Raw genomic sequence first — 115343 nt, 5'->3', positions numbered from 1 at the left:
TGCCAATCCTTCGGGAGTGTAGATCCAAAAACCCCCTGGGGGCAGCATTACCTATAACAGAAAAGGGTACAAGTGAGCATTCTATGAATTACTCCTTATACCCTTTCCATAATGTATTATAATAACAAGTCTCTCAACTTATTCTTCACAGGATTAATAAAGTTTTAAAGGTATTGGGGCTACAAGGACACAAAAAACTCATTGCGCTCCGGAATTATTGCATCAACATCCTTATAATTTCTTATAAAAGAGCATTTTACGCCCTTTCGTTGCAAATATAGGAGATTTTATTATCCAATTTTTTTAATTGTAATTGGAAAAACAGGATTTTTAAGACCAAAAAAAGGAATCCATATTTGCTTACCTTGGCAATCGTAAACTTTCAGATTTTGAGACAAAGATTTTATTCTTTAGATGTCTTTCGGGGAGCGACTGTAGCTTTAATGATCCTGGTGAATAATCCCGGCAACTGGAGCTATATCTATGCACCCCTGGAGCATGCGCCCTGGCATGGATGTACACCAACAGATCTTGTATTTCCTTTTTTCCTGTTTGCCGTAGGTAATGCCATGGCCTTTGTATTACCCAGGTTGGAGGCGGCCGGTGATGCCGCTTTTCTGAAGAAGGTCATTACCAGGACTTTGTTAATTTTTTTCATAGGGTTGTTTCTGAATTGGTTCCCCTTTATTAAATGGTCGGGAGGCCACTTAGTCTTTAAAGCCTGGACCGACCCGGCAGATCCGTCCCATCCCTTGGCCGATCCGACAGGCATCCGGATCTTAGGAGTGCTTCAACGGATTGCCCTGGCCTACTGTCTGGCCAACCTAATTCTTTATTATACCAAAATCAGGGGAGCTTTTGTGAGCGGTGCTGTGATTCTGCTGGGTTATTGGGTGAGCTGTTCCCTTTTGGGAAACCCGGCGGACCCCTTTAGTCTTCATGGATATTTTGGAACAAACCTGGACAAAGCAGTATTAGGAGTAGCTCATATGTATAAAGGAGAAGGGGTTGCATTCGATCCAGAAGGGTTGGCCAGTACACTGCCGGCTGTTGTCCAGGTTATATTCGGGTATCTCGTCGGACATACTATCCTGCAAAAAGGCAAAACCTATGAAATGATCTCCGGATTATTCGTCACCGGCTGTGTGCTGGTATTTGCCGGTTTTTGTTGGGATACGGTCTTTCCTGTTAATAAAAAGATATGGAGCAGTTCTTTTGTGGTCTATACGACCGGGCTGGCCATCCTGGTTCTTTCTGTGTTACTTTATCTTATAGAAATGAAGGGAAGAAAGGGCTTCTTAACCAGGTTTTTCGATGTTTTCGGGAAAAATGCCTTGTTTATATTTATGGTCAGCGGAATACTTCCCCGGATATATGGTCTTTTTAGGATTGCAGATGGAACCGATGCCCAAGGAGCTAATGTGTATAAAGGACTCAAAGAATGGATGTACGACCACCTTTTTTCTCCTGCATTCGGCCTCATGAACGGATCACTGGCCTATGCCATCTTTAATATCCTGCTATTCTGGGTTTTATGTTATGTCCTGGATAAAAAGAAGATTTATATTAAGGTATAGTGAAATCATTTTTTTTCTCCGGCCAGGCTTGCTATCAGCCAGTACAAGGTACAGGCAACTATAAACAGTATACAAACGATAACTATGGAAAATTTTACTCTGGCCAGGTTATAAGCAATAGAAACACTCCATTTGGAAACTTCTCCATGCAAAGTTTTGGACATGGCTATATTTTCGATTACGTCGCAAATAGTAGCAATTAAGATCAACCACGAAAACCCTCGCCCTCCCTTGTTCAGGATATCGTTCCCGGTGCAGGCAGAAATAAACCGGCAACCGAGGGCAATGGCAATGGTGTAAAGGGCAATAAAAAAATAAGCTAGATAAATACTTTTCACACCCTGCTCGTATTTCCCCGTATTTTTCCAATCTTGTACGATGGCATTGGCTTTATCCACCGTTTTGGCGATCTCGAATTGTACGATCTCCCCGGAACTAAGCGGAACCAGGGAATTTCTCATCCAGACCATATAGGCAATTGTCAGCAGAAAAAATAACCAAAAAAGTTGTCGCAGACGGCTGAAACGTGCGGGCCACGAAGAGGGTTCCATAATGAATTGAGATTTTTACTTTATGCTGTTAAGTTATAAAAAAATAAGACCCGTTTTACTACTATTTTTTGCCTGATTGTCCGTTAAGATATTTTTATCAATAATACAGGTAAATAACAGGTTTCACCTGTTGCTGAATCCAAATCCTAGCCTTTGCGTTCTTCTTCAAGACAGCTGCTTAAACCCGCCAACCCTTCTTCCAGTTGTTCTCCGGTCGGCCAGCCAAACCCAATCCGCATATATTGCCGGGGCATTTCAAACCAATGTCCTGGACCGGCGTAGGTGCCATATTTTTTCAGCAGGATCTTATAAAAGTCATCCAGATCCACTTTTGAAGGATCCTTAATTCGGGGAAAACACACACAGCCGCCCTGTGGCTCCACCCACTCAAACTCAGCCTGCCCCTTCATCCATGTTTTTACAATTCCGAATTTTTCCCCTAAATCGTTTCGGATCGTTTTGAAGAACAGATCCTTATGCTGCATATACCTGAAAGCCACTTCTTCATCCAGCACAGAGCCGCAGATAAAGATCTGCTCCTTGGCAGCCAGGAAGGTCTGCATCAATTCCTTATTCCGGCAAATGATCCAGCCAACCCGGATACCCGGGAGGCCATAGGTTTTGGAAAGAGAAGAGACACTTATCACCCGCTCGGACTGGGTTGCCGCAAGCGGTAGTTTTTCTCCGAATACCATGTCACGATAGGTTTCATCCACCAGGAGCCAGGTGTTACCAGCCTCGGCGATCGATACCAGTTCCTTCATCTCTGCACTACTCAGACAGACTCCTGTAGGATTATGGGGATGGGTAACGGAAATATATTTAGTCCGGGGTGTAACGGCCTTGCGCAGGGCATCCAAATCCAGCCGGAAACCATCTTCAAAACGAAGATCGACGGTGCGGACCACTGCACCGATTGCCCGGGGTGTTTCCAGGTTGGTGGCATAGTTGGGTCTGACCACCACCATTTCATCTCCGGGTTCCAGCAGGGAGGTAGCTATAATGTACAAACCTGCAGCCGCACCAATCGTCAGCAACACATCCTCTTTTGTAAGCCCCCCGCCACTATCCGTATCTTTTATCAGTAACTCCCTCAAACCAGGGTGGCCTTCATGCGAGCCATAACAAAGTACCAGGTCTTTGAGGTCAGGAGCGAATGCTCCTGTATTTCGGAAGAAACTATCCGTATAAGAACTTTCAGAAAGATTGTTTTTTATGGTATCGTATCCCAATTGTTCAGGGGATTCTACTTCAATGGGCATTCTTCGGTAACGCATACGGGAGACTTTGGATACAAGTTACCCTCGATCCGGGGAAATGACAAATCAAAACAATCTGCCTGCCGCTCAAAACAATCTGCCTTGCTCGCCTGGTCTCCGGAATTGTGTGGTATCGAGCTCCCAGCGCTCTTCATTAAGCCCATACTTTTGGGTATAGCGGGCATATTGCTGAGCGACCAGTTGGGCGATATTTCCTTCCCCCCGCATACGAACTCCAAAACGGCTGTCATTCACCTTACCATCATGACCCGACTCGATCAGGTGCCAGACCTTATCCGCTCTGTCCGGAAAGTTCTTATACAACCAATCATGAAATATGAGTTTGACCGCCCCATTGAGACGGATAAAGGTATAGGCAGAGAAGGTGGCGCCGTTTTCAGAAGCGGCCTTCATGATCCTTTGCATTTCATGTTCATTGAGACCGGGGATCATTGGACCCAACATAACGCCCATGCGCACTCCGGCCTCGCTTAATTCTTTAATTGTACGGAGTCGTTGCCGTGATGTCGTTGTCCGGGGTTCCATTGCCCTGCGCAATTCCTCGTCGACGGAAGTGATCGATATCAGGACAGATACCAGTTTTTTTGCAGCCATTTTTGCAAGAAGGTCTTTATCCCGCAGGATACCCGCATTTTTAGTAATTATCCCCACCGGCTGATTGAACTCCAGGCAAACTTCCAGTAATTGCCGGGTGATCCTGAACTTTTTTTCGGCTGGTTGATAACAATCTGTATTGCCGCTAAGGGAAAGAGGCAAACATTGCCACTTGGGATTCATGAGAAATTTCCGGAGCAATACTGGTGCATTTTTTTTCACGACGATCTTTCTTTCGAAATCGAGGCCGGCGCTATAACCCCAGTATTCATGTGCATTCCGCGCATAACAATAGGTGCAGCCATGTTCGCAGCCCTGGTAAGGGTTCATACTATAATACATACCCACATCCGGGCTGTCCACCTTATTGACAATTCCTTTTGCATTTTCTTCCAGGAATTGGGTCTCGGCATTGGGTATGATCCAATCATCGATACCCTCGATATGCTCTTTGACCGTTTCATTCTTAAGAAAACGGTTCTTTGGATTGAATTGAGCGCCCCTGCCCTTGAGATATTGGCCCCCCGCCCCCCTAAAGGGGGCACCTTCATCATTTAGAGTCGTCCCTTTTTGAGGCAGATCAGGTAACTCACTGGTATACTCGTAGATTTCACTCATATCATTTCTATTAAACACTCAAAAGTCTTCTTAATTCTTATCCCCCCTTTAGGGGTTAGGGGGCAAATAATTCTCCCTGCCTTGTCGATACCGGGAGGTTCTGAAACACCATCCTTTCCGCGATCTGCCAGGCCTTTTTTCCTTCATCCCGGCGAAGCAGCAACATACTGTCGGCGATAAAACGACCGGTAAAAGAACGATGACTATATTCCAGCCACCCTTTCTCATATTGCCAGGGCAATAGTTTCCGGGCGATAATAAAGTTGGGCTCATCTATAAAATGAGGCTTATGCTCTTTATCCGGTTTCATCAACCGCTGTATTTCCTTTACCTCCTTTACCAATCCGCGAATGGGCAGTTTACTGACAACATTGATAAAAATAGAATGGGAGGGAAAGCTTCCAAAATCCTTTAATTCTACCTTGAAGGGACAAAAACCCATGGCAATGGTACGGAGCCTCTGGATAATACGTTCCTCCATCAACGTTACCTGGGTAAACTTTACCAGGGCAAGATGAGGCCTGCCCCCTATCGCCGAAGGGGCCTGGTAGGCATCATAAAATTCTTTTTTTACCCGGAGTACCTTGTTACGTAATTCTTCATGAGGGCTCAATACCAGCAGGTATTCCGTGACCGGTAATTGTTTTTTATAATTCTCATGAAAAATCCGGGTGACAGGTTGAATGGTTTGTTGCATAATTTTCTTTTTTTTATTAGGTAAACAGCAGGCCGGCAATCGATAAAGATCTTTCAGCAAAAGAATAAGGCAGAATAAGGCCGGTCAGGAAACAGCATGTTCAGTATCCGGCAATAAACGGAATATATTCACAGTCTTGCAGGGAGCGAAAGGATGTTCCCGTTTTAACAGGATCAGTTCATCCACCCGGAACGATTCGTGAAAGGTCCTTCGGGAATAATCAGGCATCGCTTTGTTATATACCTGTTCTGTCAGACTGCCGGCAATACTCAGATAAGGGTTGTTGATCAGGTTAACCGGCGGGCAGCCGGAAGAACGGATAAAATCATCGATGGCTCTCAACTGCTGCATCAATTTGCGAAAGGGCTGCGGGTCCTGCACCCTTAGATAGATAGTATGCGGGGGAAACCCGCTGAAATTGTTGAGTGACATATCAAAACTCCTGTACCGGTTGCAAATCCGGTGGATCCAGCGGATCAGCGTTTCTTCCATCACTTCGCCAGCCTGGAAGGCAGCCATCGTGATATGGGGTTTGTTCCGGTTATTAACCTGTTGGTTTACCTGGAGCCCATAATCCCTGGAAAACTGTTCCTGCTCCTCCAACAGTTTATTATGCAGTTCTCCTTGAGGATATATAACAAGCAGATATTCAGCTCTTTGAGATTTTTCTGTCCCGGCTCCGAAATCTGTTGCCGAAGTAGAGAAAAAAGATTGTCGGTTTTCTAAAGCAGTATTCATAAAAATTTGAGTTGATCAATTATTTAGCATAAATTTACTAAATAAATTAGTTAATCAATAATTTATTTTTCCCACCTCCTGATGAAGTACTCTTAAGGAAAAAAACATTTTTATGGAAATCGAAGAATTTTATGGCTTGGGATACAAAGGAAGTAAAGGCTTCTCCCAATGGGATATCCCTACAGCCAATGCAACCGGCTTTGGCGCTGCTGCCGATGATTATATGGAAAGAGGTATCGACCTCAATGAACAACTGATCCGTAATAAGCCCGCCACATTTTTTATGCGGGTCAGCGGCGATGCCATGACAGGCGCAGGTATTTTCAACGGCGATGTGGTCATTGTAGACCGGTCGCTTAAAGCAGCCAATGGTAAAGTGATCATCGCCATCCTTAACGGAGAAATGCTGATCCGTCGTTTTGAAAAAACCTTTTCCAGGATCCGTCTCCTGCCGGAGACCGATAAATTATCCCCGATCGATATCGATCTCTCCGGTGCTGAATTTTCAGTATGGGGGGTGGTGACTTATGTAATACACACCCCCTAACCCCCTAAAGGGGGAATTATAATTTAAAGAAATTTAGGTTATGAAGAAAACTATGTTTTATGGAGCGAGCACTTTAACCTTTCAAAGAGCCAAAGATCTGCGTAATCGGTTGACTGTGGCTGAAAATGTGCTTTGGGACTATTTGCGGACCAAACCATTCGGCTGCAAGTTTAGAAGGCAGCATCCTTTTAGGGAGTATATTGCCTATTTTTATTGTCATCAATTGAAATTGGTTATTGAAGTTGATGGACCGATCCATGATAATATCAAAAAAGCAGATGAAGAAAGACAAAATATCATAGAATCGGAAGGAATTAAAGTAATCCGATTTTCAAATGATGAAATAATTAAAAATAAAAAATGCGTAATTGAAATATTAAATTCCCTAATAAATGTCTGTTGAAAATAACCCCCCCCTCAGGCAACTGAGCGAAGCGAAAGTTGGGAACGAGTTACTGAACAGTGTTCAGGAACGAAGTTCGGGGGGGATGAAAGCCATAGTAGATTGTAATAGCTTTTATTGTTCCTGTGAACGGTTGTTCCGTCCCGATCTCTGGAACAAACCTGTAGTAGTACTCAGCAATAACGATGGTTGTATCATTTCCCGCAGCGATGAAGCAAAAATGCTGGGGGTAGGAATGGCTGGCCCTTATTTTCTGGCCAAGCCCATTATTGAAAAACACAAAGTAGCCGTATTCTCTTCCAATTATCATTTATACGGTGATATGAGCCGCCGGGTCATGGATACCTTGCGAACCCTTTCCGATGAAGTGGAAGTTTATTCGGTTGACGAGGCATTCCTCGATCTTGGTAAAGTCCCTGCAGATCAGCTCAACGAATATGCACACCATATTAAAAACACGGTGGAGCAATGGACGGGCATCTCTGTTTCCGTTGGTGTAGCCCCCACCAAAACCCTGGCCAAACTGGCCAACCACCTGGCGAAAAAGGATAAAAAAGGAACCGGTTGCGTAAGCCTTTTGGTGACGGAAGAGGACCAACGTCTGGCTTTGCAGCAAACCCGGGTGGACGTTCTTTGGGGCATCGGCAGATCGTACGGCTCCAAACTGATCAACTGGGGCATCACCAGCGCCTGGGAATTACGCAATATGCCCGAAGAATGGGCCCATAGGAATATGGGAGGCGTAGTGGGAGTAAGACTGATCCGTGAATTACGCGGTCTTCCGGTCATCGTAATGGAAGAAGAGCTGGACAATAAAAAAATGATAGCGACCACCAGAATGTTCGGAAGACCTGTTACGGCCTTGAAGGAATTGCAGGAAGCTATCGCCACCTATGTGTCAAGGGCTGCGGAAAAGCTTCGCCGCCAAAATAGCGCCGCCAGGGTGATCAGTGTATTCATTGTAACCCGGGAACAGGATCACACTGTTGATTTTAAACGGGGATCCTCTATTAGCAGTTATACAACCCTGGATTCGGCCACCTCCCTTACCCATGAATTGATCAAACCGGCCATTGAACTGGTGGAAAACCTTTTTGAAGAGGGAAAAGTATATAAAAAAGCAGGGGTCATGTTAAGCGGTCTGGTACCGGACAGCTCCGTGCAAGGCAATCTTTTCGTAGCTCCTTCCCGCAATCAGCATCGTTTACTAATGAATACGATCGATAATATCAATTTCAGCATGCGTGACGAAACCGTAAAGTTTGGGTCCTCCGGGATGAATAAAAGCTGGAAAATGCGGCAGGAACTGCGGTCAGGCCGGTATAGTACCCGCTGGGGGGATTTAAAGACGCTAAAATAATATTTTCGGGGTAGTCCCAGTCCGGAATGTAGGTCTGCCCCGAAAAACCGTTAAATCAAACTTTTTTCAGGATCTTTAAAATATCCTTACCCTTCATACGTCTACCCTGATAGAATATGGAGGAATTAGCAACGATACCACCGCTTATGGGTCAATCATCCGGGAAAAACATTACATCGGTCATTAGCCATTTTGGCAAAAGACTGTTGAGTTTTATCCGCCAGCGAGTCAACAGCGAGGCGGATGCTGAAGATGTTTTGCAGGATGTTTGGTATCAGCTCACTACCACGGTGGATACGGAGCCTATTGAAAAAGTGAGTAGCTGGCTGTTTACCGTAGCCCGTAACAAGATCACAGACCGGTATCGCAAAAAGAAACCGGAATCCCTGGAAGCATTGCTTGCCCCTGATGAAGAAGAGGACGGGGGAGACGGCAGTGATTTTTCATCTATCCTGATGGACAACAGCAATAATCCCGAAACGGCTTATTTGCGGGAACTTTTTTGGAAAACCCTGAATGAGGCGCTGCAGGAATTACCGGAGGAGCAGAGGACTGTTTTTGTCTGGAACGAATTGGAAGATATGCCTTTTAAAGAAATTGCCGAAAGGACGGGAGAGAATGTAAATACGTTGATCTCACGGAAAAGATACGCCGTCCTGTTCCTGCGAAACAGACTGACGACACTTTATAACGAAATTATAAATCATTAAATATACAGATCATGAAACGTTTTTGGGTTCGCAAAATAGCTGGTTTTATTGTTTTAGCCATTGCTGGAGTGTTCGTTTTCGGAAGCATTGTCATGCTTTTATGGAATGCCTTACTGCCTGTGTTATTTCACTTCCCTGTCATTAATTTCTGGCAGGCGCTGGGCCTTTTATTATTAACCAAGATATTGTTCGGAGGCTTCCGCGGAGGCGGCCCAAGGGGTCCGTGGAAAGACAAAATGAAACAGCGCTGGATGAATATGACGCCGGAAGAAAAAGAAAAATTCAAACAGGAGTGGGGCAACCGGTGCAGAGGTGGGGGTGGCAGATTCCAGGGCAACCGGCCGGGCAGTTTCCAACAGGAAGCTCCTGAAAAGGAAGGCTGATTTATTTACTGACAAATTCTTTCGCAGCTAACCTATACACTATATAACATGAACACCCAACAATTCGATACCCTCTGCCATCCTGGGGATAAGGAAGAAAAACTGGCCGGTTGGCTGATGCCCCTTAAGAGCAGACAGCAGAACGAATGGGCCATTGAACGATTGAACATCCAACCTTATCAGCATCTTTTGGAAGTTGGTTATGGTACAGGTATTACCTTACAGGAGGTGGCCCGGAAATTAAAGGTGGGCTTTCTGGCCGGCATCGATGATTCCATTGCCATGTATCGTCAGGCATATGGCAGAAACAAACAATTCATACAAAGACAGCTTTTGCAATTGCATATCGGCAATCTGAACGAACTGTCTTATCCTCCTTATTACTTTCATACCATATACGGAACGAATATTCATTTTGCCTGGAAAGAACCGGAATTGGAATATATGCGGTTGAACAATCTGCTTAAAAACCGGGGTAAATTGGTTATGATTTTGCAATCACGTACCACCAGGAAAGAGGAAGCCTTTAGGCAGGCCGCAGAAAAAATGCGTCAGGATTTTATAGGTTCAGGCCTTTCCGAAGTAAGTATCGAATACGGTGACAGGTACCCGGGAATCGTTGCTGCTGTTACAGGAATTAAACCTTAACAAAAAACCGGTTCCCGGTCTTTTCAGTCCCATTATCTTCTTAGGCGGAGGAACGGTTGTCTCCTCCCTTTATGGAAACTTTAACAATCCCCCGTTAAATTTCCTTCTCCTTTTTCACTCCAATATACAAGGTTGAAAAGTCGGCAAAAAGAAAGCCTGAACAAAACAACCTGTCACTCTAAAACTTACAATTATGAACACGCGCAGAAATTTACTCATCGCTTCCATGATCCTTTCCGGAACGCTTTTAGCCAGCGCCAGTCATGCTCAGGTCTATGTCAGCGCCCATATTGGTTTCGGATTTCCGGCACCAAGGGTTTATTACGCTCCGCCGCCTCCTCCTGTAGTATATGAGCAGAGATATGCTCCTGCACCAGTAGTGTATCAGGAATCTTATCCCATGGCTGAATACTATACTTATCCGGCCTGGCAGGGCCACTATCGTGACCGGTGTTATTATGAACACTACCGTCCTAATTTCGAAAGGGATCGCCGGTACCACGGCAACAGATGGGAAAGAGAAAGGCATGAAGATAACAGAGACCGGAATCAAAATGAACATCACGACAGGGGCAGGGGACATGGCCGGGAATGGTAATACTGAAAATCAGTGAATACACTTTAAAAGAATAATTTAAAAGAGTAAAAGAGAGAGCCTCCTGTGTTTGAAAAGAAACAGGGGGCTTTCTTTAATCATCATCTCCGGATCTTGCCTTCACAAAGGCAGCCCTTCTCGGTGCAGGTAGTTTAGCATCCAATCCCCTGATCCCTTTCCAAAGTATCTCGTTAAATAAAAGATCTGGAATACGATCTTCCCGGGTAAAATCCAGCCCGGCGGATTTTTTTGCCATCTCGTTCCACGCAATATTTTTTTCGGTCAGATCTACGCGGGCCGGTACCGCGTGAAAAGGGGAGTGATCGGGCTCCGTCGTAAAACATCGCCACATCGCCTCAGCGGCGGCATCATATTGACTCATGGGTGGAATACCCAGGATCAACTCTATCGTCCGTAAAACAGAGGTAGTAGAATACATCGTATGATCCACAAAATGGCGCTTCACCAACCCACCCGCCAAATACACGGGGCTTCGATGAGCATCAACATGATCCGGCCCGTTCTGGGCATCATCTTCCAGTATAAAGATCACGCTCTCTTTCCATATCGGGCTTAGGCTAAGGTATTCAACAAATTCTCCTACAGCCAGGTCATTGTCCGCCACATGGGCAAAAGGAGTGGGTCTGCCCTTTCTGAGACCTTCCGTATGGTCATTGCCCAAACGAAGGGTATTGAATCGGGGCAAGGCATTTGCAGCCAACAGCGAATCGAAATCCCTTTTCCATTGCCCTACCCTTACGGTATCCTTAACCCCCATATCCCATCCCGTATAATTGAGGCAATAATGTCCCTGCAACACCTTGATATTGGGTTTATAATTATCCGCAAACTCTCCATAGGTTCTGAAGCTGACTCCCCCACGCTGACAGAAGTCCCAGATAAACCCTCCTTTATTATTGGCAATTTCCCGCTTGCCTTCCCCATCATAAGCACCTCCACGTCCTCCGTAACTGGTAGGCCAGGTCTTTTCAAGATAGTCAGTTGCATACCCTCCCATACTCCAGTTATGACCATCCGCACTGACCTCTGCATCCACGTAAAAATTATCGAGTAATACAAATTCCCGGGCCAGCGCATGTTGATTGGGTGTGATCCTTTCTCCGAATAATACCAGGCTGCTGTCACCGTTGCCTTCTTTTACATCCCCTAAGACCTGATCATAAGTTCTGTTTTCTTTTATGATATAAAACACGTATTTGAGAGGTGAAGGATCTCCGACCCTCATAGGAACGGGGTTTCCCTGTTCTCCTTTTGCCAATAATTCTCCCGGTTTCGTATAAGGAGTATTTTGGTAGACCTGGGCTGAATATTCCTCCAGGGTCTTTTCATCAGGTTCATTTATAATGCTCATTCCTCCTTTGAACAAGCCTCCTATATATTGAACAGGATGAACTTCCTTTTCTTTTTTTACCACTCCTTTCTGGTACCTTACTTCCTCTTTTCGGTTGACCGGGCTCGGACCGAACGGATTAGCCATGGAAGAAAACCCCTTTCCATTGGCTACCCATATTTTCTTTCCCACAATCTTAAGGCTTGTAGGGTACCAGCCGACCGGGATAAAACCTTTGGATCTGCTTGCACCGGGTTTGCTCACATCAAATACGGTCAAACAATTGTTATCTGCATTAGCTACATACAATGTCTTTTGGTCACCGGATAACGCAAGCGCATTGGTGGTAGAACCCGGCGGGGCATCGGCATATAAAGCTGCATTCAGTGTCTCCACCACCAATCTTTTCCGTATATCGATTACGGAAACAGCGTTGTCATTTGCATTGGCTACGAATAACCAATTCCCGTTTCTCGTTAGACAAAGATCATTGGGATTATCCCCTACTTTGATCTCCCCGGAAATAGTGCGGCTTTCCGTATCGAAGATCAAGAGCTTATCACAGCCCCAACAGCTTATATACAATTCTTTTTTATTTTCAGAAAGGAGGCATGAATACCCTTCACCTCCAAGCTCCGTTTTATGTAAAACCGTTTTCCTGACCAGGTCTATTATATACAATGAATTATTCTCCTTGGTCACTACATATAATAATTTCTTCCGGTCGTCTATATCCAGGCCTGCCGGGCTGATTTTCTCAGGCCTTTTATTCCCCAGCAGAATACTATCCACGAGGATCAATCCCCTTCGATGAGGACCAGGCCCAGGCTCCGGATAGTTCACAGCATATTTCAGGATACGGTTGTCATTTCCTCCGGAGGCATAAAGGAATTTGCCATCTGCGCTGAATTTCAACCCAAACCATGATTTAGGGATCATTATACTGTCCACTATCCTTTCCGTCCGGACATCTATGAGCTGAAGGGTCTGGACACTCTGTCCATTATTGGTTACTGCCAGATAATTTTTTGACGAAAGGGCCATATTCAACGGAAGATCTCCTAAAGTCAAACTATGCCCCGCAGGGGAAAGCGACCATCCATTTGGCAGGGTAATCCTGTTTGTTATCCTATGGTCTGAAAGGGTATCAGCCACGGGTGCCGGCTCCTGGGAGAAGGCCCGAAAACACAGGCTTCCTGAAAAAAGGGCTATACAAACAATTTTCCAATGAGCCAGAGCTTGTTGCATAGAATAGCGCTTTTAATTATAGGTGTTTATTATAATAAGACAAAGCTACTTTTTCTCATCAAGCATTTTCCGGTCCGGTAACCGAATTAATGACAAAATAATTCAGGGGAACAACTCTTCGGCTTTCGCAACAGATTCGGGTTTGCCCACATCGATCAGCTTCGAATGGCTATGATCGAAGCCTCTGATCTTATGGCTACCTGCAAGATCAAGGTAAACATCGACTATAGAGAACTTTCCCTCCTGCTTCATCAGAGAAAAAAGGACCGGTTCAATGACATGTATTCCGCTGAAGGCCTTCTGAAAAAGGGGGCTTCGGCTGTTGACTATTTTTTCCTGGCCTGTTTGAATATTTCTCCAGCCACATAACTCCAGTTGCTCATCGAATAAAAAATAACGGGAGGTTGTCCTGTCAGTTACGCCTAATGTTGCCAGAGGGCGATGCTGGAAATGGGTCCTTATAAGGTCATTAAGGTTAAGATCCGTCAGGATGTCTACATTCAGCAAAATAAAGGGTGATGTATCCAGGTAGGCTGCTGCATTTTTTAATCCGCCGCCTGTTTCGAGGACTTGGGCCGATTCGTCGCTTATCGTAATATGGCTTCCCCATCCCTGGTTTTCACGTATTGCCGCTGTGATCTGCTCGCCGAAATGGTGGATATTAACCACCAGATCCCTTATTCCGTATCCCTGAAGGTATTCGATATTCCGCTGCAGCAAACTCTTACCATTCACCAACGCCAGGCCTTTTGGATGCCGGTCTGTCCAGGGCTTAAACCGGGTACCCAAACCTGCGGCCAGGATCATTGCCTTTGAAATTAAGGGGGCTTCGGAATTGTTCATCCTGGAAGATTTGTGAAAAATAAATTAGGGGGGTTACAACACAATATTCTGCACAAGAGGGCTTTTTTCCGGGTAATCCGTATTAAAGTGAAGACCGCGGCTTTCTTTGCGGAACTGCGCTTCTTTTACGATCAGGTAACCGACCGTGATCAGGTTTCTTACTTCGCATAATTGGGGGGATACGGCCGTTGCCTCGTAAAGGGCTTCAATTTCTTCATGCAGGAGATCGAGCCGCTTCATTGCCCTTTGCAAACGGGTATATGTCCGGACGATACCCACATAATCGCTCATCAGAAGCTGTAATTCTTTCAGGCTTTGCGTAATCAGGATCATTTCAAGGGGCTCCATCGTCCCTTGGGCATTCCAGTCCGGAATGGATTCTTTAAAGGGAATACCGTCTGCTTTCTGAACGCTGTCCAGGTAACACCGGTGAGAGAATACCAACGCTTCCAGTAAGGAATTACTGGCCAGGCGGTTTGCTCCATGTAAACCCGTAGAGGCACATTCACCGCAGGCATATAAATTTCGTATTGAAGTACGACCCCATTCATCTACTTTGACACCGCCGCAGCTATAATGGGCTGCAGGTGCCACCGGGATCAGGTTCTGCGTGACATCGATGCCGATGGATATACATTTCTCATATATATTCGGGAAATGTTCGATGAATTTTTCCTTGCCCATATGACGGCAATCAAGGAAAACATGTTCCGTTCCCGCTTTTTTCATTTCACTGTCGATAGCCCTCGCTACGATGTCCCGGGGTGCCAGGTCTTCCCGTAAATCATAATTTTTCATGAAAGCCTCATCCTCGTTATTCCTGAGGATCCCTCCGTCACCACGAACAGCTTCCGTAATAAGGAAAGAAGGACTGATCCCCGGTTCATAAAGAGCAGTAGGATGAAACTGAATAAACTCCATATTCTCGATCCGGCCCTTGGCCCGGTAAACCATGGCCACCCCATCGCCGGTTGCGATCTTCGGATTGGTAGTGGTGCGGTATGCCTGGCCGTTGCCTCCTGTTGCGAGCAGGGTGATACGGGAAAGGATCTTTACGATCTTTTTGGTATGCTGATCCAGGGCATATACCCCATAACATTCGATATCCGGGGTGGATTTGGTGACCAGGAACCCAAGGTGATGCTGGGTTATCAGGTCCAATACAAACCAATGTTTGATGACGGTTATGTTCGGCTGGTTGGCGACGGTATCCAATAAAGCCCTTTCGATCTCTTTTCCGGTAACATCCTTATGATGAAGGATACGGAATTCGGAATGACCGCCTTCTTTTCCCAGTTTAAAATCTCCTTCGGCGTCCTTATCGAACCGGGTGCCCCAATCGATGATGTCCTGGATACGTTCCGGCCCTTCTTTCACCACCATTTCAACCACATGGGGATTGCAAAGCCCGTCTCCCGCTATCAGCGTATCTTGTATATGTTTGTCATAACTATCCTTTTCCAGATCCGTAACGCCGGCTATTCCACCTTGCGCATATTTGGTGTTTGTCTCATCGGCACGGGTCTTGGTTATCACCAGTACCTTTTTTTCAGGGTGATGCTGGGCTATTTTCAATGCATAACTCAAACCTGCTATTCCGGAGCCGATCACTAAGAAATCTGTTTGCATAAGTTGTCTGATTGGCTGCAAATTTAGCATATGAAGGCCATTTGAACTTCAAATAGCAGCAGATCAATATTCTATTTTATAACCAAACTGCTCCGGCTTTTCGAATATGTCGATCAAATTGTACTTGATGGTAACCGATTTTTTATCTTCGGAGAGTTTTGCCAGCGGGTTGTCGACTTTCTTTATGGCCCGGGGAAGTTTAACCGTTGTGGTATAATTTATTTCAACACCCATCTGCCCGGCTTGTTTGACCTGTTCAAGCTGGGGATTATTCTTCAGGGCATTCCATTTTTCCAGGTTCAGTTTTTTGCTCATCAACCCATCCGTACAGGTAAAATCATAAATCCCGTTAAACTGATTGATATCCGGGTTCCCGCCACCCTGCGCACCGCCGCCGGGTGTCATTCCCTTGAATAATTGAGTGGTTCCCAGAGAGCCATCGCTCATAGCCGCATATAATTTTTGCAGATTATCCAGGCTGGTGAATGGAAAGAGCATATGTGTCTTGAAAACTTTCTCTTCCAGGTTGAGCTTAATATGAATGCTTCCGGTACGAAGAAGCGCTTTTTTTTCAGGGCTCAGGGTGGTAGAAGTATCGACAATGTCTTTCATATAGATCGTCGTATCCATTCTTTCCATTCCCTTTTTGGCTAATTCTTCTTTCCCCATATAGGTCTGCAACATCTCCACCATCTGGCTCATATCCATATCGATGGCCAATTCCCCGGTGCCATCCTTTTTTACTTCGATTATCTCATTGATATCCAGGCATCCGGTAAAACAAAACGCCAGCAGGATAGGTAGAATAAACTTCATGATCTTCATCTGTTCAAAATTTAGAAGGCAAATTACTTTTTTACTGGACGCTAACCTTGTACCTGACCGTAAATATTTGTGAATGTCCTTCCGGCAGCAGAATAAGGCCCATTTTGTTATTAAAACAGTCCGGAGCGCCGCTTAGGTTCTCAATAGCAATGCTTTGACGATGCGGGGGGGTATAAATCTGTAAATAGGGATAAGCAGCATCCGGAAAAAAGGATACCGATAATCCAATTCCCGGGTTGGAAAGCTCGCAGGCGGCATTCTGCAGACCCGGTTTCAGGACAAAACAATTATCCAGGAAGGTACCCCCGATCACGCTGCTCTTTTGGAAATCGTTGTATCTGAGCAGGTTCCCGGAAGGGATCAGTTTGTCGTTAAATTCAACCAGGGCATCTGCATAAAATTGAAGCTGCCAGTCATCGACCCTTCCGCCCAATTGAAAATACGGGTGCCAGCCATCGGCGATAGGGAGAGTTTCTTTACCAAGATTCGTAACCTTTGTCTCCGCTTCCAGTTGATTATCCTCCCTCAGTACAAATCTCACCTGGCAGCTATAGACAAACGGATAGGCTGGATCTTCCTGTCTGTACAGATAGGCTAAAGAAAGAGCGGCTTGTTCATCGTCCGCTTTTTCCTCTATAATGGTAAAGGGTTTATTATATAATAATCCATGAATGGCGTTGCCCCGGCCATCACCGGAAGCATTGGAAAAAACATATTCTTTACCCTCAAATTGATATTTTCCATCAGCAATACGACAGGGGAAAGGGGATAATTTAGGGCTTTTAAAAGATTTACCCATTTCTCTTTTCATTTCCTCCAGGTCATGATAATGGTCGATCACATTCAGAACCACCCCGTCCTTTCCTTTTACCCGGAAAGCATGCAGAGAGGCACCGTAACCAGGCAATAAGGCAATTTCGGTACCGGTTTTCTCATCTCTCAGGTTTACCAGGGGCAGGTCGTTCACCGTTGAATGTCGGATAGAAAAAGGCATATTCCAGAAAATTATATTTTCTGCAAGGTATCGAAATACTTCGGGGTTAATTCAAAAAGTAACCCCGAAGTATTTCCCGCTAATTATTGTCCTTCGGACAGCAGAACCGTGTTCTGCTTTGATAAGCACGCAGGGGTTCTTTCAAAAGGTAACCCCTGCGTGTTTTCCCGCTAATTATTGTCCTTCGGACAGCAGAACCGTGTTCTGCTTGGTTATAACAAACCGATCTGAACTTCGGTGATATTATTATCAGGTTGTAAAAAGTCCACATGGATATAGGCCTCCGAAAAGATGCCGTTCATGGCCAGGCCTTTCTCTCCAATTGTTTCCATCATTTTCCCATAAACGCCCGATAACTGATCCCACGGACCTTCGTGACGTACAGACAGACATTTGAAAGGAGGAAGCTCCTTGAAAAAAGGAGGGGGATTGGCAGGGATCCTGCCCTGTACCGGAAGGGCGATTTCCAGGGTGAATACCGTATTAGGTTTTCCGTCGACCCCATAATAAAACCAATACTGGGGTCCGCAAATAAGCAGGTCCAGGTTTACCACGTGTTTATATAATTTTTTGACGGTTACCCCTGCAAAATTTTTCAGTTCGCCAAAAGTGGTCTGATGCGTACTGTAAAGAACGGTCATCGGAGGATGTGTTTTAATCTGCATAAGTGGAGCTATTCTTGTTTCAACAAAGAAACACCTGGTCTGTGACAGCATTATGTCAGCAGCCTGAATTCCGGGGAAAATAAAAAGAAGCGCTAAATATAATGGGCATTTAAGGTTTCGCCCAACTCTTTCATTATAAGGCGGAGGGCTTCCGGAGAAGCTATTTTGACTTTATTGGTATACATCAGCAGCCAACGCCCGAAGTAGGGAAGGGATGAGGTAAGGAATTTCATGCTGATCACCGTTCCCAGGTCTTCTTCGGAAACAAATCCGTTAAGATATTTCTGCTCCTGCATATATCTAACGACATTTTTGTCAAAATGAAGGGTGACCTCCTGTAAATCTTTTTCTTCTTTAACCTGTTGAATATATTCCTGGACGGAAGGATGAGCCGATCCGTCGAAAACGGTTTCCGATACGATCACTTTCAGCATGCGGCTTAACCGGAAATCCCGGTACCCATTACGCATGCGGCACCAGGCGATTAGGTGCCAGGCGGAGGAATAATACAAAAGACCGAATGGTTCCACATCCCTTAACGTGGTTTCTTCTTTAAGAGGGGAATGATAATTCAGTTGTACTACCCGGCGATGGACGACCGCTTGCTGAAGCTGCGACAGGGGTTGCTGGTTTAACTCAAGATCGGAAGACCTCCGGCTTATTACAGCCACATGATCGGTCAGGCTTTCGACATATTCTTTGTCTGTCGCCCTTAATACCGCCTTAATCTTAAAAAGGGCCGCATTAAAATGTCTCTTTACCGAACCATCTGTAAACTGCTCGGCAAGCTTCGAACCCAGCATGAGTGCGCTGGCCTCTTCCTGGGTGAACATAACAGGGGGAAGCCGGTATCCTTCCATAATAGTGTATCCCGTGCCAGCCTCGCCGATAACAGGCACACCAGATTCATCCAGGGCTTTTACATCCCGGTAGACCGTACGCAGGCTGATCCGGAAACGGTCCGCCATTTCCTGCGCCGTTACCCGCTTCTTACTCTGAAGATGAGTGAGGATAGCATGGAGTCTGTCAATCCGGTTCAAGAATTAATGATTTTTTGTTTTGAAAAATCGGCAGGATCGATCCAGGCTTCACTTTGTTTTAATAAATTAATTAACTCCTCTACGGCAATGGCGCTGTCAACTCCCTTTTTTATCACCTCCTTTCCTTTGTATAAGGTTATTTTACCAGGGCCGCTGCCCACGTATCCAAAATCTGCATCGGCCATTTCGCCGGGGCCATTTACGATACATCCCATAATGGCGATCTTTAACCCTTTGAGATGATTTGTTACAGACCGGATCTTCGCCGTCGTCTCCTGTAAATCGAACAGGGTGCGTCCGCAAGAGGGACAGGAAATATATTCTGTTTTGGAGATCCGGGTACGGGTGGCCTGTAAAATTGAAAAAGAAGTATTATTCAGGAACTGATGGTTATTCTTTGTTTCCAGGTAAGTACGACCACTAACCCTTCCGTTCACTATTTTTTCAGGTTCATTCATCAGCCAGATACCATCGCCCATTCCATCCAGGAATAAGGCGCCGGCTTCCGTGGAAAAATGGATCAATTGTTCATCGATGGTTGGATCGTGGCTTTCTACGGCCAGGATCAACGGACATTGAATTCCACGGTTCATCAATTCCATAATGAAACGTCTGACAGAAAGCATAGGAGTGGCATGGGAAGACCAGAGACATAAGACGACCGTTTTATCCCCGCTGATTTTGTCAAGGAGCGCTGCCGAATTACCGGCCTCCGTATCATTCACATCAAAGGAAGTACCATCCATGGAACGTGAAGCATCCAGGGATAAAAAGTTCATACTATCGGAACGGTCTTTTGACCCCATATATTCATCAGCCCGGAGAAGCGGGAAATACTTTTTTTTATCATCGGCTCCCAACCAGATTGGATGATCGCATATGAGCTTAAGCGTACCAGGCAGTTCGAAGTCAACCGTTTTTTTCCCGGTATATAAGTAGTCTGCCGCCGCATCACCGATATTCCATTTATCCGTTAGGGAATCGTAGGAATATCCTATCGTCTGCAGATCTTCCGGACGGATGCTGACGGTCTTCATAAAATCAGCCACGACTACCGGGACCTGGTGTCCGCCAATATTCGAGATTAGATTTGATTTTCTTCTTTTATATTCAAAAGGGGAATATCCACCCCCTGAAGCGGCAGTTACGCCAGCCGTCTGAGAAGAAATAATATCGCCGGAATTGCCGGAAAGGCCGGAGACCCTCGATCCGGACGATTCTCTTCCCTGGTATCTTTTCACCAGATCCTGGCAAACGGGAATTTCAAATTCGGGATCCTCGGTCAGCGATACACGGATAGTATCTCCGATCCCGTCTTCCAGCAAAGTACCGATTCCGATAGCCGATTTTATCCTTCCATCCTCTCCATCCCCGGCTTCGGTTACGCCCAGGTGCAGCGGATAAGAAACGCCAAATTCTTCTTCCATTTTTTGTATCAGCAGGCGGTATGCCTGCACCATTACCAGCGGATTACTGGATTTCATGCTCAGGATGATCTGGTGGTAACTTTCACCTCTGGCCACCCGAAGGAACTCCATAGCGCTCTCCACCATCCCCATTGGGCTATCTCCGTAACGGCTCATGATCCGGTCGCTTAATGAGCCATGATTGGTACCGATCCGCATAGCCGTCCCATACTCTTTACAAATCTTTACCAGGGGGGTAAAACGTTCGCGGATACGATCGATCTCTTCATTATATTCGGCATCCGTATAATCGATAAAAGCAAACTTTTTCTTATCGATATAATTACCAGGGTTCACTCTTACCTTTTCAACGATCCGAGCAGCGATCTCCGCTGCATTAGGCGTGAAGTGAATATCCGCCACCAAAGGGGTATGATATCCTCTTTTACGTAATTCCTGTTTTATGTTGAGTAAATTTTCAGCCTCATTTTTGCTGGGAGCGGTGATCCGTACCAATTCGGCTCCTGCTTCTATACAACGTATAGACTGTTCCACGGTGGCCAGCGTATCCATCGTATCGGTCGTGGTCATGGTTTGCACCCGGATAGGATGAAAATTCCCAAGGAGCAGGTCTCCGACCTTCACTTCAAGTGTCTTCAGCCGGCTATATCGGGTAAGTGAATTACAATACAATTGCATGGGCCAAAATTACGATAGAATTGCGATAGGATCCCATTAAGGATTTACCAGTCTTTCTCAGGCTGGGAAGAAGATTTCACCTTATTCTGATTCATTTTTTCCTGGGCCTCGTTTTCCTTTTGCTGCAAAGCCTTTAATAGTTGTTCGACCTGCTGTTTATTAAGCCTGCTCGGCTGAGGTTTGGGCTGTTGTTGTTTTTTCTGATCCTGGTCTTTTTTCTCGTCTTTCTGATCTTTCTGGTCCTTTTTATCCTTCTTATCCTTTTGATCTTTCTGATTTTTTTGCTGCTGGGACTGCTGTTTCTTTAGCTCTATCAGGGCTTTTTGCAGATTTTCCCGGGCTTCTTCGTCAGAGGGATCCAACTTAAGAGCATTTTTCCAGGAATCGATGCTTTCCGCCAATTTTTGTTGTTTTATATGGGCCACTCCTTTATTGTAAAACCCTTTTTCACGAACGACATTATCAGCACTATGCTGTACGCTGGCATCGTATGATTTAGCCGCTTCTTCAAAATTATTTTTCCGGAAAAAAGCATTTCCCAGGTTATAGTTAGCTGCGGCGTTATCGGGTGCCTCTCGCACGGCCTCCTGGTATTCCTTTTGGGACTGGTCAATCTGTTTTTTCTTATATAACCTGTTGCCGCTGCGGATCAGGGCATTCTCTTTCTGTGCAGAGGCGCAGAGGGAAAGACCTGCAAAAAGACCGGTAAACAACACAATGGCCGGAAACAAAGAAAGCGGAGATACCGAAGGTTTTTTCAGCTGCTGACGATCCATTCCGCGTTCACTCCGGCGTTCAGGTATAAAATATTCTGCCAGCAACAGGACCAGGGCTAATCCCAGGAACCATTGAAAATAATTTTTATAGTCCACGAATTCCGCATCATTCAGCGTCTTTTTTTCGATACTTTCGAGTTGCCCGGTGAGGGTGATCAATGCATCGTCGACATTGTCCAACCGCAGATATTTGCCGTTGGACGCATCAGCAAGTTGCTGTAGTTCCGGTTCATTAAGCTTGGAAATGACCGTTTGACCCTGTTCGTCTTTTTTTAATTCATTAGTCACCGGATCCACAATTGGTGATCCTTCCGGGGAACCTATCCCGACAGTATTGATCATAACCCCGCTTTCGGCCAGGGCTTTGGCAGCCTTAAGGGCTTCAGGATCATGATCTTCCCCGTCCGAAAGCAATACGATCGCCTTATATTTATGTTCCTTGCTGTTAAAAGAGGTATTCGCCATTTTCAGGGCTTCGGCAATCACCGTGCCCTGGGTGGGCACTACATCCGGTCCTGCATCCCGGATATACATCCTGGCTGCTCCGTGATCGGTTGTCAGAGGCATTTGGAGATAAGCCCTTCCAGCAAAAAGCACAAGCCCCAGCCGGTCATTATCCAGTTTGTCGGCCAACCGGATAAGTAACTGTTTGGCCCGGTCAAGACGACTGGGCTTTATATCCCGGGCAAGCATACTTTTGCTGACATCCAACACCAGCATTACATCCACCCCTTCACGCCGGATATTCTCCTTCAAACCCGGTTTCTGGAGGTTAGCCGCACCCAGGATCAGGAAAGTCAAGGCAGATAAGGCCAAAATGGCTTTTATCAGAAAGCGGCCCCTGGAAAAATTTTTTACCAGTTGCCTGACCAATAAGGGGTCTCCTATTTTTGCCGTGGTCTTTTTCTTCCATTTCAACAACCAGAAAAATATAACGCCCAGCAGTGGAATAACGATCAGACCCAGTAAATATTCTATATGTTCTAGTCGGACCATGATTGCAAGATAATCAACTAAGAATTGCAAAAAGAAAGCCAATCAAAGAAAGCCAATCCAATTTTATGATTTTAACTTTCCCGCTGATTTTTTACCTTTTTCCTTCGAGGAATCCCAATTTTTTCAAAATCCCCTTTAAGATCCCTATCTGGACATCATTTGCTGGGGGTGCGGGGGTAGCCGTTTCGATATTAAGGACAAAAAAGTAGACATGTGTATTCTCTTCCACCCAACCAATCAGCCAGTTTATCGAATGCTCATCCTTTTTAACCCCTGTTCCGGTTTTATAGCTTAGTTTGTAATTGGCATTACTTTCCATCAGCATCATTTGGCGAACGATTCCTTGTGTGCGCCGGAAAAAACGCAATTGGTCGAAATATAACTTTTTTACCAGGCCAAGCTGCTCATCAGAACTTAGGGTTAAATGGCCATTCATCCAGAAGGAATCCACCGGTCCGTCAATATTCTTATTCCCGTAACTCAACGAATCGATCCATTTTTTTAACGTGTCCTTACCGATACGCCCGGCCAATTGACGAAACCCGCTTTCGCAGGAATGCTGGAAAGCCTGTTTCAGGGTCAGGTTCCTGTCGCATCCCGGTTTTGTAATGTCTGTAGAATCCAAAGTGATAAGAGCGCTGTCATCCTTGACCACTCCTGTCTGTATACCGATCAGGGACAAAGGAATATCGAAAGTGGCTGCCGGCAGATAGGCGCTGTCCCGGAAGCGCGGCAGGTTGTAAATAATGAAATTCCCCTGACCATTATCGAACAACCCAAAGGATCCGGTCACACCGGCAGAATCGAAATAGCTCTTTAAACTATTATCCTCCTTTACATTATTCTGTGAACAGGCGGAAATTAGTACCGGGATCAGCAGGAAGACAAAAACACGCTTCAACATGGTCAAAGTTTGCGCGAAGATAGGATGGAAACAGGTTTATTCCTTCGGCAGATTATATTGCCGGATCAAACGCAATAACACGCCGTTTGTCCATCCGAAACCATCCTGGCCTCCATATTCCCCGCCTCCCGCATCCTTGTTCAAATCGACCACATTGTATTTCTCCATTAACTTACCCGTTTCTTTAAACACTTTTTGGTTCAATCTTACCCAACGGCCGGCAATATCTGCTGCCAGGTCTTTCTGTCCGCACCTGTCGAGACCCCAGATAGTCATCCATTCCAGGGGTGCCCAGCCATTAGGGGCATCCCATTGCTCACCGGTGGTAAACGCGGTGGTGGCGACCCCGCCCGGCTTCAGCAATTTCTCCCGTATTACGGCTGCGACCTTTTTACCCAAAAAGCTCATATAATCAGGATGTTCGTTGAGAAAACAAAAGGGATACATGCCTGCCGGACTGATATGATTGCTTTTTTTTCCGTTCCGGAAATCAAAATCCGTATAAAAATTGAGCGTTTTGTTCCAGCAATATTTATCGATCAACTGTCCTCTTTTTATAGCCTTGTCGCGATATTCAGCCGATGCGGAGTCATCCTTATTCATCAGTTTCGCCTTGGAAATGGCCATTTCCAGGTGATAGAGCAGCGCATTCAGATCGACAGGGATCATATCCGTCGTCCTTATCGTCCGAAGTGTTTTTCCGTCGCCGAACCAGCGGCTGCTGAAATCGATACCGCTCTCCGCGCCTGCCCGCAAATGCTGGTACATCTCCTGCTTGTTCCTGCCCGATTTTTCCGCCGTCAGAAAGTCTTCCCGGTAGCTTTCCTGTCTTGGCGCCTGAACATCATCCCAATAACGGTTAAGAATGGCTCCGTCCAACAACCTTACCCCGCGCCGGCTTGCCTGTCCGGGTTTCAGTTTGTCCGATCCTTCCATCCAAAACTGGTATTCTTTTTCCATGGCCGGCAGGAAAACTTGAAAAATGCTATCTCCCTTAACATCCGCCAGTAATTCGACCATGACTGAGAAAAAGGGAGGTTGGGAACGCCCCAGGTAATAGGTCCGGTTACCATTGGGTATATGACCATATGTTTCGATCAGATAGGCGAAATTTTTTACCATATTGTCGATCATTTCTATTTCACCGCTTTCTTTCAATCCCAGCATCGTGAAATAGGAATCCCAATAGTACACTTCCCGGAAGCGCCCCCCGGGAACGATATAAGGATAGGGAAGGGCAAGAAGAGAGCTGCCCTCCGTGACTTTATCCGGTGTTCTTTTCAGAACCGCCCATAAATTTTTTATATGGATCACTACATTGTCGCCGGTATTTGTCTTGTAATTTTCGGCAGGATTGGCAGGTAGTTCAAAATTATCTTCCACAAATTTTTTGAGCTCAAAGCCGGGGCTTCCTTTAGCCGTTTCATAATCCGCGACTATTTCTGCCGGTTTCCGTTTGGGCAGACAGTCCACAAAGGTTTTGCCGTCTGCAAAAACCCGGTTCATCTGGATATCCACGAACAATTTTCCATAAATCTTGTCCGGGGGAGCGGTTTGCAAGGCTTGTCCGAAAGAAAGGCAGGTTGATAAGATAAGGAGGAGTGCGCCGGTAAATCTTTTTTCCATATTCACACAGTTAGTTTAATATAGTAAATGTAATGAATATGCCGAAATGAACAGACGGCCATCTTTAACTCCTTCACAACTTCAAGATATGGCTAATAAAACAGGAGCTTTCACCAAAGTTTGCATGAAGAAATATATCTAAAGATTAAATAGGATAAGTAAGGATAAAAATAGCTGTTTAGGTTGCCAGCTTCCCCATTCGGGAATAATTTCCAACTGCCGCAGAGGCCTTCTTTTTCGATACCAACCATAACGCGAACAGAGCGCCATAACTTCCAGCGCGTTCCACCCATTCGAATAGTTCATAATGCGGGTAAAAAAGTTCGCTTGCCATTTTCCACAAAAAGAGACCGAACAGAATTGGGCGCACCGGGCGGATTAACACGGCAAAAGCGGCCATTACTTCAAACAAACCGACTAGCAGGGCTGTCTTTGCCGGATTGGGCAAACCAAGCGCTGTATATTGGCCAATCAATCCTTTTTTTTCAATCAGATTGAGCCATCCATGGCCGAGCAAAAGAAAGAAAACGACGATCCGCAAACACCAGGCGACTTTCCGCATGGTGTCGGGATCCACAGTTTGATCGGGATTGACCCTGGTGAACCATTCTCTGAATCCTTTTCCGGCGCCTTGCATCGTACCGGGGTCAGTTAATATCAGGAATGCGAGCGGAGCACCGAAATTACCGGCCCGCTCGATGAATTCGGCAAAAGCCTCGCCGGATAAAGGCCGGAGCAGTGCTGTAACGATCCCCCAAAGGACCAGCCATGCGGCAATAGCACGTACAGGGAAGATCAGCATGACGATCCCCAGCAGAATATCCACACTGCCCAGCAAGGGCATCAGGCGATAAGCCAGATCATGTCCGATGCCGAATACGGCAAAATAATTGCACCAGACGGGTTTCGTAATAATGCCAAAAGCACCATGGCCGATAAAACACATAGCCACTGCAATACGCAGCGTATAATGGAGTTTTTGTTCGGTTGATGAAAACAGAGTCATAAAAATCAATTTTATGTTGAATCGGGAACTGTCAACCCGAAGTCTGTTTGACTTGGCAGGCCGCACATTTCCTTCTTTTGTTTTAAAAAAAACCCCGCGAAGAATCGCGGCGTTTTAACGTCTACTTTTTGCTTATGATCCAATAAAAACTTTAACTGGGTTCTACCCAGTTCGTGAGCTCAGCCCCAGGGGGGTGAAACGAACCCTGCGAACCAAGGGTCGAACAGTGTTCGACGCCGAAGTTCTGCTGAAGCTCACCAATATCAATCAGCGCCGTCTGTTCCGGCTCGTAAAATCGCGTAATCACCCACTTTTTTTCCTACCTGCAACCCCATTGAACAATCACTCCGGTAATGGATGCCACCAAACATCCTGGAGTTAGAGGCTTCCTGCGCCATGGCGGCGTATGCAGAGGCTCTCTCCGGAATGATATGCCCCAGGATCACGGCCGCCGCCCCACTGAAGGTGGAATGGCCGGAAATATAAGCGGGGAAATTCGGAATCCCTGTCAGGGTCTTGATGTTTTCATTCATTTGTGTAGGCCGTGGGTTGAAATAATAATATTTGGTTGCCCAGCAAACGATACCGGCATCCATTAAGGACATATTCAGCAATGCCATATTACGGGCCCATCTCACTTCGCTGAAATTTTTTGTGATAAAATCATCTGCTGCAATGGCATCCCAATGACCGGCGGGAGTATAGGTCCCAACACCATCCGCCCAGAACTGGACGATCCGCAAATTTTCCCGGCTGGCATTCTTTACAAAACCATGGACTTCTTCCGTCTCTGCCTTCATCTGATCGCTGCCTGTCAAAGGCGGTGGCGGCGGCCGTAAAGCTGTTACAGCAGCAGTATCGAAAAGGAAAGGTTTTACCGCCCCGAACAAAGGCAGCATTGGCGGACGTTTAGGAGTTTCCAGGCTGAACCAGGGAACCTGGTTGTTAGCCTGTGTTACCGTAACAAAATTGGCCCAGACAGCAGGCGTGCCTACGGCCTTTCCTGCATTATCCCCTCTTCCACGAGCAATGAACAGTTCAGCAACTTGTCTTCCAAGCGCTTCCCCGGCCTTAATATCGCTGCGGGTTGCGGCCCCGGATGCGATCAAAGCCAATTCTTGTTCCTGCAATTTCTGCTGGATATTCGCTATTTCACCCGGGAAAAACAAGATCATCATTTCCGCAGTTACGCCAGCCAGTACAGCACCTTCGGAAGGATAAGAAGAAAGCGTGGTTTTGGGAAGATATGTTTTTATGGAGGAATCTACTTTGGATGGAGCGGGCCTGTTATAAAGATTCTTATAATACCAGCAGGCAACCATAGCATCATACTGGGCCGCGCTGACATAGGCATAAGCCCGTCCGGCGTAGGGAGGGTTGGAAAAGGGAAATAAAGGATACGCAAATGGATTGGCTGCGTTGGGAATAGGATAGGTCCCATCGGCATTCTGGTAAGGGGGTAAATTATATTTCGCAACCAGCCCGCGCATGATTTCATTCCACCTTAATACTCCCCCGGCGCCCCAGTATTTTATCTTGCCCTGCAGATCGCCGTTCATACTTTGCTGATATGCCTTGATCTCATTCAGATCTGCCACATAAAGCGGCGAAGTAGTCGCTACCGGCGCGGCAACGGCGAAAGAGTCCGGGCGGCTTAGCAAAATGGTTTTCCAGCTACCCGCATTCAAATCCTGATCCGCAGGATTCAACGCAGGCAGATCGGCAGTCCGGTCCGAAACACTCTTATTGCAGGAAGTAATAGTAAGTCCGGCAACTATGCTTAATAAGAAAATTAATGTGTTGAACAATGAAAAACGTATTGAAGGAAAATCCTTTATTCGAAAAACCGGTGAAGAATTTGTTGTCGGTCGCATATCAATTAGTTTTTGGAGTAGATGATGGAGTAGAGGTCTTCTTCTTATGGGAAAAATCAAAAATATAAAAGGCTCCGATATCAAAAGCGGTTGCCTGTCCCACATTCCTCCCTGCAACTGTATAATTTCCGCCGCCTGTCAGAGACAATCCCGTCACCACCTTAAAGTTATATTTGAAATGAGCTCCTACCATAGTGGCATTCATTTTATTGCTGGGAAAAGGCATATCATTTTTCCGGATATCGAATCCACCCAGGGTTTTCATATTGTTCAAAACGGCCTCGATGATCCAGCGTTCGCTCCGATAACCTGTCCTGAAATTAAAGGAAAGCAGGTTTGGCATATCCACCTTGTTGGTCAGGTGTTCTTCCGTGGTATAATAGGAGGTCCGGTCAATAGTGATATTACTGCGCCACATGTAAGTACTGTTACCCGTTACAAAAAAATTGCCAACCTGATAGTCAACCATTAACCTACCGGAAAGGGTTTTACTTTGAAGGCCGATGGACAAGGGCAGGAAATCGGCGATATAATTAGTCAGGGGAATGGAGCCTCCTCCTAAAGCATACACGGAAAGAGTTCCTTTACCCAGATTTTGTTCAATCCCCAGCCATTTGATCCAGAGAGAAAGATCCTGGATACCATGCATGCCATGCAGGGTGCCTGAGGTAGCATGGGTCATCACATAAGGAGCATTCACCAAAATATTTAATTTTCGGCTTACCCCATAGGTCCCCATCAGACCGAACATCTGTGTAGAGACTGTACCCAGGTTCTGGTTGTTTCGTTTGAAGGTTCCCTCCCAGTAATTTTTCCAGCTGCTGTTCATGTAAGTTCCTCCTACGCAAAAATTGTTTTTGGTCATCATGATCGCATCTTCATCCGTCTGTGCCCTGAGCGCCTGAGACTGTACTAACAACAGCGCTGTAACAACGGGAAGTGTGCGTTTAGCAAAAAGTAGAATGTTCATTCACGTTAGTATTTGGTTATTAATCGTTCTTTTGGTCAGGCCTTCACATACCCTCTGGATGCGATATCCTTTCCCATTTCAATATATGCTTCATTGTTTTCAGGAGCCCATGTTCCCAGCCCGTCCACATAACGGTTATACATACAAAACGCAGCGGCTATCAGTACGGCATCATGGATCTCCTTATCGGTTGCCCCCTCCTTACGGGCAGCGGCAACATCTTCGGCCGTTACTTTTTTACCTCCCTGCTGCACGTGCCGGGCAATTCCCAGCAAAGCCCGGAGTTTGGCGGATACCGGAGTCTCAGGCAACCCCCTCTTTATATCGTCGAACAGCGTAACATTACCGTCAAAATGCGCTACGGCAGCTGCCGCATGGGACGTATGGCAAAAATGACAGTCATTCCAATAAGAGACAGAGGCTGCAATCAACTCCCTCTCCCCTTTGGTCAGCGTAGAATCCGCCACCAGCAAGACATCCGCCAGTTCCCGCAAAACGCGTCCGGTGGCCGGGTTATAATCCAGCAATCCCACGATCCCGGGCAGTTGCTCATTAGTTAGTTTTATATACGCCATAGTTCTAATAAGATTACCCCTATTTATTAAAAATCATTTTATTCTTCTTTTTCTTTTCGATCCTGTATGAATATCCCAAACTGATGGAATAATCCGCAAAGGCGGCATCGCCCTGCACATGCACTTTTTTTGTAGGATCGGAGATCACCGAGTTTTGCAAATTCTGGTCAGCTTTATCGGCAGCGCTTTGAATCCGGTTCTTGATAAAATTATACGGAACGAACAGATTCATAGAATGCTTTCCTGTACGGTAAGAAATACCTGATTCTATCGCCACCACATAGCCCGGACGACGATAGTCCACATTTCCTCCGATCAGGTCAAAAGCCGGAATGCCTTCCACCCGTCCTGCAAGAGAGAAAGTCAGGTTTTGAGATTTCCCTACAGCTGCCATAACACCTGCGCGGGCAAAATACTGGTCAGGGCAACCGTAGACATTATATCCTTCCAATCCCGGACTGGCCGCCGACTTAAACGTACCATTCGATTCCCTCGGACTAAAGAGGTAATACCCGTTCGCAAAACCATACAAACTTTTATAGATCTGCCGGAAGGCCTGGACTTCCAGGGAAAAGCCTATTCCTCCATCGCCGGGCTGAATGGCCTGATCCATGATTACCTTTTTGGTTGTCCCATTTGTTTGTGGGGCATTGTCCATCGCCTTACAACTTCCCGTATTTAATTTGATACCGACTCCTATCATCAAATTCCCTTTATGTGCTTTTGCAGGATCGAAAATCCAATAATTAGCTCCAAACCTTACATCTGCAAGGCCCTGGGCAAAAACGCTGTACCGGAAAGTGTCTTTTGCCGTAGTTTTAAGAACCTGGGAACGTTCATTATGGACGTAGGGAATGGTCAGATTTAACTGGATCCTGCTTGTCAGACCATAGGACAGATTCAGATCCACGGCATGAGAATAAATATTTACGGCATTCCCGCGATCCTTACCATCCGGTCCGTGCCCTCCTCCGGTGATTTGTCGCTGGGGCTGCTCGGCAGTTCCAACAAAATGCCGCCAGGAATGAAAATAACGATAGTTGACGCCTACCTGGAAATCCCCTTTCCCAAGGTTATAAGAACTGGAAGAGAACATAGCGTTCGTTCCCCCCATTTGCCGAACGGCCACGCAGCCTTGTGAATGGGCACTGTGGCTCAGTACCAGGATAAGCAGTATGGATAAAGATAAAATTCTCATAATCAGTTTTGATTTTAATTTGATTAAACTATTTTGGTTGATACGCAGTATAAATTCATAGCATGAAAGCTTTAAACTTTTTTCATTTTTAGTTTTTCAACCACCAGCTCTCCCACCTTTCTACCGTATTCGGTACTAATGAGACAGGAATGATGGAAGTGTATGCCTCCATAGAAACGGGCCCAATTATTTTCCTGGGCCGCTTCCCTAAAAGATTTGAAAGACCGGTTTTTGATGCCGAATTCCAGTTCCGTTGTATCCGTGTAAGCAAAGTTGTCACCGAACACGCTCGTCAAGGCTTCAGCCGCTGCAGCAGAACCGGTTGAATGACCACAGGTATACTCCGGAAAAGGAGGAGTTTGCAAATGCGGCCTCCAGTTGGGGTCGAAATATTTATTGATCACTGTTTCCGGTCTTACGGTGTTATGCCTGTATTTTGCATCCCAACATTGAATAAAGGCATCGAACAGGGCTATAGTGGTTTTTGCATAAGCACATACCGTAGTCGGGAAATCAGCATTGGCTTTTTTTGCGGCAATGCCAACAATACTCATCCAGTGTCCCGGAGGAGAGAATTTTTTGGTGCCGAACATCAGGTGACCGGAAACATTCAGTTTAAAGGGATTATCATCCCAGAAATCAGCTATATGTGCCTGCTCTTCCGTGAGGCTGTCCACGGCGTTCTTTATATTGATCACTTCTTTATAATAATCGCTGTTCTTATCCTTTATATTAAATACAAAAGGAGGAGGAGGCGTAAACTGGCCTGAGCTGTCCATGACTACGCTTCGTATCGTATTCCAATGGGGCTCCATAGCCGAAGTATAGGCAGGAGGCGTGGGCACCCAGCGACCGGGTGAATCAAGCACGGTATATTCCGGAGCTCCGCGCGTTTGCAGATAATTATCCTTTTTGCTCCAGGCCATGATGGAGGAAGAAACCGTATCGGCATAGGCGACAGAATTTTTAAACAAAGTGGAAGGCATTCCATGATCTTCTGCCAGTTTCTTCAGGCTGTCGACATAATCCTTCATACTGCCGGCCGGGAAGGTGACAGCTTCCCCAAGTTTACAAAAGGCAAGAAGGCAGGCGAATTCGACATCGACCGGTTCACCGGCAACAGGCTTGGGGACGGCTTTTAACCCTCTCAATTGTCCGGCAAGCGAATAATACCGATCCGGATAACCTCCTGCAATTACTTCGTATGCGGCAACATTGGCATAAAGATAATTGCGGGATCCCACGATCGGGCTGAAGTTATTGCCCATCACCACGGTATTCAACTGATGGACCGTAGCAGAATATAAAATAGGGTCCTTAAAAATAAGTTCGTAATCCTTCTTTGTATTACAGGCGCTTAAACCCGCTATCAGGCAGGCGATAACCCAAACTTTAAACATACGTTGATTTTAGAAAAGCTACTCATCATCCTGTAATCCCTCTCCTATTGACGAAAGGGAGATCCTTTGCCGGCATATGCAGGGGATGTTATTAAAAATACGTCTCCTGACTTTACCGTTTAAATCGGCCGGTCGGTTGGCTGAACCGTGTTGGGTTAAATCAGATCAGGAGGCTGTTCTGCCGTAATAGTGGAGGAAGAAGCGAGTGTGGAAGAATAAGGAAAATATTTCGGTAAGGTGGTGACGCTCAAAGAATTTATCACAAAGAAGTCGTTCACCACATTATAATCCACTGAAGAAAGATTTTTGCCGGGTCCGGAATCGGATTTTTTCCCTTGCCCGTTATGCTGTTGAAGATCGTTCACTAATTGGAAGAACGTGTTCCTGGCAGTCAGCAATTGCATGGACGAATGGTTCGGGATACAAAGCAATTCCAGGGAATCGTTATAAAGCCGGCGCTTTACATATTTATATTGAACGCCGCTGACCTCGATCTGCCCGTCAACCCGTTCGAACCGGGCTGAATTGTTATAATAAGAAAGATGGGTGGAAGGTATTTTAATAAGAAATAACTGGGACTCGTCATAGGTGTTTCCATCGAGGCGGGCTTCCAGCTGACGGTCTGACCGGTTTTGCAGGTAATCGGTTAATATCCTGTAACCGTACCAGTTAAAGAATAAAATCCCAATGAGCAGTATGGCTGCAATTTTCTTCAAGGGCCTCAAATTAGCAATTTTTATCAATTCTGCCTTATTTTTTTCTTAAAACCCTATGCCGGCTGCCGGGCTATATGTCTCCCGTAAATGGATGAGGACCGGGTGATTAAAAATTGAGCACTTAATGGGTAAAAAACTAATGACTGTTAGTTTTTTAGGCTAAATTTACCTGTTTTTACCAAACAGTTACACTATGAGTTATAGCCCTGTACATAAAGTGCGGCTTGTTACGGCCGCAGCACTATTCGATGGTCATGATGCTGCGATCAATATCATGCGTCGGATTTTACAGGCAAAGGGGGCAGAAATCATTCACCTGGGCCATAACCGTTCCGTTCTTGAAATTGTCGAGTGCGCCATTGAGGAAGATGTGCAGGGAATCGCCATTACTTCCTATCAGGGTGGGCACCTGGAATTTTTCAAATACATGAAAGACCTGCTGGATGAAAATGGCTGTGGTCATATCAAACTTTTCGGAGGCGGAGGCGGCACTATCCTGCCGCAGGAGATCAATGAATTGCATAAATACGGCATAACCCGCATTTACTCCCCTGACGACGGCAGGAGAATGGGGCTCGAAGGGATGATCGAAGATGTCCTGAAAAATTGTGATTTTCCCCTAAACGGAAATCCGGACAACTTTAAGGGTGACATGAAATTGGGGGAGTGGAAAGATATCCGAAAAATAGCCAGGTCGATTTCCAATGCAGAAAACTCGACTGTACCGGCAACAAAACGGGATGCGGGTTCAATGCCGATGTCCTTATCCACCCCTGTGCTGGGCATTACTGGTACCGGCGGTGCGGGTAAATCGTCCGTTACCGACGAGATCGTCAGGCGGTATTTAAACAATTTTCTGGATAAGACGATTGCTGTGATCTCGGTAGATCCTTCCAAGAAAAAAACAGGAGGGGCCTTGCTGGGAGACCGGATCCGGATGAACGCCATCTCCAATCCGAGAGCCTATATGCGTAGTCTGGCTACCCGGGAAAGCGACCGGGCTCTTAGCGCCCATGTCCAGGATGCCATTGATATTTGTAAAGAGGCAGGTTACGATCTCATTATCCTTGAATCCGCAGGAGTGGGCCAAAGCGACGCGTCCATCCTCGATCATGCCGCGGTAAGTCTATATGTGATGACGCCTGAGTATGGCGCTGCTTCTCAATTGGAAAAGATCAATATGCTGGATTATGCCGATCTGATCGTACTCAATAAATTTGATAAGGCCGGGGCCCTGGATGCCCTGCACGATGTAAGGAAACAATACAAACGAAATCACGGTCTTTGGAATGCACAGGACGGGGAACTCCCTATTGTCGGTACGATCGCCGCGCAATTCAATGATGCCGGCATCAATGAATTATTTGAAAAGCTGGTGGTTGTTATTGCCCAAAAGACAGGGATCAGCTTTGGAGCATTGGAACTGCATTCCCATACGAAGGATACGGCGACCCAATCCCAGATCATTCCTTCATCCCGGATCAGATACCTGTCCGAGATCAGCGGAGTCATTAAAGAATATAACCGCCAGACCGATGAACAGGCCGGTATAGCTTCAAAACTATTTCAATTCGACGGTGTCCTGAAGGATCTGCCTGCCGGGTTTCCCGGCCTCCTACAACTGGAAGAACAAAAGGAAAAACTGGAAAAACAACTGTTACCTGTTTGTAAGAAACTGATCGGCGAATGGGAGGATACGAAAGCAGGTTACAAAAAGGAATTTTTTGAATACGATGTGCGGGGCAAAGTAATTCAGCAGCCTTTATTTACCGAATCCCTGTCCCATCTCCGGATCCCGCGGATTTCCGTTCCCCGTTTCAAAGACTGGGGAGATATCCTCCGGTGGAGGCTGCAGGAAAATTTCCCCGGTAAATATCCCTTTACCGCAGGTTCATTTCCGCTCAAAAGATCCGAAGAAGATCCTACCCGCATGTTTGCAGGGGAAGGCGGCCCGGAAAGGACCAACAAACGTTTTCATTATGTTTCTTTGGATCAGCCGGCCAAAAGGCTGAGCACAGCTTTTGATTCCGTGACGCTGTACGGAGAAGACCCTGATCACCGGCCTGATATTTATGGAAAAGTCGGTAACTCGGGAGTCAGCATTGCCACGGTAGACGATGCCAAAAAGCTCTACAGCGGTTTTGATCTTTGCGATCCCAAGACCTCTGTCAGCATGACGATCAATGGCCCCGCACCGATCCTGCTGGCCTTTTTTATGAATGCCGCCATCGATCAGCAATGCGAAAAATACATTACGGCCAATGACCTTTGGCCCGTCGTGAATAAAACGACCGAAGAAAAATTCAGAAAGGCCGGCCGGCCGGTCTATTATAATCCAGCTTCCCCGGAAAGGTTACCAGAGGGGAATAATGGGCTGGGATTACAGTTACTTGGTCTTAGCGGAGACGAAGTATTATCGGAAGAAGTTTATGGCAAACTAAAAGCCGAGGCCTTGTCGCAGGTGAGGGGGACCGTACAGGCGGATATTTTAAAAGAAGATCAGGCCCAGAATACCTGTATTTTCAGTACCGAATTTGCCCTCCGGCTGATGGGTGACGTTCAGGCCTATTTTATCGGCCGGCAGGTGCGCAATTTTTACAGCGTATCCATCAGCGGTTACCATATTGCTGAAGCAGGAGCCAATCCAATCACGCAGCTGGCCTTCACACTGGCTAACGGATTCACCTATGTGGAGTATTACCTGAGCCGGGGAATGGCCATAGATGATTTCGCCCCCAATCTTTCTTTTTTCTTCAGTAACGGCATGGATCCGGAGTATAGTGTTATCGGGCGGGTGGCCAGACGTATCTGGGCCAAAGCCATGAAACATCAATACAAAGGCAATAGCCGGTCCCAAAAATTAAAATACCATATTCAAACCAGCGGTCGCAGTCTGCATGCTCAGGAGATCGACTTTAACGATATCCGTACGACCTTGCAGGCGCTGTATGCCATATATGATAATTGCAATTCCCTGCACACGAATGCCTACGATGAAGCCATTACGACACCGACAGAAGAAAGTGTGCGCAGGGCGATGGCCATACAATTGATCATCAACCGGGAATTAGGCAGTGCAAGAACCGAAAATTTTATGCAGGGAAGTTTTGCGATTGAAGAGATGACGGACCTTGTGGAAGAGGCCGTTATGTCTGAATTTGACAGGATAAATGACAGGGGCGGCGTATTAGGGGCTATGGAGCGTATGTACCAACGAAATAAGATACAGGAAGAGAGTCTTTATTATGAAAGTCTTAAACATAATGGCGAATTGCCGATCGTGGGAGTAAATACCTTTCTGAATAAAAAAGGATCTCCAACAATGCTGCCGGGTGAAGTGATCCGCAGTACCACAGAAGAAAAGGATCAGCAGATCCACAACCTTCGGGCCTTCGTGAAAAGGAATGAAACAAAAACTGCGGCCATGCTGCAAAAATTGAAAAAGGTGGCAGTTACCAATGGTAATTTATTCGAAGAATTGATGGATACGGTAAAATACTGCAGTCTGGGGGAAATAACGCATGCCTTATATGAAGTTGGCGGTCAATATCGTCGCAACATGTAACTTTGAAGAAAGGCTTTTCAAAAAATGATTTTCAAAGAAGGCATTTCAAAATTAACAGGATGGCTAAACAACCGATCGTACCCATTGCATTCAGCAGCAACAGACAAAACAAAACCCAAAACGGCGGACGGGAAAACCCTGCCGTAACTATATTAGCAGGTGATGTTGGCGGCACCAAGACCAATATGGCCCTATACCGCTGCGATGAAGAGGGTCTGAAGACCTTGAAAGAAAAGAGATATGTTTCCCGGGATTATCCTTCACTAACGGACATTATCCATGATTTTACAGGGCAGGAGCCGCAAGACAGGCCGGACCGGATCTGTGCAGCAGTAGCCGGGCCGGTGATCCAGGGAAAAAGCCGGCTAACCAATCTGTCCTGGCAATTGGATTCCGGAGCCATGAGCCGGGATCTGAAAGTACCCGTATGTTTTATAAATGACCTTGAGGCTACGGCATATGGACTGGCCGGCCTGGAAGAAAAGGAACGGATCGTTCTTTCACCGGGCGAAGCGGGAGCCACGGGCAATATCGGCATTATAGCCCCCGGCACAGGTTTGGGAGAGGCGGGTTTGTTCTGGGACGGGGAATTCTATCATCCTTTTGCGACCGAAGGCGGACACAGCGATTTTGCGCCCAGAACGGAGACGGATGTAGACATTTATCGTTATCTGCAACAACAATTTGGTCATGTAAGCTGGGAGCGGGTCGTATCCGGAATGGGCATCAAGACCATATATCACTTTCTCACAGAAGTCAGAAAAGAATCCGTTCCTGACTGGCTGATCAACCGCATGAATACGGAAGACCCTGCAGCGGTGATCAGCGAAGCCGCCTTGAAACGCGAAGACCCGGTCTGTTCCGAGGTGATGGATCTCTTCGTACGTTACCTGGCCACCGAAGCATCGAGCCTCGTCCTCAAACTCATGGCAACCGGCGGACTTTATCTGGCCGGGGGCATTCCGCCAAAAATCCTTTCCTTGCTGCAACAGGACACCTGGGCAATAAATTTTGACAATAATGGAAGAATGCATCAGCTTTCGGAGAAAGTTCCGGTCTATGTCGTCATGAATGATAAAATGGCCTTAATGGGAGCCGCGCATTTTGGAGCTTACAACATGTAATACCTGCAACAGGTAAAATAGATATGGCTAAATCCTTAAAAGATCTGCTTTTGCTCGGTGATCCCCGCCTGTATGAACCTTGTGAGCCGGTCTCCCTGGAGGAATTACCTTTGGTTCAGGGGTGGGCGGCCGATCTTCATGCCGTCATGGAAGAGATCCGTGCGACTTATCATTTCGGAAGAGCTATTGCAGCGCCTCAGCTTGGCATTATGAAAAGGCTGATCTATATGAATATTGACCGGCCGATCCTTTTTATTAACCCAACACTTACGGCCTTAAGCGAAGATCTGTTTGAACTATGGGACGATTGTATGAGTTTTCCAAACCTGCTTGTAAAATTAAAACGTCACCGTTCTGTAACCGTAAACTACCTGGATGAACATTGGCAGGCGCACCAATGGACCATGCAAGACGACCTGTCAGAATTGATTCAGCATGAATACGATCATTTGAACGGCATTCTATGCACCATGCGGGCCATCGATGAACGGTCATTCCGTTGGAGACCGACACCCGGGTAGCCCGACCCGATACAACTGAATTTTGGCGGTGGAATTTTCTGTAGGTATATATACGCAGGGTAAGAAAAATTCCGCAAAAAAAATACGGGTTTCCCTAAACAAAAAATAAATTACTATTTATTTATATATTGTTTTCAAATTTTTACTTACCTTTTCTCCGCCTTTAAGATTTCCCATTTAGGATAGCTGTTTAGGTTATTCAAATCCCGCATTGATTTTTAGCAAACGACCCATTTTTCTGCCCGGCTGAACAGCCTTAGCTCCCATGATCTGGCCTGTGCAATTTTTGCATCCGATACCGCCTTGCGTTCCCTTACCGGATATCAAAGGAATACAAATAATCATTCAGACTTAAGCAATTAGGTCCTGGTTGTTTATTGCCCCTGCTAATTAATCCTTAACAATAAAATTCAAAAACAATGCAACCATTCTTATCCATGATCATGTTATGGCCCTGCAATTTCGCACCCAGCGGATGGGCTTTTTGTGCCGGACAAATTTTAAGCATTTCGCAGAATTCCGCTTTATTCGCCCTGCTGGGAACTACTTTCGGCGGTAATGGTACGACAACCTTTGCCCTGCCTGATTTTCGGGGGAGAATACCGGTAGGCGCAGGAAACGGCACCGGATTAACACCTTATGTTTTAGGAGAAGTCGCAGGATCAGAGAGTGTCAACCTCCAGATCAATCAATTGCCTGCGCATAATCATACCGTGGCACTTACCGTCATTGTGTCGGTATCCAATACTCAGGCCGCGAACAATACACCTGCTTCAGGTAACAGCCTTGCGTCAATTTATGACATCGGCAATGCCAATCCTGTTGCCGGGTATAGCACCGCTGCTCCCAATACGCCCTTGAATATCGGCGGAGGTACTGTAGCCGGAGTAACCGGGTTGACGGGAAACAATCTGCCGGTCCCTATTATACAGCCTTTTCTCGCTGTTAATTATGTGATCGCCCTCCAGGGAATTTTCCCTTCCAGGAATTAAATAACCGGCCCTCTTATGCATGGTTCAAAAAAACTGAAACTTGGGTGGTTATTCCCTTTTTCAGGCATTTTCAAAAATCTGAAGACAGACCTGCAGCGGGGGCTGGAGATTGCATTGCAAAAGGAAGGAATTACTATTCCTTTGGAGATCTATCCAGAATTTATACAAACTGGCGGGCTGAAGGATACTGAAGACGCTATTAAAAAACTGGTTCTTTTTGAACAGGTCGATCTTGTTATGGGGGTGGCCAGTTCGAAAGTGGCGCTGGGAATCCTTCCGTTTGTGGAAACACAGCGGATTCCAGTGATCTTAATGAACCTCGGAGCCGATATCCCTACCCGCCAGTTAAGTTCCGATTATCTGTTCTATAACAGCCTTCATCTTTGGAAAAGCGAGTGGGTGATGGGGAAATGGGCGCAAAAAAAATTTGGAGGCGAGCCTTCCATCAATATGTCAGTATACGAAGGAGGTTATGGTCTTTACGAATCCTTTAAGACCGGCACCTCCGTCTCGGGGGCTCAGACATTAAAACTGAATATCGTAAAAAATATTACGGGCACCCCCGATACGGCACCCCTGATAGAATTTATCCGTCAGCAGCATTCGGGTTATGCCCATGCCTTGCTTTCCGGAAAGGAAGGTGAACAATTCCTCCGGTTATTTCGTGACCAGGAAATGGAAAACAAACCTGTTCTGACCGTAAATCCTTTTATGGTGGAAGATGATCTTACCCGGAATATTCCTTACGGCCTTGATCTGTATAATGCCATCACCTGGTCTTACGCGATGGATACTCCCGGCAATAAATCGTTCACCGATCTTTATACCGTTACTTATCAGGAACGGCCCAATGCGTTCAGCATGCTGGCTTACGAGTCCGGACTTGCCCTGGCAACGGCCCTTCAGGGCATTTCTGCCGGAATCCGCACTCCCGGAAACGCCAAAGAGGATTTAGCCCGGGCTTTAGGCCAGTCCCGGCCTTCGGGGCCTCGAGGGAAGATCAGTCTGTCCACCCGCCCCTTACAAACCAACCTGCCCGTATTTATCCGCAAACCTCTCTCTGACCATTCTTCGGGAAAAACGGAAAACCGAATCCTGGAGCAACAAAATGGAATTGAATGGGATGACCCTTCTTTAGCCGTAGAGCAATCTTATTTAACCGGATGGCAAAATCCTTATTTATGCGTCTAACCTATACCACTATTCGAGGTGATTTATTCTTGTTGCTGATTTTATCACTATGCTGCTTCTATTCCAGCTCCTCCGCCAACCGAATACCAGATAATAGAAATAGAAGTGGTCACCCCGGTATGGCCGATCATGTCTTCGCGGGGCCCGCCTCCGGCGTCAATTTTACCTGGAACACCTGCACTGCTGGTACTTTATTAAATTCCAGTGCTGCAGGCACAGCCACCTATACATTCGGGCCAGGAGATTGTGACGGGAATGCGTTCACAGCTATTTGCGAATGTACCGGCGCCAGTGCAAACTCACAGGCCAGGGTGCTGATCAGTATTACCAGCGGGAATAATATATTAAGGTTTGACCGCAACGTTATAATCCCTCCGGCTGCCACCTTTACCAAAGCGCGTTTCAAGAGCACGGCCGGAGACGCCTTTAAACTGACGAACCTGACCGTATTTCCGGTAAATAGCGCCTCTCAGACGATGACCGTAACCGCATACAGGAACGGGGTGGCAGTCACCGGTTCGGCCATCACTATCAATTATGTCACTTCCATACCCATCCACGGAACGACACTGACATCCACCGATTTTGGAAGTAATTATGATAATATGGATGAGATTCAGGTAACCACCAGTACAGGAATTGGAGTCTCCTTAGATAATATTCAAACATCGAACGCCGTAATATTACCATTAAGTCTGCTTGATTTTTCCGGACGGCAGGAAGGGAAATCCGTATTATTAAATTGGTCCACTGCTTCGGAGGAAAACACCCTTTATTTCGAAATACAACGCAGCCTAAATGACTCCGCCTTTTCTCCCCTTGCAAAGGTTCCTGCGGCAGGTAATAGCTCCGGTGCCCTGCATTACAACTATACGGACAACCTGCCTTTCTCTACCGCCATATCGGGTAAGGCATATCTGTATCGTTTGAAAATGGCAGATCTTGACGGTAAGTTCACTTTTAGCCCTGTGGTTGCCATCAATACCCTTCCCTCCGTCTCCGGACTGACAGTGGGCCCTAATCCGTTTATTCAACAGGTAACCATTCTTTTCGGCTCCTTTGAACCGGATAATGCGGTCTTTACGATTACAGACAGGAGCGGCAGAAGGCTATCTGCAAGAACCTTCCCCATCCAAAAGGGTAATAATAAAATTACCTTAAGCGGCCTGGGTCAGCTTGGAAGAGGCATCTATTTACTCACTATGACGACAAAAGGCCAAACGCAAACGGTAGAACTGATAAAAGGTCAATAGCACCATCAATAAAGTCATTTTGCCGGGCTGTCCGGAGAATATAGGATCTGGCAATTTTCACAGAAAAAAGCCCTTCTTTTTGTTTTACCCAAATGGGGCAGCTTGACAAAAGGAATATGGCAGCGCGGACAAATCTTTTTTGTATGAGCCAGCCAGTGTTTTTTTAATTCAAACGCTTTTTTCCATCTGAGAAAATCAAAGCTATAGTTCCGGGCTTCTTTTATGAGTTCCGTTAATTTACGGGGAGGAAGGTTGCGTATCTTCGTTTCCGGATGAACACGGATACGGAATAAGACCTCATTTTTGATAATATTACCAACGCCTGCAAAAACGGATTGGTCCAGTAACGCGTCCGCCACGATGGTTTCCGGCATCATTTTTAGCTTTTTGCGGGCTTTTTTCGGATCCCAACAGTCATTCATAATATCTCCGCTCCAATCATACACTTCATCGGGAGTACCTTCCAGGATTCGTATCGAACAGGAATAAAAGTAAAGGGACCCTTTGCTGAATTGTAAATGCAGACGAGGTTTTGGCTTTGTCAGCTCATCGATACTATAGGATCCGAAGAGCAAAAAATGAATGCGAAGGGTAAGTTTGGGCAGACAGACCAAAAAATGTTTGCCCCAGCTTTTAAAATCAATGATTTTCTGATCCCGCAGAAGATCCATATCGATTTTTGCATTTCCTGATGCCTGCTTAATTTTTTTTCCCTTATAGGGCTGTACTAACTCTTTCAGAATGATAATAGAAGGTCCTTCGGGCATATAAATAATTAATTATTTATATGCCAAAGCAAAAGGCAAACCATGGAAATGAAGGAATGCGTCATCTTTCTGATTAAAAGCTAAATAAAAACCATTAGGCGGGCGAATCTTTAAAGCAGTTAGTGGCAGAATCACGCAGAAAGCATTAACTTTAAAGCGGTTAAGCTCATCTGATTATGAAAGAATCCTCCCAAGAAAAGGCCGAAAAAGAAAAGGTATTAAAAAAGCTATTGTCTAAATGGCTTACCGTTCAGGAAACCGAACGCAAAGCGACCCTCCTGATGGCTAAGAACGAAAAACCCAAAAAACCGGGTACTGCCCGAAAACGAAAAACTCCCTAAAAAATACAGAAAACACGAGGTCCCTTTTGCCTAAAATAACCTCAGTTGCCGGGCTTTCGGAAGACCGGAAGGTGGAGACGCTTTTCCAAAGACTGTCCGACCTCCATACTTCCAGGATTCCGCCCTTTCCTTTTCGATCAGCTCCTGAAGATCACCAGAAAAATTGTCTGAATGGCTCCGGGAATTACCAGATGTATTTCCGGCTGCCTTCCCGGAAGGGATAAAATCTTTCTCAGCATTTTGGGCCAGTTGACTCAGTTTCTTAATGGCCTCCTGTTTATCCTGCTGCCCCAGTTTGCTTTTTTGTACTGCTGTTTGCAGGATTTGAATAGTCTCGTCATATACCGTAATAGGCACCGGAAAAGGATGCCCGTCCTTACCCCCATGCGCAAAGGCAAAACGTGCGGGGTCCCGGAACCGGGAAGGAGTGCCATGGATCACTTCGCTTACCAGGGCAAGGGATTGGATGGTCCGGGGGCCGACTCCCTCCAGCAGGAGCAATTCTTCAAAATCTGCAGGCGTTTTTTCATGGGCAAGCCATAACATGGCCCCTAATCTTTTCAGATTGACATCTTCTGTACGTATATCATGGTGAGCGGGTAATACCAATTGCTGGATGTCCTGCATCATCCTTTCAGGTTTCTCACGGGTAATTTCCAATACACCGTTGCGGGCAGGAGAAGCGGCCGCATCTGCCAGGTTAAGGATAATGCCCTGGTTTATTCCGCAAATGGCCGTATGCGGTTCGTCGACGAAAGAAGTAAGATCTTCCGAATGCCAATGATATCGCCTGGCCGTGGAGTTTCCGGTATTCAGTCCTTGCTGTACCACCGTCCATTGGCCTTCGTCGCTTACAATAAAATTGTGCATGTATAATTGAAATCCATCCTGTACAGCCGTATTGTCAACCTTGGCGCTGAGTTTACTGCTACGTACGAGATGCAGACCATCAAGTCCGGTACATTCTGCGACCTTCATTAATTCATCCGGTGCCTGCCTGGACGATTTGCCTTTACCGCCGCAGATATAAATGCCCAATTGTCGGGAATGAGGGTTTATCGCCCGTTTTAGCGCACCCATAACGGAAGTGGTGATACCTGACGAGTGCCAATCCATTCCCATAACCGCACCCAGGCATTGAAACCAATATGGATCACTCAACCGGCGTAATACTTCTGTCTTGCCATAATCGCTAAGCAGGGTTTCGGTTATGGCAAGACCCAGCTTTGCCATACGTTCCGCCAACCATTGGGGTACGTAACCATAATGCAAAGGAAGATCTGCCGAACCGGAACGTTTCATGAGCTTGTTATTACTAACAAAATTAGCAGATAAAGCTGACATAAAAAGCCTCGGGAAAGTTAAAAATAATTTAATCGGATTACCGCCCCTGGTGATGATGGGTAGTGGTGTAAGCTGCGGGTGAATTTTCTCCTTCTGCTATCTCTTCGATCATTTTTTTGGTAAAGGCAACCAGGTCTTTTGGAGTCCGGCTGGTGGTCAGCCCATTATCCGTAACGACTTCCTGGTCCACCCAAATCGCGCCGGCATTTTTAAGATCAGTTTTTAAAGATGGATAGGAAGTCATCGTGCGGCCTTCGATCAGACCGGTTTCGATCAGCAGCTGCGGGCCATGGCAGATAGCCGCCACCGGTTTCCCGGATTCGAGAAACTGTTGCGCAAATTCCACACTTTTTTTATTTAGCCGCAATTGGTCCGGATTGAGTACCCCACCTGGTAATAGCAGGGCATCAAAATCCTCTGCATTTGCCTGGTCCACCTGTATGTCTACCGTCAATTCAATCGACCAGTGGTCATGGGCCCATGCTTTTACTTTATCTTGCTGAGGAGAAATGATCTTTACGTCTGCACCGGCATCTTCCAGGGCTTTTTTGGGGCCGGTCAGCTCAATTTCCTCAAACCCATTTTCGGTTAAAATGGCTATTCTTTTTCCGGTTAACGTTGCCATACCCTATACTTTAATAGTGAATGATAGTATCTCTTTTACCTGTTATCTGCTTCAAAAAGAATACCATCCCTGTGAATAGTAAACGCCACCGGAAAATTTGCCCTTCGTCGAAAATCTTTATATTGATGAGCCTTCGGCCGACAGACCCGTGGTCCGTCTTCAGAAAAAATACTAATTTTGCCATATGAACAGAAAAGAAGAGATCCTTCAGGATGTCGTTATAAAGTTCGCCGGAGATTCCGGAGATGGAATGCAGTTAACCGGCAGTCAGTTCACCAATAATACCGCCATGTTAGGTATCGATCTGGCCACCTTCCCCGATTTCCCGGCAGAGATCCGGGCTCCCCAGGGAACCCTGCCAGGAGTGAGCGGTTACCAGCTTCGGTTTTCAAGCGATAAGATCTTTACTCCCGGGGACGAATGCGACGTGCTGGTGGCTATGAATGCCGCGGCACTGAAGGCAAATCTGAAGGGCCTAAAGAAAGGAGGCAAGATTATAGCCAATGTCGAAGGTTTCGACAGCAAGAATCTCCGGCTGGCCAATTATCCGGATGGTATTAATCCTTTGGAAGACAACAGCCTGGACAGCTATGAGGTCATCCGGATCGATGTCACCAAAATGACAAGGGAAGCCCTGAAGGAGATTACCATGGGAACCAAAGAAAAAGACAGGGCCAAAAACATGTTCGTTTTAGGTTTTCTGTATTGGATGTATAACCGGGATATGGAAAACACGATTCAATTCCTGAAAGATAAATTCGGTAAAAAACCCGAGATCTTCGAAAGCAATGTAAAAGCGTTGAAGGCAGGTTATAATTTCGGGGATACCACCGAAACCTTTACTACCACCTACAGGGTTGAAAAGGCAAAAATGGCACCCGGTGTTTACCGCTCCATTATGGGAAATCAGGCTGTGACCTACGGACTGATCGCAGCTTCTCAAAAAAGTGGTCTTCCCTTATTCCTGGGATCTTACCCTATCACTCCTGCTTCAGACATCCTTCACGATCTCAGCCGGTATAAAGCGTTTGGCGTCCGCACCTTTCAGGCCGAGGATGAAATTGCCGGTATTACCTCCGCTATCGGTGCCGCCTACGGAGGCTCTCTGGGAGTCACGACCACCTCCGGACCTGGAATGGCCCTGAAAGCGGAAGCCATGGGATTGGCAGTAATGCTGGAGATTCCCCTGATCATTTGTGATATACAACGTGGCGGACCTTCTACAGGTCTTCCCACCAAAACAGAACAGAGCGATTTGCTGCAGGCTTATTATGGACGAAACGGGGAGTGCCCGATGCCCGTGATTTCCGCATCTACACCCAGTGATTGTTTTGATGCCATATATGAAGCTGTACGAATTTCGGTTCAGCATATGACGCCGGTTATCTTTTTGAGCGATGGTTATATCGCTAATGGCGCCGAGCCCTGGAGATTCCCGAAAAGTGAAGATCTGCCTCCCATTGACGTAAAATTCAAAACCGAACTGGGACATGGGGAGACCAGTTTTCAACCCTATCTCCGGGATGAAAAATTAGTCCGCCCCTGGGCCATTCCCGGTACACCCGGACTGGAACACCGCATTGGCGGCCTGGAAAAACAGAATATTACCGGAAATGTTAGTTATGATCCGGAGAATCACCAGCTTATGGTAAAGATCAGAGAAGAAAAAGTAGCCAGGATCGCTGATTATATTCCCCTCCAGAAATTGGATAGCGGTCCTGAGAAAGGCGACTTACTGGTATTAGGCTGGGGAAGTACCTACGGATCCATTAAAAGCGCCGTATCGGAATTGCAGCATGAAGGATATGCAGTTGCGCATGCCCATCTTCGCCACCTGCGCCCCTTCCCGAAAAACCTGGGAGAGATCCTGAAAAATTACAAACAGGTCCTGGTACCTGAGATCAATAATGGACAACTCATCAAAATCATACGCGATCAGTATTTTGTAGACGCCAAACCTTACAACAAGATCATGGGTATACCCATCACCAAAACAGAACTGGTGATGAAGTTGCGCGAAATGCTGGGTTCGAATAATTAATCGCGGCTTCGTTCTTTTAAATGTACTCGCCGCGATTAATTCTCTAATGTCGGGGCCTTCGGCCAGTGTAACCGAGCGTAGGCGAAGGTTACGAGCGAGTCCTTAACAGTGTTAAGGACGATGCTCAGTGTCACACTTTAGTAAGAGCTCCGGCGTTTTCACAGTCTAAGTTGGAATAACTCCCTGCAGCTCGCGGCTCAACTTTTCGATATCCGAAGAAACATTGGCGATAAAATTAAACTGGTCGACAATCGGTTTGAATGCAGAAAGCTGCCGGCGTGTATCCGTATCGATAAGTCCCTGATCCAGTTCGGTTTTACGCTGGCCCATCAACACATTCAGTTTTTCATTCAGCTTGCGGAGATCTTCCCTGCTGCCTTCTTCGCTGGCCATTGCGCCCTGTCTTTTTTCCAATATCCGGATAGCATTTTCCAGTTTGCCGGAGATTATCAATATGATCGGTTGATAATCTATATCTCCGGATTTGTTTCCCATAGGCAATACATAATAAGAAAGCGTGGCAATATGTGTGGTCAGCATATGGTTGGAAACGACAAACTGGTGCATGCGTCCGGCATTTTTTTGCTTGCTCTTCGGCTCGGAGATCATGCGGCTAAAAGCATCGGACAGGTTGGCCAATGCGACAAAAGCATTTTTTCGGGATAATTTATATTGGGTGACCGGAACCGGTTTCCCTGTAAATGCGCCGGCAATATCCCTGAAATACGCAATATTGGTTTCGATGATCCGGACCATGGTATCGTTGATCCGTTCATGCTCCCAGGAAGGCATAAGAAAAATGTTTGCCATAAAGGCGATGGCCGAACCAATGGCCGTATCAATCACCCTGTCGGATAAAATAGTATGGAAATCACTGGGATATAATAAATGGAAAAGAAGCAGAATATACGGTGTCATCAGGGCCACGGCCACCAGGTATTGGGTTCGCAGAAAAGCATAGGTACCAATCATGAACAGGATCATGAGCACGAATAATGCTGTACGGTCCTTTATAAAAAAAAGGATCAGGAGGCCTGCCATAGCCCCGGTCACCGTTCCTGCCAGCCGTTCAAAATTCCGTTTTTTAGTCAGACTGTAGGCCGGTTTCATAATAACGATCACCGTAAGCAATATCCAATAACTATGACCGAAGGGTAGGAATACAGAGATCAGATAACCGGCGATGGTAGCGATGCTTACACGCAGGGAATGCCGGAAAATATCGGAATGCAGGGTGAGGTTATCGAAGAACAATTTCCGGTCTATTTCCTGGTGGGTGATGAACTGTTCAAAATCCACAGGTGACTGGGTCTGAAATGTTTTACTGAGCTTATCGTCATATCCCGTGTAGCCATGCAGGGTATGCATGCGGTCTGCGATATCCTGAATACTGTCCAGGATATGCCGAAGTCCGATAAAACCGTCAATATTCTCCCTGTTCCGGTGTTCGTCCCTGTAGCGGATAAGGGATTCGCGTAATTCTTTTAACCGACCGGCCAGATAGGATGTTTCCCGGGAGGTTTTGCCGCTCTTGATCGAGATCCCTATTTCATCAAGTTCTACCGCCATGTCGAGAATCACTTTCCGGTATTGTTCCAAAAGATCACTGTCGTCAAAAAGGTGGTGTAATAATTGGTAGTCCTGGTGGGAAGTCATTACTCTTTCAAAAAGATCTACGATATCCAGGAAGATCATCACCAATACCCGGCCCGTATGGGTCGAATCCTTTACGATGTCCCGGCTTTTGAATAATAATTCCCGGATCAGGTCTTGTTTTTCATGAACACTGATCTGTTGCTCTACCAATTGCCGGTAACTTTTGTCATAATCCAATCCCCGGGCGTAAAAAGATGCTTTGATCCGAAGATAACCTGAAGTCGCCTGGACACATTCCCCGATAGCCTGCTGAGTGAGTTTGTAAGGCCGGAAACTATACAGGAGCAGGCTTAAAATGGTGTACCAGACTCCTCCTGCCAGCACATAGGCCGGGGTGATCAAGATATCCCAGCCATGAAAAGGCCTGTCCAGGTTCAACACCATCAGGAGCAATGCATTTACCCCGATCGCACTGGCCCGGTTCCCGTAAACTCCCATCATAGAGAAAAGGAAACAGAAAATAAAAACAACAAACCCCGTGAGGATGGGAGACCCGGAAACCAACCCCATAAGTAAGGTCACCAGGAAAATAATGATGTTGCAGGCAATCATTCCATTCCGGCGATGATGGATGGGGCCGGGATTATCCATATTGCCCACGCACATCGCTCCAAGGGACAAGACGATCCCCGCAGACAGGTTATGGAAATAGCCCAGGAGAATGGCAGGTAGGGTGATGCCGACGGTAACCCGTATAGCCCCGCTCAGGTTGTGACTGTTGATAAAACTTTTATATTCCCTGATATAATCCATTATCCGTGAGGCGCTGGCATCCGGTACAAAGGGTACCAATTGATGCAGCGATAGGTGCAAAGGTAGTCGCGCTAACCACACCACCGAAACAAATATGCCATTCACCGGGCTTTTTTTCCCGCTCACCGCAAGAGGCTTTTCTACAATCTGTCCGGAACTTAGTTTTGCGGAGGAATCAAATAACAGACCATTGTAAAACAACCGATTTTCAAACTAAACTGACGAATTTTCAAGCCGGTCGATTCCAACCGGAAGAAAATATCCCATCTTTCCTCAAACGACGAGTTTGTCTGACAACTTTAAATGCCAAAACATGCGTATTGCCTTTCTATTCATTTTCGCGACCTTATTAACGTTAACCCTCAGTGCCCAGCAGATAACCGGGACCGCACAGGACGAACAGGGCAAGCCCCTGAGCGGCGCCTCCGTGAGCCTTAAACAAAGTAAAGACTCTTCCGTTGTCAAATTAGGCGTTTCCAATACAACTGGTAAATACGAATTCAGCCAGATCCCATCCGGTAAATACTTTATTACTATTACACATATCGGCTATGCCCCGCTTAGCACTTCTGTTTTCGAAACAAAAGGAGAAGGATCGATTCAGGCACCAGGAACTTTGCTGACAAAAGCCTCCGGAAATCTGAACGCGGTCGTGGTCACTTCCCGCAAACCCGCGGTGGAAGTGAAAGCGGATAAGATCATCCTCAATGTGGAAGGGAGTATTAATGCCGTCGGCCAGGATGCCTTGCAGTTGCTGCGAAAATCTCCCGGCGTAAGCGTGGATAAGGATGACAATCTGAGTGTCAGTGGAAAAAATGGAGTACAGGTGTATATAGACGGAAGACCGACTCCATTGTCTGGCAAGGACCTTTCCGAATATCTGAAGACAATTCAGTCGACATCCATCGAATCGATCGAAATCATCAGCAACCCTTCTGCCAAATATGATGCCGCCGGTAATGCCGGCATCATAAATATAAAACTGAAGAAAAACAAATCTTTCGGCACAAATGGTACCGTTAATGCAGGATATAATATCGGGACCTATGCCAAGTATAACGCTGGTTTCTCCCTGAATCACCGTAATAAAAATATTAATGCCTTTGGGAATTATAGTTTTGATCATAGCCTGAATGAAGCCTATTTCAATTTACGAAGGGAGGTTTCGGATACGTTATTCGATCAGCGGTCGACCATGCGGTTCAACACCAACAGCCATAATTTCAAAGCCGGCCTTGATTATTTCCTAAACCAAAAAAGCACCCTGGGAATGATCGTGAGCGGAGCCCTTTCAGGCAACTCCCAAACATCCAACAGCAGCACACCAATCTCCTATATTCCGACCAGCCAGCTGGTCAGGGTCCTGAAAGCCAACAACACGAACAGCGGAAGGCGGGATAACGGGAACCTTAACCTGAATTACCGATATGCCGATACCAGTGGTCACGAATGGACCATGGACGGGGATTATGGAATCTACCGCATCACCAGCAACCAGCTCCAGCCAAATAATTATTTCGATCCGGCAGGTAATCCACTGAACAGCACAGTTTATAATATGCTGGCCCCAACCAATATCGATATCTATAGTTTCAAATCCGATTACGAACAGAATCTAAAAAAAGGACGTCTCGGATTTGGAGGAAAAACATCTTTTGTAAATAGCGGTAATGATTTCGATCAAAACAGCGTCAGTATAATCACGAATACCAAGACTCACGATACGCTCCGCAGTAATTTTAAATACAAAGAGAACATAAATGCCGTTTATGCCAATTACAGCAAGGCCCTGAAAAGCTGGACGATCCAGCTCGGACTGCGGGTTGAAAATACGAATGCAAAAGGAATATCCACCGGTTACCGGATAGATAACACCGGGAATTATAAATACGATTCCACATTCGACAGGCATTATACCGACTTCTTCCCCAGTGGTGCCGTCAGTTTTAACAAAAATCCCATGAAACAGTGGACACTGAATTACAGCCGCCGGATCGACCGCCCATCCTACCAGGATCTTAATCCTTTCGAATTTAAACTGGACGAATATACCTTCCAGCGGGGAAATACCGAGTTAAGACCCCAATATACCAACAGTATCGGGCTTACCTACATGTATAAATTCAAACTGACCACTACACTTAACTATAGTCATGTAAAAGACGTATTCAGTCAATTGGTGGATACTACCGAAAAATCCAAATCGTTCATTACGAAAAAGAATCTGGCTACACAGGATATCACCAGTCTTAATATCAGTTATCCGTTCCAGTATCAATGGTACAGCATATTTGCCAACGTTAACACCTATTATTCACTGTATAAGGCCAACAACGGCGCTGGAAAAGTGGTGGATCTGAACGTATTCGCCTGTAATATTTATGCCCAGCAAACTGCGCGGCTGGGGAAAGGCTGGACCGCAGAGGTCAGCGGTTTTTATACCTCTCCTTCTATCTGGCAGGGAACCTTTAAGACCAAAACGATCTGGAGCGTGGATGGCGGTCTTTCGAAAAACGTCATGAAGAATAATGGAACGATCAAAGCCTCGGTCAGTGATATTTTCAATACGCTGAAATGGTCTTCTACCAGCAATTATGCGGGGCAGATCCTGCATGTGAACGGAGGGTTCGAAAGCCGGCAGTTCAAGCTGTATTTCACTTACCGGTTTGGAAGTGTACAGATAAAAGCGGCCCGTCAACGGAAATTAGGTGCAGAAGAAGAAAGCAAGCGGGTCGGAACACAGGGAGGCGGGTTGAGTAATTAACATCCCCCGCCCCCCTAAAGGGGGTGTTGTTAAAATACTCTATTTTTGCCGACCATATACTTTTCATGCAAGCCATAATCGAGAACATTAAAGAGCTTTTTGCGTCCTACAGCGGATCGGCGCTTATTCAACTGGAGAAGATCCCCCAATCCGGAAGCAATCGTATTTATTTCCGGCTGCGGACCGGGGATGGATCCTTCATCGCAACCTATAATGATAATGTCCGGGAGAACCAGACTTTTATTCATTATAGCCGGCATTTCCGTGAACGGGGATGCCCGGTTCCGGAGATCTACGCCGTAAATGAAGCAGTTACCATCTATTTACAGGAAGATTTCGGGGATTCTTCTCTTCTTGGTGAACTGGAAAAATACGGTCATAATGACCTGGTATATGGACTATTCCGGCAAAGCCTGCAGGAACTGGCCCGTCTGCAAATCGAGGGCGACAGACAGCTGGATTATAGCTGGGCCATCACCTCCAAGGAATTCGGCAAACAGGCGATCCTGAGTGATCTCTTGTATTTTAAATACTATTTCCTGGACACGCTTCAGATCCCCTATGACAAAGAGATGCTGATCGATGAATTTGAGGCATTGAGCACCTATCTCACGCATGTGGATCACAAATTTTTTATGTTCCGGGATTTCCAGAGCCGCAATATCATGGTCAGGGAAGGTAATATTCATTTTATTGACTTTCAGGGAGGAATGAAAGGCGCTCTGCAATATGACGTAGCATCGATGTTATGGCAGGCAAAGGCAGAGTTGCCGGATGATTGGAAAAACAGCCTGCTGGATCATTATATGGATTGTGTGGAAGATATCCTGGGTAAAAAAATCGACCGCGTGCAGTTCGTCAGCCAATATAACGGTTATGTGCTCATAAGACTGTTACAGGTTCTGGGTGCATACGGATTCAGGGGATTATTCGAGAGAAAGGCGCATTTCCTGACAAGTATCCCCCTGGCCCTGCGGAATTTTAAATGGTTCCTGACCCATAAACAGGTAGGAATTGCCCTGCCTGAATTTGAACGATTATTAGGTTTGATCGTTAAAGAAGAGATCATTAACCGTTTTGAGCCTGTAAAGGCCCATGAAAATACCCCTTTGGTCGTTCACATAAACAGCTTTTCTTATAAGAAAAGTATACCTGAAGACAACGGAGGCAACGGAGGTGGTTTCGTTTTTGATTGCAGGGGGATTTTGAATCCCGGAAGATTGCCTGAATTTAAATCCAAAACCGGTCGCGACAAAGAAGTAAAAGACTTTTTGGAGCAACAAACCAGGATGCCCGAATTCCTGAACAGCGTATATAATTTAGTGGATATCGCTGTAGAGGATTATATCAAAAGGGATTTCGGAAGCCTGATGGTCAGTTTCGGCTGCACGGGTGGTCAACACAGAAGCGTATATGCAGCAGATGCTCTGACCAGGCATTTGAGAAATAAATTTCATGTAAAAACAGACCTGCATCATCTCGTACAAGAGGAAAAAGACTGGATTAATTAAGCAGGAGCGCAGGCGTTAAAAAGAAGCACAATCCTCCTGCATTTCAGAAAAGGATTAAGGAAAAATAATCCTTTTCCGAAATACCATAATGTCTGTACACTTAGGCCTTGGGGCCTGGTGTACTTACGTGCTCTGCCCGTTTAAAGAACAAATGACTAAGTGATGTATTACGTTGTGTATGGATTGTTATATCTGCTTTCCCTTTTGCCAATGGCGCTTTTATACCCGCTGGCCGATTTCCTCGCTTTCCTCCTGTACCATGTGATCCGTTACCGGCGCGACATTGTTTTGGCCAACCTGATGATCGCTTTCCCGGAAAAAACTTCTGCCTGGAGGATAAAGGTCGCCAAAAGATTCTACCGCAATTTCGTCGATAATTTTATAGAAACCCTCAAGCTGTTATCAGCCAGTCCTTCCTTTATCCGGGAACATTTTATCATCGACAACCCGGAGATCCTGGAGGATTTTTATAAAAGCGGGCGGAAATGCCAGGTGCATCTTGGTCATTCCTTTAACTGGGAAATGGCAAATGTAGCAATGCCTTTGCAGACGAGTTATCCCTTTCTTGTCGTTTACCTGCCGCTTGAAAATAAGTTATTCAACCGCCTGTTTCTTCATCTTCGCACCAGAACCGGTACCGTACTGCTGCCGGCCACCAGTATGCAAAAGGCGATCCTGCCACACAGAGGTACACAATACCTGCTGACCCTGGTAGCAGATCAGGCACCTCCCGGAAATGGCGAAAATGCCTACTGGCTCGATTTTTTTAATCATCCGACCGCCTTCCTTAAGGCTCCCGAACGAGGGGCACGCATCGCTGATATTCCCGTCGTTTTTGTACGATTTTATAAGACCCGGCGTGGTTATTACCGTGTACGGCTGGAAATAGGGGATGATCATCCCGCCACTTTGCCAAAGGGAGAACTGACCCGGCGTTATGCCCGTTTCCTGGAAGACGCCATCCGCCAGTCTCCTGATCTCTGGTTATGGAGCCATAAAAGATGGAAGAACAAATGGAAAGAGGAATACGCTCCATTACGCATAGATTAATCTATCTTTATCGGGATCAGAAACAAGTTTTCCGTGCCATATGGCACAGATAATCCTGTCAACCACTCCTGACCCATGTACTACTTATTTTATTCTTTTCTTTTTCTCGTTTCGCTTTTACCTATGCGTGTCCTTTATTTTCTCTCGGATGCCATTTACGGATTGGTTTACCATGTTTTGGGCTACAGGAAAAAAGTAGTGATGGATAACCTCCGGATCGCTTTTCCGGAGAAGACGGAAACGGAACTAACCCACATCGCCAAAAAATTCTATCATAATTTTCTTGACTCTTTTATAGAGGTAATCAAACTGATTTCGGCCGGGGATGCCTTCCTGCAGAAACGATTTACCGTGGATTTAAGTGATCTGGATGAACTGTATAAGACAGGAAAAAGCTGTCAGATCCACCTCGGGCATACCTTCAATTGGGAATGGGGCCAATTGGTTCTGTCCAAACTGACGAAATATAAATTGTTGGTAGTGTATATGCCTATCACCAATAAGATCCTGGAAAGACTCTTCTACAAACTCCGCACCCGGAGCGGAAACGTATTCTTACCTGCCACGGATATGCGCAATGCGATGGTTCCCTACCAACAGACTCAATATTTATTAGGCCTGGTCGCCGACCAGAATCCCGGCAATACCCATACGGCCTATTGGCTAAGGTTCTTCGATCGTCCGACTCCTTTTGTCAGCGGACCGGAAAAAGGGGCGCGTTCCAGCAATCTTCCGGTAGTATTTGCCTGCATTGAAAAACCCAGGCGGGGTTATTATCATGCTACGGTTAAACTGGGTACTTCGGATCCCAGCCTTCTTGCTGAAGGAGAACTGACCCGGAAATATGTGCGTTATCTGGAGACGGTCATTCGCCGCAATCCCGATATGTGGCTTTGGAGCCACCGCAGGTGGAAACATTCCTGGAAAGCGGAGTATAGCCCAAACTGGATCGATGAGACCCCTGTTCCTTACGAAAAATCGGTTTCGGAATAAATGATTTCTATAAATGGGTCAGGGCTATTGCATTTCAAATAATAATAATATATTTACATCATCGTCCGGTATATCTCACTCTGAAACATAAAGGCTGAGGCAAAGGAATCTGCCTTTCTCTGTGTGAAAAGTCGCTTCTCCGATCTTGTAGAAGGACATCTTTAATAGTGCCCGATTAAACGTAACAGGTTATCTGATCAGTAGCACAATTGAAACAGAACAAACGCTGGCAATTTATGCCAGATGACCCCTCGCAACCAGAACCTAAACCCGATTCTGATGAATAATTGCAAACCTGCTGTTGCATTGGTCGATGACCATGTGCTTCTCCGGAATGGCTTGGCTAACCTCATACGTAGTTTTGGCGAATATGCCGTACTGTTCGAGGCCTATAATGGTTCTGACCTGATCAGACAATTACATCCCCCCTGTTTGCCGGACCTTATTCTCCTGGATATCAACATGCCGGAAATGGATGGATATGAAACGGCAGGTTGGCTAAAACGAAATTTTCCCGATGTGAAAATTCTCGTGCTTTCTATGTACGATACGGACAACTCCATTATCCGTATGTTAAAGAACGGTGTAAAAGGATATATTCTCAAAGACATTGAGCCGGCTGAGTTGAAAATGGCCCTGGATACCGTTATTCAGAGAGGATTCTATTATTCCGGGATGGTAACGGGTAAATTGGTCCATACGATCCATATGCAGGAAGAACCTGAACAGCAAACCCGGCGCGCTCTCCCTTTAAATGACCGGGAACTTGAATTTTTGAAGATGGTATGTACAGAATATACCTACAAGGAAATTGCTGAACTGATGTATCTCAGCCCCCGGACTATCGACGGTTACCGCGATATGTTATTTGAGAAACTGAACGTCAGGACCAGGGTCGGTCTTGTATTATATGCTATCCGTAATGGGATCGTTTGCATCTGACCATTTTAATTGAGCACACTGTACTAATTCAATATGCTGTTCTCCTTCTCGATCTTAATACCGGATTGTTCTTTAATCTTACTCCATCCCCCTGCCACATTGCGCAAATTATGGATCCCCTGACGCTTAAGCAATGAAGCGGCAATGATACTCCTGTATCCGCCGCCACAATGTAAATATATATTCAGGTGTTCATCAAGGTTTACCATGCTGCCCGGATCCGCCAGGTCATTCAGCGGTAAATTAACGGCATCCTTGACATGACCGTCTGCAAATTCCGTTTCACGTCTTACGTCCAGTACGACCAGCTTGTCATCAAAGGGGATATCCATAGCCAATTCGTCCGCTTCCACATCAATGATCAGATCGACAGGTTCCCCTGCCTGTTTCCAGGTGGCAAAACCTCCCTGCAGGAAACCTTTCATTTTATCGAACCCTACTCTGGCCAGACGAACCACACTTTCCTTTTCTTCACCAGGGGTGGTGATCAGGACGATTGTTTTATCGAAGGGTAACAAACTCCCCGCCCATTCCGCAAATCGACCGTCAAGGCCGATCCCTATGGCACCGGGAATAAATCCTTCTGTGAAAATGGCGGCTTTCCGGGTATCCAGCAGGATTACCTTATCATCCTGTATCAGTTTTTTAAACTCCTTCAATTCCAGGGGTTTCAGTCCGCTTTCCAGGATCTCTTCCAAACTTCCATATCCTTCTTTATTGATCCTGGCATTTACTGAAAAATATTGGGGCAATACGTCCAAACCATCCGTTACGGCTTTGATGAAATCTTCCTTGGTTTGTTCCTTCAGGGCATAATTGTTTTCTTTTTCCTCGGCCAGCGTACTGAACGTATTTGGTCCCAGGTTCTTTCCACAACTACTGCCAGGTCCGTGTGCAGGGTAAATAACGATATTATCCGGAAGAGGCATGATCTTGCTCCGCAGAGAGTCGTATAACATACCCGCAAGCTCTTCTTTACTGAGGTTCCCGCTGCTGAGATCAGGTCTTCCCACATCCCCTACAAACAAGGTATCACCGGTAAAGACGGTATGTGCTCGCCCATCCGGGCCCTTTACCAGGTAACAGGAGGATTCGATGGTATGACCCGGAGTATGCAACACTTCGATAGTGCTGTCTCCGAGCGGAAATAATTCGCCATCTGTAGCCTTATGAATGGGAAAATTGGTTTCTGTTTTAGGACCATAAACGATAGGCGCGCCCGTAGCCTTGGAAAGATCCAGGTGACCGCTTACAAAATCGGCATGAAAATGGGTTTCAAATATATATTTGATCTTTGCCCCCCGCTCTTTGGCCAATTGAAGATAAGCGTCAATATCACGCAAGGGATCTATAATAGCTGCTTCACCGGCGCTCTCAATATAATAAGCCGCTTCACTTAGGCAACCGGTATACAATTGCTTAATAAACATACCCTTTTAATTTGGGGCAAAGTTACGCGATTACGGGCAAATATCAGTCTATCAGCTCGTCCACGCATTTCATGATCTCGGCAAGCCGGTCATGATTGATGATATAGTAGATGAACTTTCCATCGCGTTGAGTTTTAACGATTCCGGCCCTGCGCAGGATAGCGAGGTGCTGGGAGGCGACAGATTGCTCCAGGCGGAGATGGACATAAATTTCCGTTACGGTCAGTTTCTTGTTTTCGTCCAGGAGGCGGATGACCTGCTGCCGTAATTTGTGATTCAGCGCTCGTAAGATCAGAGCTCCTTTCTTAAGATTCAAAAAATCGACTTTTACAGGAGCTCCTTCGGAGCCCTCTGCATTTACTACCATCCAATAGTTATTATTATTCATCGTTAAGCTCATGAGCGATTACCGTTTTAAGGATTTCAACAAGATACGTGACAGAATCAGACAAATTTATGATGTACTCTTTAGAAAAAACAACCTTATACTGTTAAAATGATGATATAGTTATTTTCTCGTATGAGTGTAGAATTCTTTGGTATAAGCGGGCTCGCTATAAGCGAGTTCCGTAAATTCCCGTTGTAAATATCGTAAAAAAGATAGAATACCCAGATACCCCGCATTATAATTAATTTCCAGGAAAACTGCGTTGGAAGAAGTAATTAGAGGTTTACACTTATAACTCCCTCCTCCAAAAAACGACACGGTGCTATCCAGAAGGAGGTCTGAGAACGATTTTTCATCAATTATCATAGCCGTAACGGGCAAATGCTCCACCATGTCATTTTGGTAAACTGAAGTAAAAACTTCCATCCTCCTGGCATCGATCATAGGGCATAAAAAGCCAGAGGAAGCTCCCTGCTCCCTGGCGGCAAAAGCCATAACTTTCAGGGTATTTTCCGTGAGAAGGGGAATTTGCAATCCGTAGCAAAAACCCTTAGCAGCCGCCATTCCAACGCGCAAACCCGTATAAGATCCCGGCCCGGAAGTTACGGCGATGGCATCCAGATCACGCATCGAAAATCCATTCCCGGCTATTATTTTTTCGACGGCAGTATGCAACCAAAAGGCATGATCTTTTTGTTCTCCATTTTCGGAAATAGCCAGGGAACTGCCATCTTTCGACAAAGAAATGCTCCCTTTTTCCGTCGCCGTATCGATATTTAAGATTAAGGCCATGAGGTCGGTAAAATTTCTTAAATTTTAATCATATTTTAATATTGCTTAACTCTTTTTCCAAGGAATCGGCAATTGTGAAACATCCGTCTTTTTGATTTATCGAGGCAAGGAGGTGCCCGATTTTGTCCAAACCAATCTTTTTACCCCATTCAAAGGGCCCTGAAGGATAATGGGTTCCCAGTCTCATGGCCGTATCGATTTCCCCTTTTGTGCTCACTTCATCCTGTAAGGTATAATAGGCTTCATTGATTATTCCGGCCAGGATCCTCGCACTGATCAGACCCGGGATATCCGGAGCGATCCGGTATGGCCAGCCAAGCTGGTCAAACAACAGCCCAATGGACTCACCCCTGTTTTTGTCAGGAACTGCCAATTCAAGGGTGTTTCTTCCCAGAAATCCGGGCCAGGCATTGATCCGGAAGAAAGGCTGGCCTATTTCGGCAAGGGTATGAACAACGGAATTAATCACTACCGGGACCGGTAACAACTCGCTTAATTTCTCAATACGGGTCTTATCCATGGTAAATTCCAGGTCCATAAACAATCCGGCATCTGTATGCCTGCTCAGGGCATCCACTGTTTCGACCCAGGCCCACAAGACTCCAGGCGGGAATATTTTGGACTCCAGCTCCTTTTTTTGCTCCATTCCGGCCAATACTGCAATTTTCATCTGCTAAATTTTATTTTTCCGGGTCGGACGCAAAGATAACTATTAGCTTCATGCCTCGGGCTGCAACCTGCAAGCTTGTGGCTATATTTGCTTTATGGAAAAAAAGATCATTAACACCCCTAATGCCCCTGCACCCATCGGTCCCTACAACCAGGCCGTCCAGACGGGCAACCTGCTTTTTATTTCCGGCCAGATTCCCATCAATCCTGCTACCGGTAATATTGAGGCCACCGATATCATCGGCGAGGCCCACCAGGTTATGCATAATCTGAAGGCGATCCTGGCCGAAGCCAAAATGGATTTCAGTCATGTGGTAAAGACCACGATTCTGTTAAGTGATATGTCATTGTTCGGAACTGTCAATGAAGTATATGGAAAATACTTTAACGGTGACTTCCCCGCGAGAGAAACTTACGCCGTTAAAGGATTACCGAAGAATGTAAACGTGGAGATCAGTATGACAGCCGCATTTTAATGCGTCGCTTGTCCCCAAAGCAGAAGCCCGGTGGCTGCCGGGCTTCTGCTAGTATTTCTTATGGTGCCATTTGAATTGTTATTTAAGTACATTCAGTTCTTTACCGACTTTCGTAAAAGCGGCAATAGCTTTGTCCAGATGATCCTGTTCGTGAGCTGCGCTCAATTGCACCCGGATCCTGGCCTGTCCTTTTGCAACAACAGGGAAAAAGAATCCGATAACATAGATACCTTCATCCAATAATCTGGAAGCAAAATTTTGCGCTACGACAGCATCATATAACATGATCGGGACGATAGGATGGTCTCCGGGCCGGATATCAAACCCTGCCTCCGTCATTTTACTGCGGAAATATTTTGCATTGTATTCCAATTTATCCCTAAGGGTTGTAGCCTCACTCAGCATGTCCAATACCGCAATGGATGCTCCGGTGATGGAAGGCGCCAGGCTGTTGGAGAACAGGTAAGGCCGGCTGCGCTGACGCAACATTTCAATGATCTCTTTCCTGCCGCTGGTAAACCCGCCGCTGGCCCCGCCCAGGGCTTTGCCCAGTGTACCGGTAATAATATCGATCCTGCCCATGACACCATGGTATTCATGTGTACCCCGTCCTGTTTTACCCAGGAACCCTGAAGAATGGGATTCATCGATCATTACAATGGCATGGTAACGGTCTGCGAGATCGCATATCTTATCCAATTGAGCGATAGTTCCATCCATGCTGAAGGATCCATCGGTAACAATAATCCGGCTGCGAAGACCCTGCGCTGCTTTCAACTGTTCTTCCAGATCCGCCATATTATTATGTTTATAACGGTAACGTTGCGCCTTGCACAGACGAACCCCATCAATGATCGAAGCATGATTGAGCTCGTCAGAGATAATGGCGTCCTGGTCTCCGAACAAAGGTTCAAAAACACCTCCGTTCGCATCAAATGCCGCAGCGTACAAAATAGTATCTTCTGTTCCCAGGAAGATGCTGATCTTTTTTTCCAATTCTTTATGAATGTCCTCCGTACCGCAAATAAAACGGACGCTGCTCATTCCGTATCCTCTTGCATCGATAGCTTTATGGGCTGCCTCAATTACGGCAGGATGGGAAGAAAGACCCAAATAATTATTGGCACAAAAATTCAATACTTTTTTATCATTTACCACTATCTCGGCCCCCTGGGCGCTGGTAATGATCCTTTCAGATTTGAAAAGGCCGGAAGTCTTAATCTCTTCCAGTTCCGCAGAAATGCGTGTTACAAAAGAGGCATTCATATGTAAAAATTTAATCGGCTAAAAATAGGATCCCGAAAAAGACCCGTAACAGGGCGCAAATATATGATTTTCAGGTTCCGGAAAAGGATTGGAAAAATATAATCCTTTTCCGGAACCTCCATTAATGTCCGTACACATAGGCCGTGTACTATCAGGCCGTGCCTGATATGGATAAGTAGTTGAATTTTCTATGGTTAAAGAGGCCTTTTTGCTAAAAAATATTTTAATAATTCAACAAACTACCTGTTTTCTTAAACGGATTCCTGGCAAAAGCTAAATGAAGTAAATTTTTACCAATCTGTAACAAATTAATATTTAACTTCGTCTAATAAGAGAAATAGAATTCTCATGAAATACAGAGCATTTTTCCGATTATTTTTGGTGGTACTGATAGCTTCTATCAGCCTGATTCTCTTTTCCTATTCGCGAACAACCCGAACTTCCACGCCCGCCTGCAGCCAGGAATGCAACGAGAATGGGACAGGGAATTGCGAACAAAAAAAGAGCCAGACGGAATTTATTATCTGGGAATCGCTTTCACGTAATTTATTATCGATCAATCATTAAGGTACATTTTTCCCATTTTTGATCCCAACGGGGTATTCAATTAATCAACAGATCCGGCACCAATGCCAGGCCGATCTTTTCCTATCTTTTTTACGTTTTGTAACATTTATTCCCATTCCGCCGTATAAGTAAAATAAACCCGGATTGGCCCGTTAATTTTATAGCCTGACAGCTTTCAGCTTATGACAGAGAAAGACTACAATGACTGTGTTACGAGTTATGCGGATAATGTGTACCGCTTCATCCTTAAAAACCTCCGCCATGAAGAGGACTCGCGGGACGTGGTACAAACGGCTTTCGAAAAACTCTGGAAGAACCGGCACGAGGTGGAAATGATAAAAAGTAAATCTTTCCTTTTTACCATCGCATATCATCAGATGATCGATCATCTGCGAAAAACAAAAAGGATCCATCTCCGGGAGGAATTCAGAGAAGAAGCCCGGGTCACCGACACCCCGGCCCATAATTTAAAAAAAGTGTTGGAAGTGGCCCTGGCACGACTGAATGAAACTCAGCGGTCACTGGTCCTGTTGAAGGATTATGAAGGATATTCTTATGATGAGATCGGGCAGATCACTGGTCTTAATGAAAGTCAGGTCAAAGTATATTTGCATCGGGCAAGGATTCAGTTGAAAAATTATTTGATCAGTTTGGAAAACGTAATATAAACTCCATGATCACACGCGATAATTATGAGGAATTCTTTTTGCTGTACGTGGATAATGAGTTATCTCCGGCAGAAAGGCAAACGGTGGAAATATTCGTAGGAGAAAATTCTGATCTGGAAGAAGAGTGGACGGCCTTATTGGAGTGCAAACTAAAACCAGAAAACGATTCCATTTTTAAAGACCGGGATTCCCTGTTAAGGATTCCCTTTATAGCCGGAAGGGAATTGAATGAAGATAACTGCGAAGCCTGGTTTATTTCTTATATCGATGGAGAACTGGACGGGGAAGGACGTCAGCGGGTAGAACAATATGCGCGCCGTCATCCTGAAAAAGCCAAGGTGCTTGGTTTGCTCCGGCAAACGGTGAGTACTCCGGATCCGGCCATCGTTTTTCCTGATAAACAAATGCTCTATAAAAAAGAAGGAGAGAGGAAAGTCATTCCTTTACGATCACGACTGCTACAGATGGCTTCCGCAGCCGCTGTTATATTTGCTATAGGGCTGCTCCTTTTCCGTTATGGCGCTTCCGGTCCGCTGGCTTTTCTTAAAAACAGCAGGACAGGGGATACCGGCATAACAAAAAAGGCAGATACCGGAACACATCAAACAGAAAAAAAAGAAATCCAGTCTGTAACACCCGGATCTGCTGATCCGTTATATACTGGAAGTACGGGCAGTAAAAATCAGGAAGCCGGCACAGAGAAAACACAAGGGAACAAACAAGAGAACAAAGAGAAAACAAAAGAAGGAATTGCAGTTACGACCGCCAAGCCTTCCTTTGTCAATCCGGAGGGCTCCGTGGTGGCCGGTGAAGCGGAGAAAAAAAGAGGGCAACCTATAAAAGACCTTGCTGTTGCAGACAATAACAGAAAGGACAAGGTAATCAAACCTCCGGTGCTTATTGAACCGGTCGATGAAAAAAACAAGTCACAGGCTGACTTTGTGGAAGGCGCTAAGATAGCCAGGATCGAGAGCGGCCTTCCAGGAACAGTTTCAGCATTCGCTTACCCAATCAAAAATCCGGCACCAACAGATCAGGGAAAGTCGGGAAAAGATTTTGCTACACAGGCCTTATTGAATCCTTCGGGTACACAAGCAGAAGAAGACCTGGCTATGGAACCGGCTACACCCAAAAAAAATAAAATGCGGGGGATCTTCCGAAGAGTATCCAGGGTATTTGAAAAAACCTCCAGTCTGGATGATCCTGATGCAGATAACGGCAAACATGGGGTATTGATCGGGGCTTTCCAGGTCGCCCTCAAATAAACTTACATAAAGTATAATCTAAAAATTAACGGATGAAAAGGCAATTGATAATAATGGCAGGCCTATGCATGGCCCTATGCGGGCAAGCTCAGACCGACAGTACCGGCAAAATAATTAATCCTGCGCCCCAAAAGGATACCGGACGGATCCCCGGCAGCGATACGATCCGCGTCGGCAACCTGATCATCATAAAGAGCGGAAAAAAGGGTGAAAGTGAAAGCACCGAAGAGACCCGGATCCGCAAACGGCATAATAGTTACAAACCTTCCAATATCAGCACAAACTGGATCATCCTGGACCTGGGGTTCTCCAATTACAACGACAAGACCGATTATTCCTCCCTCCCAGCGCAACAATTTGCTCCAGGCTCTACCAGTGACTGGTTTCGCCTCAGGACAGGAAAATCGATCAATGTAAACATCTGGCTTTTTATGCAACGCCTGAATCTCATCGAACACGTGGTCAATCTTAAATACGGGATCGGTATAGAATTGAATAACTACCGCTATCAGGAAAACATCAAATACCTTACCAGTCCTACCAGGGTCATTATGGATACGATCAGTTACAGCAAAAACAAATTGGCAGCGGATTATGTCACCGTCCCCTTTATGCTGAACTTCAACTTTACTCCCGGCAAAAAAAATGGTTTTGGATTGAGCGCGGGGGCCAGTTTCGGATACAAATATTCTTCCAGGCAAAAATTGATCAGCGACAAGTACGGCAAGAAAAAAACATTTGATGAGTTTGACATGGAACCCTGGAAGATCTCCTGGATCGGGGAAGTCCAGTTAGGCCCGATAAAACTTTATGGTTCCTATGCAACAAAGAGTATGTTCCAAAAAGGATTGAACCAAATTCCATATACGGTTGGCATCCGCTTAAGTAACTGGTAGCTGATAAAGATTTGTACACAGTTCTCATGTGTAGTAGTAACACCGGTGCCATTCCTGGCACTGGTTTTTTTATGTCCGGTCTTCAGTCAATGTCTTATGGGGATTCCGTCAAAACTTTTCCACATTAAAAATATTTCATATCCAGGTTTCGTTACAACAGCAATAAAAAAGCTGCAAAATGACCATGACAAGAGTGATGTTGGGCAGTCTGTTGGTATTTACCCTGTTTGCCTTTAAGGACAGCCACAGAAGGTATGCTCACAGAAGTTTTTTTCATCGAAAACCCGAGGGAGAGGTATCTATCCTTATCATCAAATCCACGTATGAGTTACAGGTCTTCGACAAGGATGGATGGTATGCTACTTATCCGGTCGTGTTTGGAAATAAATCCCTGGAAGATAAAATGATCCAGGGTGATCGGAAAACGCCGGAGGGCGTTTATCATATCATTTCCAAACGCCCCCATGAAAAATGGGATAAGATCATGGACCTGGATTATCCAACCCCTCCCGATCTGGCTAAATTTAATGAACGGAAAGCAAAAGGTGTAATCCCAAAAACAGCTAAGATTGGCAATGGCATTGCCATTCATGGAACCTGGCCCCATGACGATAATGCTGTCGATGCCTACCAGAACTGGACGAACGGATGTGTCTCGCTGAAATGCGAAGATATGGATGAAGTATACAGCATCGCCCCGGTTGGCACCAGGGTGACGATTCAGCACTAATCGCCCGGAGGGCATTGGCCGTAGGCCCGACATGAGAGAGGAGACAGGCTGCTGCATCGCAGCAGCCGGGTACTATCAGGCAGCCGGGTGCTGCATCGCAGCAACCTTGTACTGTCGCAGCCGCAGGCTGCTATCAGGCATTCCGGTAACTACAACCTCCCACCCTTTATCTCTTCCACAATGGAAGGATCAAGCAGGGTAGTCGTATCCCCCAGGTTCTGCGTTTCCCCTTCGGCGATCTTCCTTAAAATCCTTCGCATGATCTTACCGCTTCTTGTTTTGGGAAGACCAGAAACCAACTGAATTTTATCCGGTTTGGCGATAGGACCGATTACCCGGGCTACGGTTTGCATGATGTCTTTGCGGATAAGATTTTCATCGCTTATTGAACCACTAAAGATTACATAGGCATAGATTCCCTGCCCTTTTATATCATGAGGATAACCTACCACTGCGCTTTCCACCACGCCGGTATGCATATTGATGGCATTTTCCACTTCTGCGGTACCGATCCGGTGCCCGCTTACATTCAATACATCGTCCACGCGGCCGGTGATCCGGTAATTGCCGTCCCCGTCCCTCAATGCGCCATCTCCGGTAAAATACAACCCGGGATAGGTCGCGAAATAGGCTTGTCTGCACCTTTCATGATCTCCATAGGTAGTTCGGACAATAGAAGGCCAGGGAAACCGGATACATAGATTGCCGCTGACATTATTACCAGTCAACTCTTCTCCTTTTTCATCAACCAGCAGAGGTTGAACGCCAGGTAAGGGCAGTGTGGCATGTGCAGGCTTCTGAGGAGTGATGCCTGCCAGGTTGGAAATCAACACACCTCCCGTTTCCGTCTGCCACCAGGTATCCACAATGGGACAGCGGCCTTTCCCGATATGATCATGATACCAATGCCAGGCTTCTTCATTGATCGGCTCGCCTACCGTTCCAAGCACTTTCAGGGAACTGAGGTCTTTCTTCTTTACATAATCCAGGCCGAATCCCATTAAACTCCGGATAGCCGTTGGGGCGGTATAGAGGGTATTCACCTTATGCTTATCTACCACATCCCAGAATCTGCCCGCATCCGGCCAGGTGGGAATTCCTTCAAACATAAGACTGGTCGCTCCGGCACTCAGAGGACCGTAAACGATATAACTGTGCCCCGTTATCCATCCGATATCCGCGGTACAAAAGAATACATCGCCCGGATTATACTGAAATACGTTCACAAACGTATAATTGGTGAAGATCATATAACCGGCACAGGTATGAACTACCCCTTTTGGTTTTCCGGTGGAGCCGGAAGTGTAGAGGATAAATAACATGTCTTCCGCGTCCATGGATATGGCCGGACATAAAGGATTTCCCTGGGTTTCCACTTTCCTGATCTCATCTTCCCACCATACATCCCGGCCTTTGATCATACTCACCGGGACACGGGTACGGGTCAGCACGATCACTTTCCGGATGGAGGGGCATTGTACCAGGGCATCGTCGATAACGGACTTTAAAGGGATATCCTTACTTCCCCGGTAAGCGCCATCGGAAGTGATCACAACGTTACACTGGGCATCCTGGATTCTGTCGGCAATACTTTGAGCGGAAAATCCTCCGAAAACGACGGAATGAATGGCACCAATCCTGGCGCAGGCCAGAACGGCAATGGCCAGTTCCGGCACCATGGGCATATAGATACAGATCCTGTCGCCTTTTTTTGCGCCATTATTCTTTAATACATTGGCGAACTGACATACCTTAAAATGCAATTCTTTATAGGTAAGGACCCGGTAATCCTCTTCCGGGTTATTGGGTTCCCAAACAATAGCGGGCTGGTCCCCTCTTTCGGCAAGGTGACGGTCCAGGCAATTCTCCGTTATATTCAGTTTTGCCCCTGAAAACCATTTGATATCTGGCTCTGTAAAATTCCAATCCAGCACTTTGTCCCATTTACGATGCCAGCTGAAATTACCGGCAACACCGGCCCAAAACCCCTCCGGATCTTCTACACTTTGTTTATACGCTGAATGATACTCTTCTAACGATTTGACCTGATGAGGGTAATTCATATGACAATTCCGACTTTTGGATAAATAAATGATAAGTTTGGAGCCGTAAATTTAGAATTTTATCGGTAATAAATTATACTAACTTTATCACTTTACCCTTAATACTTTACTAACGAGCCTATGTCATCAACATCAACAAAAGGAATATGGAAAGTTATTACGGCCTCATCCGTAGGCACACTGATAGAATGGTATGATTTCTACATTTTCGGAAGCCTGGCTACGGTCATTGCCAACCAGTTCTTTCCAAAAACCAATCCTACTGCAGCCCTTCTTTCCACGCTGGCCACTTTTGCCGCCGGTTTTATTGTACGCCCCTTCGGCGCCCTGGTCTTTGGAAGACTTGGGGACCTGATCGGCCGCAAACATACTTTTCTGCTAACGCTCATAATCATGGGCGGATCTACTTTTGCCATCGGCCTGGTACCGGGATATGACAGCATCGGATTCGCAGCCCCCCTGCTCGTATTATTATTCCGGCTGTTGCAGGGGTTGGCACTCGGAGGGGAATATGGCGGTGCGGCCACTTATGTCGCTGAACATGCCCCCGCACACCGGAGAGGGTATTTTACCTCCTGGATACAAACCACGGCAACCCTGGGTCTTTTTGTTTCGCTGGGCGTGATCTTATTGACCCGTCATTTTCTGGACGCGGATCAGGCCAGGAGCATTGAAAAATTCAATGACTGGGGATGGAGAATCCCATTTCTGGCTTCCATCCTGCTCGTGCTCCTATCCATCTATATCCGCCTGAAAATGCAGGAGTCCCCACTTTTCACCAAGCTGAAAGCGGAGGGGAAAGTATCCGTTAATCCTCTCAAAGAGAGTTTTGGCCATAAACGTAACCTGAAAATGGTCCTGCTCGCTTTATTCGGCGCCACGATGGGCCAGGGGGTGGTTTGGTATACCGGGCAGTTTTATGCACAATCCTTCATGGAAAATGTATGTAAAATCGATTTTGATCAATCAAGGACTATATTAATTTGGGCCATCTTGCTGGCAACACCCTTCTTCGTCATTTTCGGAGGATGGAGCGACAGGATCGGCCGGAAATGGATCATGCTTTCCGGAATGTTCCTGGCGATCATTTCTTACCAGTACCTATTCGGGCAATTGGTTACTTTATCCGATACCCATAACAAGACCGAGCTGGTCGCTCAAAAGGAAATAAAAAGCAGTGTTGGTTTTATTGGTAAAACGGGCAATATGCTCAGAACGGCAGCCAGCATCACGCATTATGAGGACGGAATGAGCGTCGCTGAAACCAAAAAAGATACGCTCTATGCGGATGGCCACACCAGCCTTAAAACAGAAGTAAAAACCAGCAAGACCGTAGGCACAGGGGATTATTGGAAGATGGTGGCCGTTTTATTCGTCATGATACTTTATGTAACCATGGTCTATGGGCCTATCGCCGCTTTTCTCGTCGAATTATTCCCTACCCGGATCCGCTATACTTCCATGTCCCTTCCTTATCATATTGGAAATGGCGTATTCGGGGGGCTGACTCCTTTTATTGCCACCTTGCTTACGACCATTTATAGCGGCCATAAGCTGGTCGGTCTCTGGTACCCCATTATCGTAGCGTTCGTCTGTTTGATCATCGGAGCTTTGTACATACCCCCCAACCCCCTAAAGGGGGAGCCTGAAGCCTTACATCCTTGAAGGGGGAGCACAGGCTTACACACTAAAGAAAGCAAAAGACAATATTCACCTGATAAAAAAAATTGACATGAACACCCCTAACGAGAAAAGCCGCAAGTTACCTAACTCCCCCTTCAGGGGGCTGGGGGGTCTTAAAAGAGCATTTGGCCTGTTGTGGATCCTGCTGGGACCACTGGCTATCTTTTACCTGATCCGGACAGCCGCTGACCAGATCACTAAAAAACCAGAATTGGACACAAAAATCCAATGGGGCGTATTTGTTGTAGTTTTTATTCCCATTGCCATCGGCATGATCCTGTTCGGTTATTATGCACTCAAAGGGGAATATGATAATGATAAAGCAACCTCCTGATCCCGCCATTAACGGGTATTTATGGCAGATTAGCCTATTTTCGTACCGTAAATCAGTAGCATAGCATGTCCATTGAAGTAAAAGAGCTCATAAAGACCTACGGCGAGCAAAAGGCAGTAGATACCATTTCTTTTACCGTAAATAAAGGGGAAATTGTTGGATTCCTGGGCCCCAATGGTGCAGGTAAGTCTACCACGATGAAGATCATTACCGGCTACCTGGCACAAGATGGCGGGCAGGCGATTGTCTGCGGCATCCCCGTCAAGGAAAATCCGCAGGAAACCAAAAAAAAGATCGGCTATCTTCCAGAAGCCAACCCGCTGTACCCCGATATGTATGTTAGGGAGTATCTGGACTTTGTTGCCGATATTCACCAGGTCAGAGAAAAAAGGAAGAAAATAGAAGAGGTCATCGCCATGGTGGGATTAACACCGGAAAGTAAAAAGAAACTGAGTCAGTTATCCAAAGGCTATAAACAGCGGGTTGGGCTGGCTGCCTCGTTAATCCACGATCCCGAGGTGCTCATTTTAGATGAGCCAACCAGCGGGCTTGATCCTAACCAGATCATCGAGATCAGGGAAGTGATCAAAAAACTGGGAAAACATAAAACAGTCCTTTTTTCTTCCCATATCCTTCAGGAAGTGGAAGCTCTTTGCGACCGGGTGTTGATTATTAACAAAGGAAAACTGGTCGCTGACGATCAATTGGACAGTCTTCGCCGGCAAAACAACACCAATATTATCAAGATTTCGTTTAAGGAGCCGCTGGAAATCCGTCGGTTGCAGGAGCTCAGGGGAGTTATTTCCGTCCGTAACCTTTCCGCATCAGAATGGGAGCTCCGAACCGATGAACCCGATGAGGTAAAAAAACAATTGCTGGAACTGGCTTTGCAAAACAAACTGAACATTGTTTCTTTGCAAAGTGAAGAGCAGAGCCTGGAAGATATTTTCCGGAACCTGACGACCCCCCAACCCTGAAGAGCCCGGACTGAGAGCAAATGCTGCCGGGACCCTGACAGCCAGTAACGACGAAAGCCATATGAATTAAGGAATCAACTACATTCAATTAAAAACTACGAACTAAGTATGAGCTACATTGCCGACATTCATGCAAGACAGATTTTAGACAGCCGCGGAAATCCCACCGTTGAAGTGGATGTTACCACGGAGAACGGTCATATTGGCCGTGCTGCTGTACCCAGCGGTGCTTCAACGGGAATCCACGAAGCCGTTGAATTGCGGGATGGTGATAAAGGGATCTATGGAGGTAAAGGAGTATTGAAGGCAGTAGCCAATGTCAATGATATTATTGCCGACCAACTGATCGGATTTCCTGTCAATGAGCAGGCCTCCCTGGATGCGCGGTTATTGGATCTGGATGGCACCGAAAACAAAGGCAAACTGGGTGCCAATGCCCTTCTTGCCGTTTCTATGGCCGTTGCCAAAGCTGCAGCCCTGGAATGCAAACTTCCTTTATATCGTTACCTGGGTGGAGTGAACAGCACCGTTTTGCCTATTCCCCTTATGAATATCCTCAACGGCGGTGTGCATGCAGATAATAAGATCGATTACCAGGAATACATGATCGTCCCGGTGGGTGCCGAAAGTTTTAGTGAAGGCCTGCGATGGGGAGTGGAGATCTTCCATCAGTTAAAGACCGTTTTAAAGAAAAAAGGCTTCAGCACCAATGTGGGTGATGAAGGCGGATTCGCACCGGATATCCAAAGCAATGAAGAAGCCATCGAAACAGTATTGCAGGCCATCGAAGCAGCCGGGTACAAGGTTGGCAGCCAGATCGGCATTGCCCTGGATGCAGCTAGCAGTGAAATGTACAAAGATGGCAAGTATAAATTTTACAAGAGCAGCGGGAAAATATTAAGCAGCGATGAAATGGTCGATTATTGGACCAACTGGGTAAACAAATATCCGATCATCTCCATAGAAGATGGGATGGCAGAAGAAGACTGGGATGGCTGGAAAAAATTAACCGATGCGATCGGTAATAAGGTTCAGCTGGTAGGAGATGACCTTTTCGTCACCAATACCAAAATTCTCCAGAAAGGTATTGACCTCGGCGTTGCTAACAGCATCCTGATTAAAGTGAACCAGATTGGTACCGTGACCGAAACCATCAATGCCGTACAATTGGCTCAGACTAATGGTTATACGACGATCATGAGCCATCGCAGCGGCGAAACCGAAGATACTACCATTGCAGATCTGGCTGTTGCCTTGAACTGCGGACAGATCAAAACCGGAAGCGCTTCCCGTACCGATCGCCTGGCTAAATACAACCAGCTTATTCGTATTGAGGAGCAATTGGGCGATGCCGGCGTTTATCCAAAAGGAAGAATTAAATTCAAAAAATAGACAGGGAACCCTTTGACTGGTGGCCGGATTTACTTAAATTTATCCGGCTACCGGTTTTTTTAACCCGGAATTCCGGGAAAAGGAAACCGAACAGGGAATATTAAAAAATGAAGTTTCTTACGCACATACCTTCCTGGTTAAAGAACAAATATGTACTCACGGCAACAGGTTTTGCCGTTTGGATCCTGTTTTTTGACTCCCGTGACTTTATTACCAGTCATTTCCGGGAAAGAGGGGAATTGCAGAAATTGGAGCAAAGCAAAAAATATTACGAACAACAGATCGCTACCACCAGACAGGAATTGGAACAGCTGAAATCCAACCCGGCAATATTGGAAAAATATGCCCGGGAAAAATACCTGATGAAAAGGGATAATGAGGATTTATACCGGATCCAGGAAGACAACACACAAATTACCCACTGATTTTCACTTTCTTACGCTTTAAAACTAATCAAAATGTAGCTCAAATTAATTTTTGCGGCTATACAATAACTGTACCCTGATGCCGTTTTGAGTATGGACGTTTTCTTTTTTTACTGCTTCGGATAAATTTGGACTTAAAAATGGTTTGCCTATGACACTCTTTACACAGGAGGATCTTTTGCTGTATTTGTATAAAGAGTCTTCCCCGGAATTAACGGTTGCTCTTGAGACTGCCTTAAAGGAAGACTGGATGCTTCGCGAGAAGTTACAGATGCTGCAATCATCCATTATTGATTCAGGATTAGGATCGGACAAAATCACCTTTTCGCCACGCATTGAAGTTATCCAACGGGTAATGAATTATGCCAGAGAAACTTCTACTGAATCAGTACAACATTCGTGATTGAATCAGTACAACATTCGTGATTTTTGACATGCCCGGATCTTCGTTTATGGTTATGCCGTAAATTCGCGGTCATTGAAATCCTTATGCAATGACCAGAAAGGAGCGATATGTCTTTGTATTAACTTATTTTAAGGAACATAACCCGGATGCAGAAACGGAGCTGTTCTATGCCAGCCCATTCCAGTTATTGGTAGCAGTGATACTTTCTGCCCAGTGTACCGATAAAAGGGTTAATCTGACCACTCCTGCTATTTTTGAAAAATATCCTGATCCCCAGGCCCTCTCCAAAACAAGTTTTGAAGAGTTATTCCCCTTGATCAAAAGCATCTCCTATCCCAATAATAAGACCAAACACCTGATCGGCATGGCTCAAATGCTGGTTGAAAAGTTCCATGGCGAAGTGCCGCTTACTATTGATGAGCTGGTTCAATTACCCGGGGTCGGGAGAAAAACCGCGAATGTGATCACCTCGGTCGTCGATAAACAACCAAATATGGCTGTGGATACGCATGTGTTCCGTGTATCCGCCCGCATCGGTCTGACCCTGAATGCGACAACACCCCTGGCTACGGAAAAACAATTACTTCAGTTCATACCCAAAGACCTTGTTCATCTCGCTCACCATTGGCTGATCCTTCACGGACGTTATGTCTGCGTGGCCCGAAGCCCCAAATGCGGACAATGCGGTTTAAAACCCGCCTGCAAATATTATCAGAAACACCCCCCGGCCCCCTAAAGGGGGAGTTCTAAAAAAGACTTAGAAAAAAGATTTCTTTAAATAAATTCCCCAATAAATACTAAACCGGTTCTGGATCCGGCTTTAGTGGGCCATGAGTTTAAGTTTTCTGTGTTTTAATTCCCCCTTCAGGGGGCCAGGGGGTCCCATCGCCTGATAGATGGTTTCCTGGATCCTTCCCCGGATACTCAACGTGGAGATCATCCCATTGTCTTCTTTTGGATTTACCCTGTTCGAAAAAAAGAGATAGAGGAGATCATATTTCGGATCCGCCCAAACCCCGATCCCGGTAAAGCCGGTATGTCCAAATGCCTGTTGGGAAACAGACAAACAGGGATAAGGATCTTTTCGGGTGGCATTGTCCTTTTCCGGTTTGTCAAAACCCAGACCACGGCGGCTGATGTCGCTATGATAGGCGCTAAAAAAATCGATCGTTTCTTTTTTCAGCAGGGTCTTTCCATTGATCGTTCCTCCGTTCAGCAGCAGCTGCAGCAGGATGGCCAGGTCATGGGCATCGCTGAAAAGGCCGGCATGACCGGCTACGCCGCCAAATAAAGCAGAACCGGGATCATGTACATCACCCCTGATCAGTTGCCTTCTGAAAATCGGTTCCTGGGCAGTCGGGGCGATCCTGTCAAGGGAAAAATGTTCCCTGGGTTTAAATCCCGTCGAATGCATCTCCAGCGGTTCATAAAAGGTCTTTTTCACATATTCATCAAGTGACATTCCACTGATGGCCTCCACGACCTTTCCCATGAATATAAAATCATTATCACTGTAGACATATTTATCCTTTGGCCCCAACTCGCTTTGCAGGATACGTTTATACAGGGTATCCTCATAGTCATGGCGCAGATATAAATTATCCGCTACCCGGATAGTATGCAGACTATCCGGTCTTGCCGTATATAACCCCGGCAGGGGAAATCCCTCCTTGCTATTGTCGATCGTCTCTTTATAGAAGGGAATAAATGCCTTAAGTCCTGCCTGATGCAGCAGAACATCCCAGATGCGAAGAGAAGCCTTATTACTGCCTCTCACCCAGGGAAGATAATTTCCCAGGGTCTTCTGCAAATCGAGCTTTCCTTCATCGTAGAGTTTCATGACAGAAACGGTAGTGGCGCAGATCTTGGTCACCGAGGCCATATCATAGATCGTTTCTTTATAGACCGCTTCTTTTTTATCATAGGTAAGATAACCGAATGCCTTTTCATAAGCGACCTTCCCATCCTTTGCCACGAGTACCACGCATCCCGGTGTAGCCTGTTTGGCAATAGCTTCCCTGCAAATTGAATCGATCTTCAATAAACGGTCTTGTTTAAAACCAAGCATCTCCGGATCTGCCGGAGGCAGGACCCCGACACCGCCTGTTATCCCCGAACCAACCTTTTCCAGATCAGAAACCGTTACCGGCAGTTTGCCCTTTGCTACAAATTTACCATTCAGCAGATCGGCGGCAACCTCCTGCGTGACCTCATCATCTTCATAACAGGCGACCAATGCCCTGGCTCCCGTACGATCTGAACCCGCGTGATCTGAGCCTGTCCCGAAAAAATTTTTTACCGGATAAGGATTTCCAAAAACAAAGGTCACGGCTTTATTCCTTTGTTGTAATTGCTGCATTAACCAAACGGCCGGATGACTGATCCCGAAATTAGCGGCAGGAAATCGTGCGTAATTATGCAGGCCAATCACCAGGACATCATAGCGGTTGCTTAACAGTTCCAGAGCTGCCGCCGCCTTAACGCTGTCCAGCCCGTAATCGAAATAATAAACCTGTGCATTATAGTCAGCACGCATTCTGCGGCTAAAGTTATTATCTCCCGTCAAGCCCATACCTATATAGGCTACCTTCTTTTTCCTGCCGGCCGGGAGCGGGAATACGGTAGAATCGTCATTACGCAGGAGGGTCAGTGCATTTTCGGCCACCTGTCTGCGCATTTCTTTTATTCCTTCGTTCAGGTCTTCCGTCAGGTGATGGGTATCGACCGGCTGCCAATTGGCAAGGCCATATTGATACTTGGCGTATAACACCTTTTTTACCCTTGCGTCGATGTCCTTCCACTTTATCCTTTTTTGTTTGATCGCCTCATTGATCTTCTGCACGCTAAGGACAACATTTCCTGGCAGGCATAACATATCATTCCCTGCAATCAGGGATTGGACAGAAGCATCACCATCCGGATAGAACTTTGCCACCCCTTTCATTTCCAGGGCATCGGTAAAACTGATCCCATTATAATGCAATTTTTTACGCAATAGTTTTGTTACATTATTATAAGAAAGCGAAGTAGCCTGGTTAGGGGTATTATCGATAGCAGGTATATACAAATGGGCGATCATTACACTTCCCACACCGGCCTTGAACAATTCACGGAAGGGATAGAGTTCCAGGGAATCCAATTGCTCCCGGGTCTTACTGATAACCGGCAGGTCTAAATGGGAATCCACGGATACATCTCCATGGCCAGGGAAATGCTTGGCACAGGCCATTACGCCCACGTCCTGCATCCCTTTCATATATTCTACTCCGAATGACGCTACTTTGTATTTGTTCTCTCCAAAGGACCGGTCGTTAATAACCGGATTTTCGGGGTTATTATTAATATCCACGACAGGGGCGTAGTTCACCTGGATGCCTATCCGTCTGCATTGTTCGCCAACCAAACGGCCATACTGGTAGATGAGGGAAGGGTCCTGTGTAGCTCCAAGCATCATTTGCCTTGGCAGCCCCCCAACGCTGTCCATCCGCATGCCCACACCGTTTTCCGCATCTATGCAATATAAAAGGGGTGTACGCGCTAACCCCTGAAAATAATTGATATACCCGGCCTGGGTAACCGGCCCGCCCTGAAAAAGACAGATCCCCCCTATATTATACTGGCGCACAGCCTCTTCCACCTCCTTATCATAGAAGATGACCTTGCGGCTGACAGGATCGATGGCAGACATGCGAACCACCATGAGCTGGGCTATCTTCTGATCGCCGGTCAGGGTCTTAAAGACACTATCTACCCAGGCTACAGCGGAAAGATCCGTTCTATGCTGGGCAAATCCCCCGGTAGCCGTAAAAAAGAAACAAACGGACAATAAGAAAATCTTCATATATGCTATTTGATTAACTAGCAGCAAACCTACATAAAATGTAAATACATCTATTCCCCGTAAATTTGCCGCTTAAACAGGAACAAAATTGCCAGACATCATTCAATTATTGCCGGATAATATCGCCAATCAGATAGCGGCGGGAGAGGTGATCCAGCGGCCGGCCAGTGCGGTTAAGGAATTGCTGGAAAATGCTGTGGATGCCGGAGCAACGGAAATTAAGCTTATTGTGGCCGATGCCGGAAAGGCACTGATCCAGGTTGTCGACAATGGAAAAGGTATGAGTGCAACCGATGCCCGTATGGCATTTGAGCGACACGCCACTTCCAAGATCAGGACTATTGACGATCTTTTTCATATCCGGACCATGGGTTTCCGGGGAGAGGCGCTCGCGTCCATTGCAGCGGTTGCGCAGGTTGAACTGAAAACCCGCAGGGAAGAGGACGAAACCGGGGTCTTTTTAGAGGTGGAGAACAGTTCCGTAATCCGGCAGGAGCCTGTCGCCTGTCCTGTCGGAAGCAATATTGCCATGAAGAACCTATTCTTCAATGTACCTGCCCGCCGGAATTTCCTCAAAAGCAATGCGGCCGAAATGCGTCATATCGTCGATGAATTTACCCGGGTTGCCTTGGGGTTCCCTGAGATTTTCTTCTCCCTGCATACCAACGGCCAGGAAATGATGCACCTGGAAAAAGGAAGTCTCAAACAACGGATCGTCCAGATCCTTGGCAACAGCCAAAACGCCAAACTGGTATCCGTACAGGAGAATATGGATTACCTCAATGTGTATGGTTTTGTGGGCAAACCCGAGACGGCAAAAAAAACGAGAGGGGATCAGTATTTTTTCGTGAACAACCGTTTTATCAAAAGCGCCTACCTGAATCATGCGGTAATGAGCGCCTATAAAGAAATGATCGCCCAGGACAGCTTCCCTTTATATGTGCTGTTCATCGATCTGGATCCTTCCCAAATAGACATTAATGTACATCCGACCAAACAGGAGATTAAATTCGAAGATGAAAAGCTCATCTATGCCTTTATTCAGGCAGCCGTAAAACGTTCGCTGGCCCAGTTCAGTATTACCCCTACACTGGATTTTGACCTGGACCCTTCCATTCAGCATCTGGATGCGGTAAGCAAACCGGTCACCGAAGACAATAAGGCTGCTGTCGCTTCTTCTTCTTTATACCAGACCTTCACACAAAAGAACCAGGCACATTTTATCGAACCCGATAAAAAAAGCGATTTAAAACATTGGAGAGAATTCTATGAAGGAAGCCCGGGAAAAGGAACAAGTGCTTCATCCGGCGGTTCTCTCGCCGATCCGGCCAGTTTTCTGCCAGGCGGCGATGCGAATGAAGATTCAACCGGTGATTATTTTGAATCCCAACGAACTCACCAGCACAAAACCTATCCCCTTGAAGGAGCCGAATTACGGCATTTAATGAATACCTATATCATTACGCCGGCAAATCGGGGATTTATCCTGATCCACCAGCAATCAGCGCACGAAAGGGTATTATACGACCGTTATGTTGCCGCTGCAGCAGGCAAAGGAATTGCCAGTCAAAAAAGCCTTTTCCCGGTAACCCTTCAACTGTCCGCTCCCGATGCTATCCTGCTACAGGACCTCAGTCAGGATCTTCAAAGCCTTGGTTATCTGATCGAGCCTTTCGGAAGAGATAGTTTTATCGTACAGGGCACACCGGCAGATACGGGCCAGGGCAATGAATTAGCTATCCTTGAAAATCTACTGGAACAATTCAAACATTTCAGCAGCGAAATGAAATTTTCCAAACGGGAAAAACTTATCCGTTCCATGGCCAGACAGCAGGCGGTGAAACCCGGCACCTCCCTTGGTGAAAAAGAGATGAGAACGTTGGTAGATGAATTGTTCGCCTGCGCCCAGCCAAATATCACACCCGGAGGCGATCCTACTTACATTGAGTTCAAAAAAGATTATGTAGAGCGATTATTTGGAAGATGAGCCTTTACGGGAGATTTCCCTGATTCCTATTTCCCCGGTGGTTCCGCTGATCCCAAAGAATATAACGTAGATATAGTTGTAAGGAGCTGTTTCTTGCCTGCGTTACCTGGGCATCGGAGATACGTACCTGAATGAAATTAGTCAGGGCCTGGTTATACCTTGCCCCGGCCACCAGATTTTTATATTGATAACTGATGTCCACCAGGAAACGGAACTCACCGGTCCTGATTTTTTTATATACGGAATCTCCTTTTATACTTTTTACCTGGATTTGTTTGATGGAATCGGATGCGCCAACCGTAAGCAATTTATCCTCAATGAGACCAACCCCGTTGGTCAAACGCGAGAATTGAAGACCCGTACCCAGATAAAGATTTTTTGCAGGACTGAAATGAATACTGAGGGGCAGGTTAAAATAAAACAGTTTTTTTATATATACAGAATTTTGCAATTTCTGCTGAGAGGAAATGGTATCGGCCGGCGGTTGACTGGCCAGCAGATCTTTCCGGGTGTACTGGGGTGTATTGAACTGTGCCTCCAGCTGAATAAATAGTTTTTTGCTGAAGTAATACCGCACCATGGGCACCGGGATATAATCACGCAATCCGCCACTGGTCCCGCCCGAATTATAATCGGAATGCTGTTGCTGACCGAGCGTAAAAAAATGATTCAGTCCGATGCCCGCCGCCCAGCCTTTTTCGAGGTTAGGGCGTTTTTTCCCAGCGGGTTCCCTCTCCTTATTCACTTTCGCCTTTAGGGTTGTTTCATTGACTCCAGGTTCCTTTACCGTTTTATCTTTTGTTTCTTTTTTGTTTTCACCATTTTCGACAGTACTCTTGCCACCAGACGCATCTTCTCCTATCCTTCTGCTTACTACCTTTTGCCATTTCCCTGCTTTCCTTTCCCTTTTTATTACTTTTCTGTTGCTGCCGTTTGCCTCTTTCTGGTTTTTACCTGTCTCTTTGCTGTCTGGTACTTTGCTGTCTGGTTCTCTTTCGGCCACCTCTTTCCCTTTCCCTTCACTTCCTGTTACTTCACCTCCTGTTACTTCTTTTCCGGTATCTTCTTTTCCAGTCTCTTTATTCGCGATTGTCTTATTCCCTATTCTCTTTTTTTCAGGTTCCGGGGGGGCCGAACGTTCAGGGTTGACGGAGTTAGTTTGGTTTAACATCCTGCTTCCGGGACAGTTACAAACCCCGATCAGCAACAATAACAGGAGGATCAACAGAAGCAAGCGCCTCCTGTCTCCCCTCCTTTCCATCGGCAGTGTCTTATCCAGTAAAACTTCCATGGCTTTCCATGAATCGGAGGCCTTCGGAAGTTTTATCTCTGACAGTTTATCTGCCCATGGGTTATTATCGTCCTGTCTTTCGATCATGGATGCAATTCCATAAGGTTAATTATTCGTTTGAGATGTTTTCTCGCTTCGCTGAGGTGCCATTTACTGGTCCCTTCGCTGATTTTCAATAAGGAGGCGATTTCCCGGTGATTGAATCCGTCGATAGTATAAAGGTTGAAAACCAGGCGGGTTGCTGAAGGCAGCTGCCGGACTACTTTCAAAAGATCCTCGCTGTTTAATTTCCTGATGGCGTCGTTTTCAATAACCGGTTCTTCTTTTTCCTGCAGAACCAAATCGCCGTTAAGATACAACTGCTCTCTTCTCAAAAAATCTATGGCGGTATTGATAATGATCTTTCTCACCCAGGTATAGAAGGACGCCTGTTTCGCATCATAAAGAGCAATGTTCATAAATACCTTCAGGAATCCATCGTTCAATACTTCAACTGCCTCCTGCTCATTTTTGGTATAACGGACACAGAGCACCATCATCACCTGGTAAAACCGCCTGTACAGTTCTTCCTGTGTTTTGCGATCGTTTTTCAGGCAACCCTTAATCAATATTTGTATGTCATCCCCAGGAAAAGGCAACGGTTAATGGTCTTTCTGTTTTTTTGCGTGAACAAATAAGTTATCCCCCTGCTTACCATTTTTGGATTTTACTTTTGCGAATCTCGTTGCCATATTGGATCTGAATATAATACAGTCCTGTTGGCAGGCCTGCCGTCGGAACACTGATATGATTTCTCCCTTTCGTTCCGGCAACCTTGCTGGCCGATAGCTGGTTGCCCATGCTATTGAAAATACTGATATAAATGGTATTATTTGCCGGCAAATCAAGGTCCAGATAGGCAAGGCTGGTTACCGGGTTGGGATAAGAGGCAATGAAATTATTGGAAGCACCCGGGATGCTATCAATACAAATAACTGTTGACGAGGAGCCCGTACATCCTTTCTGTTTCAGGGCTATCATAATAACCTGGTAACAACCCGGATCCCGGAAAATATAACTTGGATGGTTGCCGGTCAAGGTAGAAATGACGGTAGAATCGGAAAGTCTGAAAAGGGTCCAGGTCACCGAGTCAAGATTCGCGGCATTCTGGGCATGGAAGGTAATCTTATTGGTCTGCGTGGGATGGGAAGTATAGGTAAAACTTACCTTACAGGTATCCCGCTGTACTGCATAAACAGCCTGCGAAAAAATAACACTACAACTATCCTTATGCGAATGCCGGGTGATTTTCAGCGTAACCAGATACAAACCTCCCGTTGCGAAAAGATGGGCTGGTTTTCTGGCAGTAGAAGAACTTCCATCGCCAAAATCCCACAGATACATGAATTTGCTGCTATCGGGTGATGGGCTAAACCTCAGGCGTTGGGAGTTGGAAGAATCCACTATGTATCCGAAGGAAGGGTTCCCTATGCAGGTGGAAGAATCCGGGTTTGCAACGTAGATCTGACTGCATTGCTGCGCCGTACAACCCGAACCGGTTCGTAATCTTACGCAAACCGTAAATGTTCCAACCGCAAAGTATCGGTGCAAAAGGGTTGGTCCGGTTCCGGCCAGGGTATCATTAACATACCAGAAAAGGCTGTCGGACGGCCCACCCGCATTGACGGTAGAAGAAAAGAAATTATAGATATGGAAATTGACCGAATCCTTTTCGGATTGAAAGGAAACCTGGCAGGCAGGTGTCACATTTACAGAAATATACTGTGAACCAGAGTCAAAACACACTGTTCCCAATGAGTCCTTTATGTAATGGGTGACCAGGTAAGTCCCGGAATTCGCATAATTGTGCTGTATGGCCGAAAAGCTGCTGCTGAACCCGCTTTGTGCGCTATCGCCAAAACTCCAGTTATGCAAAGTACCCGCATGGGTATCAATAGCCTGAAAAGAGGCTGTCGTATGAGTGACGGAAACCGTGAACCTGGGGTTACAAATAGTGCTATCCTGTGCATTCCCTGTCTGAAAGCAAGTGAACAGGAAAAAAAAGAAAAGAGGATAAAGTTTGTTTTCCATAAAATTAAGTTTAATGATAGGTCGCCATTATTGGCATCCTTCTTTACGTACGCCCAATCCAGAAAAAGCGTTGGGTATAACGGAACCTTTATTTTATGGAAACGCCTGTTTTTCGGAAATGCTGCTCAGTATTTATCTCTGATCAGGTGGATCAGCCGCTCTATCTTTCTTCGGACAGCAGGATCATTATGATTGTTTATCAGTACGGAGAACAATAATAAGCGGTCCTTTTTCGTGATCAGGTACCCGCTCAGGGCAACTACGCCTGAAAGTGAACCCGTCTTGGCAAAAATATAGCCGCTATCCTGTTTATAATATTTAGCCAGGGTACCGGTTCCCCCGGTCGGCAGGATTCCCTTTAACCTGGTCAAACCAAATTCATCCTTCAATTTATTTAACAGCCACACGAAATCCCGCGGTGTAAAAAGATCATTTCGACTCAGGCCGCTGCCATCTACCCAACGAGGTTTTTGCGGAAGATCTTTGAGGTCGGTTTTTAATAAGGTATCGATGATCTGCTCATCATTGATTACCCCAAGTTTTTCATTACTTACCATCAATAAGGTCTGTTCGGCAAAAAAGTTATCGCTTCGATGCATCATCGGCCTGAACAGGGAATCGACCGGCTGCGACCGTACGGTGATCAGACCGGAGGCATTTAAAGCCATAATTGGGTAAAACCGGTTTTTATCGCCCTTTGCCGGTTTTAATCCGGGAAAAGGTATCTGATGGCTGACCATTATCTTTTTGCCTACGGTATCCTTCAATAAAAGAGCCGCGGAATTGAGCCCATTCGTAATAAAAGGAACATCCTGAACTTTATACTTTTCTTTTCCTTCGGTTATTTCAATGGCATTACTTTTCCATTCCCGCTGTACGAAAAACGATCTTTTCCCGGTATCCGTTGTGAACCGCACTTCCCAATCCACGTCAGGGATCGAATAAAAAGAGGGAGAGGCTTCGAAAGACGATTCCTGTTTTTCCTGTTTCTGTCCTTCCTGCACCCAACGGATCACATTTCCATAAACCGGAAGGGAACTGCGTTCCGGCATATAGTCGTCATTGTAATCGTTCCATGCCCAACCATACCCCAAAGGTTCCTCCTGCCAGTTGGCATCAAGCAGGTATATATTTTTTTTTGTCTTTTTTAAAACACTGATCACCGGTTGTTTGCTGAAATCGGGGTGCAGCAAGGTCGGATCTGCAGAAGGCAAGACAAACAATGCGGTGTCTGTTTCCAAATAACGCATACCGACCAGTGAATCACCCAGGTATTTCATACCGGCGTATAAAGAAAACAGTTTGGTATTACTGGCCGGCATAAAAAATTTATCGCCTTGATAATCGTATAAGAACTTAGCGGCAACCGGATCATAAAGACTTATGCCTACCTGTGCAGATTGAAGACCGGACTGCCCGGTAATTTCCTTTTTTGCAAATTTCCCGATGGATTGAGAAGGAGAGCAGCCCTGCCAAAAGATGGCCGTCAGGATCAGAGAAGTACCAAAAAATTGCTTCATGCTTCAAACCTAACAAAATCAGGGAATACCTGCAAAAAAGGCACCCTGATTTAGATAGGTTTAACTATAGTCATCCTTAATTTAAGCCGCCATGACAGCCGATAATCACTCCATTTATATATTCCGTAACGATCAGATGATGGATCGTGCCTGCCACTTCTTCCGGTCTTCCCACCCTGCCAACACCAATTTTTGTGCTGAACTCCTCAAAGGTTTTTTGTTTGGCGTCATCCGGCAAAAAATCCCACCAGGTCGTATCGATCACACCGGGAGAAACAGCGTTTATACGCATGGGAGCCAATTCCCTGGATAATACAGGAACCATTGCCTCCAGGCCACCGTTAATGGCAGCCAACCCGGAAGTACCCGGCAATTTTGCAGTTGCGCTAATGGCCGTGATCAGGGTAATACTGCCTGTCGGGTTCATAACCGGCAAAGCCGTTTGTAGTACCTGCAACTGGGGCCAGAATTTTTTTTCGAATCCCTCCCGCAGATCAGCCAGGGACAGGGTTTTGAACAAACCTGCTCCTTTAGCCCCACTCAAGGCTATGACCAGGTGATCGATCTCCTTTTCCTCACTGAAAAATTTTTCCAAAGCGTCCTTATCCTCTGCATCCAGGCTAATCCCGGTAACAGAAGGGAATTTTTCCTTTACTGCTTTTAATTTAGCCGGATCCCGTCCGATCACCGTTACCTGTGCTTTTTCTTCTGCCAGTATACCAACCAAAGAAAGACCTATTCCGGAACTGCCGCCGGCAATAACTATTTTTTTCCCTTCCAGTTTGTTTGTCATCTTGTATGATTTTATACAAAATTGCGACAAACCAACTTCCAGGCGTTGTCCGGATCATGCAGGTCATTGACCGGATCATGCTTTATCCATTTTCCCGATATTCCAAGGGTGTCATACCCGCTTCTTTTTTAAAAAAACGGGAGAACGAAGAGGGTTCGCTGAACTGCAATTGGTAAGTGATCTCCGCCAGAGAAAGGTCCGTATATTTCAACAGCGCCCTCGCCTCCAGGGCGATCATATCCGTAATATGACCGGAGGCCGGTTTGCCGGAGATTTCTTTTACCGTTCGATTGAGATGGTTAGGTGTAACATGCAGCATATCGGCGTATTCCGACACCTGTTGTTTGTTCAGGTAATGCTGATTGACCAGTTTTTTGAATTTTATGACCAGGGCTGATGTCTCCGGAATATCCGAATAATTCCCCAGTCCCTGCTGTACATAACTTCTTTTCATTTCGAGGAGAATAAGGTACAAATAGAGCTGGATGGCTTTTTCCTTTCCGGGTTTATTCCCCTGTAATTCGTCGTTCATCCTGAGTAAAAAATCTTCTATCCGGCTGACAACGATGGGTTCCATCCGGAAAAAGGGTACACCGGAATGACTGAAAAAGGGAAATTCTTCAGCGATCCGGTTATCCGGGATCAGGCCATCCAGGAAACCGGGATTAAAAAGGACATAATAACCAAAGATATCCCCGCTTATATTGGATTTGGAAAACAATTGATTAGGGATCGTACAATTCACGGTGCCCGGCTGATGAGTAAAATGTTCCAAACCCAGCTGTACGTCGCAATGGCCTTGCAGGGTCAGTCCGATACGGTAAAATTCGGAACGTAATGGGCCCATGCTTGCCTTAAGGCCATCGCTGGAATAGATTTCGAAGTCTTTTATCCGCAAAGATGGGCTTAGTGCATTATAACCAAATGGGGAGCTCTTTTCCTCATTCCGATGGATACTGTGGTACTCCTGATCTAATTTATATACTGGAATCTGTTTCACTGACTTTACGGTCGATGGTGATCAATTTACTTTTCCCGTCTTATCCTCTTTCCTGACTTATCCTCTTTCCTGTGCTCTTAACCATCTTTCCGGGATCTCATTGCTGCTGGCCAATACATAATCCTTATAAGAGCAGGCGATGAATTTTTTATCCGGCAATTGCATCCACCAACGCTGGGTCTTTCTGCTTTGTAAAAACGTAGTCTCGACTTCCGCAAAGGCCGTATGATATTCTATGAAGAAATCCCTTTCGGTTAAAGCAGCTTCCCGTCGCCCCCTGCTTTTCCCATCGATCAGATACCATAACATATGGCTGATCTGCCGGGCGGTAAGCTGGTCACGGTCTTTTCCGGGATTATAGCCATAGATCCCGACCGTGTTCACGGTAGGGCTAAGTCCGGCATACCGCATCAATATACAGGATTCTTCCCCCGTAAATCCATTCGGAGACAACAGATTGGAAGGGGCATAGGCCTGGGCGATAGCCGAAACATCAAAACTGAATAAATGAGAATTCCGGATCACCGGTTCCATTTCCTCGATATTTTCTTTTACGTTACCCAGGCGAAAGCAATCAAACCGCAGTTTGTCCATTGTTTCCAGCATATGAGGATGCACGTAATAACTTTGGAACCCGATATGATTATAATGATGGATATAATTTGGTTCTCCGGTAAGCATTTCCATCAGGAAATTTTCACTGCGGTTCAATGAGTTAATATCAAGATCGATAAGCGCATCCACACAGGTAGCCTCAATTACCCGTTTATTATCGGCATAGGAATAATATTGCGACAGCGTGAGATCATGAGATCCCCCCAAAATAACGACTGTCTTTCCGATACCATTCAATTCCCGGAGGACCGTTTTTAAGGCAGCATGCGTATCGGCCAGAGTTGCCCCGGTGCGGATATTGCCCGCATCGGCCAGTTTCACGTCCGTATGCCAGCAAAACAACTGATAAAACTGTTCTCTTATAACATTGGGGGCATTATGATCCTTACGGTCCCTTCCGATTCCTCTTTCTTCTTCACAGCCGACAATAACCAGATCCGCCTCATGAAGCTCAGGAAAATATTCATCGTGTGCATCAATCAGTTTGCCGATCTGGCCATCCTTATATCCCTGATCCTGAGACAGCTCAGCCAGGTTTACCGGATCCAGAAAGTCACTTATATGCAGATTTGACGGCATGTATTCTTATTTTACGGGCAAACCTACATCAAATTTTCTAACGATTAACCTCCGGCAGGCTGCCTTTATGATACCCGGCCCTGACCATTGGTCAGGGGGGTATTTAAATCCACTTCTCCGGGTCTTCCCTCTTTCTGACTAATCCGTATATTTGCCTCATGGAGCAATTGTTACAACAGATAGAAGCTTACAGGCAGGAGATTGGGTCCATTATCCCTGACGGTGCAGAGGGTCTCGAAGCTTACCGCATCAAATTTCTTGGTACAAAAGGCATCGTGAAGAATTTATTCAACGAGATGAAAAATGTACCGGGGAATCAAAAAAAAGAATTCGGACAGATTCTGAATGAATTCAAGCAATTCGCCGAGTCGAAATATGAGACCTGGAAGACCAGTACGGCAACGGCGGCTCCTGCCAAGGGTAAAGTGGCAGCCGATCTCAGCTTACCGGGAGATCCGTTACCTCTGGGAGCTCACCATCCGATCACCCTGGTTCGCAACCAGATCGTACATATTTTTGGACGACTGGGTTTCACTGTCGCCGAAGGGCCTGAGATCGAGGACGACTGGCATAATTTTACAGCCCTTAATCTTCCCGAAAATCATCCGGCCCGGGACATGCAGGATACTTTTTATATCAATCAGAAGCCCGACTGGCTCCTGCGTACCCATACCAGCAGCGTGCAGGCCCGCGTGATGGAAAAGCAAAAACCGCCTATCCGGATCATCTGCCCGGGCAGGGTATACCGGAATGAGACGATCAGCGCCAGGGCCCATTGTTTTTTCCATCAGACAGAAGGGTTATATGTAGACGAAAATGTCTCCTTTGCCGATCTTAAACAAACACTGTACTTTTTCGTCCAGGAAATGTTCGGCAAGGATGTAAAGGTCCGTTTTCGCCCATCTTACTTTCCATTTACGGAACCGAGTGCGGAAATGGATATAAATTGCCGTATCTGTGGGGGTAGCGGATGTGCTGTTTGCAAACACACCGGTTGGGTGGAGATCCTCGGAAGCGGAATGGTCCATCCGAAAATGCTCGAAAACTTTGGCATCGACAGCAATAAATATACGGGCTTTGCCTTTGGTATGGGAGTTGAACGTATTTGCCAGCTTAAGTATCGTATCAACGACCTGCGTTTGTATTCCCAGAATGATGTAAGATTCCTCAAACAATTTACCGGGGCGGTGTAGGCTAATAATTAACCTTCGGTTAGAACGCACCTGGCGTTCTTTTGACCCTTCCATTCATTTTAATTATGACAAAAACTATTTGCATTTGCGGGGCGGGAACAATGGGCAGCGGCATCGCCCAGGTGGCTGCTATGTCGGGTTTCAGGACCCTGCTTTATGATGTAAATAAGGATATACTGCAGAAAGGCCGCGTGGGAATTGAGAAAAGCCTGCAAACCCTGTCTGAAAAGAAAAAAATCGATCCGGAGAAACTGCAGTCGACCCTCGACTGTCTGAGTTTCGTACATGATGCCGGCTATTGCCAGGCAGATGTAATAATAGAAGCGATCGTGGAAAAAGCGGAAGCCAAACTTGAGCTATTCGGTCATCTCGCAGCACTAAATAGTGAATATACCATTCTTGCCTCCAATACTTCCTCGCTCTCGCTCACTACTCTTGCCGAAAAAATAAGCGGACCGGAAAGGGTGGTCGGAATGCATTTTTTCAACCCCGCCCCCCTTATGAAATTGGTGGAGGTAGTGTATACAAAATATACGGATAAAAAAAATTCCGATAGCATCTTCGAATTAGCCAGGCAAATGGGAAAGACACCCGTATTATGCAAAGATGCTCCCGGATTTATCGTCAATCACGTGGCACGTCCTTATTATCTCGAGGCCCTCAGACTGGTGGAACAGGGGCTGGCGGATTTTGAAACGGTCGATATCCTCATGGAGGCCTCTGGCTTCAAAATGGGTCCTTTCCGGCTCATGGATCTAATAGGCAATGATGTGAACTATGCTGTAAGCTGCTCTGTGTATGAGGCGCTGGGCAAACCTGAACGGCTTAAACCATCCCACATCCAGGAACAAAAGGTTCAGCAGGGAGAGTTAGGAAGGAAAACCGGAAAAGGGTATTATCAATACTCACCCCCCAACCCCCTAGCCCCCTAAAGGGGGAATAATAAAAAGACATTTAAGGGTGTTAGATGAATATAAATGAGACAGTAAAATAATAATGAGTATACCCAAATCTGATAGTAATAGCAGCGACTTACCCAACTCCCCCTTTAGGGGGTCGGGGGGTGAATTTGTCCTCGTAACGGGAGGCACTGGTTTTCTCGGCGCATATATCATTAAAGAGCTTGTAGAAAAAGGATATCGGGTCCGGGCCATCCGTCGTACTCCTAAACTTCCTTTTTATATTCCCGCCCCTGTATTTGAACAGGTTGAATGGTTCACCGGTGACATATTGGATGTTGTTAGCCTGGAGGAAGCCATGGAAGGAATGGATACCGTAATACATTCGGCGGCCATGGTATCCTTTCATAAACGCGATCGCCGGGAAATGTTCCAAACCAATATTGAAGGAACCGCCAATGTCGTAAATATGGCATTGGCACAAGATATTAAACGCTTTATTCATGTAAGCTCGGTCGCGGCTTTGGGAAGATTATCAGACGGAGAGCAGGTAACCGAAGAAAAAAAATGGGAAGACCATAAAAGGAACACGAATTATGCCATCAGTAAGTTCCATGGGGAAATAGAAGTTTGGCGGGGGATTGGGGAGGGATTACCGGCCGTGATCGTAAACCCCAGCACGATATTGGGTTATGGAGATTGGAATAGCTCGAGTTGTGCCCTTTTCAAAAATGTGTTCAGGGAATTTCCCTGGTATACAACCGGAAGAAATGGTTTCATAGCTGTAGAGGATGTAGCCAGGGTAATTACCTTACTGCTGGAAAAGGATATTACCGGAGAGCGTTTTATCCTGAACGGAGATAACTGGACCTTCCGGCAATTGTTCAATGACATGGCGACCAGTTTCGGAAAAAATCAACCTGCCCGTGAAGCCACTCCTTTTTTAGCCGAAATAGCCTGGCGTGCCGAGAAGGTAAAAGCCTTGTTTTCGGGTAAACCCCCTTTGTTAACCCGCGAAACCTCGCGTATGGCACAAAGAAGCATCTTCTTCGATAATAGAAAAATCCTCGGACAAATTCCGGGATTTACCTTCACACCGCTGCCACAAGCCATCCGGAATGCCTGTAGGGCTTACCTGGAACAGCTTCAATCTTTTTAACCGGTAAAATATCCGCCGGAATACTTCAGGTTCTTGTTTTACGTTCATAACTTAACCATCCAAAAGCATATCCATGAAACGACCCTTCCGGATGACGCCATACCTGGCAAAAGCATTTTTACTTCCTTTCATTACCCTTTTTTTCTTCTTGCCGGTTTTATCCCAGGAGAAATATTTTGTCGTTTCCGGCCAGGTCACCGACGCAAAAACGAAACAAGCGTTGGCAGGAGCGTCCGTATTCTGCCAGAATACAACAGCAGGGACTGTATCGGATAACAATGGTAAATTTTCTCTCCGGCTGGCAAATGGAGGTTATGACCTGGTCGTTTCCTATACGGGTTACGAAACCAAATTGATCCGCATCGGCAAAGGAACTACAGGAAATGATTCCCTGACCATTGAAATGAGCGAGCAGGATAAAAGCCTGGGCGAGGTGGTGGTGGCAGGAAGTGCGGAAGTTGCCGATGGATGGAGTAAATACGGACAATTTTTCCTGGATAATTTTATCGGAACCACTCCTAATGCCGGGAGCTGCGTACTGGAAAACAAAGATGCCGTCAAATTCTATTTCTATAAAAAAAGGAATAAACTTAAAGTAAAAGCGGCCGAAGGGCTGATCATTACCAATAATGCCCTGGGTTATAAAATAAAATACCAACTGGACTCTTTTGTTTATGAATATGGGACAGGAGTGAGTAGTTATACCGGTTATCCATTATTCGAGGAATTACAGGGGACTTCCGAACAGCAGGATACCTGGAAACGAAACCGGCTTTATTCCTATTCCGGCTCCCGCCTCCATTTTATCCGAAGCTGGTACGATAGTACCCTGAAAGAAGAAGGATTTATTTTGGAAGCGGCGGATAGCGGCGGGGACAAGGATAAACTCTCACCCCTGAAAGATCCCTATAACAGCAAACTCTATGCTTTGGACAGCGGGGATGTGGAAATAACGATGAACGGAAGACTAAGGGTTAGTTATACCAACCAGGTGCCCGCCAGGAAATACCTGGAAGAACATAAATTTCCTTCCGGAACCAAGGTCCAGATCTCAGCTATCGATATCAGCAATGGGATCGTGATCGAAGAGAATGGGTATTTCTATGAACAGTCGGATGTAACGAATATCGGGTATTGGTCATGGAAGAAAATTGCTGAGGTGCTGCCTTATGATTATATTCCAGATTGATTAGAGGAGGTACAGGCGAATGCCTGTCCGAGGTACAGGCGAATGCCTGTCCGAGGTACAGGCGAATGCCTGTCCTTTAAAGAGCGAATGCCGAAACGGATGAACCGTTCGACATTCGGGTCTGATGATGCCCCTTCGGGGAGCTGACCCGTGGTCAGCTCATTACTTTTTTCCATAATTCCGGAATACGTTTGATCCAGACCAGTTCCCTTTTTTTAAGGGACGCATCTTCTGCCGGAGATCCAAAGTAAGCCTTTCCGGCATCCAGGGAAGAACCAACGCCGCTCTGTGCATAGACAACTGCATTGTCTCCTATGGAAAGCGTCTTACTGATGCCCGCCTGCCCCCAAAGGATCACTCCATTTCCAATTTCTACTGCCCCGGCAATTCCCACCTGACCGGCAAACAGGCAATTCTTCCCCGTTATTGTATCGTGTCCGATATGTATAAGGTTATCCATTTTTGTGCCCTGGCCTATCCGGGTATCATGACTCACCCCTCTGTCAATGGTGCAGCCGGCTCCAATTTCAACATTATCCTCAATTACCACGCGTCCGCAACTTTCCATTTTCTTATACCAGACTTCCCGGTCCTTCCTGGTATTATAGTAAAAAGCATCCGATCCGATAACAGTGCCGGCCTGAATGATCACATTATTTCCGATAATGCAATGATCGAGAATAGTGACATTGGGGTGAATCACGCAATTATCTCCGATTTCCACGTGATGTCCGATGAACGCGTTTGGGTAGATATACGTGTTTTTCCCAAGGACCGCCGAATCACTGATCATTTTTAAGGCCGGCTCGAAGGGTCTGAAATGAAGGACGATTTTCAAATAGGCTTCAAACGGCTGATCTACCACCAGTAACGCTTTACCTGGTGGAATATCCACCGCCTTATTTATAATGATGAAGGTGGCTGCTGATTGAATACAGGTTGCATAATATTTGGGGTGATCGACAAACACCAGATCGCCCTGCTCTACTTTGTGTATCTCATTAATTCCGCCGGCATGGCCACTTTTATCACCTATGAGTTCGGCACCCAGGAAATCCGCCATCCATTGAATAGGTACGGGGGAAGGAAATTTCATAATAAAAAAGTTTGCGCAAAGGTAGCCCATCGACTCTCTTTTCCACAGGGTAAAAAAAAATGTGAATAAAATTTCTTGGAAAATTTTTTTAGTTAGAGAAAATTATTTTTAATATTGTGGAGGGAAATTGTTTTCCCGGTACTTACTAACCCATCCATATATTGAAAGCCCGGTGTTACTAGCCGGGTTTTTTGTTGCCCCTGACCGAACCTGATAAGCAATTTTTCATTCCCAAACGATAACTTTTCAATTGATCGATCGTGCATCAATACTACATCATCAACAAACCATTTCAGGTACTTTCGCAATTCTCTCCGGAGGAAGGAAAACAAACATTAAAAGATTTCTTTACAATTCCCCGTGACCTGTATCCCGTTGGCCGCCTGGATTTCGACAGTGAAGGCCTATTGATTCTCACCAATGATAAACAGCTTAATCATCGTTTATTGAATCCTGGTTTTGCACATGAGCGGGAGTATTGGGTTCAGGTGGAAGGTGAGATTGATATACCTGCTATCGACCTGCTACAGTCGGGAGTAAGCATTACCGTCGATGGCAAAACATACAGGACCAAACCTGGAAAAGTGGAACGATTTTCCAGGCCGCCTCAGGTTCCGGAAAGAAATCCCCCGGTCAGGTTCCGTGCTCAAATTCCTACCAGTTGGATAAAAATGGTGCTGACGGAAGGGAAAAACCGCCAGATACGGAAAATGACCGCGAAATCCGGATTCCCCACTTTGCGCCTTATCCGTTACCGCATCGAAAAAATTACACTGGAAGGAATACAACCTGGGGAAATGAGAGAAATAAGGAAAGAAGACATCTTTCAGGGGCTACAGTAACCTCAATCCACAAACTAATTGCTTACCTTTCCATCATAAAACATTGATAATATGCTCAAATCCATGACTGGTTTCGGACGTGCTGAACAAGCGGTAGGAGATAAGACTTTCCAGGTTGACATCAAATCCTTAAATGGCAAACAATTCGAACTGCAACTGAAATTACCCGGCTTTCTGAAACCATTCGAGTTCCCCATCCGGAAATTACTTTCCGAAAAACTGGGGCGCGGCTCCCTGGATTGCACGATCAGCCTGAAACAAACAGGAAATGCGAAACCCGTCAGCATCAATACGGATCTGGCCAAGGCCTACCATAAGGCTTTAGCGGAACTGTCGGCAGAACTGAACCTGGATCCTTCCAATATTTTAAGTACCCTGGTAAAGTTGCCCGAGGTGATCACCCCCACCAGCGATACCCTGACCGACGAGGAATGGCAACAATTCGAAAAGGTCATCCTTATGGCTATTGACGATCTGAATGCTCATCGTCTGAATGAAGGAGCGTCCCTGGAAGGAGACCTTAACCTGCGGATCGATAATATCCTCCGGCAGCAGGATGAAGTGATAAAGCTGGAACCGCTGCGCCAGGTAAAGATCAAGGATGGTCTCAAAAAACTATTGGAAGATCAGGTAGGCAAAGAAAATTATGATGCCAACCGCCTGGAGCAGGAGTTGATCTATTATATAGAAAAGATAGACATCAGCGAAGAACAGGTTCGTCTGAAAAATCACTGCGATTATTTTAAAGCCATTATTCAGGAGCCCGAAGAAGGCAAAGGAAAAAAACTCTCTTTTATATTACAGGAGATCGGAAGGGAGATCAACACGACCGGATCCAAAGCCTATGATTCCACCATCCAAAAATGCGTGGTCCTGATGAAAGATGAGCTGGAAAAAGCGAAAGAACAAGTATTGAATGTATTATGATAAGACAAGTATGAACCCTATTTTTGCAAAAAACAATCTATTGAAAAAGCTTGGTTTTCTGCTTACCGCCTTTTGCCTGCAGCTCGGAGCGTGTAATCTTCCCACAGACGTTTTTGAAAAAGATGTCATTATTCCCGGCAGGGAATGGCAAAGCAGTTTCAAGCCAAAGATCGACTTTACCATAAAGGAGCAGGACACCTCCGTTCGTTACAATGTTTACCTGGTATTAAGGCATGCCGATGCGTATAATTACAATAATCTTTGGGTTAAAGGGACAGTACTTGAACCGGGAGACACCATTCCTAAAAGCCAGCGGTATGATTTAACGCTCGCCACCAATGAGAAAGGCTGGCTCGCCAGCGGAATGGACGATATCTTTGAGCACCGGATCCTGATCCAGCCGGAGACCAGATTTAAAAAACCCGGAACGTATTCCTTTATGATCGAACAAATAATGCGCGAAGACCCCCTGAAACATATACTGAATGTAGGCGTCCGGGTAGAGAAAGTAAATTAGAAGTCGGGGGATCCGGAGAAATCAAAAATGACCATGTTCAAAAAGAAACGACTGGCCATCGCCACACTGGTCTATTGGATCTTGCTGGCCTATATCATTGTGGGACTGGGCTGGTGGTTTATCGCCCTGCAATCCGAAAGCCAGAAAATGGCTAATTACAAAATGCAGTCCCTCAAACAGGACGATCCCAAATATGAAACCAGACTTACTGCTATACTCGCCGAACAACAGTTGAAGACGGCCCGGAATGTAGGCGAGGGCAGCACCTTTCTTTTGTTGATCCTGGTAGGAGCCCTATTCGTTTATCGCGAGGTCAGAAGACAGATCCGGCTCCAGCTTCAGCAGCAAAATTTTATGATGGCTGTAACTCACGAACTTAAAACCCCGATCGCCATTTCCAAATTAAACCTGGAAACCCTACAAAAACACAAGCTTGATGAACAGAAACAGCAAAGGATCATCCAGGTGACCTTGCAGGAATTAAGCCGGCTGGATACCTTAGCCAATAATATCCTCATCTCTTCCCAATTGGAAGGAGGAGGTTATATCCAGGTAAAGGAAGTGCTTGATTTTTCTACGCTGGTCACCGGAGTTGTTAATGATTTCAGACGTCGTTTCCCGGAACGGGAATGGCAGGTAGCCGTAACTCCCGAACTGAACATAAATGGAGATCCTTTATTATTACAATTACTGGTCAGTAACCTCCTCGAAAATGCTGTCAAATACTCCCCCAAAGAAGGCGGCCTGTCAATTATCCTGAAAAAAGAAGGGAAACGGCCCGTTTTCCTGGTTAAGGATGAAGGACCCGGAATCACCGATGCCGAAAAGAAAAAAATATTCAATAAGTTTTACCGGACCGGTAATGAACAGACCAGAACTACACAAGGAACAGGCTTGGGACTCTATTTATGCAGGAAAATTGCCGATGATCATAATGCTTCCATTAAAGTATCTGACAATTCACCGGTTGGAAGTATTTTTACAGTGATTTTTTAAAAAGACGCCCTTGGCGTCCTGGCCGTAAACGAGCGAAAGCCATGAATACAAAAATTTCCATCCTGCTGGTCGAAGATGAAGAAAATCTGCACGAAGCCCTCAAGTTGAATCTCGAGCTGGAAGGTTATGAGATCACGTCGGCATATGATGGTATGCAAGCTCTGAAAGCTATCCAGTCTGAATATTTTAATCTGATCATCCTGGACGTTATGTTACCCGGGATGGATGGGATCAGTGTGACCGAAACCATCCGGGTTCAAAATAATGATGTACCGATCCTGATCCTGAGCGCGAAGAATACCAGTGCTGACCGGGTTCTGGGACTAAAAAAAGGAGCTGACGACTATCTTACCAAACCCTTCAATCTGGAAGAGCTGTTGCTCCGGATTCAAAAACTGATCGAAAAGAATAAAAAAATGCAGGAGAAGGACTTCTCCGGGGATACTTATTCTTTTGGGAAAAACACGATCGATTTTAAAGCCCAGGAAGCCATCACCAAAAAAGGGGAACGCATCCAATTAAGCAAAAAAGAAGCTATGCTGCTGAAATTGCTTATCGAGAACCGGAACGAAGTGGTGACCAGGGAGAAGATTTTACAGGCCGTTTGGGGATATAACGTCTATCCGACAACCCGGACCATCGACAATTTCGTCCTTAGCTTCCGGAAGTATTTTGAAGAAGACAGCCGTAATCCCAAATACTTTCACTCGGTAAGAGGTGTCGGCTACAAGTATACCGAGTAAATACCTTAGTAGCTGACATACAGAGTAGCTGCCTTTACACCAGTTTTTCGAACAGGGATTCCGTTTGCCGAAGCAATTGTTGCATATTGTAAGTATCGTAGGCCGGAGTATACAAATTCATTTCGCATTCATTCAGGATGGATTCAAGGGAAAGAATGGTCGCACGATCCCATCCCCTGGCCTCCAGTTGCCTGGCAATATTGTATTTATTCAATTCACTGGCAGGCAGATCTGTTTTCTGGGTGATGGCCTTCCAGACCGCTCTGTTGACCTCCCTGTAAAAACCTTTATAATCACCTTGCTCAAATAATTGTTTGGCATCCAGAAGTGGATTGACCGTCATTGTGGTCATCCGGGGAGGAAGAATAGGAGGCATCGGTCTGGCGTGTTTAAAGGATTGATCTGCTATAGGATCATCGCTTTCTTTTTTTCCGTTACCCGGTAACATTTGACCTTCTGTTTTCTTTTCACTTTCCTCCAGACCATCGTTTTGCCGGTTATAGTCCGAATCGTTATGGTCTTTATTTTTTTTGCTCCCATCTTTATTGTCTTCACCGATCTTTTCCTGGCTATCCCTTCCCGGATTACTCAATTCCTGGTTATTCACATCACCTTGTTTTTGCAGAAATTCTGCGGCTTTGAGACGCATATTTTGCCGCCATAGGTAGACCGCAAGACCGGATAGGATCAGTACGGCAAATAACCATTCCAGATGATCCTGTATAAACTTTTTAGCTCCTCCGTTCACGGATTGGGGTGAAGCAGGAGAGGTGGTAGTGCTGCCGGTTGTCGCTCCCTGCTTCTTCACTGATGGGCTTACCTGAAGATCCAATGGCGCCGTACTTGCTTTTTTATAGGTATGCGTAACCGGATCGAAAAAAGAAAAATTCACGGAGGGAATCGTATAATGACCAGGGGTACGCGCAGTGAAAACATACGCGAAGGTTTTTGACCCGCTCATGGGAACCGTCGTTTTATTGACATCTTCTTTGGCGGTAGGTTCGAAAGCCTCTATGCCCGATGGCCACGTCACCTGAGGCGCATTAATCACCGGCAGGTTACCCTTGCCATTTACGACCAGTTGTAAGGTTGCGTCATCCTGGGCCGTCATATTCCGGTTTGTCAGCGAAGCAGTTATGGTAAAACTGCCCACCGCTCCATTGTAATCGGCGGGTTTGTTGTCTTCCGGCAATTCTTTTACGGTAATGGTCAGGGGCTTGGTCCCTACGGTCACATTTTCTTGCACTTCCGGCCCCATCGTATTATCATCCGTCAGCTGGTCGAACAGATCTCTTAGCGAGTTACCGCTGCTTCTTCCTTCTCCTCTGCTTCCTTCCTCTCTCTTGACAAAATGAACAGTATTTTCTACTTCCACCGGATCCAGATCGATTGTGCCAGCCTGTAAGGGTATCAGTTGTGTTTTACGTATAATATGAACCACGAATGCCTTCCCATTCATCTTTTCCACCGATACGGCTTCCGAGTTCGGGTCTACCATATCATAAACGCTAAATCCATTCAGGGAAGGGCGTTTGGTTACCCTTGACTCTGAACTTAGCCGGGAATATAATTTATACGTAGCCACTATCGGCTCCCCCACAAAACAGGTGTTTTTGTCAACCTGAACGCGCACGAATAAATTTTTCCGGATTTTTTCTTTTGCGTTTTCACCCGGTCTCAGAATATATTCTTTTTCGACATCATTGGGATCGGCGGTTCTGGGATCAGGCCAGGCCGGTTGAAGAAATGGATTACTACGGCTGTTGTTATTGGGATTGCTGTTATTACTGCTATTTCCTGACCCGGAGGTACCCGCGGTGACAATGACCGTGACCGTATTGGAGGTCATGCGTTTGCCATCCACAACTGCAGAAGCTCCCTGAATGGTGAATTTTCCGGTTTTTACCGGCTGTAATACAAAAGAAAGGGCTTTATACTGGGACATATTTCCATTCACAATACTCATTCCGCTTGACTGAATAGGTCCCTGGGCAACCTGGAATCCCGGAAAATCCGGCGGGTTGAGCTGTTCGATCTGTTTGGCATTTTCCACCACAAATTCAACCTGAAGATACTCCCCCCTTCCAATCTCCTGGCTGCTGGTCACAGTCGTAAATTTCACCTGCCCGGCTGCAAAAAAGCCAGGAACCAAGATGATCAGAATAAGAAACGGAATACGTAAAAATGTAACGATAGCCGGAAATTTTATGGATTTAATGGGATTCATTCTGCGCAAAGCTTTACCTCAGTCTACAAATATAAAATTTGATCCGTTGGAGGCAAGCCCCCCTCACGGTTAAAACTCAGTTAAATCGTGGGCCGCGGGCTTTAAGCAAAAGTGCCCGCGACCCACGATTTTTCTTATGTCTGGCCCTTCGGGCGGGGGAACCGTGTTCCCCCAATAAACGGAAAGACCTCTTTTTGATTCGGGCCGCGGGCTTTAAGCAAAAGTGCCCGCGACCCACGATTTTTCTTATGTCTGGCCCTTCGGGCGGGGGAACCGTGTTCCCCCAATAAACGGAAAGACCTCTTTTTGATTCGGGCCGCGGGCTTTAAGCAAAAGTGCCCGCGACCCACGATTTTTCTTATGTCTGGCCCTTCGGGCGGGGGAACCGTGTTCCCCCAATAAACGGAAAGGCCTCTTTTTGATTCGGGCCGCGGGCTTTAAGCAAAAGTGCCCGCGACCCACGATTTTTCTTATGTCTGGCCCTTCGGGCGGGGGAACCGTGTTCCCCCAATAAACGGAAAGGCCTCTTATACCCTATAAATCACCTAATTGGGGGCGAAGCAGGATCTCTTCGACAGTTGCCTGGGGCGACAATTGGCTGGCCGCCCAGACCATTTGGGCAATATCCCCTGCCTCCATGATCCGCAATGGATCTATACCGCTTCCCGCCCAGGAATCGGTATAAGCAGCTCCGGGATAAACCCCCGTTACTTTTATTCCAAAGGGTTTCATTTCCTCCCTGAGATTTTTTGAAAAACCCGCCAGGGCAAATTTGCTGACACTGTAGGCACCGCCATTCGAATAGGCCTGAAGCGAAGCGATCGAACACATATTGAAGATATGGCCTCTTTTCTCCTCCATCATTTTCGGCAGGAGCGCCCGGGTCAGATAGTAGGCGCTGTACAGATTTACCCCTATCATCGTTTCCAATGCCCCATCCTGTTCATTATTAATACTGCCGGGGATAAACTGGCCGGCGTTATTTACCAATACATCAATCGAAATGCGCAGATCCAGGATCCACCGGCCAAATAGCCTGGCCTGTTCTTTATCTCCCAGGTCAAACGCCTTTGCGTGAACTCCGATCCCGGGATATTTTGCCTTTAACTCCTCTACCGCCTGGTTAAGCACAACTTCATTGCGGGAACACAGTACCAGATTATACCCTCCCGCAGCAAATTTTTCGGCAATCGCTCTTCCCAATCCTTTAGATGCGCCGGTGATGATTGTATTCATAATACCCCCCATCCCCCTAAAGGGGGAGTTTAGATTTCAGATTATTTTATTCAAAAATTCCTTTGCAATTTACATGTTGAAACATTACCAATGCTTAATAAATCAACATCCCCCCTTCAGGGGGTTAGGGGGTATAAACACCTTTTTTTCGACCTGGATCATACCCTATGGGATTTTGATGCGAATAGCCGTCAAACACTGGAAGAATTATATCATTCCCTCCATTTGCAGGAGAAAGGGATACACGATTTTGATCTTTTTCATAAAACCTATATTCTTCACAATGACAAACTCTGGGAACGCTACCGGAATGGCCAGATAAAAGTAGATGAGTTACGTTGGAAACGGATGTGGTTTACCCTGCTTGATTTTAAGATCGGGGATGAACCGCTGGCCAGGAATATGGGGACTCTTTTTCTGGATGCATTGCCAACCCGGAAATTGTTATTTCCTTATGCCTTTGAAATATTACAATACCTGAATAATAAGGGATATATCCTTCATCTGATCACCAATGGATTTGAAAAGACCCAGCACAGTAAACTGGAACATGCCGGAATAGCCGGTTTCTTTACAGAAGTGATCACCTCTGAAGGCTCGAACAGCCTTAAACCCCATAAAGAGATCTTTGAATATGCATTCCAGCGAACCGGTGCAGAGAAAAACGAAAGTATTATGCTCGGAGATAGTCTTGAGGTAGATATACAGGGGGCTATGAATGCCGGGATCGATCAGGTTTATGTCAATCATCTTAACCTGAATCCGACCATAAAACCAACTTATACCGTATATTCCTTAAAGGAACTGGAAGGGATCTTTTAGGTTCCTACCCTTTCTTTTTCCCGCATTCTTTTCCGGGACAGCCTTTAGTGCAGGTTTGGGATTTCTTCCCTTTATCTTTTGATTTCCCTTTATCGCCGCCGTTTCCGGCAAAACTAACACCGGTTATCAGGAAAGCAGCTGTGGCGAGTATCATTATTTTTTTCATGTCAGCAGGATTTATTATTGCATTCGGAATTACATTCGATGCAGTCTAAAGTTAACGAAATAAATTTTAGTTTATACAGGAATATTAATTGCTTCTTCTTAATAAAGCCATTTGATATACTCCCCTTTAGGGGGTTGGGGGGCTACCATTTTGCCAGTACCGTAACACCACCCTGGACCACCTGGTTTAATTGTACATTCACCTGGGTGCCCACGGGCAGCAGAACATCCACCCTTGATCCGAATTTAATAAAGCCCATTTCAGCCGGCTGTTCTACTTTTTGCCCGACGGAAAGGTAATTCACGATACGTTTGGCAAGGGCTCCTGCGATCTGCTTCACCAATATCTCGCCCTTTTTGTTGCGGATAACGACGCTGTGCCGTTCATTCTCCGTAGACGATTTGGGATTCCACGCGACTAAGTATTTTCCCTTATGATACTGGTTGTATACTACCTCGCCGCTTACCGGATTACGGTTCTGATGCACATTGGCGGGGCTCATAAAAACGGATATCTGGAGGCGTTTGTCTTTGAAATATTCTTCATCGAAGATCTCCTCGATAACGACCACCTTGCCGTCAGCCGGACATACGATCAGATTTTCGCCTTCTGTTAAGATACGGTTGGGTACGCGGAAAAAGGAAATGAGGAATAATAACAACCCCAGGGTGGCCACAAAAATCACCCAGCTCAGCCATGGCAGATGAAAGCTTATAAAATAAAAAGACAGCAGATTTACGGCTGCAAAAGCCAGCGTACCAATTGCTATGGATTTATACCCTTCTTTGTGAATTGTCATTACAAATAATTGAAAGTCAAAAATACTATTTAAAACCTTAACCTACGACCCATATGATGTAAAGCCAGACGAACGGGGTCGCCACCAATAAAGAATCAAAACGATCCAGAAAGCCTCCATGTCCCGGCATCAGGTGACCGCTGTCCTTGACACCTGCCATTCGTTTTAATTTGCTTTCCAACAGGTCGCCGAAAGTTCCAGCCACTGCCGCAACAGCGGCAATGATCATCCATTGCGTCGGCGAAAAAATTTCCCATTCGATGGATTGATTGGCAAAATAACCAGCAATTCCCATCACGGCCACCGCCAAAATAATCCCTCCGACAGTACCTTCCCATGTTTTTTTGGGAGAGATTTTGGAAAGGGGGGTCTTGCCGATCAGTGAACCGACAATATAGGCCATCGTATCATTGATCCATATTGATCCGATGATCATCAACACAGGCGCTTTTTCAGCCCAAAAACCAGGACTGCCCTGGAACACGCTTCTCAGGTGCATGAGCAATCCAAAACTTAACGAAATATAAAGCAGACCATATACCGAATAAAGAATATTCTTACCGTTTAGTTGACGGGAAAGGAGAATCTCCCCGACGGGCAATACAAATAAAAAAGCCAGCCCGGCCCACCATCCCACGGAATGTAGGGATATCCCACCGATCCTGAAGCCTTCTTTATTGGTCATGTATAACATCAGGCACCAGCCGGCGATCATTACCCCGTATTTATGAAACCGGGAGATCTTGCTGTAATTGGAATCGATCAGGGTAATGATCTTCTGGTATTCATACCAGCAGCCAAAGTGGATAATGGAAAATAAAACAAAAAAGCTCCAGGCATTATACAGCAATCCGGTCATCATAACGACTACAAATACTGCAGCCGTTAGCGTCCTTGTTTTTAATGTAGAAAGATTAAGGGCCATTATTTAAGATTGAATGGGGTCTTCTTCATAAACTCCCGCATAGGTAACCGTTGATTGTCTGCGCATCACCATTAACAAACCTACGATTATTAACAAACTTATCAAGGCTCCTGTTACTGGAACAGAAGGATTTTCGTCGATCATTTTGGGATAAAAGGAAACGGCAACTACCTGGATACCGTTGGTGAGGAAATGAGCCAATATGGATACCCAAAGACTACCGCTATACCAATAGATGGCGCCCAGTAATATACCAAGGAACATCCTGGGCAGGAAGCCCTGAAACTGCATATGGAACGCTGAAAAAAGAATGGCCGTAAAAATGATCCCTGCCCAAGGACTTTTAAAGATCTGGATCAGGATCCGCTGCAAGGCCCCCCGGAAACATAGCTCTTCAAAAATAGCCGGCAGCAGGGCAATTAGTATCAGATTTATTAGAATGTCCCATATAGAATTCACTTTCAGCAAAACACTCATTTGTTTGGAGGCATCTTTTTCCCATTGAATCATCCTTGCCGGAAGCCTGATGGTCTGGTTCAATTGTCCGAACCACCCTTCGGGCAGGAAGGAAAACAAAAGAATCGCAGTGGCCAGTACGAAAAAAATGTATTTTTCCGGCCTGCGTAAACCAAGGAAGGAAAATGGCGCAGAAGGGTAGGTAAGCCTGCCCAGTAAAATTGCCGGAGTTCCAAAAATGAAAATGGTAGCCATGGCTTGCAATAGTTTTGCCACCGCTACTTTTACCGGGCTGTTGAGATCCATTAATTCTCCTCTCTCCGTAACAACTCCAGCAGCACTGCCAATTTCCTGGTTTATAGAGGAGGTAATAATCAAACAACCGGCCAGTAAAAGCATAAAAACGCCCAGCTGCGACCAGGGTGAAGAAATCTTAAGATGTCGGTTCATATAATTAGTCCTGCACTAAGCCGGTCGGTTTTTCTGTTTATAAATAGTTTTTAATAAAAGCCGATAATCTAAAACACTGATAATCAATATTTCTTACATCGCCCTTTTCCTTCAGTCCTTTGTCAGCCCGGCATTTTGCCGTAATTTTGCCAATTCAGTGATAAACATCGGCAATATACAACTTCCTGACTTTCCGCTGCTCCTGGCTCCCATGGAGGATGTAAGCGACCCTCCGTTCCGGTATGTGTGCAAACAAAACGGAGCTGACCTGATGTACAGCGAATTCATTTCAAGTGAAGGGTTAATCAGGGACGCTATCAAAAGCAGGCAAAAATTGGATTTTGTGGAATATGAGCGCCCCTTTGGGATCCAGATCTTCGGAGGGGACGAAGAGGCAATGGCTTTAAGTGCCCGTATCGTGGATACGGTACAACCCGATCTGGTAGATATAAACTTCGGATGCCCGGTAAAAAAAGTCGTTTGCAAGGGAGCTGGTGCTGCCGTGTTAAAGGACGTTGCCGGGATGGTTCGCCTGACCGAGGCTGTAGTAAAAGGCACCCGCCTGCCGGTTACCGTCAAAACGAGATTGGGATGGGATGATGCCAGCAAAAATATTGAGGAAGTTGCGGAACGTTTGCAGGATGTAGGCATAAAAGCTCTTTCCATCCATGGCCGTACCAGGGCTCAGTTATATAAGGGGGAGGCCGACTGGAGCCTGATCGCCAAAGTGAAAGAAAACCCAAGGATCCGCATTCCGATCTTCGGCAACGGAGATATCGACTCGCCGGAAAAAGCAAAAGAATACAAAGAACGGTATGGCGTGGACGGTATCATGATCGGGCGGGCCGCCATTGGATATCCCTGGATATTCAACGAGATCAAACATTATATTCAAACCGGGGAGCATCTTGCTCCTCCCACCATTGAACAACGTATCGGGGCCATAAGAGATCACCTCATCCGTTCCGTTCAATGGAAAGGGCCGGTGGTTGGTATTCTCGAGATGCGTTCCCATTATACTAATTATCTAAAAGGATTCCCGCATATCAAAGAGTTCCGCAATCAACTGGTGCAAAAAAAGACGGTAGAAGAAATAGAAGCGATCTTAGTGCAGGTTCAGGAGCGTTATGCCGGATTTACGGCAGAACGCCAGGGTGCGGTTTTCTCCAAAACCCAATTGGAAGATTGCGCATATTGATCCCGGGTGTCGTTTACGCTTTTGATTTACCTTCGCTCCCGTTATGAACGATGAATACTATATGCAGCAGGCCCTCAGAGAAGCCCAAAAAGCTTTTGAAGAGGACGAGGTTCCTATCGGGGCCGTCATTGTCATGGGCGGTAAGATCATTGCCCGGGGGTATAATCAGACCGAGCGTCTCACGGATTGTACCGCCCATGCTGAGATCATAGCGCTTACCTCTGCCTTTAATCACCTGGGCAGCAAGTACCTTCCCGAAGCATCGATCTATATCACCATAGAACCCTGCCTGATGTGTGCAGGCGCGCTGTATTGGAGCAAGATAAGCCGGGTGATCTTTGGAGCGGAAGATGAAAAGAACGGTTACCGAAGAGGAGTCCTTCCATACGGGCAACCCGGAGCCCTGACGGGTGACGGACTGAGGCAATCCATACAATCCGAGATTTCCTCCTGGCCCTTTCATCCCAAAACAGAACTGGTAAAAGGAGTATTACAGGAAGACTGCGCCCGGCTGATGAAGGAATTCTTTAAGGCCAGACGTTAATCCGTTCTTACTTTGTGTGCAACAAAAAAAGTCCTTTGTTTGTTTGTTTTGACGGATTAAGCGGGGAAGCTTAAATTTGTAACCCCTGCAATCGCTACCGTTAGCATTTTTTTATCAATATTAAAAAACATCATTTATGGCATTTACATTACCTGCGTTGCCTTATGCATTCGATGCTCTGGAACCGCATATTGACACGACGACCATGCAAATACACCATGGCAAACACCATCAGGCTTATATAGACAATTTAAATAAGGCGATCGCCGGAACTCCAAACGAAGGAAAATCCCTGGAAGAGCTGGTTGAGAAAGCAGGCAGCATCAGCCCGGTAGTCCGCAATAATGGCGGAGGGCATTGGAATCACAGTTTTTTTTGGGAGAGTCTGGCCCCCAATGCCGGAGGAGCGCCTTCAGGTAAACTGGCTGATGACATCCATACCAGCTTTGGAAGTTTCGACGCATTTAAAGAAAAATTCAATGCCGCCGGTGTTAGCCGTTTTGGAAGTGGCTGGGCCTGGCTGATCGTTAAAGACGGCAAGCTGGAGATTAGCTCTACCCCTAACCAGGATAATCCACTGATGGATGTAGCCGAAGTTAAAGGCGCCCCTCTCCTTGGCGTTGATGTCTGGGAGCATGCCTACTATCTGAAATATCAGAATCGCCGTGCAGAATATCTTGGCGCTTTCTGGAATGTAGTGAATTGGAGCAAAGTTGCCGAGCGTTACGCTGCCGCTGCCAAATAGAATACTTTCAGAAATTTTATGTTACTTGCAATCCCGGACGGCTCTATTGTCGGCCCGGGATTGCCTTTTTTTAGGATTGTGTTTTTAAAAACTGAACTATGCAAAGACTTTCTACCTCTATGTCCTTACTTGTGTTTGTAGTTTCTATGGCCGCCTGTAAGAGCCATTCCAAGAAAATAATAGTATACGCCAGCAGCAAAATAGAAGTGGATGACAGCAAGAAAAATATCACGGTAACCGAAGGAACAACTCACCACGAACAAGAGCTGGATTTTACAGGGGCAGATCCGGTAACCCTTAATATCCTATCCCCTTCAGGAAAATATACCCTGGTAGCCGCAGACGACGGTCTTTTTATAGCAAATCTGAAACCTGATACGGTCATAGGAAGTTACCAGCATGTTGGTGCCGATGATGCAGCTTCCAGGATTACTCAGGATGCCTTGAAACAAAAGTTAGACAGTTTGCAAAAATTGGTCACCGGGGAGAACGTCAGCGCTGAAAACAAAAATTATTTCATCACTCCGGGAAAGATAGACAAGATCACTTCCGAAACCAAGGCTAAGGTATTTGGTCCCTTCACGACAATTCCGGGAGCTTTCGATGCCGGATCAGTTCCCGAGATTTATAAATTTTATAATATTAAAGAGATCAGGGAGATCATTTTCAAATTGAAGGGAATGACGGGTCCTGATGAGGAAACCACCAGCCCCTCCCCTAAAAAGAAGTAGTATAGGGATTATCAGGAGATCGCTCACGACTTTATCAGGGAACAGGGTCTATTCCGTGACCACCCCAGGGATGACAGCGACTGATCCGTTTAACCGCCAACCAGGTTCCTTTAAAAATTCCGTGTTTTTTTAAGGCTTCGAGGGCATAATGGGAGCAACTTGGAGTAAAGCGGCAATTTGGCCCTATAAGTGGAGAAATTATCCATTGATAGAGTTTGATGAGTGCTATCAGGGGAAGGCTCAATATGCGTAAAAAGGTCTTCATGTACCTAATTGCTTTACCAGTTTTTGCAAAGCTACCCCAATTTTTTCCCGTACAGTCTGGTAGTCCGGCACCTCTTTCCCCGTATAAATGATAAAAATAGCCAGAGCCAGTCCGTTTATTTCCAAAAACTCCAGCAAATCCTGTTTCTGCAAACGATAAGCCTCTCTGGTCAATCTTTTGATCCTGTTACGGTCTACAGCTCGTTTAAAATTACGGCTGCTTGCGCCAAAACCAGCTTTAAGCCTTTGGCCAGAGCTGGAACCAGGACCAGAACCAGAACCAGCAGAGTTGGAGCCGTGGCAAACCTGGCCAGGAGCCAAAGAAAGATCGGAATCGGTATGTGGCTTCGTTGCGGCTTCCAGCGGGGCATAATAGACCCTGAAAGGGAAAAGGGCAAAACTCTTTCCTTTCCGGAAGATCCGGTCAATGACCTTCCTGCTTTTAAGCCTGTCGGCCTTTCCTAATTTAAATGAATGGGCGATATTCTATTTTTAATATTCTCTTTGCCTTACAAACATAGGAGACTTGTGGCAACCACCCAAGCAGTAAGCACAGGAAAGGTCATTATAAAAACAAAAGCTTCGGGTAAACCCGAAGCTATAATACCTTATTCCCATGCGCCCTCCAGGGTCTTACCTTACTTCCCTTTTGGGTAAACGAGTAAAGCGACCATAGAAGCTTTACGAAGTTTACGAGCGAAGCTCTGGGGGGTGGCTTATTTCAGTTTTGATTCGTCAGAAACTGTGAGTTTCTTACGACCCTTTTTACGACGACTTGCCAATACTTTACGGCCATTGGCGGTCTGCATACGCTGACGGAAACCGTGAACGCTCTTGCGGCGACGTCTATGTGGTTGAAATGTACGTTTCATTTAATTTCTTTTTTTTACGTTACCGGAAATTCAATCGATCATGACTACGGGTCACCATACCCGTCGCCGGTGAAAGGGACGGCAAAATTAGGGAAAAAATGGGGAAAAAATTCATTCTGCTCAACAGAAATCTAAATTCCGGAAGAATTAACCGGATAAAGGGATTTTATTTAGCAAGATAATTCTATATGCCTGGATGTCAAGGCACTACCGAAAAACCCGCGTGCATGATTGTCAAAGTCCTCCGCGGAATCCGTTGTAAAAAAAAGGCGCCTTCCATTTTTACTGCAAAGACTTTCCATTTCAGGATGCCTTCCGAGGTAATCGGATAAACTGGCGGCTACAATTTCCCCCTGAGAAATGATCCTGCTTCCGGATGGAAGAAAGGGCACGATCTTACTGCGAAGTAGGGGATAGTGGGTACAGGCCAGTAATATCGTATCAATATCCGGAGACTGAGCCTGTAATTGATCGATGTATTCTTTTACAAAATAATCGGCTCCGGGTTTGTCGTGTTCATTGTTCTCAATAAGGGGTACCCAGAGCGGGCAGGCTTGCTGATATACGTCCAGACCCGGAAAGAATTTTGCGATCTCGATCGGGTAGGAACCGGACTGGACCGTACCCCTGGTAGCCAATATGCCGACCCGGCCAGACCTGGTAAAGTTACCAATCACTTCGGTAGTGGGCCGGATAACCCCCAATACCCTTCTGTCCGGAGCAATCTTCGGCAGATCATTCTGCTGGATCGTGCGTAGCGCCTTTGCGGAGGCAGTATTACAAGCCAGGATTACCAAAGGGCATCCCTGGTTGAATAGCCATTTTACGCATTCCAGCGTATAGTGATAAACTGTTTCAAAAGATCGTGAGCCATAGGGTGCTCTGGCATTATCACCCAGATAGGTATAATCATACTGAGGTAACCGGGCAACCAATTCTTTCAGAACGGTCAAACCCCCATAACCCGAATCAAAAACACCAATTGGTTGGGATGACATACCACAAATTTACAGAATTAAAATACTACCACTTCAAATCGGGGCAGACCACAGGTCTGCCAGCAAAGTTCCAATCATTAGCGGCCAATCATTAACTATTTTTTTGGCAGGTTACTTTTAAAGAAAAACCTGCTAAAAAAATAAAAAACGCCAGGCTGAACCACCTGGCGTCTACTTTATTGTTTTTGTACAATGAACCCGTATCGAAAAAAATTAAGAATCTCTTACTTGATACCCAGCTTCTTTTTAACTAACGGCAGCAAATCTTCTGCCGGTGGAGAAACCAATAACGCTTCCTTACTCAGAACATAAGTAAATCCGTTTTCCTTAGCAACGGCCTGAATGGTCTCAAGAGCCTTCTTCTGAAGAGGAGTGATCAGCTCTTGTTGTTTCTGCTGGTACATTTGCTGCGCCTGCTGTTGCCATTGCTGTAATTTGATATAGATCTCGCCAACATTCTTTCTTTTCAACTCCAATTGAGCCTTCGTATATTTTACGGTATCCTTGGAAGTCAGCATGCTGTCCTGTTCCAGATATTCCCTTTTCATATCTTCATAATTCTGACCCAATGCCGTCTGATAATCATTCAGAGCCGTGTCGACTTTCTTTAATTCAGGCATTGACCTGATCAGTTCTTCCAGGCTGACAAAACCAATTTTTGTTTGTGCCTGTGTCGAATTTCCCGCTAAAATCAGACCCATGGCCACTGCTACGATGGTAACAATCTTTTTCATTTGTTTCATGTTTGTTTTTTTGTGACTTCATGAAACATTTAAAAGTTGTTTCATGTTCTTTATTGTTTTTTGTTGTTTTGACCAGTTGTTTTTCCGTACCGCCAGCTTATCGTAATCTTCTTTAACTATCAGCCTTTGGCCAGGAATCGAATTGTTTTTTTATGTAATACGTTTCGTTTTGTCTTATTTTATCCCCAATGCCTTCAGGATATCTTCGCTTTTATCCAGTTTAGGGTCGGCAAATATAACGGTAATTCCTTCACTTTTATCCAAAATAAAATCATACATTCTGTTAACGGCGATCTGCTGGATGGCGTTGTATACCTTGTCCTGTATTGGTTTTACCAGTTCCTGCCGTTTTTTGAACAGGTCGCCTTCAAAACCAAAGCGTTTGCGTTGCAGATCCCTGACCTCTTTTTCTTTATTGAACAATTGATCTTCCCTTTTCTTTTTCAGGGTATCACTGAGCATAACTTGTTCTGCATCGTAGTCTTTATACATTTTATTCAGGACATCCTGCTTATCATCGATCTCTTTTTGCCATTGCATACTGATCTGATCAAGTCTCTTCTGTGCATCCTTATATTCTGGAAGCTTATCCAGTATGTATTTGGTATCGACAATAGCATAACGTTGGGCATGACCAGCTATACCGATGGCCAGCAGGAAACTTACGACAAATAGTATTTTCTTCATAGATCTCAGGTATTTAGAGATTGAAAATTAAGAATTATTCCGGTTCATATCCCAACATAAATGTAAACCGGGTAGCTCCTTTTATAGAGCCATTCTGGATACGATCAAGGCCTATACCGTAATCAAACCCTAGCAGACCGAACATAGGCAGGAAAAAACGCATGCCCACTCCAACGCTCCGGCGCAGACGGAAAGGATTATAAGACTGATAATCGTACCATCCGTTGGCGGCCTCAAAAAAGGTCAGCCCGTAAATAGTACTGCTGGGATTGGTAGTGAACGGATAACGTAATTCCAGGGTATATTTATTGAACATCGTAAAGAACTGGCTGGCCTGTTGCTGATCAGGGTTCACCTTCGGATCGGAGTTTTCATACACAGGATATCCCCTCTGGGAGATGATATCGTAACCCAGTAAGCCAAAGTTGTTGGTTAAACCGGCATCCCCCACCTGGAATCTTTCGAAAGGAGAATAGCCCAGATTTGAGTTGAATCTTCCCATAAATCCGAATTTCGCAGAAGCTTTCAGTACGAACTGCCTGCTTTTATCTGCTCCCATAGCGTTGCCTATCGGCAGATACCAATCACTGGTGAACCGCCATTTATGATATTCCGGTAGTTTATAACTATCCTCCTGCGTAATATTCTTGTCGATCAGCGAATAAGGAGGCGTAACCTGGACGCTCAGCAACATGCTGGATCCGGACCTTGGATAGATCGGCTGATCAAGGCTGTATCTGCTCAAGGCCAGTTTGAAACTGAAGTTGGTGGAAAAACCATTCCTGAACGCATTAGTAAACAATGGGTAATTCGTCAGATCATACTGCGTATAGTTCAACGAATAAGTGAGCGTAAAGAAGTCATCCGGCCATTTCAATTGTTTGCCGAGAGCAACGGTTACCCCAAAGTTTTTCAACGAGTTGGTATCGCTAAAGGCATAGGTGTTCGAACGGTAGTTATATCCCCCGGTCCGGAAAACGCTCCGGTAAAGACTGACTGTTAAGGAATTTCTTTTCTTTCCTCCAAGCCAGGGTTCTGTAAAGGAGAAATTATAGGATTGGTAGGCTTTACCATTGGATTGGATCCTCAGACTAAGTTTTTGCCCATCGCCGCTCGGTAAAGGATCCCATGCCTTTTTGCTGAATATATTTTTAATAGAAAAGTTATTGAAGGTCACCCCTACGGTACCGGTCAGGCCGATCCCTCCGCCCCATCCGGCAGATAGTTCCAGCTGATCCGCAGATTTCTCCTCCACTCCCCAGTTTATATCCACTGTACCGTCTTCCTGATTAGGGTTAACTCCGGGATTGATCTTTTCCTGGTTGAAAAACCCAAGGTTGGCGATCTGTCTTTGTGAACGGATAAGTTCCGAGCGGCTGAATTTTTCACCCGGCACGGTAAACAATTCCCTCCGGATCACATATTCCTTTGTTTTTTCATTACCCGAAATCGTCACGTTCTTAATGGTCGCCTGCGGGCCTTCGGTCATACGGATCTCAAAATCGATAGTATCATTATATACGGAGGTTTCTACCGGATCGACACGGAAGAAAAGATATCCATCATCCATATACAAGCCGCTGATATCGCCCCCTTCCTGGGACATTTGTTTGCCCAGCTTTTTGTTGAGGATATCCAGGTTATAGATATCCCCCTTATGAATTCCCATGATCAGGGTGAGGATGGAGTCTGAGTATTTGGTATTTCCCTTCCAGGAGATATTCCCGAAATAGTATTTATGTCCTTCATCCACTTTAATGTCAATGGTCATCTGGCCCTTTTTGTTGACCGATTCAGTATCTTTAAGGATAGCCGCATCCCGGTAACCATTGGCATTATAGTAGCCAACTATCTTTTGTTTGTCTCCTTCGAATTTGGAGGCATCGAACTTAGCTGAGCTGAATAATTTAAAACGGAAATAGGGGTCCAGGAATTCCTTGGTTCCTGTAAAGGACAAAAATCCCCAGTTATTGATATAGTCTTTAAAAGACAGGGGAATATGCTCTCCATACGGAGATTTGTTGTCAGGGGGATATAAGGTAAGACGACTTAGTTCCTTCGTGTCTTTAAACTGTTTTTTAAGTTTTGCTTCCGTAATAGCCTCATTGCCAAAAAAATTGATCTGGTTGATACGAACTTTTGGTCCCTTTGTGATGTTAAAAGTGAGTATTTCGGAATTGGCCACTGAAGGATCCTTTATTTCCACGGTGGTCACCTGGGCATCCTGATAACCTTTTCCGGCATAAAATTTCTTTATGGCCTGAATAGCCGACCTTTTCATGTTCTCGGTCACAACACGGCCTTTAATCAACCCTGATTTTGTGGCCAGGTCATCGGCATCCCCTTTTTTTACGCCCTTAAAATAAAAGGTTGACAAACGAGGCCTTTCTGTCACATTTATCTCCACATATACGCTGTTTCCGGCCAGTTTAGTAAAATAGACTGCGATATTGGAAAATAAATTTTGTTTCCATAAATTATTAATCGCCTTGCTGAAATTGTCACCTCCGGGAATAATAACCTTATCGCCAACCGTCAAACCTGATATAGAAGTAAGGAGGGCCTCGTCGAGATATTTGGTTCCTGTTATCTTAATTCCTGCTATTACGTATTCTTTAGGGGGATTTTTGGGGTTGGAAAGTGCTATTAAATCTGGGTCTACAGACACGCCTGGATGGGTAGTATCGGCAACCTGGGCCTTTGCAGCGGTTAAGTTAAGTAAGCAGTAAGTGGTCAGTAAAAAAACACCAATCAATGATCTTCGTTGCATCCAGTCGGTTTTTAAAACGGCAAATTAAGGGGATTTATTAAAAGTCTTTGTTAAAAAGTGGAGGCGGGGGTAGTCAATTCCTGCCGAACCTGGGCACTGGTCTTTCCAAAACGCCGTTCTCTTCCCTGAAAATCAAGGATGGCTTCATAAAGATTCTCCTTACGGAAATCAGGCCAACGGACATTCGTAAAGTACAATTCGGCATAAGCAAGTTGATATAGAAGAAAATTACTGATCCGGTATTCTCCGCTGGTCCGGATCATCAGTTCCGGATCAGGAAAGTCCCTGGTAGACAAATATTGTTGCAAAGTATCCTGGGTAATGACCGCAGGATCCAGTTTTCCTGCCTGGACGTCCAGCGCCAGACTTTTTATCGCTTCGGCCATTTCCCACCGGCTGCTGTAGCTGAGGGCCATGATCAGATGCATCCCTTTGTTGACGCTCGTGATTTCCAGGGCTTCATTCAGCTCATTGCGGGCATAATCCGGCAACATGGTCATGTCGCCGATCACATGAAGACGAATATTATTCTTATTCAGTGTTTCTACTTCTTTACGGATGGTCTCCACCAAAAGTTCCATCAGGCCCGTCACCTCATAGGCCGGACGATCCCAGTTTTCCGTTGAAAAAGCATACAAAGTCAGGTAACCAACTCCCAATTCTGCACAGCCTTCCACAATATTCCGTACACTTTCCACTCCATGGAAATGTCCGTAAAGACGGTCCTGGCCTTTTTCCTGGGCCCAACGACCATTTCCGTCCATAATAATGGCTATATGACGGGGCAGCTTTTGAGGGTCAATTTTCCCCTTTTCAGACTCCATAGAAGGCTTTTTGAATTTGCCGGAGATATGCTCCCCGGAATTTAGCTCATTTCCGGCAAATGGCTAATGTCAGTGAATTTAAGCCGGTAGGCCTTTTCACAACCGGGCATACCCCGGTTGGGGGCACGAAGATAAAGAAATTTCGGAGCTTGCCGCCATGACGATGCTTCTAATTTGAAGCATACCATGCAGTTTTGTGAGAAATATAGCATTTGGAGTCGGCCTTATACACTCCTCCCTAATTTGCGGAAGGACATTTATACGAAGTAAGATTAAAAGAAAGCGAAAATTCAGCCATTACATAACCGTCCTTTTGATTGGCATATCCCCGTTGACGCCCTTTTATCCCGATAGAAGTTCCTGTTTCGGAGGAACGGTCCTGCAGGGCAAACCAGGTGGTCGGAGCCCCATTGGGCAATGTATGTGGTTGAGCGTCAGGCGCATAGGTTGTACTGACATCATCGATATAATCCGTGGTGGTAAACCGGTATACTACTTCAAAACCCAGGTTCATTTGACGGTTGAGGCTGTATTTTACACCTACTCCAAAAGGAAAACAGACGGCCATGGATCCATAGGGCTTTCTGGTAGGGTAGAGGGCAGAACCCTGTCCTTCCGTACCCAGTGAACGCAGATACACTTTTTGCCCCTGGTAATAAGCATATGGATCATAGTTGAATACTCCCAGACCAAAGGTAATATAAGGAGTGAACCGGTTATATTCACTGCCCGGAACAAACTTAAAAAAGTTAAAATCTCCCTGGGCCGCCAATTCCCAGATATTGGTATTAAAACTCAGGTTTCTCCGGAGATCAAATTGATTTTGCGTATTGTACCTGTCCGAATAAGCCAGAAAAGTATAATGTCCGGATACCCGTAAAGCCACATAATTACCGAATTGTTTTCGGAAGAAGGCTCCCAAAGCCATGTTTGGCCTGTTAAATTTGGCGCTGGGGTTCAAATCCCCAAAATAATGGGAGGCCCCTGCCGATACACCCCATTCTCCTTCCTGCACGATAGCCTGCTCTTGCGCTCTGAGAGGCAAAGAGATAGATAAACATACCCAGGAAAAGAGTACGCCAGCCAGGTATAGATTTTTTCTGTTCGACATAATGAATAGTTGCGGTGTAGAAAACGAATTTCGGAAACTTTTTGCAAATAGGCCCTTCCAATTTGTTGGCCCAGGTTAAATTAAAAGTACCCGGAGCCAACAAATTTCTAATAATTATCCTTCGGATATTGGAACTATGTTCCAATTTGTTGGCCCAGGTTAAATTAAAAGTACCCGGAGCCAACAAATTTCTAATAATTATCCTTCGGATATTGG

The 115343-nt window shown here is 45.9% G+C and carries 106 protein-coding genes; 48 read left to right on the top strand and 58 right to left on the bottom strand.

Features of this window, described 5'->3' with window-relative positions; genetic code table 11:
• Positions 1-389: 389 nt before the first annotated feature.
• The gene (locus tag ACX0G9_RS09280) at positions 390-1577 is read left to right on the top strand and encodes an acyltransferase family protein (RefSeq protein WP_459064611.1); all 1188 of its coding nucleotides are present in this window, start codon (positions 390-392) and stop codon (positions 1575-1577) included.
• Positions 1578-1582: 5 nt separating this feature from the next.
• Here the strand turns inward: ACX0G9_RS09280 and ACX0G9_RS09275 are convergent, their stop codons facing one another.
• The 5 genes from ACX0G9_RS09275 to ACX0G9_RS09255 form a co-directional block, all read right to left on the bottom strand.
• Positions 1583-2128, bottom strand: a complete 546-nt coding sequence (locus ACX0G9_RS09275) for a hypothetical protein (protein ID WP_459064610.1) — start codon at positions 2126-2128, stop codon at positions 1583-1585.
• 146 nt (positions 2129-2274) lie between these two features.
• On the bottom strand, positions 2275-3405 hold the full coding sequence (locus tag ACX0G9_RS09270) for a pyridoxal phosphate-dependent aminotransferase (protein ID WP_459064609.1): 1131 nt from the start codon (positions 3403-3405) through the stop codon (positions 2275-2277).
• 69 nt (positions 3406-3474) lie between these two features.
• Positions 3475-4620: a PA0069 family radical SAM protein gene (locus ACX0G9_RS09265; RefSeq protein WP_459064608.1), complete on the bottom strand. Its 1146-nt coding sequence runs from the start codon at positions 4618-4620 to the stop codon at positions 3475-3477.
• Between the two features lie 55 nt (positions 4621-4675).
• Positions 4676-5317, bottom strand: coding sequence for a 2'-5' RNA ligase family protein (locus ACX0G9_RS09260; RefSeq protein WP_459064607.1), 642 nt, complete (start codon positions 5315-5317; stop codon positions 4676-4678).
• Between the two features lie 84 nt (positions 5318-5401).
• Entirely contained in the window at positions 5402-6055 is a 654-nt protein-coding gene (locus tag ACX0G9_RS09255) for a 2'-5' RNA ligase family protein (RefSeq protein ID WP_459064606.1), read from the bottom strand.
• Between the two features lie 112 nt (positions 6056-6167).
• On the opposite strand from ACX0G9_RS09255, the gene ACX0G9_RS09250 reads away from it, so the two are divergent.
• The 7 genes from ACX0G9_RS09250 (at position 6168) to ACX0G9_RS09220 (ending at position 10704) form a co-directional block, all read left to right on the top strand.
• A complete protein-coding gene (locus tag ACX0G9_RS09250) occupies positions 6168-6602 on the top strand; it encodes a LexA family protein (RefSeq protein WP_459064605.1) in 435 nt (144 codons plus the stop codon).
• Between the two features lie 40 nt (positions 6603-6642).
• Positions 6643-7005, top strand: coding sequence for an endonuclease domain-containing protein (locus ACX0G9_RS09245; protein WP_459064604.1), 363 nt, complete (start codon positions 6643-6645; stop codon positions 7003-7005).
• Complete coding sequence (locus ACX0G9_RS09240; protein ID WP_459064603.1) at positions 6995-8365, top strand: Y-family DNA polymerase; 1371 nt, start codon at positions 6995-6997, stop codon at positions 8363-8365. Before ACX0G9_RS09245 ends, ACX0G9_RS09240 begins: the two co-directional genes overlap by 11 nt.
• A gap of 116 nt (positions 8366-8481) precedes the next feature.
• A complete protein-coding gene (locus ACX0G9_RS09235; protein WP_459064602.1) occupies positions 8482-9075 on the top strand; it encodes an RNA polymerase sigma factor in 594 nt (197 codons plus the stop codon).
• Positions 9076-9086: 11 nt separating this feature from the next.
• The gene (locus ACX0G9_RS09230) at positions 9087-9458 is read left to right on the top strand and encodes a hypothetical protein (RefSeq protein WP_459064601.1); all 372 of its coding nucleotides are present in this window, start codon (positions 9087-9089) and stop codon (positions 9456-9458) included.
• A 48-nt stretch (positions 9459-9506) separates the two neighbouring features.
• Positions 9507-10106: a class I SAM-dependent methyltransferase gene (locus tag ACX0G9_RS09225; protein WP_459064600.1), complete on the top strand. Its 600-nt coding sequence runs from the start codon at positions 9507-9509 to the stop codon at positions 10104-10106.
• Positions 10107-10299: 193 nt separating this feature from the next.
• A complete protein-coding gene (locus ACX0G9_RS09220) occupies positions 10300-10704 on the top strand; it encodes a hypothetical protein (protein ID WP_459064599.1) in 405 nt (134 codons plus the stop codon).
• Positions 10705-10795: 91 nt separating this feature from the next.
• Here the strand turns inward: ACX0G9_RS09220 and ACX0G9_RS09215 are convergent, their stop codons facing one another.
• The 18 genes from ACX0G9_RS09215 to ACX0G9_RS09130 all read right to left on the bottom strand — a co-directional run bounded on the left by ACX0G9_RS09215 (position 10796) and on the right by ACX0G9_RS09130 (position 33442).
• A complete protein-coding gene (locus ACX0G9_RS09215; protein ID WP_459064598.1) occupies positions 10796-13300 on the bottom strand; it encodes a bifunctional YncE family protein/alkaline phosphatase family protein in 2505 nt (834 codons plus the stop codon).
• Between the two features lie 102 nt (positions 13301-13402).
• Positions 13403-14143, bottom strand: coding sequence for a nucleotidyltransferase family protein (locus ACX0G9_RS09210; protein WP_459064597.1), 741 nt, complete (start codon positions 14141-14143; stop codon positions 13403-13405).
• A gap of 33 nt (positions 14144-14176) precedes the next feature.
• The gene (gene nadB, locus ACX0G9_RS09205) at positions 14177-15772 is read right to left on the bottom strand and encodes an L-aspartate oxidase (RefSeq protein WP_459064596.1); all 1596 of its coding nucleotides are present in this window, start codon (positions 15770-15772) and stop codon (positions 14177-14179) included.
• A gap of 63 nt (positions 15773-15835) precedes the next feature.
• Positions 15836-16597 carry a hypothetical protein gene (locus tag ACX0G9_RS09200; protein ID WP_459064595.1) on the bottom strand — a complete coding sequence of 254 codons (762 nt, stop codon included), beginning with the start codon at positions 16595-16597 and terminating at the stop codon, positions 15836-15838.
• A gap of 31 nt (positions 16598-16628) precedes the next feature.
• Positions 16629-17591 (bottom strand): aldose epimerase family protein, encoded by a 963-nt coding sequence (locus ACX0G9_RS09195; protein ID WP_459064594.1) that lies wholly within the window; start codon positions 17589-17591, stop codon positions 16629-16631.
• Positions 17592-17803: 212 nt separating this feature from the next.
• Positions 17804-18256, bottom strand: a complete 453-nt coding sequence (locus tag ACX0G9_RS09190) for a GyrI-like domain-containing protein (protein WP_459064593.1) — start codon at positions 18254-18256, stop codon at positions 17804-17806.
• A 92-nt stretch (positions 18257-18348) separates the two neighbouring features.
• Complete coding sequence (locus tag ACX0G9_RS09185) at positions 18349-19296, bottom strand: helix-turn-helix transcriptional regulator (RefSeq protein ID WP_459064592.1); 948 nt, start codon at positions 19294-19296, stop codon at positions 18349-18351.
• Positions 19293-21401: a (E)-4-hydroxy-3-methylbut-2-enyl-diphosphate synthase gene (gene ispG / locus ACX0G9_RS09180; RefSeq protein WP_459064591.1), complete on the bottom strand. Its 2109-nt coding sequence runs from the start codon at positions 21399-21401 to the stop codon at positions 19293-19295. Before ispG ends, ACX0G9_RS09185 begins: the two co-directional genes overlap by 4 nt.
• A gap of 44 nt (positions 21402-21445) precedes the next feature.
• Entirely contained in the window at positions 21446-23173 is a 1728-nt protein-coding gene (locus tag ACX0G9_RS09175; RefSeq protein ID WP_459064590.1) for a VWA domain-containing protein, read from the bottom strand.
• Positions 23174-23264: 91 nt separating this feature from the next.
• Complete coding sequence (locus tag ACX0G9_RS09170; RefSeq protein WP_459064589.1) at positions 23265-24077, bottom strand: penicillin-binding transpeptidase domain-containing protein; 813 nt, start codon at positions 24075-24077, stop codon at positions 23265-23267.
• Positions 24078-24113: 36 nt separating this feature from the next.
• Positions 24114-25703, bottom strand: a complete 1590-nt coding sequence (treF, locus tag ACX0G9_RS09165) for an alpha,alpha-trehalase TreF (protein ID WP_459064588.1) — start codon at positions 25701-25703, stop codon at positions 24114-24116.
• Positions 25704-25881: 178 nt separating this feature from the next.
• Positions 25882-26709 carry a hypothetical protein gene (locus tag ACX0G9_RS09160; RefSeq protein WP_459064587.1) on the bottom strand — a complete coding sequence of 276 codons (828 nt, stop codon included), beginning with the start codon at positions 26707-26709 and terminating at the stop codon, positions 25882-25884.
• 263 nt (positions 26710-26972) lie between these two features.
• Positions 26973-28583, bottom strand: a complete 1611-nt coding sequence (locus tag ACX0G9_RS09155; RefSeq protein ID WP_459064586.1) for a phosphatase PAP2 family protein — start codon at positions 28581-28583, stop codon at positions 26973-26975.
• Position 28584: 1 nt separating this feature from the next.
• The gene (locus ACX0G9_RS09150; RefSeq protein ID WP_459064585.1) at positions 28585-29553 is read right to left on the bottom strand and encodes a hypothetical protein; all 969 of its coding nucleotides are present in this window, start codon (positions 29551-29553) and stop codon (positions 28585-28587) included.
• Between the two features lie 35 nt (positions 29554-29588).
• The gene (locus tag ACX0G9_RS09145; RefSeq protein ID WP_459064584.1) at positions 29589-30128 is read right to left on the bottom strand and encodes a carboxymuconolactone decarboxylase family protein; all 540 of its coding nucleotides are present in this window, start codon (positions 30126-30128) and stop codon (positions 29589-29591) included.
• Positions 30129-30147: 19 nt separating this feature from the next.
• Positions 30148-31326: a hypothetical protein gene (locus ACX0G9_RS09140; protein ID WP_459064583.1), complete on the bottom strand. Its 1179-nt coding sequence runs from the start codon at positions 31324-31326 to the stop codon at positions 30148-30150.
• 71 nt (positions 31327-31397) lie between these two features.
• Positions 31398-32726, bottom strand: coding sequence for a vanadium-dependent haloperoxidase (locus ACX0G9_RS09135; protein ID WP_459064582.1), 1329 nt, complete (start codon positions 32724-32726; stop codon positions 31398-31400).
• Between the two features lie 155 nt (positions 32727-32881).
• Complete coding sequence (locus ACX0G9_RS09130; RefSeq protein ID WP_459064581.1) at positions 32882-33442, bottom strand: hypothetical protein; 561 nt, start codon at positions 33440-33442, stop codon at positions 32882-32884.
• Between the two features lie 193 nt (positions 33443-33635).
• Between ACX0G9_RS09130 and ACX0G9_RS09125 the strand changes: the two genes are divergently transcribed.
• From ACX0G9_RS09125 to ACX0G9_RS09100, 6 genes are all read left to right on the top strand, one after another.
• Positions 33636-37007, top strand: coding sequence for a methylmalonyl-CoA mutase family protein (locus tag ACX0G9_RS09125; RefSeq protein ID WP_459064580.1), 3372 nt, complete (start codon positions 33636-33638; stop codon positions 37005-37007).
• Between the two features lie 59 nt (positions 37008-37066).
• Positions 37067-38131: a glucokinase gene (gene glk / locus ACX0G9_RS09120; protein WP_459064579.1), complete on the top strand. Its 1065-nt coding sequence runs from the start codon at positions 37067-37069 to the stop codon at positions 38129-38131.
• A gap of 23 nt (positions 38132-38154) precedes the next feature.
• Positions 38155-38652 (top strand): peptide deformylase, encoded by a 498-nt coding sequence (locus tag ACX0G9_RS09115; protein WP_459064578.1) that lies wholly within the window; start codon positions 38155-38157, stop codon positions 38650-38652.
• Between the two features lie 419 nt (positions 38653-39071).
• Positions 39072-39644, top strand: a complete 573-nt coding sequence (locus tag ACX0G9_RS09110) for a phage tail protein (protein ID WP_459064577.1) — start codon at positions 39072-39074, stop codon at positions 39642-39644.
• A gap of 15 nt (positions 39645-39659) precedes the next feature.
• Complete coding sequence (locus ACX0G9_RS09105; protein WP_459064576.1) at positions 39660-40835, top strand: ABC transporter substrate-binding protein; 1176 nt, start codon at positions 39660-39662, stop codon at positions 40833-40835.
• Positions 40826-42088 carry a T9SS type A sorting domain-containing protein gene (locus ACX0G9_RS09100; protein WP_459064575.1) on the top strand — a complete coding sequence of 421 codons (1263 nt, stop codon included), beginning with the start codon at positions 40826-40828 and terminating at the stop codon, positions 42086-42088. The genes ACX0G9_RS09105 and ACX0G9_RS09100 overlap by 10 nt, the downstream gene beginning before the upstream one ends.
• A 14-nt stretch (positions 42089-42102) precedes the next feature.
• Here the strand turns inward: ACX0G9_RS09100 and ACX0G9_RS09095 are convergent, their stop codons facing one another.
• Positions 42103-42855 (bottom strand): endonuclease, encoded by a 753-nt coding sequence (locus tag ACX0G9_RS09095; protein WP_459064574.1) that lies wholly within the window; start codon positions 42853-42855, stop codon positions 42103-42105.
• 176 nt (positions 42856-43031) lie between these two features.
• Here ACX0G9_RS09095 and ACX0G9_RS09090 point away from each other — a divergent pair, with 176 nt between their 5' ends.
• A complete protein-coding gene (locus tag ACX0G9_RS09090) occupies positions 43032-43196 on the top strand; it encodes a hypothetical protein (protein ID WP_459064573.1) in 165 nt (54 codons plus the stop codon).
• A gap of 30 nt (positions 43197-43226) precedes the next feature.
• Here ACX0G9_RS09090 and ACX0G9_RS09085 read toward each other — a convergent pair whose 3' ends face one another.
• Positions 43227-44498 (bottom strand): DUF763 domain-containing protein, encoded by a 1272-nt coding sequence (locus tag ACX0G9_RS09085; protein WP_459064572.1) that lies wholly within the window; start codon positions 44496-44498, stop codon positions 43227-43229.
• A gap of 79 nt (positions 44499-44577) precedes the next feature.
• The gene (locus ACX0G9_RS09080) at positions 44578-45165 is read right to left on the bottom strand and encodes a type 1 glutamine amidotransferase domain-containing protein (protein WP_459064571.1); all 588 of its coding nucleotides are present in this window, start codon (positions 45163-45165) and stop codon (positions 44578-44580) included.
• 184 nt (positions 45166-45349) lie between these two features.
• On the opposite strand from ACX0G9_RS09080, the gene ACX0G9_RS09075 reads away from it, so the two are divergent.
• On the top strand, positions 45350-47206 hold the full coding sequence (locus ACX0G9_RS09075; protein WP_459064570.1) for a 2-oxoacid:acceptor oxidoreductase subunit alpha: 1857 nt from the start codon (positions 45350-45352) through the stop codon (positions 47204-47206).
• A 165-nt stretch (positions 47207-47371) separates the two neighbouring features.
• Here ACX0G9_RS09075 and ACX0G9_RS09070 read toward each other — a convergent pair whose 3' ends face one another.
• Positions 47372-49741 (bottom strand): FUSC family protein, encoded by a 2370-nt coding sequence (locus ACX0G9_RS09070; RefSeq protein WP_459064569.1) that lies wholly within the window; start codon positions 49739-49741, stop codon positions 47372-47374.
• A gap of 187 nt (positions 49742-49928) precedes the next feature.
• Between ACX0G9_RS09070 and ACX0G9_RS09065 the strand changes: the two genes are divergently transcribed.
• From ACX0G9_RS09065 to ACX0G9_RS09045, 5 genes are all read left to right on the top strand, one after another.
• A complete protein-coding gene (locus tag ACX0G9_RS09065; RefSeq protein WP_459064568.1) occupies positions 49929-52379 on the top strand; it encodes a TonB-dependent receptor in 2451 nt (816 codons plus the stop codon).
• Positions 52380-52444: 65 nt separating this feature from the next.
• Positions 52445-53890 carry a RapZ C-terminal domain-containing protein gene (locus ACX0G9_RS09060; protein WP_459064567.1) on the top strand — a complete coding sequence of 482 codons (1446 nt, stop codon included), beginning with the start codon at positions 52445-52447 and terminating at the stop codon, positions 53888-53890.
• A gap of 162 nt (positions 53891-54052) precedes the next feature.
• Entirely contained in the window at positions 54053-54940 is an 888-nt protein-coding gene (locus ACX0G9_RS09055; protein ID WP_459064566.1) for a lysophospholipid acyltransferase family protein, read from the top strand.
• A 75-nt stretch (positions 54941-55015) separates the two neighbouring features.
• Positions 55016-55933 carry a lysophospholipid acyltransferase family protein gene (locus ACX0G9_RS09050; protein ID WP_459064565.1) on the top strand — a complete coding sequence of 306 codons (918 nt, stop codon included), beginning with the start codon at positions 55016-55018 and terminating at the stop codon, positions 55931-55933.
• 279 nt (positions 55934-56212) lie between these two features.
• A complete protein-coding gene (locus ACX0G9_RS09045) occupies positions 56213-56875 on the top strand; it encodes a response regulator (protein ID WP_459064564.1) in 663 nt (220 codons plus the stop codon).
• Positions 56876-56898: 23 nt separating this feature from the next.
• Here ACX0G9_RS09045 and ACX0G9_RS09040 read toward each other — a convergent pair whose 3' ends face one another.
• The 4 genes from ACX0G9_RS09040 to ACX0G9_RS09025 all read right to left on the bottom strand — a co-directional run bounded on the left by ACX0G9_RS09040 (position 56899) and on the right by ACX0G9_RS09025 (position 60155).
• On the bottom strand, positions 56899-58305 hold the full coding sequence (locus ACX0G9_RS09040) for an MBL fold metallo-hydrolase (protein ID WP_459064563.1): 1407 nt from the start codon (positions 58303-58305) through the stop codon (positions 56899-56901).
• Between the two features lie 43 nt (positions 58306-58348).
• Positions 58349-58705 (bottom strand): ArsR/SmtB family transcription factor, encoded by a 357-nt coding sequence (locus ACX0G9_RS09035; RefSeq protein WP_459064562.1) that lies wholly within the window; start codon positions 58703-58705, stop codon positions 58349-58351.
• A 108-nt stretch (positions 58706-58813) separates the two neighbouring features.
• Complete coding sequence (tsaB, locus tag ACX0G9_RS09030; protein WP_459064561.1) at positions 58814-59485, bottom strand: tRNA (adenosine(37)-N6)-threonylcarbamoyltransferase complex dimerization subunit type 1 TsaB; 672 nt, start codon at positions 59483-59485, stop codon at positions 58814-58816.
• 28 nt (positions 59486-59513) lie between these two features.
• On the bottom strand, positions 59514-60155 hold the full coding sequence (locus ACX0G9_RS09025) for a 3-hydroxyacyl-CoA dehydrogenase family protein (RefSeq protein ID WP_459064560.1): 642 nt from the start codon (positions 60153-60155) through the stop codon (positions 59514-59516).
• Between the two features lie 94 nt (positions 60156-60249).
• On the opposite strand from ACX0G9_RS09025, the gene ACX0G9_RS09020 reads away from it, so the two are divergent.
• On the top strand, positions 60250-60630 hold the full coding sequence (locus tag ACX0G9_RS09020) for a RidA family protein (RefSeq protein WP_459064559.1): 381 nt from the start codon (positions 60250-60252) through the stop codon (positions 60628-60630).
• Positions 60631-60708: 78 nt separating this feature from the next.
• Here ACX0G9_RS09020 and kbl read toward each other — a convergent pair whose 3' ends face one another.
• A complete protein-coding gene (gene kbl, locus ACX0G9_RS09015; RefSeq protein WP_459064558.1) occupies positions 60709-61896 on the bottom strand; it encodes a glycine C-acetyltransferase in 1188 nt (395 codons plus the stop codon).
• A 749-nt stretch (positions 61897-62645) separates the two neighbouring features.
• Here kbl and ACX0G9_RS09010 point away from each other — a divergent pair.
• The 4 genes from ACX0G9_RS09010 to ACX0G9_RS08995 all read left to right on the top strand — a co-directional run bounded on the left by ACX0G9_RS09010 (position 62646) and on the right by ACX0G9_RS08995 (position 66022).
• The gene (locus tag ACX0G9_RS09010) at positions 62646-63131 is read left to right on the top strand and encodes an RNA polymerase sigma factor (RefSeq protein WP_459064557.1); all 486 of its coding nucleotides are present in this window, start codon (positions 62646-62648) and stop codon (positions 63129-63131) included.
• Between the two features lie 5 nt (positions 63132-63136).
• The gene (locus tag ACX0G9_RS09005) at positions 63137-64396 is read left to right on the top strand and encodes an anti-sigma factor family protein (protein WP_459064556.1); all 1260 of its coding nucleotides are present in this window, start codon (positions 63137-63139) and stop codon (positions 64394-64396) included.
• A gap of 32 nt (positions 64397-64428) precedes the next feature.
• Entirely contained in the window at positions 64429-65292 is an 864-nt protein-coding gene (locus ACX0G9_RS09000) for an outer membrane beta-barrel protein (protein WP_459064555.1), read from the top strand.
• 178 nt (positions 65293-65470) lie between these two features.
• A complete protein-coding gene (locus tag ACX0G9_RS08995; protein WP_459064554.1) occupies positions 65471-66022 on the top strand; it encodes a L,D-transpeptidase family protein in 552 nt (183 codons plus the stop codon).
• 149 nt (positions 66023-66171) lie between these two features.
• Here ACX0G9_RS08995 and acs read toward each other — a convergent pair whose 3' ends face one another.
• Positions 66172-68085, bottom strand: a complete 1914-nt coding sequence (gene acs, locus ACX0G9_RS08990; RefSeq protein ID WP_459064553.1) for an acetate--CoA ligase — start codon at positions 68083-68085, stop codon at positions 66172-66174.
• A 120-nt stretch (positions 68086-68205) separates the two neighbouring features.
• Here acs and ACX0G9_RS08985 point away from each other — a divergent pair, with 120 nt between their 5' ends.
• The 7 genes from ACX0G9_RS08985 (at position 68206) to nth (ending at position 74038) form a co-directional block, all read left to right on the top strand.
• Complete coding sequence (locus ACX0G9_RS08985) at positions 68206-69750, top strand: MFS transporter (protein ID WP_459064552.1); 1545 nt, start codon at positions 68206-68208, stop codon at positions 69748-69750.
• A gap of 67 nt (positions 69751-69817) precedes the next feature.
• Positions 69818-70102 carry a DUF6814 family protein gene (locus ACX0G9_RS08980; RefSeq protein WP_459064551.1) on the top strand — a complete coding sequence of 95 codons (285 nt, stop codon included), beginning with the start codon at positions 69818-69820 and terminating at the stop codon, positions 70100-70102.
• Positions 70103-70167: 65 nt separating this feature from the next.
• Positions 70168-71079, top strand: coding sequence for a gliding motility-associated ABC transporter ATP-binding subunit GldA (gene gldA / locus ACX0G9_RS08975; RefSeq protein WP_459064550.1), 912 nt, complete (start codon positions 70168-70170; stop codon positions 71077-71079).
• A gap of 108 nt (positions 71080-71187) precedes the next feature.
• Positions 71188-72471 (top strand): phosphopyruvate hydratase, encoded by a 1284-nt coding sequence (eno, locus tag ACX0G9_RS08970; RefSeq protein ID WP_459064549.1) that lies wholly within the window; start codon positions 71188-71190, stop codon positions 72469-72471.
• A 107-nt stretch (positions 72472-72578) separates the two neighbouring features.
• On the top strand, positions 72579-72896 hold the full coding sequence (locus tag ACX0G9_RS08965) for an FtsB family cell division protein (RefSeq protein WP_459064548.1): 318 nt from the start codon (positions 72579-72581) through the stop codon (positions 72894-72896).
• Positions 72897-73047: 151 nt separating this feature from the next.
• Complete coding sequence (locus ACX0G9_RS08960) at positions 73048-73299, top strand: hypothetical protein (protein WP_459064547.1); 252 nt, start codon at positions 73048-73050, stop codon at positions 73297-73299.
• Between the two features lie 91 nt (positions 73300-73390).
• Complete coding sequence (gene nth, locus ACX0G9_RS08955) at positions 73391-74038, top strand: endonuclease III (protein ID WP_459064546.1); 648 nt, start codon at positions 73391-73393, stop codon at positions 74036-74038.
• Positions 74039-74122: 84 nt separating this feature from the next.
• Here the strand turns inward: nth and ACX0G9_RS08950 are convergent, their stop codons facing one another.
• Positions 74123-77143: a glycoside hydrolase family 3 N-terminal domain-containing protein gene (locus ACX0G9_RS08950; protein WP_459064545.1), complete on the bottom strand. Its 3021-nt coding sequence runs from the start codon at positions 77141-77143 to the stop codon at positions 74123-74125.
• Between the two features lie 88 nt (positions 77144-77231).
• Between ACX0G9_RS08950 and mutL the strand changes: the two genes are divergently transcribed.
• Positions 77232-79130: a DNA mismatch repair endonuclease MutL gene (mutL, locus tag ACX0G9_RS08945; RefSeq protein ID WP_459064544.1), complete on the top strand. Its 1899-nt coding sequence runs from the start codon at positions 77232-77234 to the stop codon at positions 79128-79130.
• Positions 79131-79134: 4 nt separating this feature from the next.
• Here the strand turns inward: mutL and ACX0G9_RS08940 are convergent, their stop codons facing one another.
• The 7 genes from ACX0G9_RS08940 to ACX0G9_RS08910 form a co-directional block, all read right to left on the bottom strand.
• A complete protein-coding gene (locus tag ACX0G9_RS08940) occupies positions 79135-80508 on the bottom strand; it encodes a porin family protein (RefSeq protein ID WP_459064543.1) in 1374 nt (457 codons plus the stop codon).
• On the bottom strand, positions 80505-81029 hold the full coding sequence (locus ACX0G9_RS08935; RefSeq protein WP_459064542.1) for an RNA polymerase sigma factor: 525 nt from the start codon (positions 81027-81029) through the stop codon (positions 80505-80507). The genes ACX0G9_RS08940 and ACX0G9_RS08935 overlap by 4 nt, the downstream gene beginning before the upstream one ends.
• Positions 81030-81111: 82 nt before the next feature.
• Entirely contained in the window at positions 81112-82491 is a 1380-nt protein-coding gene (locus tag ACX0G9_RS08930) for a T9SS type A sorting domain-containing protein (RefSeq protein ID WP_459064541.1), read from the bottom strand.
• 125 nt (positions 82492-82616) lie between these two features.
• Complete coding sequence (locus ACX0G9_RS08925; protein ID WP_459064540.1) at positions 82617-84011, bottom strand: D-alanyl-D-alanine carboxypeptidase; 1395 nt, start codon at positions 84009-84011, stop codon at positions 82617-82619.
• 76 nt (positions 84012-84087) lie between these two features.
• Entirely contained in the window at positions 84088-84804 is a 717-nt protein-coding gene (locus ACX0G9_RS08920; protein WP_459064539.1) for an SDR family oxidoreductase, read from the bottom strand.
• Between the two features lie 82 nt (positions 84805-84886).
• Positions 84887-85804: a helix-turn-helix domain-containing protein gene (locus ACX0G9_RS08915; protein WP_459064538.1), complete on the bottom strand. Its 918-nt coding sequence runs from the start codon at positions 85802-85804 to the stop codon at positions 84887-84889.
• 57 nt (positions 85805-85861) lie between these two features.
• Positions 85862-86998, bottom strand: coding sequence for a formimidoylglutamase (locus ACX0G9_RS08910; protein ID WP_459064537.1), 1137 nt, complete (start codon positions 86996-86998; stop codon positions 85862-85864).
• A 158-nt stretch (positions 86999-87156) separates the two neighbouring features.
• Here ACX0G9_RS08910 and pheS point away from each other — a divergent pair, with 158 nt between their 5' ends.
• The 4 genes from pheS (at position 87157) to ACX0G9_RS08890 (ending at position 91438) form a co-directional block, all read left to right on the top strand.
• Positions 87157-88191: a phenylalanine--tRNA ligase subunit alpha gene (gene pheS / locus ACX0G9_RS08905; RefSeq protein ID WP_459064536.1), complete on the top strand. Its 1035-nt coding sequence runs from the start codon at positions 87157-87159 to the stop codon at positions 88189-88191.
• A 65-nt stretch (positions 88192-88256) separates the two neighbouring features.
• Complete coding sequence (locus ACX0G9_RS08900) at positions 88257-89123, top strand: 3-hydroxyacyl-CoA dehydrogenase NAD-binding domain-containing protein (RefSeq protein WP_459064535.1); 867 nt, start codon at positions 88257-88259, stop codon at positions 89121-89123.
• A gap of 64 nt (positions 89124-89187) precedes the next feature.
• A complete protein-coding gene (locus ACX0G9_RS08895; protein ID WP_459064534.1) occupies positions 89188-90249 on the top strand; it encodes an SDR family NAD(P)-dependent oxidoreductase in 1062 nt (353 codons plus the stop codon).
• A gap of 73 nt (positions 90250-90322) precedes the next feature.
• A complete protein-coding gene (locus ACX0G9_RS08890; RefSeq protein ID WP_459064533.1) occupies positions 90323-91438 on the top strand; it encodes a carboxypeptidase-like regulatory domain-containing protein in 1116 nt (371 codons plus the stop codon).
• Here the strand turns inward: ACX0G9_RS08890 and ACX0G9_RS08885 are convergent.
• Together ACX0G9_RS08885 and ACX0G9_RS08880 are read right to left on the bottom strand one after the other, a co-directional pair.
• Positions 91423-91614, bottom strand: coding sequence for a hypothetical protein (locus ACX0G9_RS08885; RefSeq protein WP_459064532.1), 192 nt, complete (start codon positions 91612-91614; stop codon positions 91423-91425). The genes ACX0G9_RS08890 and ACX0G9_RS08885 overlap by 16 nt on opposite strands.
• Positions 91593-92534, bottom strand: a complete 942-nt coding sequence (locus tag ACX0G9_RS08880) for a UDP-3-O-(3-hydroxymyristoyl)glucosamine N-acyltransferase (protein WP_459064531.1) — start codon at positions 92532-92534, stop codon at positions 91593-91595. The genes ACX0G9_RS08885 and ACX0G9_RS08880 overlap by 22 nt, the downstream gene beginning before the upstream one ends.
• 260 nt (positions 92535-92794) lie before the next feature.
• Here ACX0G9_RS08880 and ACX0G9_RS08875 point away from each other — a divergent pair, with 260 nt between their 5' ends.
• The 5 genes from ACX0G9_RS08875 to ACX0G9_RS08855 are packed head-to-tail and all read left to right on the top strand — an operon-like array spanning position 92795 to position 96559.
• Complete coding sequence (locus tag ACX0G9_RS08875; RefSeq protein WP_459064530.1) at positions 92795-93376, top strand: pseudouridine synthase; 582 nt, start codon at positions 92795-92797, stop codon at positions 93374-93376.
• Positions 93377-93427: 51 nt separating this feature from the next.
• Entirely contained in the window at positions 93428-94303 is an 876-nt protein-coding gene (locus tag ACX0G9_RS08870; RefSeq protein WP_459064529.1) for a YicC/YloC family endoribonuclease, read from the top strand.
• A 10-nt stretch (positions 94304-94313) separates the two neighbouring features.
• Positions 94314-94820: a gliding motility lipoprotein GldH gene (locus tag ACX0G9_RS08865; protein ID WP_459064528.1), complete on the top strand. Its 507-nt coding sequence runs from the start codon at positions 94314-94316 to the stop codon at positions 94818-94820.
• Between the two features lie 33 nt (positions 94821-94853).
• Positions 94854-95816: a sensor histidine kinase gene (locus ACX0G9_RS08860; RefSeq protein WP_459064527.1), complete on the top strand. Its 963-nt coding sequence runs from the start codon at positions 94854-94856 to the stop codon at positions 95814-95816.
• A gap of 41 nt (positions 95817-95857) precedes the next feature.
• A complete protein-coding gene (locus tag ACX0G9_RS08855) occupies positions 95858-96559 on the top strand; it encodes a response regulator transcription factor (protein ID WP_459064526.1) in 702 nt (233 codons plus the stop codon).
• A gap of 34 nt (positions 96560-96593) precedes the next feature.
• Here ACX0G9_RS08855 and ACX0G9_RS08850 read toward each other — a convergent pair whose 3' ends face one another.
• Positions 96594-98786: a BatD family protein gene (locus ACX0G9_RS08850; RefSeq protein ID WP_459064525.1), complete on the bottom strand. Its 2193-nt coding sequence runs from the start codon at positions 98784-98786 to the stop codon at positions 96594-96596.
• A gap of 534 nt (positions 98787-99320) precedes the next feature.
• Complete coding sequence (locus tag ACX0G9_RS08845; protein ID WP_459064524.1) at positions 99321-100022, bottom strand: SDR family oxidoreductase; 702 nt, start codon at positions 100020-100022, stop codon at positions 99321-99323.
• Between the two features lie 90 nt (positions 100023-100112).
• Here ACX0G9_RS08845 and ACX0G9_RS08840 point away from each other — a divergent pair, with 90 nt between their 5' ends.
• Entirely contained in the window at positions 100113-100844 is a 732-nt protein-coding gene (locus ACX0G9_RS08840) for a YjjG family noncanonical pyrimidine nucleotidase (protein ID WP_459064523.1), read from the top strand.
• 4 nt (positions 100845-100848) lie between these two features.
• On the opposite strand, the gene ACX0G9_RS08835 is transcribed toward ACX0G9_RS08840, so the two are convergent.
• The 4 genes from ACX0G9_RS08835 to ACX0G9_RS08820 form a co-directional block, all read right to left on the bottom strand.
• On the bottom strand, positions 100849-101010 hold the full coding sequence (locus ACX0G9_RS08835) for a hypothetical protein (protein ID WP_459064522.1): 162 nt from the start codon (positions 101008-101010) through the stop codon (positions 100849-100851).
• A 142-nt stretch (positions 101011-101152) separates the two neighbouring features.
• Positions 101153-101809 (bottom strand): phosphatidylserine decarboxylase family protein, encoded by a 657-nt coding sequence (locus tag ACX0G9_RS08830; protein ID WP_459064521.1) that lies wholly within the window; start codon positions 101807-101809, stop codon positions 101153-101155.
• 37 nt (positions 101810-101846) lie between these two features.
• Entirely contained in the window at positions 101847-102734 is an 888-nt protein-coding gene (locus ACX0G9_RS08825; RefSeq protein WP_459064520.1) for a phosphatidate cytidylyltransferase, read from the bottom strand.
• Positions 102735-102737: 3 nt separating this feature from the next.
• On the bottom strand, positions 102738-103640 hold the full coding sequence (locus ACX0G9_RS08820) for a CPBP family intramembrane glutamic endopeptidase (RefSeq protein ID WP_459064519.1): 903 nt from the start codon (positions 103638-103640) through the stop codon (positions 102738-102740).
• Between the two features lie 157 nt (positions 103641-103797).
• Between ACX0G9_RS08820 and dusB the strand changes: the two genes are divergently transcribed.
• The 4 genes from dusB to ACX0G9_RS08800 all read left to right on the top strand — a co-directional run bounded on the left by dusB (position 103798) and on the right by ACX0G9_RS08800 (position 106858).
• The gene (gene dusB, locus ACX0G9_RS08815; RefSeq protein WP_459064518.1) at positions 103798-104838 is read left to right on the top strand and encodes a tRNA dihydrouridine synthase DusB; all 1041 of its coding nucleotides are present in this window, start codon (positions 103798-103800) and stop codon (positions 104836-104838) included.
• A gap of 43 nt (positions 104839-104881) precedes the next feature.
• Positions 104882-105382 (top strand): nucleoside deaminase, encoded by a 501-nt coding sequence (locus tag ACX0G9_RS08810; RefSeq protein ID WP_459064517.1) that lies wholly within the window; start codon positions 104882-104884, stop codon positions 105380-105382.
• A 136-nt stretch (positions 105383-105518) separates the two neighbouring features.
• The gene (locus ACX0G9_RS08805) at positions 105519-106127 is read left to right on the top strand and encodes a superoxide dismutase (protein ID WP_459064516.1); all 609 of its coding nucleotides are present in this window, start codon (positions 105519-105521) and stop codon (positions 106125-106127) included.
• Positions 106128-106225: 98 nt separating this feature from the next.
• Complete coding sequence (locus ACX0G9_RS08800) at positions 106226-106858, top strand: hypothetical protein (protein ID WP_459064515.1); 633 nt, start codon at positions 106226-106228, stop codon at positions 106856-106858.
• Between the two features lie 34 nt (positions 106859-106892).
• On the opposite strand, the gene yidD is transcribed toward ACX0G9_RS08800, so the two are convergent.
• The 9 genes from yidD to porG form a co-directional block, all read right to left on the bottom strand.
• The gene (gene yidD / locus ACX0G9_RS08795) at positions 106893-107123 is read right to left on the bottom strand and encodes a membrane protein insertion efficiency factor YidD (protein ID WP_459064514.1); all 231 of its coding nucleotides are present in this window, start codon (positions 107121-107123) and stop codon (positions 106893-106895) included.
• Positions 107120-107542 carry a ribonuclease P protein component gene (locus ACX0G9_RS08790; protein WP_459064718.1) on the bottom strand — a complete coding sequence of 141 codons (423 nt, stop codon included), beginning with the start codon at positions 107540-107542 and terminating at the stop codon, positions 107120-107122. Before ACX0G9_RS08790 ends, yidD begins: the two co-directional genes overlap by 4 nt.
• A gap of 296 nt (positions 107543-107838) precedes the next feature.
• A complete protein-coding gene (rpmH, locus tag ACX0G9_RS08785; RefSeq protein WP_459064513.1) occupies positions 107839-107994 on the bottom strand; it encodes a 50S ribosomal protein L34 in 156 nt (51 codons plus the stop codon).
• 170 nt (positions 107995-108164) lie between these two features.
• Complete coding sequence (murI, locus tag ACX0G9_RS08780) at positions 108165-108992, bottom strand: glutamate racemase (RefSeq protein ID WP_459064512.1); 828 nt, start codon at positions 108990-108992, stop codon at positions 108165-108167.
• 224 nt (positions 108993-109216) lie between these two features.
• On the bottom strand, positions 109217-109735 hold the full coding sequence (locus ACX0G9_RS08775; RefSeq protein ID WP_459064511.1) for an OmpH/Skp family outer membrane protein: 519 nt from the start codon (positions 109733-109735) through the stop codon (positions 109217-109219).
• Positions 109736-109909: 174 nt separating this feature from the next.
• Positions 109910-110422, bottom strand: a complete 513-nt coding sequence (locus ACX0G9_RS08770) for an OmpH/Skp family outer membrane protein (RefSeq protein ID WP_459064510.1) — start codon at positions 110420-110422, stop codon at positions 109910-109912.
• Between the two features lie 34 nt (positions 110423-110456).
• Positions 110457-113192 carry a BamA/OMP85 family outer membrane protein gene (locus ACX0G9_RS08765; RefSeq protein WP_459064509.1) on the bottom strand — a complete coding sequence of 912 codons (2736 nt, stop codon included), beginning with the start codon at positions 113190-113192 and terminating at the stop codon, positions 110457-110459.
• A gap of 50 nt (positions 113193-113242) precedes the next feature.
• Positions 113243-114016, bottom strand: a complete 774-nt coding sequence (locus ACX0G9_RS08760) for an isoprenyl transferase (protein ID WP_459064508.1) — start codon at positions 114014-114016, stop codon at positions 113243-113245.
• 238 nt (positions 114017-114254) lie between these two features.
• On the bottom strand, positions 114255-115127 hold the full coding sequence (gene porG, locus ACX0G9_RS08755) for a type IX secretion system protein PorG (protein WP_459064507.1): 873 nt from the start codon (positions 115125-115127) through the stop codon (positions 114255-114257).
• Between the last annotated feature and the right edge of the window lie 216 nt (positions 115128-115343).

It is taken from the genome of Flavitalea flava (assembly GCF_054461575.1).
The sequence above is the reverse complement of the archived record's forward strand: the minus strand, read 5'-3'. Positions and strand labels throughout refer to the sequence as shown.

Excerpts from the sequence above, each read along its gene's own strand:
- ACX0G9_RS09275 (WP_459064610.1), bottom strand. The coding sequence starts at position 2,128 with ATGGAACCCTCTTCGTGGCCCGCACGTTTCAGCCGTCTGCGACAACTT.
- ACX0G9_RS09270 (WP_459064609.1), bottom strand. The coding sequence starts at position 3,405 with ATGCGTTACCGAAGAATGCCCATTGAAGTAGAATCCCCTGAACAATTG.
- ACX0G9_RS09265 (WP_459064608.1), bottom strand. The coding sequence starts at position 4,620 with ATGAGTGAAATCTACGAGTATACCAGTGAGTTACCTGATCTGCCTCAA.
- ACX0G9_RS09260 (WP_459064607.1), bottom strand. The coding sequence starts at position 5,317 with ATGCAACAAACCATTCAACCTGTCACCCGGATTTTTCATGAGAATTAT.
- ACX0G9_RS09255 (WP_459064606.1), bottom strand. The coding sequence starts at position 6,055 with ATGAATACTGCTTTAGAAAACCGACAATCTTTTTTCTCTACTTCGGCA.
- ACX0G9_RS09250 (WP_459064605.1), top strand. The coding sequence starts at position 6,168 with ATGGAAATCGAAGAATTTTATGGCTTGGGATACAAAGGAAGTAAAGGC.
- ACX0G9_RS09245 (WP_459064604.1), top strand. The coding sequence starts at position 6,643 with ATGAAGAAAACTATGTTTTATGGAGCGAGCACTTTAACCTTTCAAAGA.
- ACX0G9_RS09240 (WP_459064603.1), top strand. The coding sequence starts at position 6,995 with ATGTCTGTTGAAAATAACCCCCCCCTCAGGCAACTGAGCGAAGCGAAA.
- ACX0G9_RS09235 (WP_459064602.1), top strand. The coding sequence starts at position 8,482 with ATGGAGGAATTAGCAACGATACCACCGCTTATGGGTCAATCATCCGGG.
- ACX0G9_RS09230 (WP_459064601.1), top strand. The coding sequence starts at position 9,087 with ATGAAACGTTTTTGGGTTCGCAAAATAGCTGGTTTTATTGTTTTAGCC.
- ACX0G9_RS09225 (WP_459064600.1), top strand. The coding sequence starts at position 9,507 with ATGAACACCCAACAATTCGATACCCTCTGCCATCCTGGGGATAAGGAA.
- ACX0G9_RS09220 (WP_459064599.1), top strand. The coding sequence starts at position 10,300 with ATGAACACGCGCAGAAATTTACTCATCGCTTCCATGATCCTTTCCGGA.
- ACX0G9_RS09215 (WP_459064598.1), bottom strand. The coding sequence starts at position 13,300 with ATGCAACAAGCTCTGGCTCATTGGAAAATTGTTTGTATAGCCCTTTTT.
- ACX0G9_RS09210 (WP_459064597.1), bottom strand. The coding sequence starts at position 14,143 with ATGAACAATTCCGAAGCCCCCTTAATTTCAAAGGCAATGATCCTGGCC.
- nadB (WP_459064596.1), bottom strand. The coding sequence starts at position 15,772 with ATGCAAACAGATTTCTTAGTGATCGGCTCCGGAATAGCAGGTTTGAGT.
- ACX0G9_RS09200 (WP_459064595.1), bottom strand. The coding sequence starts at position 16,597 with ATGAAGATCATGAAGTTTATTCTACCTATCCTGCTGGCGTTTTGTTTT.
- ACX0G9_RS09195 (WP_459064594.1), bottom strand. The coding sequence starts at position 17,591 with ATGCCTTTTTCTATCCGACATTCAACGGTGAACGACCTGCCCCTGGTA.
- ACX0G9_RS09190 (WP_459064593.1), bottom strand. The coding sequence starts at position 18,256 with ATGCAGATTAAAACACATCCTCCGATGACCGTTCTTTACAGTACGCAT.
- ispG (WP_459064591.1), bottom strand. The coding sequence starts at position 21,401 with ATGCAATTGTATTGTAATTCACTTACCCGATATAGCCGGCTGAAGACA.
- ACX0G9_RS09175 (WP_459064590.1), bottom strand. The coding sequence starts at position 23,173 with ATGGTCCGACTAGAACATATAGAATATTTACTGGGTCTGATCGTTATT.
- ACX0G9_RS09170 (WP_459064589.1), bottom strand. The coding sequence starts at position 24,077 with ATGTTGAAGCGTGTTTTTGTCTTCCTGCTGATCCCGGTACTAATTTCC.
- treF (WP_459064588.1), bottom strand. The coding sequence starts at position 25,703 with ATGGAAAAAAGATTTACCGGCGCACTCCTCCTTATCTTATCAACCTGC.
- ACX0G9_RS09160 (WP_459064587.1), bottom strand. The coding sequence starts at position 26,709 with ATGACTCTGTTTTCATCAACCGAACAAAAACTCCATTATACGCTGCGT.
- ACX0G9_RS09155 (WP_459064586.1), bottom strand. The coding sequence starts at position 28,583 with ATGCGACCGACAACAAATTCTTCACCGGTTTTTCGAATAAAGGATTTT.
- ACX0G9_RS09150 (WP_459064585.1), bottom strand. The coding sequence starts at position 29,553 with ATGAACATTCTACTTTTTGCTAAACGCACACTTCCCGTTGTTACAGCG.
- ACX0G9_RS09145 (WP_459064584.1), bottom strand. The coding sequence starts at position 30,128 with ATGGCGTATATAAAACTAACTAATGAGCAACTGCCCGGGATCGTGGGA.
- ACX0G9_RS09140 (WP_459064583.1), bottom strand. The coding sequence starts at position 31,326 with ATGAGAATTTTATCTTTATCCATACTGCTTATCCTGGTACTGAGCCAC.
- ACX0G9_RS09135 (WP_459064582.1), bottom strand. The coding sequence starts at position 32,726 with ATGTTTAAAGTTTGGGTTATCGCCTGCCTGATAGCGGGTTTAAGCGCC.
- ACX0G9_RS09125 (WP_459064580.1), top strand. The coding sequence starts at position 33,636 with ATGAGTTATAGCCCTGTACATAAAGTGCGGCTTGTTACGGCCGCAGCA.
- glk (WP_459064579.1), top strand. The coding sequence starts at position 37,067 with ATGGCTAAACAACCGATCGTACCCATTGCATTCAGCAGCAACAGACAA.
- ACX0G9_RS09115 (WP_459064578.1), top strand. The coding sequence starts at position 38,155 with ATGGCTAAATCCTTAAAAGATCTGCTTTTGCTCGGTGATCCCCGCCTG.
- ACX0G9_RS09110 (WP_459064577.1), top strand. The coding sequence starts at position 39,072 with ATGCAACCATTCTTATCCATGATCATGTTATGGCCCTGCAATTTCGCA.
- ACX0G9_RS09105 (WP_459064576.1), top strand. The coding sequence starts at position 39,660 with ATGCATGGTTCAAAAAAACTGAAACTTGGGTGGTTATTCCCTTTTTCA.
- ACX0G9_RS09100 (WP_459064575.1), top strand. The coding sequence starts at position 40,826 with ATGCGTCTAACCTATACCACTATTCGAGGTGATTTATTCTTGTTGCTG.
- ACX0G9_RS09095 (WP_459064574.1), bottom strand. The coding sequence starts at position 42,855 with ATGCCCGAAGGACCTTCTATTATCATTCTGAAAGAGTTAGTACAGCCC.
- ACX0G9_RS09090 (WP_459064573.1), top strand. The coding sequence starts at position 43,032 with ATGAAAGAATCCTCCCAAGAAAAGGCCGAAAAAGAAAAGGTATTAAAA.
- ACX0G9_RS09085 (WP_459064572.1), bottom strand. The coding sequence starts at position 44,498 with ATGAAACGTTCCGGTTCGGCAGATCTTCCTTTGCATTATGGTTACGTA.
- ACX0G9_RS09080 (WP_459064571.1), bottom strand. The coding sequence starts at position 45,165 with ATGGCAACGTTAACCGGAAAAAGAATAGCCATTTTAACCGAAAATGGG.
- ACX0G9_RS09075 (WP_459064570.1), top strand. The coding sequence starts at position 45,350 with ATGAACAGAAAAGAAGAGATCCTTCAGGATGTCGTTATAAAGTTCGCC.
- ACX0G9_RS09065 (WP_459064568.1), top strand. The coding sequence starts at position 49,929 with ATGCGTATTGCCTTTCTATTCATTTTCGCGACCTTATTAACGTTAACC.
- ACX0G9_RS09060 (WP_459064567.1), top strand. The coding sequence starts at position 52,445 with ATGCAAGCCATAATCGAGAACATTAAAGAGCTTTTTGCGTCCTACAGC.
- ACX0G9_RS09055 (WP_459064566.1), top strand. The coding sequence starts at position 54,053 with ATGTATTACGTTGTGTATGGATTGTTATATCTGCTTTCCCTTTTGCCA.
- ACX0G9_RS09050 (WP_459064565.1), top strand. The coding sequence starts at position 55,016 with ATGTACTACTTATTTTATTCTTTTCTTTTTCTCGTTTCGCTTTTACCT.
- ACX0G9_RS09045 (WP_459064564.1), top strand. The coding sequence starts at position 56,213 with ATGAATAATTGCAAACCTGCTGTTGCATTGGTCGATGACCATGTGCTT.
- ACX0G9_RS09040 (WP_459064563.1), bottom strand. The coding sequence starts at position 58,305 with ATGTTTATTAAGCAATTGTATACCGGTTGCCTAAGTGAAGCGGCTTAT.
- ACX0G9_RS09035 (WP_459064562.1), bottom strand. The coding sequence starts at position 58,705 with ATGAGCTTAACGATGAATAATAATAACTATTGGATGGTAGTAAATGCA.
- tsaB (WP_459064561.1), bottom strand. The coding sequence starts at position 59,485 with ATGGCCTTAATCTTAAATATCGATACGGCGACGGAAAAAGGGAGCATT.
- ACX0G9_RS09025 (WP_459064560.1), bottom strand. The coding sequence starts at position 60,155 with ATGAAAATTGCAGTATTGGCCGGAATGGAGCAAAAAAAGGAGCTGGAG.
- ACX0G9_RS09020 (WP_459064559.1), top strand. The coding sequence starts at position 60,250 with ATGGAAAAAAAGATCATTAACACCCCTAATGCCCCTGCACCCATCGGT.
- kbl (WP_459064558.1), bottom strand. The coding sequence starts at position 61,896 with ATGAATGCCTCTTTTGTAACACGCATTTCTGCGGAACTGGAAGAGATT.
- ACX0G9_RS09010 (WP_459064557.1), top strand. The coding sequence starts at position 62,646 with ATGACAGAGAAAGACTACAATGACTGTGTTACGAGTTATGCGGATAAT.
- ACX0G9_RS09005 (WP_459064556.1), top strand. The coding sequence starts at position 63,137 with ATGATCACACGCGATAATTATGAGGAATTCTTTTTGCTGTACGTGGAT.
- ACX0G9_RS09000 (WP_459064555.1), top strand. The coding sequence starts at position 64,429 with ATGAAAAGGCAATTGATAATAATGGCAGGCCTATGCATGGCCCTATGC.
- ACX0G9_RS08995 (WP_459064554.1), top strand. The coding sequence starts at position 65,471 with ATGACCATGACAAGAGTGATGTTGGGCAGTCTGTTGGTATTTACCCTG.
- acs (WP_459064553.1), bottom strand. The coding sequence starts at position 68,085 with ATGAATTACCCTCATCAGGTCAAATCGTTAGAAGAGTATCATTCAGCG.
- ACX0G9_RS08985 (WP_459064552.1), top strand. The coding sequence starts at position 68,206 with ATGTCATCAACATCAACAAAAGGAATATGGAAAGTTATTACGGCCTCA.
- ACX0G9_RS08980 (WP_459064551.1), top strand. The coding sequence starts at position 69,818 with ATGAACACCCCTAACGAGAAAAGCCGCAAGTTACCTAACTCCCCCTTC.
- gldA (WP_459064550.1), top strand. The coding sequence starts at position 70,168 with ATGTCCATTGAAGTAAAAGAGCTCATAAAGACCTACGGCGAGCAAAAG.
- eno (WP_459064549.1), top strand. The coding sequence starts at position 71,188 with ATGAGCTACATTGCCGACATTCATGCAAGACAGATTTTAGACAGCCGC.
- ACX0G9_RS08965 (WP_459064548.1), top strand. The coding sequence starts at position 72,579 with ATGAAGTTTCTTACGCACATACCTTCCTGGTTAAAGAACAAATATGTA.
- ACX0G9_RS08960 (WP_459064547.1), top strand. The coding sequence starts at position 73,048 with ATGACACTCTTTACACAGGAGGATCTTTTGCTGTATTTGTATAAAGAG.
- nth (WP_459064546.1), top strand. The coding sequence starts at position 73,391 with ATGACCAGAAAGGAGCGATATGTCTTTGTATTAACTTATTTTAAGGAA.
- ACX0G9_RS08950 (WP_459064545.1), bottom strand. The coding sequence starts at position 77,143 with ATGAAGATTTTCTTATTGTCCGTTTGTTTCTTTTTTACGGCTACCGGG.
- ACX0G9_RS08940 (WP_459064543.1), bottom strand. The coding sequence starts at position 80,508 with ATGATCGAAAGACAGGACGATAATAACCCATGGGCAGATAAACTGTCA.
- ACX0G9_RS08930 (WP_459064541.1), bottom strand. The coding sequence starts at position 82,491 with ATGGAAAACAAACTTTATCCTCTTTTCTTTTTTTTCCTGTTCACTTGC.
- ACX0G9_RS08925 (WP_459064540.1), bottom strand. The coding sequence starts at position 84,011 with ATGAAGCAATTTTTTGGTACTTCTCTGATCCTGACGGCCATCTTTTGG.
- ACX0G9_RS08920 (WP_459064539.1), bottom strand. The coding sequence starts at position 84,804 with ATGACAAACAAACTGGAAGGGAAAAAAATAGTTATTGCCGGCGGCAGT.
- ACX0G9_RS08910 (WP_459064537.1), bottom strand. The coding sequence starts at position 86,998 with ATGCCGTCAAATCTGCATATAAGTGACTTTCTGGATCCGGTAAACCTG.
- pheS (WP_459064536.1), top strand. The coding sequence starts at position 87,157 with ATGGAGCAATTGTTACAACAGATAGAAGCTTACAGGCAGGAGATTGGG.
- ACX0G9_RS08900 (WP_459064535.1), top strand. The coding sequence starts at position 88,257 with ATGACAAAAACTATTTGCATTTGCGGGGCGGGAACAATGGGCAGCGGC.
- ACX0G9_RS08895 (WP_459064534.1), top strand. The coding sequence starts at position 89,188 with ATGAGTATACCCAAATCTGATAGTAATAGCAGCGACTTACCCAACTCC.
- ACX0G9_RS08890 (WP_459064533.1), top strand. The coding sequence starts at position 90,323 with ATGAAACGACCCTTCCGGATGACGCCATACCTGGCAAAAGCATTTTTA.
- ACX0G9_RS08885 (WP_459064532.1), bottom strand. The coding sequence starts at position 91,614 with ATGGAAAAAAGTAATGAGCTGACCACGGGTCAGCTCCCCGAAGGGGCA.
- ACX0G9_RS08880 (WP_459064531.1), bottom strand. The coding sequence starts at position 92,534 with ATGAAATTTCCTTCCCCCGTACCTATTCAATGGATGGCGGATTTCCTG.
- ACX0G9_RS08870 (WP_459064529.1), top strand. The coding sequence starts at position 93,428 with ATGCTCAAATCCATGACTGGTTTCGGACGTGCTGAACAAGCGGTAGGA.
- ACX0G9_RS08865 (WP_459064528.1), top strand. The coding sequence starts at position 94,314 with ATGAACCCTATTTTTGCAAAAAACAATCTATTGAAAAAGCTTGGTTTT.
- ACX0G9_RS08860 (WP_459064527.1), top strand. The coding sequence starts at position 94,854 with ATGTTCAAAAAGAAACGACTGGCCATCGCCACACTGGTCTATTGGATC.
- ACX0G9_RS08855 (WP_459064526.1), top strand. The coding sequence starts at position 95,858 with ATGAATACAAAAATTTCCATCCTGCTGGTCGAAGATGAAGAAAATCTG.
- ACX0G9_RS08850 (WP_459064525.1), bottom strand. The coding sequence starts at position 98,786 with ATGAATCCCATTAAATCCATAAAATTTCCGGCTATCGTTACATTTTTA.
- ACX0G9_RS08845 (WP_459064524.1), bottom strand. The coding sequence starts at position 100,022 with ATGAATACAATCATCACCGGCGCATCTAAAGGATTGGGAAGAGCGATT.
- ACX0G9_RS08840 (WP_459064523.1), top strand. The coding sequence starts at position 100,113 with ATGCTTAATAAATCAACATCCCCCCTTCAGGGGGTTAGGGGGTATAAA.
- ACX0G9_RS08835 (WP_459064522.1), bottom strand. The coding sequence starts at position 101,010 with ATGAAAAAAATAATGATACTCGCCACAGCTGCTTTCCTGATAACCGGT.
- ACX0G9_RS08830 (WP_459064521.1), bottom strand. The coding sequence starts at position 101,809 with ATGACAATTCACAAAGAAGGGTATAAATCCATAGCAATTGGTACGCTG.
- ACX0G9_RS08825 (WP_459064520.1), bottom strand. The coding sequence starts at position 102,734 with ATGGCCCTTAATCTTTCTACATTAAAAACAAGGACGCTAACGGCTGCA.
- ACX0G9_RS08820 (WP_459064519.1), bottom strand. The coding sequence starts at position 103,640 with ATGAACCGACATCTTAAGATTTCTTCACCCTGGTCGCAGCTGGGCGTT.
- ACX0G9_RS08810 (WP_459064517.1), top strand. The coding sequence starts at position 104,882 with ATGAACGATGAATACTATATGCAGCAGGCCCTCAGAGAAGCCCAAAAA.
- ACX0G9_RS08805 (WP_459064516.1), top strand. The coding sequence starts at position 105,519 with ATGGCATTTACATTACCTGCGTTGCCTTATGCATTCGATGCTCTGGAA.
- ACX0G9_RS08800 (WP_459064515.1), top strand. The coding sequence starts at position 106,226 with ATGCAAAGACTTTCTACCTCTATGTCCTTACTTGTGTTTGTAGTTTCT.
- yidD (WP_459064514.1), bottom strand. The coding sequence starts at position 107,123 with ATGAAGACCTTTTTACGCATATTGAGCCTTCCCCTGATAGCACTCATC.
- rpmH (WP_459064513.1), bottom strand. The coding sequence starts at position 107,994 with ATGAAACGTACATTTCAACCACATAGACGTCGCCGCAAGAGCGTTCAC.
- murI (WP_459064512.1), bottom strand. The coding sequence starts at position 108,992 with ATGTCATCCCAACCAATTGGTGTTTTTGATTCGGGTTATGGGGGTTTG.
- ACX0G9_RS08775 (WP_459064511.1), bottom strand. The coding sequence starts at position 109,735 with ATGAAACAAATGAAAAAGATTGTTACCATCGTAGCAGTGGCCATGGGT.
- ACX0G9_RS08770 (WP_459064510.1), bottom strand. The coding sequence starts at position 110,422 with ATGAAGAAAATACTATTTGTCGTAAGTTTCCTGCTGGCCATCGGTATA.
- ACX0G9_RS08765 (WP_459064509.1), bottom strand. The coding sequence starts at position 113,192 with ATGCAACGAAGATCATTGATTGGTGTTTTTTTACTGACCACTTACTGC.
- ACX0G9_RS08760 (WP_459064508.1), bottom strand. The coding sequence starts at position 114,016 with ATGGAGTCTGAAAAGGGGAAAATTGACCCTCAAAAGCTGCCCCGTCAT.
- porG (WP_459064507.1), bottom strand. The coding sequence starts at position 115,127 with ATGTCGAACAGAAAAAATCTATACCTGGCTGGCGTACTCTTTTCCTGG.